We start from the raw sequence: 115,343 nt of genomic DNA on the forward strand, positions 1-115,343 counted from the left end.
CAGCGGGCCGGTCTTCACCTCGGGCTTCTCGTCCGACGATGCCCGGGTCCCGTCGTCGGCGGCCGCGCCGCCGCCGAACAGCGCGTAGGCGCCGAACCCGGCGCCCCCGACGACCACGGCGATCACCCCGCCGATCACGGCGGGTCTCGTCTTCCGTCGCTCGGCGACGCGCCTTCTGTTGCCCACTGCTAGTCCGTTCCTCCGCGAATCCCCAGGGTCCCCGTTGCCCTCAGCTGTCCCAACGACGCCCACCACCCTAGAGTCCCGTCCCGCGTGGGTGAGATCAGCCACCCGTTCGTAGCACGGCTGCGACAATCGGCCCGGCCGCGTCGCCGCCGTGACCGCCCTCCTCGGTCATGGCCGCAGCCGCGACGTCGCCCCGGAATCCGGTGAACCAGCTGTTGGACTTGGCGTTGCCGTCGACCTCGGCGGAACCGGTCTTGGCGCCGATGTCGCCGCCCAGCCCCCGCATGGCCGCCACGGCGGTGCCCTGTGTGGCGGTGAGCCGCATCATCTGCTTCAACTGGGCGGCGGTGCCCGCCCGCAGGCCCTCGGCCCGCGCGAGCTCCCTGTCGTCCAGCTCCGGCGACACGAGGTAGGGCTGGCGGAAGCTGCCGGTGATCGCGGTCGCGGTCACCGAGGCCATGTTCAGCGGGCTCATCTGGACCTGGCCCTGCCCGATCGCCCCGGCCGCCCGGTCCGGTCCGCCGACCGCGGGGACACTGCCGTCGAAGGAGACGATGCCGGTCTTCCAGTTGTCCTGCCCGAGCCCGAAGCGCCGCTCTGCCTCCTGCGTCAGCGAGGCGTCGGTGAGCGGCTTCTCGTCGATGAGCTTGATGAAGGCGGTGTTGCAGGACCGCATGAAGCTGTTGGCGAGCGTGGCGCCCTCGTCTGGCTTCATGCCGGTGAGGTTCTTGAAGGTCTGGCTCTGCCACACGGCGGTGTCCGGGCAGGGCGCCGGGCCGTTCATCGAGGTCACGCCGTTGTCGATGAGCATCGCGGCGGTGACGATCTTCATGGTGGAGCCGGGGGCGGCCTGCGCCTCGAAGGCCGCGTTGAAGCCGTCCGTACGGTTGTTGGCCACCGCCAGGACCTCGCCGCTGCTCGGCTTGACGGCCACCACCGACGACTGGGCGAACCGCTTGACCGCCTTCTCCGCCGCCGCCTGCGCGCCCGGGCTGATGGTGGTGGTGAGCTTGCCCGGCTTGCCCTCGGCGAGGGTGAGCAGCGGAGTGTCGGCGACTCCCTCGCCGGCGTGCCGGATCACCAGCTCGACGCCGGGGGTGCCGCCGGCCTCCTTGCCGTACTTGGCGCGCAGGGCGTCCAGGACCGGGCCGAGGGAGGGGTACTTCTCCTTCGTCAGCTCGGTGCCGTCACGGCCGACGGCCTCGATGGGCGGGTTGGCCGACTTCTCGGTGACGAGCGTGTCGTCCTTCTTCAGCCCGGGGTGCACGACGGCGGGCCGCCAGTCGACCAGGGCCCGCCCGGTGGTGAGCCCGCGCACGACCTTCAGCTCGCTCTTGTAGTCGAGCGGCTCGGACTTCCCGTCGTAGGCCACCTCGGCCTTCACGGTGTACGGCACGGTGGTGCCGCGCGCCGTGCCGGGCGTGATCTTCACGTCCCTGATGTGCGCGTCGTCCCCGAAAGCGGTGAGCAGCAGCTCGGCGGCCGCGTCGTTGTTCGTGTACGACGCCGCCGTCGCTGCCTCGCCCTTCTCCCAGGCCGCGAAGAACTTGGCGGTGGTCTCCTCGACCTCGTCCTTGCCGGGCGGCCCCGACTTCTCCTCCGCGGCCACGCCGCTCGTGCCCCCGTCGCCGGTCAGCGCGCTCACGATGTTGAAGGCGCCGTAGCCGGCCCCGCCCACCATCACCGCGAACACGCCGCCTATGACAGCGACCTTGACCCCCTTGGCCATCAGGCCGTCCCCTCCCCGTTGAGCCTCCACGCGCTCCTTTGAACGCGTTCAGAAAGCTCGATCCCGGGAGCACTCTAGGGGGGAAGCGGTTACCACAGGTACGGGTGTTTCGATTCTTGACCGAAACGTAGGTCAGACCCAGGTATCCAGCCACATCCTGGCCCGCCAGTCGTCTATGGGGATGGCCGTGCCGGTGTACAGGGGCCAGAAGTAAATGAAGTTCCAGGCGATCAGCAGGACCAGGACGCCCGCGCCCGTGGCGCCCGCGACGCGGCGGGTGTCGGAGGAGCGGGGCGGGCCGACGATCGCGCCGAGGAGCATCGCCACCGCCAGGCACAGGAACGGCAGGAAGACGACGGCGTAGAAGAAGAAGATCGTGCGCTCCTGGTACATGAACCAGGGCAGGTAGCCGGCCGCGATGCCGCAGGCGATGGCGCCCGCGCGCCAGTCGCGGCGGAAGAACCAGCGCCACAGGACGTAGAGGACCGCGAGGCAGCCGACCCACCACAGCAGCGGCGTGCCGAGGGCGAGCACCTCACTGGCGCACTTGCCGCCCGCGTCGGACGGGCAGCCGCCCTTGCCGGGTGCCGGGGACTCGTAGAAGTACGACACCGGGCGGCCGAGGACGAGCCAGCTCCACGGGTTGGACTGGTACGTGTGCGGCGAGGACAGGCCGACGTGGAACTCGTACACCTGGTGCTCGTAGTGCCACAGGCTGCGCAGCCAGTCGGGCAGGAACGTCCAGCTGCCGCCCTTGCCGCTGGTCGCGGCCCAGTTGCGGTAGTAGCCGCCGGAGCCGTCGGTGGCGGAGAGGATCCAGCCGGTCCAGGCCAGGACGTAGGTGACGAGGGCGACCGGGACCGTGGCGAGGAACGCGAGGCCCAGGTCGCGCCTGAGGACCGCCGAGTACGGGTGCCGGGCACCGGCCACCCGGCGCGAGGCGACGTCCCACAGGACCGCCATCACGCAGAACGCGGCCAGGATGTAGAGGCCGTTCCACTTCGTGCCGAAGGCCAGACCCAGCATCAGGCCGGCCGCCCAGCGCCACGGGCGCCATCCCAGGCGGGTCGTTTCGGCGGTGTGCCGGTCGGGCCGGACCCGGCCGTCGGCGTCCACCGGGAGCGCGGCGGCGAGTTTCTCGCGGGCCTTGTCGCGGTCGACGAGCAGACAGCCGAACGCGGCCAGCACGAAGAACATCAGCACGCCGTCGAGCAGCGCCGTGCGGCTCATCACGAAGTGCAGGCCGTCCACCGCCATCAGCGCGCCCGCCAGACAGCCCAGGAAGGTGGAGCGGAACAGCCGGCGGCCGATCCGGCAGAGCATCAGCACGGAGAGCGTGCCGAGCACCGCCGTCATGAAGCGCCAGCCGAAGGGGTCGAAGCCGAACAGCAGCTCGCCGATCCCGATGACGTACTTGCCGACCGGCGGGTGCACGACATACGCCGCGTCCGTCGGGATCGTGACGTGCCCGCCCGACAGGATCAGATCGTTGGCGTTCTTGTCCCAGTTGACCTCAAACCCGCGGTGGACCAGACCCCACGCGTCCTTGGCGTAGTACGTCTCGTCGAATATCACCGCCTTGGGGTTGCCCAGGTTCCAGAACCGCAGCACGCCCGCCAGCAGCGTGACCAGCAGCGGGCCGATCCAGGCCGACCAGCGCACCAGCCGTCCCGCCAGGGCGTGCGGCACGCCGAGCGCCGCCCACAGCCGCGGGCTCGGCTCGGTGTACGGCGGCACCAGACGGTCACGGACGTCGCGGGCGTCGCTTCTGGGCTGCCCCTGGTAGCCGAAGCGGCGCAGCCGCTGCTGCCAGGACGGCCGCTGCTCGAGCGGCGCCTGGCCCTGCCGGGTGTCCGTGGAGGACGCGGTACTGGTCACCGCGCCATCGTAGGGAACCGTTCTGTGTGAGTCCCGTGCATGGCCGGTATGCGTCCGCATCCTCCGCCCCTGGGAGGATGGTGAGGTGACTGGAATCCTCGTACTCGCAGGTACCCCCATCGGCGACATCGCGGACGCCCCGCCCCGGCTCGCCGACGAATTGGCCGGAGCCGATGTCGTCGCCGCCGAGGACACACGGCGGCTGCGGCGGCTCACCCAGGCGCTGGGGGTCACGCCCAAGGGGCGGGTCGTGTCGTACTTCGAGGGCAACGAGGCCGCGCGGACGCCCGAGCTGGTCGAGGAGCTGGCGGGCGGGGCGCGGGTGCTGCTGGTCACGGACGCGGGGATGCCGTCGGTGTCGGACCCCGGGTACCGGCTGGTCGCGGCCGCCGTCGAGCAGGACATACGGGTCACCGCCGTGCCCGGCCCGTCCGCCGTGCTCACCGCGCTCGCGCTGTCGGGGCTGCCCGTGGACCGGTTCTGCTTCGAGGGGTTCCTGCCGCGCAAGGCGGGGGAGCGGCTGGGACGGCTGCGGGAGGTGGCCGGGGAGCGGCGCACCCTCGTCTACTTCGAGGCTCCGCACCGGCTCGACGACACGCTGGCGGCGATGGCCGAGGTGTTCGGCGCGGAGCGGCGGGCCGCGGTGTGCCGGGAGCTGACCAAGACGTACGAGGAGGTTCGGCGGGGGCCGCTCGGGGAGCTGGCCGAGTGGGCCGCTGAGGGGGTGCGCGGGGAGATCACCGTGGTGGTGGAGGGGGCGCCGGCGCCAGGGGCGGAGGATGTCGGGCCCGAGGAGCTGGTGCGGAGGGTTCGGGTGCGGGAGGAGGCGGGGGAGCGGCGTAAGGAGGCGATCGCGGCGGTGGCGGTGGAGGCCGGGGTGCCGAAGCGGGTGGTGTTCGATGCCGTTGTCGCCGCGAAGAATTCCGGCTGACGGTTGTCTGGGCTGGTCGCGCAGTTCCCCGCGCGCCTGAAGGGGCGCGTTCCCTAAGAGGGGCGTAAACACCCTCTGAGCAGGGCGCATGTCGTTTGAGCGTGCGCCCCATGTGAGGGCAAAGGCGACGGGGCTCTGGGGCAAGGAACGCCCAAATCGGCGCCAATAGTCGACAGGTCTGCTGCCTTCGGTCCGGCTGAGGAGTCCACTGGGTTGCGGGGACGGAATCGTCCTCACGCCACAGCGGAACAGGAGCTGGCATGAGTGAGATCGCAGGGCAGACCGGGCTCCGCGCCGGTGCGACCGCCGTCGTCAACGAGTCGTACTCCTTCGCCTGCATGCGCTGCGGGCACGGCTGGGAGCAGTCGTACGAGATAGAACACCACACGGACGCCGCCGGGCACGAGTTCGTCCTCTACGTGGCGGACGGCAAGGTCGTGCCCTCCCCCCTGTCCAAGCCCACGTGCCAGAACTGCGACGGCCACGTCGTACGGATCATGCGGCCCGGGCGGGTCGAGTCGGCGCGCAACGCCGCGCGCAGGCCCCACCGCGTGCCGCCGCCCGGCGGGCCCGTGGAGGCGCCCGAGGCAGCGGCGGAGGCCGGACAGGAGGAGCGCGAGCACCACCACTGGCATCTGTCCGACCTGCTGCACCCCTTCCAGCGCAAGGCGAGCTGACCCGTCCGGTTCCCTTGTCGACGCCCTCCCCGGTCCTCCCCCATCGGGGAGGGCGTGCCCCTTTCGTAGGATCGGGGCATGCCTTCGAACGACTCCGGCAAGCACGCCGCGCCCCCGCTCCCGGACCCCCTCCGGGTGCCGGTCGCCGACTCCCACACCCACCTGGACATGCAGTCCGGCACGGTCGAGGAGGCGCTGGCGAAGGCGGCCTCGGTCGGAGTGACGACGGTCGTGCAGGTCGGCTGCGACCTCAAGGGCTCGCGGTGGGCCGCCGAGACCGCGGCCGCGTACGACGCCGTCCACGCGACGGTCGCCCTGCATCCGAACGAGGCCCCGCGCATCGTGCACGGCGACCCTGGGGGCACCTCCCAGCCCCCTGGGGCTGGGGGAGGCTGGTCGAGGCAGGGCGCCCGCGAGCCGGGCGGACAGGCAGCGCTGGACGAGGCGCTCGCCGAGATCGACCGGCTGGCCGGGCTCGAGCAGGTCAAGGGCGTCGGCGAGACCGGACTCGACTACTTCCGCACCGGGCCCGAGGGCAAGGAAGCGCAGGAGAGGTCCTTCCGCGCCCACATCGAGATCGCCAAGCGGCACGGCAAGGCCCTGGTCATCCACGACCGCGAGGCCCACGCCGACGTCCTGCGTGTGCTCAAGGAGGAGGGCGCTCCCGAGCGGACCGTCTTCCACTGCTACTCCGGCGACGCCGAGATGGCGGAGATCTGCGCGAGCGCGGGCTACTTCATGTCCTTCGCCGGCAACGTCACCTTCAAGAACGCCCAGAACCTGAGGGACGCGGTGGCCGTCGCCCCGCCGGAGCTGCTGCTGGTGGAGACGGACGCCCCCTTCCTCACACCGGCGCCGTACCGCGGGCGGCCCAACGCCCCGTACCTCGTGCCGATCACGGTGCGGGCCATGGCCGAGGTGCGAGGCGTCGACGAGGACACGCTGGCCACGGCCCTCGCGGCGAACACGGCACGCGCCTTCGGCTACTGAGCCGCCCACCGACCCGCCCGCCACCTCACCGCACGACTGTGCGTAGTCGCGTCGCTTTGGAGAGTGACGACCGCTCCGCTAGGTTCTGGGGGCCCGATCCGGACCCCTCTGGACCCCCTCCGGCCCCTGGAGCGTGTCGGCGTGAGCAACTCGCAGTACGAGACGTACGAGACGTACGAGCGGTACCAGGCGTATGGCCCGGCCCACGCGGAGCCGGTGCGCGGCGGCTTCGACGGTGCCTACGAGGACACCTACCGGCCCGCCTACGAAGTGCCGCCGCCGCCGCTGCCCGGGATGCCCCGGCAGGGCACCCCGGAGGATGATCAGGACGATCCGGCACCGGCGTCCGTCCCGCGCCCCACGCGCGCGGAGTCGCGCGCCGAATCACGCGCCGAGTCACGCGCCGAAGCCCGCGCCGGTTCGCGCGCCGCGGCGCGCACCGGCTCGCATCGCAGGTCCGCGCGCCGACGCAAGGCGCGGTACGCCGAGCGTCCGGACGGCTCCATGCGGCGGCTGCTCCCGCAGGCCCTGGTCGTCGCCTTCCTGGCGGGCGGCACCACGGCGTTCGTCGCCAAGGACAAGGCGATCGAGCTCAACGTCGACGGCAGGGCCCGCACGCTGCACACCTTCGCCGACGACGTCACCGAGCTGCTCTCGGAGGAGGGCGTCGAGGTCGGCGCCCACGACGTGGTGGCACCCGGGCCCGGCACGGAGATCGCCAGCGGCGACGAGGTCGCCGTGCACTACGCCCGTCCCGTGCGGCTCACTCTCGACGGGCACCGGCGCGAGGTGTGGACGACGGCCCACACGGTCGCGGGGGCGCTCAGAGAGCTCGGAGTACGGCAGGAGGGCGCGTACCTGTCCGCCTCGCGCTCCCGGCAGATCGGCCGTGAGGGGCTCGCGCTGGACGTGCGGACCGAGCGCACGGTCACGATCATGGCGGACGGCCGGGCCCGTACCGTCCGGACCAACGCGGCGACCGTGCGGGAGGCCGTGGACGAGGCCGGGATCACCCTGCGCGGCCAGGACACCACGTCCGTCCCGCAGGGGAGCTTCCCGCGCGACGGACAGACCGTCACGGTGCTGCGGATCACCGGCGGCAAGGAGGTCCGCGAGGAGGCGATCCCCTTCCAGACGCGGCGGAGCGAGGATCCGACCCTGTTCCAGGGCACGGAGGTCGTGGAGCGCGCCGGCGAGGCGGGCCTGCGCCGGGTCACGTACTCCCTGCGCACCGTCAACGGCGTCAAGCAGAAGCCGCGCCGGATCCGGGCCGAGGTGGTGCGCGAGCCTCGCCCGCAGGAGGTGAAGGTCGGCACGAAGCCGCGACCGACGTCCGTGCAGGGCGCCGACCACCTGAACTGGCAGGGCCTCGCGGCCTGCGAGTCCGGCGGCCGCCCCGACGCGGTCGACTCCTCGGGCACGTACGGCGGCCTCTACCAGTTCGACACCCACACCTGGCAGTCCCTCGGCGGCAGCGGCCGCCCCCAGGACGCCCCGGCGGCGGAACAGACCTACCGCGCGAAGAAGCTCTACGTACGGCGGGGCGCGAGCCCGTGGCCGCACTGCGGGGGCCGCTTGCACGGGTGACGGCGTCGCAGAGGACATGCCTGCCGCCCTAGCGGCGGGCACACGCGCCGCCCCCCCACCTGCGGGCACACGCGCCGCCCCCCCCACCTGCGGGCACACGCGCCGCCCCCCCCACCTGCGGGCACACGCGCCGCCCCCCCCACCTGCGGGCACACGCGCCGCCCCCCACCCCCCAGCTGCGGGCATGCGTGCCGCTAGGGGCGGCACGGGTGGGCGCAGCGGCACCCCGCAACGCCGGGCTGCGCACCGACCCCGCCCCCAGCCCCGACGCCGGGCTGCGCCCCACCCGCCCCCAGCCCCGCAACGCCAGGCTGCGCACCCACCCGCCCCCAGCCCCGCAACGCCGGGCCGCGCGCCCACCCGCCCCCGCCCCGACGCCGAGCGACCAGGAAACCGGCCCCCGTAAGACCCCCCGTACCCTTGTCCCCGTGACCACCCCCGCCCCCGACGCCCTCCTCGGCCCCGCCGACGTCCGCGAACTCGCGACCGCCCTCGGCGTACGCCCCACCAAGCAACGCGGCCAGAACTTCGTGATCGACGCGAACACCGTCCGCCGTATCGTCCGCACCGCACAGGTCCACCCCGACGACGTGGTCGTCGAGGTCGGCCCGGGGCTCGGGTCCCTCACCCTCGCGCTGCTGGAGGCCGCCGACCGCGTCACGGCCGTCGAGATCGACGACGTGCTCGCCGCCGCGCTGCCCGCGACCATCACGGCCCGTATGCCGGAGCGCGCCGACCGGTTCGACCTCGTCCACTCCGACGCGATGCACGTCACGGAGCTGCCGGGCCCCGCCCCGACCGCGCTGGTCGCCAACCTGCCCTACAACGTGGCCGTCCCGGTGCTGCTGCACATGCTCGCCACCTTCCCGACCATCGACCGCACGCTCGTCATGGTGCAGTCGGAGGTCGCCGACCGCCTCGCCGCCGAACCCGGTTCGAAGGTGTACGGCGTGCCCTCCGTGAAGGCCAACTGGTACGCCGAGGTCAAGCGCGCGGGCGCCATCGGGCGGAACGTCTTCTGGCCCGCGCCCAATGTCGACAGCGGTCTGGTCTCCCTCGTCCGCCGGACCGAGCCGATCAAGACGACGGCCTCCAAGAAGGAGGTGTTCGCCGTCGTCGACGCGGCGTTCGCCCAGCGCCGCAAGACGCTGCGGGCCGCGCTCGCCGGCTGGGCCGGTTCCGCGGCCGCCGCCGAGAAGGCCCTCGTCGCCGCCGGGGTGTCGCCGCAGGCCCGGGGCGAGTCCCTGACCGTGGAAGAGTTCGCGCGTATCGCCGAGCACAAGGCGAACCAGCACCAGGAGAAGGAGCCCGTGTGAGCGTCACGGTCCGTGTCCCCGCCAAGGTCAACGTCCAGCTGGCGGTGGGCCCCGCCCGGCCCGACGGCTTCCACGACCTGGCCAACGTCTTCCTCGCCGTCAGCCTCTACGACGAGGTCACCGTGACCCCGGCCGACGAACTCCGCGTCACCTGCGAGGGCCCGGACGCGGACCTGGTCCCCCTGGACCGTACGAACCTTGCGGCCCGGGCGGCGATCGCGCTGGCCGAGCGGTACGGCCGCAGCCCCGACGTCCACGTCCACATCGCCAAGGACATCCCCGTCGCCGGCGGCATGGCGGGCGGCAGCGCGGACGGTGCCGCCGCCCTGGTGGCCTGCGACGCGCTGTGGGAGACCGGTGCCTCGCGTGACGAACTGCTCGCCATCTGCGCCGAGTTGGGCAGCGACGTGCCGTTCAGCCTGGTCGGCGGGGCGGCCCTCGGCATCGGGCGGGGCGAGCAACTGACCCCCCTGGAGGTCGGCGGCGCCTTCCACTGGGTGTTCGCCATGGCCGAGCGGGGCCTGTCCACCCCGGCCGTGTTCCGCGAGTTCGACCGGCTCGGCGAGGGCACGGACATCCCCGAGCCCGTCGCCTCCCAGGAACTCCTCGCCGCCCTCGCCAAGGGCGACCCGGACGCGCTCGCCGCCGCCGTCTCCAACGACCTCCAGCCCGCCGCCCTCTCCCTCTACCCGGAACTCGCCGGCACCCTGGCCACCGGCCGTGCCGCGGGCGCCCTCGCCGCCCTGGTCTCCGGCTCCGGCCCGACCACGGCGTTCCTGGTCCGCGGCCCGGAGTCGGCGGCCGCGGTGGCGCAGGCGCTGCTGTCCTCCGGCACCTGCCGGACCGTGCGGACGGCCTCGGGGCCGACGCCCGGGGCGATGGTGGCCGGGCTTTAATCGCGTGCGGCGGCCACTGCCGGGCGCTTAGGCTCCGCCGGTTGTTTCGAGGGCGGGGGCTACAGGCGTGGAGAGACTGGTCGCGGCGGTACGGCGCGGAGACCCGGAGGAGGTCACGGCGCTGCTGGAGTCCGGGGCCGACCCCGACACCCTCGAAGACGGCCTCCCGGTCCTCTGCCTGGCCATGGCGGCCTACGACGAACCCGTCGCCGAGGCGCTGCTCCAGGGCGGCGCCGACCCCCTGCGCCGGCTGCCCGACGGGACCACCCCGCTGTTGCGGGCGGTGGACGGGGGCTCGTACGCGCTGACCGAGGCGCTCGTACGGCATCGCGTACCGCTGCCGCTCCCGGACCGCGAGGAACTGCTGGCCCGCGCCCGGAGTCGGGCCGAGGCGGGCGCGGAGGCGGAACTGCGGCGCAGGACCGGCCGTACCGAACCCGTCGAGCGGGTCCGGGTCGAGGACGGCGAGATCGGCTGGTGGTGCGAGCAGCTCACGCTCGGTGGGGTGACCGTGCGCGACGAGCACCTGGCGATCCTCACCGCCCTGGAGGCGCGCTACGGCACCCGGACCCCCTTCGACGAACTGGTCGCGCGTGCCCTCGCCCGCCCCGACCGGGACCACATCGTGTGGTCCCAGGCCGTGTTCACGCTCGGACGCCGGTTCGACGAGGAGACCTGGGAGTGGAGCAGAGACCTGCTCAACCACCCCGACCGGCTGTTCGCCTCCTCGCCGCCGACCTGCTGCTGATCCTGGTCCTCGGGGACTTCGTCCTGGGACGCGACCCGTTCTGCAACCGGGGCAGGGAGCTCGTGCCCTGGGCCGAGCAGGAGGAGGACCCGGAGGTGCTGGCGGTCCTGCTCCAGGCGATGGGCCACGACACCACCCCGGAGACCGAGGCCGTCGGCCTGTCGTATCTCACCCATCCGGACCCGGGTGTGCGCGCCCTGGTGCCGGACACCCTGTGGCTGCCCGAGGACGGCCGGTCCCCAGACCGCCCCGCGAGCCTGAAGGCGGTGCTCACCCTGGCCCGTGACCCGGACCCCGACGTACGCCAGGCGGCCTGCTACTGGCTCACGCACTACCGGGGGCACGAGCCGGAGACCGGGGACGCGCTGGTCGCGCTCACCCATGACGAACGGCAGCGGACCCGGCTCTACGCCGTGTCCGGCCTGGCCCGGCGGGACGACCCGCGCTGCGTGGCGGCCGAGCACCGGATCGGCCCCGTCGGCGAGGAGCTGGGGCAGGACGAGATGCTGTTCGATGTGTGGCGGTACCAGCAGCGCCTGCGGGAGGCGGCCGAGGGCGGCTGACCGGTCCGGCCGGAGCACCCGCCCGCCCGACTACCCTGGAGGGTCGATCGTCCCCCCTGTCAGGAGAGTAATGGCCGTCAACCTGGTCAATGTCGAGAACGTCAGCAAGGTGTACGGCACCCGTGCCCTGCTCGACGGCGTCTCCCTCGGCGTCTCCGAAGGGGACCGCATCGGCGTCGTCGGCCGCAACGGCGACGGCAAGACCACTCTGATCCGGATGCTCGCCAAGCAGGAGGAGGCCGACACCGGGCGCGTCACGCACTCCGGCGGACTGCGCAGCGGCGTGCTCACCCAGCACGACTCGCTCGACCCCGAGGCGACCGTCCGCCACGAGGTCATCGGCGACATGGCCGACCACGAGTGGGCGGGCGACGCCAAGGTCAGGGACGTGCTGACCGGCCTGTTCGGCGGGCTCGACCTGCCGGGGTTCCCCGCGGGCCTGGACACCGTCATCGGGCCGCTGTCCGGCGGTGAGCGGCGCCGTATCGCGCTCGCCAAGCTGCTCATCGAGGAGCAGGACCTGCTCGTCCTCGACGAGCCCACCAACCACCTCGACGTCGAGGGCATCTCCTGGCTGGCCCGGCACCTCCAGGTCCGCCGGTCCGCCCTCGTCTGCGTCACCCACGACCGCTGGTTCCTCGACCAGGTCTGCACCCGCATGTGGGACGTCCAGCGCGGCGCCGTCTACGAGTACGAGGGCGGCTACTCCGACTACGTCTTCGCCCGGGCCGAGCGCGAGCGCATCGCCGCCACCGAGGAGGTCAAGCGGCAGAACCTCGTCCGCAAGGAGCTGGCCTGGCTGCGGCGCGGGGCGCCCGCCCGTACGTCCAAGCCGCGCTTCCGGGTCGAGGCCGCCAACGAGCTCATCAAGGACGTACCGCCGCCCCGCGACAGCAGCGAGCTGATGAAGTTCGCGTCCACCCGGCTGGGCAAGACCGTGTTCGACCTGGAGGACGTCACCGTCCAGGCGGGCCCCAAGGTCCTCCTCAAGCACGTCACCTGGCAGCTCGGACCCGGCGACCGGATCGGTCTCGTCGGTGTCAACGGCGCCGGGAAGACCTCCCTGCTGCGGGCCATGGCCGAGGCGTCCCGGACCGACGGGGAGACGCAGCCCGTGGGCGGGCAGGTCAAGGTCGGCAAGACCGTCAAGCTGGCCTACCTCTCCCAGGAGGTCGCCGAACTCGAGCCGAGCACGCGCGTGCTGGAGGCCGTGCAGCAGGTGCGTGAGCGCGTCGACCTCGGCAAGGGGCGCGAGATGACCGCCGGGCAGCTGTGCGAGACGTTCGGCTTCACCAAGGAGAAGCAGTGGACGCCCGTCGGCGACCTGTCCGGCGGTGAGCGCCGCAGGCTCCAGCTGCTGCGTCTGCTCATGGACGAGCCCAACGTCCTCTTCCTCGACGAGCCCACCAACGACCTCGACATCGAGACGCTGACGCAGCTCGAGGACGTGCTCGACGGCTGGCCCGGCTCGATGATCGTCATCTCCCACGACCGGTTCTTCATCGAGCGCACCACCGACCGGGTGTTCGCCCTGCTCGGCGACGGCGCCCTGCGGATGCTGCCGCGCGGCATCGACGAGTACCTGGAGCGGCGCAAGCGCATGGAGGAGGCCGCGGCCTCCTCCTCCGGCCCGGCCGCCGCTCCGCAGACGGCGGCTCCGGAGAAGAGCGCCGCCGACCAGCGCGCCGCCAAGAAGGAACTCCAGAAGATCGAGCGGCAGCTCGACAAGGTCTCCGAGAAGGAAACCAAGCTTCACTCCCAAATCGCCGAAAACGCCACGGACTTCGCGAAGGTGGCTGAACTGGACGCAGAGCTGCGCGAGTTGGCAGGTCAGCGCGAGGAACTGGAGCTGCGCTGGCTGGAACTCGCCGAGGACGCGTGAAGGGTGCGTGAAGACGCATAACGACGGCATCACGGGCCGGTCCTCCCTTGGGAACAGGGGATGATCGGCCCGCTCTGCTGTTGGAACGGAGTGATAGAAAGAGCCGTCTTAGAACTTTATGAAACGACTCTGAGCCCATCGCGTACCTCAGGGCGTGGCTAAAAATCAGTGATCGAACGGGGGAGCCGCTGATGACTCAGCCGCCCAGTCAGCCACCGCACGGTGGCTTCGGAGCACCGCAGAACCAGCCGCCGCAGGGCGGTGGCTACGGGGCACCGGGGACCCCGCCGCCACCCCAGGGCCCGCCGCAGACGCCGCCGCCCCCGCAGGGCCCGCCGCAGACGCCGCCGCCTCCGCAGGGCCCGCCGCAGACGCCGCCGCCTCCGCAGCCGGGGTACGGCTATCCGCAGCAGCCTCCGCAGCAGCCCGGGCCTTACGCGCAGCCGGGCCCGTACAACTCCGGCCCCTACGGCCAGCCGCAGCAGCCGGGTCCGTACGGTCAGCCGCAGCAGCCGGGTCCGTACGGTCAGCCCGGCTACGGCTACCCGCCCCAGCCGCAGTACCCCGGCGCGCCCGGCACCCCGCCCGGCGGCGGTTCGGGCAACCCCTTCAAGGGCAAGCCCGCGATGATCATCGGTGCCGCGGTCGCCGCGCTGCTCGTGGTCGGCGGCACGGTGTGGGCGGTCACCGGCGACGGCGGCAAGGGCAAGAAGAAGCCGGTCGCCCAGCAGAGCAACGGCAAGTCCGGCGCCTCCGGCCCGGTCAACCCCGGTGACGGCAAGGGCGACGGCGGCGACGACCCGGAGAACCTCAACGAGGGCCGCCAGGCCGGCGAGGCCAAGGTCCTCTGGTACAAGGAGGCGCCCGACGCGCCCAAGTCCGGCGCCGACGCCGCCGGCATGTGGATCACCGACAAGACCGCGGTGAAGGCGGCGTACAAGCAGCTCTTCGCGTACAACGTCGGCGACGGCAAGCCGACGTGGGACACGATCACCTTCCCGCAGAAGATCTGCGCCACCACTCCGGAGAAGACGGCCGACGACAAGATCGTCGTCGCCTACATGAGCGGCAGCAGCGACCGCGCCAAGTGCAACCAGCTCCAGGAGATCGACCTCGGCACCGGCGAGAAGGGCTGGAAGGAAGAGGTCGCCGACGGCGCCCTGTTCGACTCCACGCTCTCCGTCGAACTGTCCGTCACCGGCACCACGCTGATGGTGGGCCGCTCCCAGTCGGGCACGGCGTACGACGTCACCAACGGCGACAAGCTCTTCGACAAGAAGCGCTACGGCGACTCCTGCTTCCCCGCCGCGTTCGCGGGCGGCGAGAAGCTGATCGCCGTCTCCTCCTGCGGCGCCGGCGGCAACAACGAGCACGACGAGGTGCAGCAGCTCAACCCGAAGACCGGCAAGGTCGAGTGGACCCAGAAGTTCGACAAGGGCTGGCGGGTCGCGCGCGCCTACTCCGTGAGCCCGCTGGTCATCTACAGCACCAACGAGGAAAAGAAGACCTGGAACATCTCGACCTTCACCTCCGGCGGCAAGTTCCGCTCGCAGGTCGGCTTCGACGAGGACTTCGCCCCCGAGTGCGGCTGGGCCATCCTCGAGCGTGACCTCCAGGGCTGCCAGGGCGTCGCCGTCGACGACTCCACGCTCTACCTGCCGACCGAGGCGACCACCGGCGCCAACGAGATCGTCGCGGTCAACCTCGCGAACGGCAAGGAGAAGTGGCGGGTGAAGTCCCCGGCCGAGGAGTCGATGCTGCCGATGAGGACCGAGGGCGGAAAGCTCATCGCCTACATCGAGCCCTCGTACGACGCGGGCGGCCAGATCGTGTCCATCCCGACCGGCGGCAGTGACCACAAGCCGGTCAAGCTGCTCCAGAACCCGCAGGGCGCCGCGGACATCGAGAACGGCTTCTTCTCCAAGGACATCGACTGGGCCGGCGGCCGCTTCTACATCTCGACCACCCGGCTGAGCGGAAACGACGACACGAAGGAGAAGTTGATGCTCGCCTACGGCAAGTGACTCTTCTCCCCGCTCCTCTGCCCTCTTCGTCGTCTTCCCCCCTCCCCGAGGTGCTCACGTCATGACCCAGCCGCCGCCCCCGCCGCCCCAGCAGCCGCCGTCCGGTGGAGGCTTCGGGCCGCCCCAGGGCCAGCCCCCGCAGCCGGGGTACGGCTATCCGCAGGCTCCCCAGACGCCGCCCCAGCCGCCCCAGGCTCCGCAGCCGCCCCAGGCCCCGCAGGGACCGCCTCCCGGCTACGGCTACCCCGGCCAGCCGCCGCAGGCGCCGTACGGACAGCCGGGACAGCCGGTGCAGCCAGGGCAGCCGGTGCAGCCGGGCTACGGTCAGCCCGGCTACGGCTATCCGCAGGGCACCATGCCGCTCCAGCCGCAGCCCGGACACCCCGGACACCCCGGACACCCCGGACAGCCGGGACAGCCGGGACAGCCCGGCGGCGGCAAGAAGTTCAACGCGCAGCTGGCGATCATCGTCGCCGCGGTGGTGGCGATCGCCCTGATCATCGGCGGCGGCGTCTGGTACTCCTCGTCCAAGGACGACGGCAAGAAGGACGACACCGCCAGCTCCGGGGGCACCACCGGCGGCACGGACGACGGCAACGGCGGCACCACCTCCTCCGGCAAGGAGAAGGCACCCTCCGACCCCAGCGCCAAGGTCCTCTTCCAGGTCCCGGCGCCCGAGGTGAAGAACGACAGCACGGTCGTCGTCTCCGGCTCGTGGCTCACCGACAAGACGTACGCCAAGAGCGGCATCGCCCAGATCGTCGGCTACGACCGCGACACGGGCGGCAAGCAGTGGACGATCCCGCTGGACGGCCCCGTCTGCCAGGCCAGCCGCCATGTCACCGAGGACAACAAGACGGCGATCCTCTACCAGCCCGAGATGCCGACCAAGGCCGACCCCTCGCACGGGTGCAGCCAGGTCGCCCTGATCGATCTCGACGCGGGCAAGAGGCTGTGGACGAAGACGGCCAAGACCGGTGACCAGCTGATCAGTTTCGACAACGTCACGATCAGCGGCAAGACCGTCGCCGTCGGCAGCAGCAGCGGCGGCGCCGCCTTCGACATCTCCGGCAAGCCGCTGTGGAGCCCCAAGCCCAGCGACTCCTGCTACGACGCCGGGTACGGCGGCGGCGAGAAGCTGGTCGCGGTGCGCAAGTGCGGCTCGTACGAGCAGCGGCAGCTGCACATCCAGACCATCGACCCGAAGTCGGGGAAGGTGATCTCCGAGTACAAGATGGCCGAGGGCATCGAGTACGCCAGCATCGTGTCGACCAACCCGCTCGTGGTGGCCGCCGACGTCGGCGACTCCGCGGGTGACGGCAGCGGCATCTCGGACTTCTTCTCCATCGACAGCAAGACCGGCAAGCTGCGCACGCGCATCTCGGCGCCGGGCGAGCAGTTCGCGGCGCGCTGCGAGGGCATCACCCGCATCGAGTACTGCAACCAGCTGGCCGTCGGCAACGACCGGCTGTACATCCCGACCGAGGAGCACGACGGCAAGGGGGAGTACAGCCAGACCAACGAGATCGTCTCCTTCGACCTCGCCACCGGCAAGCAGACCGGGCAGCGGGCCGACGCGGGGGACGGCTACACGATCTCGCCGCTGCGCATGGACGGCGGCAACCTGATCGCGTACAAGCGGCCGCCGTACGACAAGGGCGGGCAGATCGTGAGCATCGACGGGGGCAGCTTCAAGGAGACGAAGCTGCTGGAGAACCCCGCGTCGGAGCAGGTGCGCGACGTGGAGAGCAGCATGTCGCCGGACTACTCGGAGTTCCTGTACGCCGACGGCCATCTGTTCATGTCCAAGGTGTACGCGAGCAAGCGGCCTTCGACGGGTGACAAGGAGTACCTGGCGGTCGGGTTCGGTACAGGCTGATCGTCCGATGATCATCTGGTGATCGACTGAGGTTGCCTTCGGTCCCGTCCCTGTTCAGGGGCGGGACCGTTCGCGTTTGGCTCAGTCAACCTCGAATGATGGGAATTTCGGCGATCCGGGGCGATTCTCGCGGGTAGGGGAGCGCAACGTCGAACAAGCGTGTAGCTTCCGGGGGCATGAAGGCGGGGGAGCCGGGGGGCTTCCATTGGGGGGACCGGGGTGACTGGGGGGTTGCTCGATGGGAGTGCGGCTCATGGTGGTCGACGACCACCGATTGCTGGCCGAGGCGCTGGCCTCCGCGCTGAAGCTGCGGGGGCACCGGGTGCTGGCCGCGGCGGCGCCGGCCGCGGGGGCGGCGGAGCTGGTGATCACGAGGGCGCCTGAGGTGTGCCTGCTGGGCACGGCCACACCGGCGGAGCCGGGCATCTTCGACCCGGTGGTACGCATCAAGCGGGAGCGGCCGCAGGTGGCGGTGCTGGTGCTGGGCCCGGTGCCGAGCCCGCGCGGGATCGCGGCGGCGTTCGCGTCGGGCGCTTCCGGCTACGTCCGGCATGACGAGCGCATAGAGGGCGTCGAGCGGGCGATCATGAAGGCCCGGGCGGGCGAGGCGGCGGTGGCGCCGCAACTGCTCCAGGGCGCGTTCAGCGAACTGCTGAACCCGGCGGCCCAACCGGACGACGAGGGCCAGCGCTTGCTCCAGATGCTCACGCCGCGCGAGGTGGAGGTCCTGGTCCGCGTGGCCGACGGCGAGGACACCCGCCTGATCGCGGCAGGCATGGGCATCGCACCGTCGACGGCCCGCACGCACGTCCAGCGAGTCCTGATGAAACTGGGCGTGGGCTCCCGCCTGGAGGCAGCGGCACTGGCGGCCCGGACAGGCCTGCTGGACCGCGCGGGGCCGGTGCCGCGGGAGCCGGGGCCGGAGGGCGAGCAGTTGTAGGCCGTACGTTGAGGTGTGGGTCGGTTTCTGGTCGATCTCCGCCCCGCGTGGCATCCGACACAAGGACACCTTCACGAGACCTACACAGGAAATCCCTAGGTGTGTCACGGGACTTGTGGCTGTCGGGCCGGTAAACCCCATGGCTTCTTTCCTGCCACACCGACCTCGCGCCGAAGAAATCCCCTGGTTGATTCGAACGCCAGTGCCTAATGTGATCGTCGCGCCCGGCGGGGCTGACCACTCCGCCACAGCGCGCGTCAACCGGCGACCAGGGGGACACCGTCGCCACGGGGAGGGGCGCACCGCCATGCCGCGGAACCGGCACTTCGCGCATCTCCTCCGCTTCTTTTGAGGGGCACCCCTGGACGTCTTCCTTTGCGACGAGGGGGATGCTTTCTTGCGCTCACGACCAGGGCCCTTCCTGCCCAGAACCCGTTTCAAGCCCAGACCGGGCAGATCCCGGTTCCTGACCTCTGTCGTCACGTCCGCGGCGGCCGTGGCCGTACTGGCCGGCCTTGCGGTCCAGCCCGGCGCGCTGGACCGGCTCACCGGCACGGAGGCGGCCGCCCCGGCGAGCGACACGGACGACTGGGCCGAGGACACGGCAGCCGAGCAACTGCGACAGGACCAGTGCCTGATGGCGGATGTGCTGCGCATGGGTGGGCCGTCCATGGCCGCGACCGCGCAGGACGGCCTCAACCTGCCGCCGGACAAGCTGCATGCCCTGGCCGACCAGGACCACTGGGAGGACACCCCGCTGGCCGGTGCGTACCAGCGGGACAGGGACGCGGCCGAGAAGCAACTCGATGCCGCCTACGCCCTTCGCAACGAATGGGCGAAGCCCCTGGACGGCCTGGAGACTCCGGGCGGGTTCACCGTCTCCGATTTCCACTGGCCTCCTGGAGGACCAGGTGATGAGGAGCAGGACTTCCACAGCCAGACCGGTCTGACCCAGTGGATCGCCGACAGGTTCTGGAAGTCCGAAGGAGACTTCTACGAGGACCCGACCCCCAAGGCCGACGACAAGACGCTCAAGGTCGTCAACGACCTGGGGACCCCGCTCTACGGCGACAAGCCCTACGACCCGGACCTGCCTCCTGGTGAGCGGCAGCGGCAGTACCAGGAACAGCGCGCGTTCCAAGGACTGTTCAACACCTTCAACGGCAAGGGCGCCGACGACGCCCGTCTGTTCCTGGCCTCCGGCGGCTTTCCCCGCACCGCGCCGGAGCCCGGTACGGCCGAACACCGCATCGCGGTCGAGGACATGAAGACCAGGTACGCGTCATGTGCCTGGCGGGATCCGATCGACCCGAACAAGGCCCTGGGCGGCATAGCCGACACGGCCACCGCGGAGTGGCAGCGGGAGATCGCCTCGCAGGCGGCCCAGCGCAACCAGATCCTGAAGTCCAGCAAGGACGCCACCAACGCCCTCGGTGCCGGTGCGAAGGCGCTGGGGAACATGCTGGGGCACTCCTGGGTCGCCGACCGTCTGGTCCGTTGGCAGGACTACTGGTCTCCCGGCGGTATGGGCTGGATCGGCGACTCCTCGGCGGTCATCCAGGTCGAGGCGGCGAAGGGCAAGTGCCTGGACGTGCAGGGCGGCAAGACGACCTCGGGCACCCCGGTCCAGATCTACACCTGCAACGACTCCTCGGCACAGCAGTGGCAGCTGCGTGGTTCCGGCGACGGCTACGGCCTCGTCAACGTCAGGTCGCAGAAGTGCCTGGACGTCGAGAACAGCGACCCTGCCAACGGCACGAAGATCCAGATCTGGACGTGCAACGGCAGCAGGGCGCAGCAGTGGGACTTCGACGTCCGCGCCGTGGGCGAGCTGCGCAATGTCGCCACGGACAAGTGCCTGGACCTGAACAAGTTCGACAACAGCCACAACGCCTGGCTGTGGGCGTGCAACGGCACGAACCCGCAGAAGTTCCGGATCGTCCCCGAAGGCCACAAGGGCACGGACAGCCAGTTCTACCCGGACAAGGCGCAGTTCGAGAAGGCCAAGAAGGGCGTCACGGCGGAGCAGGCGGGAGCGAAGAAGCAACTCGACGTTCTCAAGGCCCAGTTGGCCACTGCGCAGAAGCACGCCACCGCCACTGACACAGCGCAGAAGGCGGCGTACGCCGTCGCCGACGAGGCCGGTGCCCCGCGCGGCCGGGGTCTGCTGGTAGGCCAGCAGAAGGCGCAGGTGACCAAGGGCGCTGTGGCCGCTCTGGAAGCGCTGGTGAAGGCCGGTACGACCGCCGAGGCCGCCACCCGTGCCTCAGCCGGCGACAGCGCGACCATCGCGCAACGCGCCCTGGCTCAGACGGCGCAGTCGAAGGCGGAGTTCCGCAAGGCCGCCGCGGCGATGGCCGAGTCCCAGGCGAAGGCCGCGGCCGACGCGGCGAAGGCCCACCGCGACAACGCCAAGAAGGACAAGGAGACCGCGGAAGCCAAACTCGCCGAGGCCCTGAAGGCCGAAGGCGACGCCAAGGCGGCCGCCGCCAAGGCCCACGCCGAGCGCCTGGCCGCCGAGGCCGAGGAGAAGACGGCCGAGGCGGAGAAGAAGACCGCCGCGGCCAAGCAGGCCGAGGCCGCCCGGCACAAGGAGAACGCCGAAGCCGAGGCGGCGAACGCCAAGGACGCCAAGGACAAGGCCGAGGCGGCCGAGGGCACGGCGGTCGAGAAGAGGGACGACGCGGTCAAGGCCCGCGACAAGGCCCGTGACCTGCGCGACGACGCGTGGGATGCCGAGCAGAAGGCCGACGCGACGCGCGCCAAGGCGGACGCGAAGGAGGCCTACGCCCAGGCTCACGAGTCCGACAGCAACGCCCAGGAGGCCAGAGCGGCGGCGGACGCCGCGAGCGGCCACGCCGACGACGCCGAGGCAGCCGCCACCAGGGCCCGTTCCGAAGCGGACGCTGCGACGAAGGCTGCAGCAGACGCCGACGCGGCGGCCACGCGCGCGGAGGCGGCGGCCAAGCGCTCCCGCGCGCACGCGGACGGCGCCCAGGCCGCGAAGCTGAAGTCCGACGCCGCGCTGAAGACCGCGACGAGCGCCGCGGCCGAGGCCATCGACGCGTCCGAGCACGCCTCGTCCGAGGCCAAGGCGGCGGTCGAGATGGCCGACGAGGCGGAGAAGCAGGCCAAGACCGCCAAGTCCCACGCGGACGAGGCGAACAAGGAGGCCGCCAAGGCCCTGGCCGCCTCCGCGAAGGCCGCGGGCTTCGCCCACGTCACCGCCCAGGCCGCCGTGGACGCCGGTAACGCCGCCGCCCAGGTCGCCAAGCCGGCCAACGACGCGATCCAGCTCGGCTCCCCGTACATCGACACCGACTCGGCAGCCAGCCTGGTGGTCCTCACCGGCCAGGCGTCCAAGACGATCGCCGAACAGCAGCAGTCCGTCGCCGACGCCCACGCCAAGAACGCGGCGGCAGAAGCATCGGCCGCCAAGAACCTGGCGGACCAGGCGAAGGGGGACGCCAAGGCCGCCTACCAGCACGCGGCCAACGCGGCCGGACACGCGGCGACCGCCCGCACCTACGCCAAGGAAGCCCTCGGCTACGCCGCCGACGCCGCCAAGGCCGCCTCCAAGGCGACGGCGTCCCTGGCCCGCACCATCGAGTACAACCGCCAGGCCACCGAGGACGCAGAAGCCGCCGACCAGGCAGCCGGCCGCGCCGAGAACCACGCCAGGAACGCCCGCGACTCGGCCGACCAGGCAGCCCTCGACGCGGAAGCCGCCCGCACCGCAGCCGCGGTAGCCGAAGAGGCAGCCAAGGATGCCCGAGCAGCGGCCGACCGCGCCGACGCGGCAGCGACGGAGGCCGAGGAAGCGGCCAAGGACGCCCAGAAATACGCCGACGAGGCACAGGAAGCAGCGGAGTCCGCGGAACGGAAGGAAGCCAACAAGAATGTCTCCACAGGATCCGGAACCGGAGTCGAACGCACCTTCTTCGTCCTCGACAAGATCGAGCTTGTAGAACAGCCGAAGCAGCTCAACGGGTGCACCCTCACCATCGACGGTTGCACCGTGACGTTCGAGTTCCACTTCGACGCCCACGTCAGCTACTACTACTGCGCCAACCCGGACGTGCCTGCCACCGAAGCCGGCTGCCCGGCAGCAGACACCTTCTTTCTCACCACGGACACGAAGAAGGGCCTGAAGGAGGAGCGCACCTACCACTTCAGTTTCTGGGAGGTGGAGAAGGCCGGGCTCAAGAACCTCGCAGGACTCGTGGCCGGCCTCGGCTACGAGATGTTCGTCAAGGACTTCGCCGACTGCTACCACAAGGTGACGCCTGGCAACGACGGTGGCTCCGGATCAGGGTGCGCGTGGGCGGCGGCGGCGTTCGGTGGTCCCGCGATGGCGGCGAAGTTCGCCAAGGCCATCAAGCTCGCCGAGCGGGTCGAGGACGCCATCAGGACCGGCAGGGACGCGGAGAAGGTTCTGGCCGAACTGAAGAAGATCTACGGTGAGAGCGTCACCGCGGAGAAGCTCGCGAACGCCGCCAGCGAGGCAGGCATGGGGCTTCGCCTGTCGATCCGTATGGTGGAGCGCGCCAAGGCCGCTGCTCCCGGCTTGGACATGAGGTACGTGAACAAGCTCAAGGAAGCCGGGATCGAGGTCGACCAGAAGAACCTGTTCTGGGTGGTCCCGTACTCGCGGCCCGGCATGCCGCTCGCGTGGCTCGACGCCGGCGACGTGAAGAAGGGCCTCGTCCACGTCGTCTTCCGCCACGGCGGAGACTTCGCCCAGCGCGGCGTGCCGATCGAGGAGATCCCGAAGCTCCTCAGCAAGGCACTGAGCGAGGGGAAGATCGTCGGCCACCAGACGCCGACCAGGCCGATCTTCGAGACGGTGTACAACGGGAAGTCCCACCGAGTGGCTATCACCATCGGAGACCAGGGCCAGAGCAAGGGACGGGTGATTGGAGCGAATCCGGCATGATCCACAAGGTTCCTGAGCATCTCCTCGTACGCGCGCGCGGCGACGCCTCCCCGCTGTATGGCACGGACGCCGGGACGTTCGCCCGCGTCGAGGACTTCACCCGTGGCCTTCCGGTCGACGACCACACGCTCGGGCTGCCCGACGACGTGGCCCGCAGGCTGACCGAGTGGAACCGGACCCGTCCCGCCGACGGGTTCGGGGCCCGCCCGGCCCTGCGCAAGCACGTCAAGGAAGGGCTGGACATCGCCCGGATGGTGGCGAAGCACCTCGGCCCCGGCTGGGTGGTGCGCTTCTGGGACGAACGGCACCAGGACGAGAAGTTCGTGTGCTGGGGGTGCGATCGGCTCCACTGGACCGTCGACGCCCATGACACACCCCCGCACCCGCTCGACCTCACCGTCGAGGGCGAGTACGGGCTGTACCCACTGCACGCGGAGGGTTTCGGAAGCTTCGCTCCGGACGATCCCGCTGCCGCCATCCATCTGTCCGATGATCTCGTGACCGCCTTCTACCAGTGGAAGGCGGCGATCGAGACGACGCTGATGAACGACGGCGACGACGACGAGTGGCAGCGCCTGTTCGAGGAAGGCAGCGACCTGTCGGAGCGTCTCGCTCGGGAGATCGGCCCGGCCCGGACGGTGACGTACCGAGGCATCGCCAACGGCGGTCTCGCCTCGATGACGTCGGTCACCTGGCAGGGAGACCGGCGGATGTAGCCGACTGCCGACCGCAGTTGGTGGAGCGGAGAGGGGTTACCCCTCTCCGCTCTCCGTTCACCAGGGCACCGGAAGGAGCAGAGTCATACACGAAAAGTCGGCGTCCAGTCGCCCACCTCGGCGCCTCGCCGTCACTCCCTAGGTTCATCCCCCGGCGCAGCATCCGGCGGCGGCGGAGCCGCAGGCCTCAGTTTCAGCCATGCCAGGAAGAACAGACCGAGCAGCAGCATGCCGAGCCCGGTCCACAGGTTGATGTTCACCCCCTCCGCCTTGTCGATGTCGGCGTCGGACGCCGTGAACCCCGCGATCATCACGATCACGCCGTACACCACGAACAGTCCACCGATGATGCGCCGGATGTCGAACAACTGTGCAGCCGTCGCCGACTTGCTCTGCAGCTCGGTGACTTCCCGCTGCACGTCCTTGTCGGAGTAGAACTCGGACATACGTCAATCCTCCCTCGGTCGGAACGGGAACGGTCAGAACGAGAACGGGATGTAGCAGGCCGCGGCCAGCACGATCGCGCCCCACCCGAGCAGCGCCGGCTTGCGGTACCAAGCCTCGTCCCCGGGTGCCGGCGGCTCCGCCATGCCGGGTGAGGTCGTGCCGTAGACCAGCCCCTGGAGTTCCTCGGCCGGCTTCGGTGCGGTGAAGAGCGACACCGCCACCATGACGACGGCGCCCGCGACGAACCCCGCGATCGCCGAGACGAAGTTGGCGCCCTGGTCGGTGGGGATGTCGACGATGTCCTGCTTGTAGAGGACGAAGTAGTTGATCATCGCGGCGGTGGTGCCCACGAGCAGCCCCCAGAAGCCCGACTTCATCGAGGCCCGCTTCCAGAACATGCCGATGATGAAGACGACGAACATCGGCACGTTGAAGAAGGAGAACAGCGTCTGGAGGTAGGCCATGATGTTCGAGAAGGACCTCGCCAGGAACGCCGTGCCGATGGAGGCCAGGACGCCGATCGCGGTGATGAGGCGGCCGAAGCGTACGTAGTACTCGTCCTCGCGGCCCCGCACGACGTACTTCGCCCAGATGTCCGTCGTGAACACCGTGTTGAACGACGACACGTTCGCCGCCATGCCCGCCATGAACGCCGCGAGGAGGCCGGTGACGGCGATGCCCAGCACACCGTTCGGCAGCAGCTGTGCCATGAGGTACGGGATCGCGTCGTTGTACTGGAGGTCCGAGCCGGAGGTACCGATCTTGGGGACCAGGACGGCGGCCACCAGACCCGGGATCATCACCAGGAAGACGATGAAGATCTTCGGGAACGCGGCGATGAGCGGTGTGCGCTGGGCCGCCGAGAGGTTCTTGGCGGACAGGGCGCGCTGCACCTCGGCGAAGTTCGTCGTCCAGTAGCCGAAGGACAGGACGAAGCCGAGGCCCAGGACGATCGTCAGCCAGTTCGCCCCCAGCGGGTTGTCGCTGCCGATGCCCGTACCGCCCCAGGACGTCATGAAGTCGGCGCCGCGGGTCTCGGTGAGGGAGTCGGACAGGCCGTCCCAGCCGCCCACCTTCTTCAGGCCGAGGACCGCGATCGGGATGAGCGCGGCGAGGATGACGAAGAACTGCAGGACCTCGTTGTAGATCGCCGAGGACAGGCCGCCGAGGGTGATGTACGCGAGGACGAAGAAGCCCGCGACGACGATCGCCACCCACTCCGGCCAGCCCAGCAGCGCCTCGACGACGATGGCCAGGGCGTAGAGGTTGACGCCGGCGATGAGGATCGCGGCGAAGGCGAACAGGATCGAGCTCAGCAGATGCGCCGGCCTGTCGAAGCGAAGCAGCAGGAACTCGGGGACCGAGCGGACCTTGGAGCCGTAGTAGAAGGGCATCATCACCAGGCCAAGGAAGACCATGGCCGGGATGGCGCCGATCCAGTACCAGTGCGTCGTGTAGACGCCGTACTGCGCGCTGTTGGCGGCCATGCCCAGGATCTCGGTGGCGCCCAGGTTGGCGGCGATGAAGGCCAGACCGGTGACCCAGGCGGGCAGCGAACGGCCGGAGAGGAAGAAGTCGAGACTCGTCTTCACCGAACGGCGGGCGGCGAAGCCGATGCCGAGGACGACGACGAAGTAGATGCCGAGGAGCGTGTAGTCGAGCCAGTTCGTGGGGAGTCGCAGCTCGGCTGACAGATATGTGGGGGTCTGCATGAGCCCTCGCTTCGTTGCGTGAACCGATACGCCGCGGAATCTACGCCTCCGCGTTCAGTCATTGAACACGTCTGTTGATGGCCTTTGTTTGATTGTGATGTTGACGGTTGGGGGGAGCGGTGTTTTAATATGTTCGGTTATGTTTGAAGGATGAGGAGTCCGGCGTGAAGAAGACCTCGACCCGGCTGGCCGACGGTCGTGAGCTCATCTACTACGACCTGCGTGACGACAGCGTGCGCGACGCGGCCGACCGCCGCCCCCTGGACCGCACCGTCACGACGTCCGAGATCCGCCGCGACCCCCTGCTCGGCGACTCCGTCGCCATCGCCTCGCACCGCCAGGGCCGCACCTACCACCCGCCGGCCGACGAATGCCCCCTGTGCCCCTCCGAGGGCGACCGGCTGAGCGAGATCCCGGACTCGTCGTACGACGTCGTCGTGTTCGAGAACCGCTTCCCCTCGCTGGCCGGAGACTCGGGCCGCTGCGAGGTCGTCTGCTTCACCTCCGACCACGACGTCTCCTTCGCCGGCCTCACCGAGGAGCAGGCGGGCCTGGTGCTGGAGGCGTGGACGGACCGTACGTCGGAGCTGTCCCATCTCCCCTCCGTCGAACAGGTCTTCTGCTTCGAGAACCGCGGTGCCGAGATCGGCGTGACCCTCCAGCACCCGCACGGGCAGATCTACGCCTATCCCTTCACCACCCCGCGCACCGCGCTGATGCTCCGCTCCGTCGCGACCCACAAGGAGATGACGGGCGGGGAGAACCTCTTCGACGCCGTCCTGGAGCGTGAACTCGCCGACGAGCGAGTCATCCTGGAGGGTGAACACTGGGTGGCATTCGTGCCATACGCGGCGCACTGGCCGTACGAGGTCCACCTGTACCCCAAGCGCCGTGTGCCTGACCTGCTCGGTCTTGACGAGGCCGCCCGCACAGAGTTCCCCAAGATCTATCTGGAACTCTTGAGGCGCTTCGACCGGATCTTCGATGGGGGGGACGGTGGGGAAAGCACCGAGGGCGAGCCTCCGACGCCGTACATCGCGGCCTGGCACCAGGCCCCCTTCGGCGCGCTGGAGGAGTTCGACGGGGTCGTGCGTGAGGACTTCGCGCTTCACCTCGAGCTTTTCACCATCCGCCGCACTTCCGGCAAGCTGAAGTTCCTCGCGGGTTCCGAGTCCGGCATGAACGTGTTCATCAACGACGTGCCGCCGGAGCGCGCGGCCGAGCGACTGCGAGAGGTAGCGAGTTCATGAGCGGGAAGTACCTGGTGACAGGCGGTGCGGGCTACGTCGGCAGCGTCGTCGCCCAGCATCTGCTGGAGGCGGGCCACGAGGTCGTCGTCCTGGACAACCTCTCCACGGGCTTCCGTGAAGGCGTCCCGGCGGGCGTCACCTTCATCGAGGGCGACATCCGCGACGCCGCCAAATGGCTGGACTCCTCGTACGACGGCGTGCTGCACTTCGCCGCGTTCTCGCAGGTCGGCGAGTCGGTCGTGAAGCCGGAGAAGTACTGGGACAACAACGTCGGCGGCACCATGGCCCTGCTGGCCGCGATGCGCGAGGCGGGCGTGGCCAGGCTGGTCTTCTCCTCCACGGCCGCCACGTACGGCGAGCCGCAGCAGGTCCCGATCGTCGAGTCGGCGCCGACGTCCCCCACCAACCCCTACGGCGCCTCGAAGCTCGCCGTCGACCACATGATCACGGGTGAGGCGGCCGCCCACGGCCTCGCCGCGGTCTCGCTGCGCTACTTCAACGTGGCGGGCGCCTACGGCGAGCACGGCGAGCGCCACGACCCCGAGTCCCACCTGATCCCGCTGGTCCTCCAGGTAGCGCAGGGCAGGCGCGAGGCGATCTCCGTCTTCGGTGACGACTACCCGACGCCGGACGGCACCTGCGTACGCGACTACATCCATGTGGCGGACCTGGCCGAAGCCCACCTGCTGGCCCTGAAGGCGGCCACCCCCGGCGAGCACCTCATCTGCAACCTCGGCAACGGCAACGGCTTCTCGGTCCGCGAGGTCATCGAGACGGTCCGCAGCGTGACCGGCCACCCGATCCCGGAAGTGGTCGCCCCCCGCCGGGGCGGCGACCCGGCGGTCCTGGTGGCCTCGGCCGCCACGGCCCGCGAGAAGCTGGGCTGGAACCCGTCCCGCGCGGATCTCGCGGGAATCGTCGCGGACGCGTGGGACTTCGCGCAGCGACGCGGCAACTAGTACGTACGAAGGGTCAGGGGACAGGCATGAGCGAGGCTGTGGCGGAGAAGGTCGCCGCACGGTTCGGTGAGCTGTACGGCGCCGAACCGCACGGGGTATGGGCGGCACCGGGCCGCGTCAACCTCATCGGCGAGCACACCGACTACAACGACGGCTTCGTCATGCCGTTCGCCCTGCCGCACACGGCGGTGGCGGCGGTGTCACGCCGCGAGGACGGCGTCCTGCGCCTGCACTCGGCGGACGTCGAGGGCGGGGTTGCCGAACTCCGCCTCGACGACCTGTCCCCCGAGTCGGACAAGAACTGGACGGCGTACCCGGCGGGCGTGGTCTGGGCCCTGCGCGAGGCCGGCCACGCGGTGACGGGCGCGGACATCCACCTGTCCTCCACGGTCCCCTCGGGCGCGGGCCTGTCCTCCTCGGCGGCGCTGGAGGTGGTGGTGGCGCTGGCGCTGAACGACCTGTTCTCGCTCGGCCTGCGCGGCTGGCAGCTGGCCCGTCTGTGCCAGCGCGCGGAGAACGTCTACGTCGGGGCCCCGGTCGGCATCATGGACCAGACGGCATCCGCCTGCTGCGAGGCCGGGCACGCGCTCTTCCTCGACACCCGCGACCTCTCCCAGAAGCAGATCCCCTTCGACCTGGCGGCCGAGGGCCTGCGCCTCCTCGTGGTCGACACGCAGGTCAAGCACTCCCACAGCGAGGGCGAGTACGGCAAGCGCCGCGCGGGCTGCGAGAAGGGCGCGGCCCTGCTGGGCGTCAACGCGCTCCGGGACGTCCCCTACGGCGAGCTGGACGCGGCCCTGTCCCGCCTCGGCGACGAGGAGGAGGTCCGCCGCCTGGTCCGCCACATCGTCACGGAGAACGAGCGCGTCGAACGGGTGGTGTCGCTGCTGGAATCGGGCGACGACACCCGCGCGATCGCCCCGATCCTCGTCGAGGGCCACGCCTCCCTCCGCGACGACTTCCGCATCTCCTGCCCCGAACTCGACCTGGTCGTCGACACGGCCCTCACCTCCGGCGCCCTGGGCGCCCGCATGACCGGCGGCGGCTTCGGCGGCTCGGCGATCGTCCTCGCGGAGGAGACGGACGTCGACGCCATCACGAAGGCGGTGACGGAAGCCTTCGCGGCGGCCGACTTCACGACACCGCGGGTGTTCGAGGCGGTGCCTTCGGCGGGCGCGCGGCGCCTGAGCTGATCTCGCCACGAAGATCGGGCGCCCTCACCTCCAGCAGGAAGGGCGCCCGACTCATGTTCCTGGACTTCAGCGGTTGACGGCCTGGTACTCCTGGACCTGCACCTCGGTGGTCGTGGCGAACGTGCCATTGGGCAGGTCGCCGCCCGTGCCGCCCGAGCCTTCCCAGGAGATTTCCCAGGTGAGCGTCGCCTCAAGAGGGTAGGCGCCGTCGCCCGACGACCGCAGATACCGCACACCGCACGGAGGCGTCAGCTCCGCCTTGCCCCTGGCGTACGGCTCTCCGATCGAACCGTCGTCGTTGATCCCGCACTCGCCGGACGCCGGCAGGCTCTCCGCGTCCTCCGTCCCCGGCTCGATGTGCAGACTCACCGGCTTGGCGGTCGTGGTCGCCCACAGCCCGGTACCGGGCAGACTCGCCGTGACCGAGACCGGCTTGAAGGCGCCCTTGTCCAGCCAGATCCAGGTCGGCGCGTTCACCGTCGACTTGCCGTCCGGCGCCAGGGAGATCTTGGTCGGGGGCACGACGGTTCGCTGGTGGGCGAGCCCGGCGAGGGTCTCGGTGTCGATGGCCTGGGGGACGCCGGGGTCCTTGCCGTTGTCCACCCAGAAGGGTGCCCGTGTGCAGGTCTTGGCTGCCGGGTCGTCCTTCATCTCAGGGTTCTTGACGGCCACCCACCACATGCCCTTGTCGTTCTTGGCGACGTTGAAGTCCTTGTACGGGTGACCCTTCTTGTAGCGTGCCTGGACGTCCGCGATGCCCTCCGGCTCGCCGCCGGCGGATTCGTACATCGACCACTTGGCCTCGTTGAAGGTCTTGAAGTCCTTGGCCTTCCAGTACGGCTCGTACCAGCAGGCGGGCGGCTCCCAGTCCACGGCGGTGGAGGTGACCGGACCACTGTCCTTCGCCCTGGTACCCGGGACCTTGAAGCTGACGTGGGATTCCAGGGCCGGGCCGGAGGAGTTACCGGACGTCTTCTTCTGTTGGACGCCGACACTGTCGAACCCTCCGGCCGAAGCCGGAAGAGGTCCAAGGCCGGCCAGCGTGATGGTGAGCGCTGCTACGCCTGTGCACCGCGTCAGGGCTGGCACTTCTGCGACCCCCGGTCCTCGGTGAGATCCCAGGTCTGCCAGACGCCGTCTTCGTTCTTCTTCAGGCCGAGGTTGTAGAAGACGTAGCTGTTGGGCGTGGTCTTGGTGCCCTGCATCTTGTTCGTCTCGCGGTTCTTGAGGTCCGCCTTGCTCTCGTCGACGCAGTACGTCAATGCCGCGGACTTCTTGTCGTCGAACACCGTCACCTGGCGGTCGAAGTAGCGCAGGGTGCCGGCCCAACTGGTCTTCTCGTCGATGGCGCCCTTCACGTACTCGTAGATGCCGACCATCGCGTTGTCCGTGTAATAGAAGGCGATGCCCGACTTCTTCATGTCGCCGGACGCCATGGCCTGCCACACCGTGCTGACAGTCCGCTCGTTGTCCGCCAGAATCGCGTCCTTCGCCGCATCCCCTGTCTGCCGCCCCTCAAAATCCAGCTTCATGTCCGAGGGCAGCTTGATCTCCGGCCGATCGATCCCATCCGCAGACGCGGACACCGACGGCGAAGCTGACGGCTTATCAGCCGAGTCCGCTCCCGCGATCTTGTCGGAGGACGACTCGTCACCTCCCCCCGAGCCACAGGCGGTCAGCAGCAGGGCCGCGGATGCGGTGAGCGCGGCCGTCACAAGCCGAGCGGGGCGGTTCACTGTGTCTCCCGTTGATGATGTGGGGGGATAACTCAAGCGAACCCACGCTATCGGGGGGCCGAACCGCGACGGCGAAGAGGTCTTCAGCCCAGCCTCTTCGTCAGCGTGTACTCAGTGATCCCCGGCGGATAGTCCGGCACCACGCACACCACCTCGTACCCCTGCTTCTCGTAGAAGCGGGGCGCCTGGAAGTCCCAGGTTTCCAGGCGGGACGAGTGGCAGCCGCGTTTCGTTGACGCGATGCGCTCCGCCTCTGCGAGGAGTCCGCCGCCGAGGCCCGTGCCGCGGTGGCGTTCGTCGACCCAGAGGTAGGTGACGTGGAGCCAGGTCGCCCAGGTGTAGCCGACGAGGCCGCCGGCGAGAGCGTCGTCCGCGTCGTTCACAGCCCACACGTGCAACGGGACGTCCCTTTCGTCCGGGGTTCCGCGCAGGGCTCGCAGGATCGGAGAGGCGGTTGTGTTCGCTTCCCGCAGGCGTGTGCGGAGCAGATCACGTCGGGCCTTGTCGACTTCTGTCTCAAGACGGAACATGCGGCACACCATAAACGCGCAGGACAGTCAGTTCTGCAAATAACCTTCCGCTCCCGGCCCCCGGCCGTACCCTGATGAACAGCACCGGTGGGGGCCGGTGCCGATCAGGGGGCGAGACAGCCGGGTACGACGCCCGGAGTGGGGGTACCGGTTTCTGCACGGCGGCGGCCGTGCGGCTGCGGCAACCCGGCCAGACCGCTGCGAGACGGACGGACATACGCAGCGGCCGGGCACTCCGGCGTCGTACCCGTGCGGGTTCGTGTTCCGACGATGGGGAATCCCCTGCTCTCAGGAGCCTGGGGAAGGGGGTTACGTGGTTCGCATCCGAGTCCTGGTCGTCGACGACCATCGCATCTTCGCCGAGTCACTCGCCGCGGCCCTGGCCGCCGAGCCCGACGTCGACGTCTCCGCGGCCGGCAGCGGTCCCGCCGCGCTGCGCAGCCTGGAGCGGGCGGTCGCCGAGGGGCGGCGCTTCGACGTGCTGCTCGTGGACGCCGACCTGGGCGGCATGGTGCCCGGCATACGGCCGGCCGTACCGGTGCAGGACGGCAACGAGGACGGGCTCGTCGACGGGATCTCCCTCGTCACGGGCGTGCGGTCCGCGCAGCCGAACGTACGGACCGTCGTGCTCGCCGAGAAGGACGACCCCCGGCGGGCGGCGCTCGCCCTGCAGGCCGGGGCCTCCGGCTGGGTCGCCAAGGACTGTTCGCTGTCCCGGCTGCTGACCGTCATCCGCGGGGTGCTGCGCGACGAGACCCATCTGCCGCCCGCACTGCTGACCGGCGTACTGCGGGAGCTCACCGCCGCGCGCAAGCACCGCACCGAGAGCGAGCGGCTGGTCGAGTCGCTGACGCCGCGGGAGCGGGAAGTGCTGCGGTGCATGGTCGCCGGGCTGGGCAGGAAGGCCGTCGCCGAGCGGCTGTATCTGTCGCCGCACACCGTGCGGACCCATATGCAGAACGTCCTGGGCAAGCTCGGCGTGCATTCCACCCTCGCCGCCGTCGCCCTGGCCCGGCGGGCCGGGGTCGGGCCCGTCGACCTAGCCGGGGATGTTGTCGAACGGGGCGGTCAGCTGGCGTAGCAGCCCCGCGAGTTCGCCGCGCTGGGCCCGGGAGAGCTCCGCGAGGATCGCGCGCTCCTGGTCCAGCAGTCCCGCCAGGGCCTGGTCCGCGCGGTCCCTGCCCTCGTCCGTCAGCCGGACCAGGACGCCCCGGCGGTCGCTGGGGTCGGGGAGGCGTTCCACCAGGCCCTTCTTCGCCAGGCGGTCGATGCGGTTCGTCATCGTGCCCGACGTGACCAGCGTCTGGGTGAGGAGCTGTCCCGGAGAGAGCTGATACGGCGTGCCCGCGCGGCGCAGGGCCGTCAGGACGTCGAACTCCCACGGCTCCAGACCGTGCTCCGAGAAGGCCAGCCGACGCGCCCGGTCCAGATGCCGGGCCAGTCTGCTCACACGGCTGAGCACCTCGAGCGGTTCCACGTCGAGGTCCGGGCGCTCCCGGCGCCATGCTGCGACCAGCCGGTCGACCTCGTCCTCCATGACGATCAGTGTAGTGGTTGTGTCGACGTAGAGTCTCTTGATGTCCATTTTCTTGACGTCGAGATACCGGCGATGTCACGGTGGGTGTGCGTCCCTGACCGGTCACCACCAGGACACCTGGAGGACTCCATGCCCGCAGCCGCCCCCACCTGGGACCCCGCCCAGTACCTCCGCCACGCCGGCCACCGCGCCCGCCCCTTCGCCGACCTTCTCGCCCGCGTCCCCGAGCCGCCCGGCAGCGCACCCCGTATCGCCGACCTCGGCTGCGGCCCCGGCAACGTCACCACGCTGCTCGCCGATCGCTGGCCCACCGCCCGGATCACCGGCTACGACAACTCGCCCGAGATGCTCGACAAAGCCCACGTCGATCACGAGGGGCCGACGCGGGGAGGCGGGCGTCTCGACTTCGCCCACGCCGACGTACGGACATGGGCGCCGGCCGAGCCGTACGACCTGATCGTCAGCAACGCCACGCTGCAGTGGGTGCCGGGGCACGTCGAGCGGTTCGCCGACTGGGTGGCCGGGCTGAAACCGTCCGGCACCTTCGCCTTCCAGGTGCCCGGGAACTTCGATGCCCCCAGCCACCGGCTCATGCGCGAACTCGCCGGCTCCCCGCGCTGGCGCGACCGGCTCGCCGACACCCTGCGCCACGCCGACGCCGTCCACGCACCCGAGGCCTACCTGGAGCACCTAACCGCCCTCGGCTGCACCGCCGACGTGTGGGAGACGACGTACATCCATCTGCTGGAGGGCGAGGACCCGGTGCTGGACTGGGTGAAGGGGACCGGGCTGCGGCCCGTGCTGACCGCCCTCGCCGACGACCCCGGCGCGCGGGAGAGCTTCGTCACCGAGTACCGGGCCGCCCTGCGCGAGGCGTATCCGGCGGGCACGCACGGCACACCGTTCCCGTTCCGCCGGGTGTTCGCCGTGGCCCGGAAGGAAGGCTGATGATCACTGCCCTCGATCATGTCCAGCTCGCCGCCCCGCGTGGCAGCGAGGAGCGGCTGCGGGCGTACTACGTCGATGTCCTCGGCATGACCGAGATCCCGAAGCCGCCCGTGCTCGCCCGGCGTGGCGGGTGCTGGTTCCGGGCGGGGGCGGTGCTGCTGCACATCGGGATCGAGGAGGACTTCCGGGCGGCGAGGAAGGCCCACCCCGGGCTGCGGGTGACGGACATCGAGTCCTGCGCCGCCCGGCTGGAAGCCGGCGGGGCGCCCGTCATCTGGGACCACGTCCTGCCGGGGCACAAGCGCTTCTACTCGCAGGACCCGGTCGGCAACCGCCTGGAGTTCCTCGAACCGGCCCAGGGGCTGCTGCCCTAGGCCTTGCGGCGCCCTATCAGATGCGGCTTCGGCTCCAGGCCGTCCAGGCCGTGCCAGGCCAGGTTCACCAGGTGCGCCGCCACCTCGGCCTTCTTCGGCTTGCGGACGTCCAGCCACCACTGGCCGGTCAGGGCGACCATGCCGACCAGGGCCTGGGCGTACAGCGGGGCCAGCTTGGGGTCAAAGCCGCGGGACTTGAACTCCTTGCCGAGGATGTCCTCGACCTGGGTGGCGATGTCCGAGATCAAGGAGGCGAAGGAGCCCGTCGACTGGGGGATGGGGGAGTCCCGGACCAGGATGCGGAAGCCGTCCGTGTACTCCTCGATGTAGTCCAGGAGGGCGAAGGCCGCCTGTTCGCAGAGTTCGCGGGGGTGACCGGCCGTGAGCGAACTCGTCACCATGTCCAGCAGGCACCGCATCTCGCGGTCCACCACGACCGCGTAGAGGCCTTCCTTGCCGCCGAAGTGCTCGTAGACGACCGGCTTGGAGACCCCGGCCTTCGCCGCGATCTCCTCCACCGAGGTGCCCTCGAAGCCCTTGGCCGCGAAGAGCGTGCGACCGATCTCCAGCAGCTGTTGGCGGCGCTCGGCACCGGTCATCCGCGTGCGACGCACGCGCCGCGGCTTGTCATTGCTGGGGGTGCTGCTCGAGTCGGTCGCCACAGCGACCATCATGCCGCCTCGACGGGCTCCTTCCCGCGCCGGGAGCCACCTTCCCCGTCGTTACGGCGCGAATCGATACGCGAGCGTGACGGCCAGCGCACGTCGTACGCCCAGCCGGCCATCTCGAACCAGCGGATCAGCCGTGCGGAGGAGTCCAGCTGGCCGCGCATCACGCCGTGCCGTGCGGAGGTGGGGTCGGCGTGGTGCAGGTTGTGCCACGACTCGCCGCAGGACAGCACCGCGAGCCACCACACGTTGCCCGAGCGGTCGCGCGACTTGAAGGGGCGCCTGCCGACCGCGTGGCAGATCGAGTTGATCGACCACGTCACATGGTGCAGCAGGGCCACCCGGACGAGCGACCCCCAGAAGAACGCCGTGAAGGCGCCCCACCAGGACATCGTGACCAGGCCGCCGATCAGCGGCGGAAGCGCCAGGGACAGGGCCGCCCACAGGATGAACTGGCGGGAGATCGTCCGGAGCGTCTTGTCCTTGATCAGGTCTGGGGCGTACTTCTCCTGCGGCGTCTGCTCCTCGTCGAACATCCATCCGATGTGCGCCCACCACAGGCCCTTCATCAGGGCCGGAACGGTCTCGCCGAAACGCCACGGCGAGTGCGGGTCACCCTCCGCGTCGGAGAACTTGTGGTGCTTGCGGTGATCGGCCACCCAGCGCACCAGGGGACCCTCGACCGCCATCGAGCCCGCGATGGCCAGCGCGATCTTCAACGGCCGCCTGGCCTTGAAGGAACCGTGCGTGAAATGGCGGTGGAAGCCGATCGTGATGCCGTGGCACCCCAGGTAGTAGAAGAACACCAGCAGACCGATGTCCAGCCAGCTCACCCCCCAGCCCCAGGCCAGCGGCACCGCCGCCAGCACCGCGACGAACGGGACGATGATGAAGAGGAGGAGAGTGATCTGTTCGATGGACCGCTTCTGCTCGCCGCCCAGCGTGGCGGAGGAGGGGGCTGCGGAGTCGGTGGCCTGACCGGGCGCCTCGGGGGCGTCCTCGATCACGTCGGAACTGGTCATACGCGTCCCCTGGGGGGTATGTGGACGGAGAAGTGGGGGTAGCCGGGTCACGGGGAACCCGCACGGTGCTTCCTACGGTTCCGTAACCTACGGCTTCGTAAGTATGGCAGTGCGCCTCCCGGCGGCAAGAGCCCGAGAGCCTGCGCGTCCCCCTCGACACCTATCCTGGAGTCGGTCGGACAGCGCGGTCCGCTCTGATTTCTTCCCGGATGTCCGGCCCGTATGCGGCGCACGCCGCGCGAGACGCCGTTCGGGTTCCCCTCCCAGACGAGCTTCAACACTGCAAGGAGCCGCACCTGTGAGCAGTGCCGACGACCAGACCACGACGACGAGCAGTGAGCTGCGTGCCGACATCCGCCGGCTGGGTGACCTCCTCGGAGAGACCCTTGTCCGGCAGGAGGGCCCTGAGCTCCTGGAACTCGTCGAGAAGGTCCGCCGCCTCACCCGTGAGGACGGCGAGGCCGCCGCCGAGCTGCTACGCGGCACGGAACTGCAGACCGCGGCCAAGCTGGTCCGCGCGTTCTCCACCTATTTCCACCTGGCCAACGTCACCGAGCAGGTCCACCGCGGCCGCGAGCTGCGCGCCCGCCGCGCCGCCGAGGGCGGACTGCTCGCCCGTACGGCCGACCGGCTCAAGGACGCCGACCCCGAACACCTGCGCGAGACGGTTCGTAACCTCAATATTCGTCCCGTGTTCACGGCCCACCCGACCGAGGCAGCGCGCCGGTCGGTCCTCAACAAGCTCCGGCGCGTCGCCGCACTCCTCGACACCCCCGTCATCGAGTCCGACCGCCGCCGCCTCGACATCCGGCTCGCCGAGAACATCGACCTCGTCTGGCAGACCGACGAACTGCGCGTCGTCCGCCCCGAGCCCGCCGACGAGGCCCGCAACGCCATCTACTACCTGGACGAACTGCACGCCAACGCCGTCGGCGACGTCCTGGAGGACCTCACCGCCGAGCTGGAGCGCGCCGGGGTCAAGCTCCCCGACGACACCCGCCCGCTCACCTTCGGCACCTGGATCGGCGGCGACCGCGACGGCAACCCGAACGTCACCCCCCAGGTGACCTGGGACGTCCTCATCCTCCAGCACGAGCACGGCATCAACGACGCCCTCGAGACGATCGACGAGCTGCGCGGCTTCCTGTCCAACTCCATCCGCTACGCCGGCGCCACCGAGGAACTGCTGACCTCCCTCCAGACCGACCTGGACAACCTCCCCGAGATCAGCCCCCGCTACAAGCGCCTCAACGCCGAGGAGCCCTACCGGCTCAAGGCCACCTGCATCCGGCAGAAGCTGGAGAACACCAAGAAGCGCCTCGCCAAGGGCACCGCACACGTCCCCGGCCGCGACTACCTCGGCACCAGCCAGCTCCTCGACGACCTGCGGATCATCCAGAGCTCCCTGCGTGAGCACCGCGGCGGCCTCTTCGCCGACGGCCGCCTCGCCCGCACCATCCGCACGCTGGCCGCCTTCGGCCTCCAGCTCGCCACCATGGACGTACGCGAACACGCCGACGCCCACCACCACGCCCTCGGCCAGCTCTTCGACCGGCTCGGCGAGGAGTCCTGGCGGTACGCGGACATGCCCCGCGACTACCGCGCCCGGCTGCTCGCCAAGGAACTGCGCTCCCGCCGCCCCCTCGCGCCCACCCCGGCGCCCGTGGACGCGCCCGGCGAGAAGACCCTCGGTGTCTTCCAGACCGTGAAGAAGGCCCTGGAGGTCTTCGGGCCCGAGGTCATCGAGTCGTACATCATCTCCATGTGCCAGGGCGCCGACGACGTCTTCGCCGCCGCCGTCCTCGCCCGCGAGGCCGGCCTCGTCGACCTGCACGCAGGCTGGGCGAAGATCGGCATCGTGCCGCTGCTGGAGACCACCGACGAGCTCAAGGCCGCCGACACCATCCTGGAGGAGATGCTCTCCGACCCGTCGTACCGCAGGCTCGTGGCGCTGCGCGGCGACGTCCAGGAGGTCATGCTCGGCTACTCCGACTCCTCCAAGTTCGGCGGCATCACCACCAGCCAGTGGGAGATCCACCGCGCCCAGCGCCGCCTGCGCGACGTCGCCCACCGCTACGGCGTCCGGCTCCGCCTCTTCCACGGCCGCGGCGGCACCGTCGGCCGTGGCGGCGGCCCCACCCACGACGCCATCCTCGCCCAGCCCTGGGGCACCCTGGAGGGCGAGATCAAGGTGACCGAACAGGGCGAGGTCATCTCCGACAAGTACCTCATCCCCGCCCTGGCCAGGGAGAACCTGGAACTGAGCGTCGCCGCCACCCTCCAGGCGTCCGCCCTGCACACCGCCCCCCGCCAGTCCGACGAAGCCCTGGCCCGCTGGGACGCCGCCATGGATGTCGTCTCCGAGGCCGCCGAGGCCGCCTACCGCAGGCTCGTCGAGGACCCCGACCTCCCGGCGTACTTCTTCGCCTCCACGCCCGTCGACCAGCTCGCCGACCTCCACCTCGGCTCCCGCCCCTCACGCCGCCCGGACACCGGCGCCGGCCTCGACGGGCTGCGGGCCATCCCGTGGGTCTTCGGCTGGACCCAGTCCCGGCAGATCGTGCCCGGCTGGTTCGGCGTCGGCTCCGGCCTGAAGGCCCTGCGCGAAGCGGGCCTGCGGCAAGAAGGTGACACGGTCCTGGACGAGATGCACGGCCAGTGGCACTTCTTCCGCAACTTCATCTCCAACGTCGAGATGACCCTGGCCAAGACCGACCTGCGGATCGCCCAGCACTACGTCGACACCCTCGTCCCCGACGAGCTCAAGCACGTCTTCGACACCATCAAGGCCGAGCACGAACTGACCGTGCGTGAGGTGCTGCGCGTCACCGGCGAAGAGGAACTCCTCGACGCCGCGCCCGTCCTCAAGCAGACCTTCGCCATCCGCGACGCCTACCTCGACCCCATCTCCTACCTCCAGGTCGCCCTGCTCAAGCGGCAGCGCGACGCGGTCGGCGCCGCCGAAGAGCCCGACCCGCTGCTCGCCCGCGCCCTGCTCCTCACCGTCAACGGCGTGGCAGCGGGCCTGCGCAACACCGGCTGAACCACAAAAACGAAAGGTGCCCCCGGGTTCACACGAACCCGGGGGCACCCCTCGTTGTGCTCGACGACCGCCTCACACGGCGAAGAACGCCGCCGTGAGCAGCGCGAACCCCGACAGCGCCAGCACCCACGCCACCCGCGTCCGCAACAGCCCGCCCGCCACCACCACCGACGCCAGCAACAGCGCACCACCCAGCGGAATCCACGCGTACAGAACCCCCGCCGGGCCCGAACGCACCGCGTCATCACCGCCCGGCTTCAGGACCACCGTGTAGGTCCGGCCCTTCTCCACCGCGACGGACTTCTCCAGCTCGACCCTCGGCCGCGGCTGCGCACCCTCCGACAACGGCGTGAACGCACCCGTGCACAGCTCCGGCCCGCACCGCGTCACATCGACCGTGCCCCGCTCCCGGCCCTTCGTCAGCATCACATGCTGCGCCGTACCCCACGACGCCCACACACCCGCGATCAGGATCAGCGCGGCGACGGTACCCATCGCCGCGAACCGACCGAACCGCAGCACGGCATGAGAGCTCTGGCGAGAGGCGGTGGCAGTGGGGGGCATGGCCGGGATCATTGGCCATACCCACACGGCCGGTCAACTCCCGAGGGTGACAAGTCAGGAGTTGTACGTACCTTGCGCCCGCTCAAGACCCTCGATCACCAGACACTCCACCGCGTCCGCCGCCCGGTCCACGAAGTAGTCCAGCTCCTTGCGCTCCGTCGAGGAGAAGTCCTTCAGCACGAAGTCCGCCACCGGCATCCGACCCGGCGGCCGCCCGATCCCGAACCGCACCCGGTGATAGTCCGCACCGAACGCCTTCGTCATCGACTTCAGACCGTTGTGCCCGTTGTCCCCGCCGCCCAACTTCAGCCGCAGCGTCCCGTAATCGATGTCCAACTCGTCATGGATCGCCACCACATGGGCGACCGGCACCTTGTAGAAGTCCCGCAGCGCGTTCACCGGCCCGCCCGACAGATTCATGTACGACATCGGCTTCGCCAGAATCACCCGCCGGTTCTCCGGACCCGGAGGCCCGATCCGCCCCTCGATCACCTGCGCCTGAGCCTTCCCCGCCCGCTTGAACCTCCCCCCGACACGATCCGCCAGCAGATCGGCCACCATGAAACCCACGTTGTGCCGGTTGCCCGCATACTCCGGCCCCGGATTGCCCAACCCCACGATCAGCCAGGGAGCGGCGGCATCGGTCGTCACGTCCATGTCTCCTTCATACGCGTCGGCCGCTGCTCCGCACCGGAACAGCGGCCGACGAAACGACGACGAAGAGGATCAGGCCTCGGCGGCCTCTTCGCCCTCGGCCTCTTCACCCTCAGCGGCCTCCTCGGCCTGCGCGGCCAGGACCTGAAGGACGACGGTGTCCTCCTCGACGGCCAGCGTCGTGCCCTTCGGCAGCGTGATGTCCTTGGCCAGGATCGAGTCACCGGCGGACAGACCCTCGATGGAGACCGTCACGGACTCCGGGATGTGCGTGGCCTCGGCCTCGACCGGCAGCGCGTTCAGCACGTGCTCCAGCAGGAAGCCACCCGGGGCCAGCTCACCCTCGGTGTGGACGTAGATGTCGACGTTGACGCGCTCGCCCTTCTTCACCAGCAGCAGGTCGACGTGCTCCAGGAAGCCCTTCAGCGGGTCACGCTGCACGGCCTTCGGAATCGCCAGCTCCTTGGTCTTGCCGTCGATGTCCAGCGCGATCAGGACGTTCGGCGTACGCAGCGCCATCAGCAGGTCGTGACCCGGCAGCGTCACGTGCAGCGGGTCCGAACCGTGCCCGTACAGGACACCCGGAACCTTGGACTCACGACGGATACGGCGCGCGGCACCCTTGCCGAACTCGGTGCGCGTCGCGGCGGAGATCTTCACCTCGGACATAGTCACTCCTCGAAGTAGGAACGGACGTGGTCACCCGGCCACGAACGGCCTGCTACGAAGAGCGCGTCGATAACGGACCACCGCATCCCACAACAGGAAACGGCCTCCCTCGCCGAGCAACTGCAGCAGTCTACTCGGCAGGGGAGGCCGCACCCAAAACGATCTACCGGAACTCCGGGAGAGCCCTTACTGCTCGTCGAACAGGCTCGTCACCGAACCGTCCTCGAACACCTCACGCACCGCACTCGCGATCGTCGGCGCGATCGACAGCACCGAGATCTTGTCCAGATCCCGGCTCAGCTCACCCGGCGTCGGCAGCGTGTCCGTGAACACGAACTCACTCACCCGGGAGTTCTTCAGCCGGTCAGCCGCCGGACCCGACAGCACACCGTGCGTCGCCGTCACGATCACGTCCTCCGCACCGTGCGCGAACAGCGCGTCGGCAGCGGCACAGATCGTCCCACCGGTGTCGATCATGTCGTCCACCAGGACACACACGCGACCCTTCACCTCACCCACGACCTCGTGGACGGTGACCTGGTTCGCGACGTCCTTGTCCCGCCGCTTGTGCACGATCGCCAGCGGCGCGCCCAGCCGGTCGCACCAGCGGTCCGCGACCCGCACCCGGCCCGCGTCCGGGGACACGACCGTCAGCTTCTCCCGGTCCACCTTCCGGCCCACGTAGTCCGCCAGCAGTGGCAGCGCGAACAGGTGGTCCACCGGACCGTCGAAGAAGCCCTGGATCTGGTCCGTGTGCAGATCGACGGTGAGAATGCGGTCCGCACCCGCCGTCTTCATCATGTCCGCGATCAGACGCGCCGAAATCGGTTCACGTCCGCGGTGCTTCTTGTCCTGCCGCGCGTAACCGTAGAACGGCACGATGACAGTAATGGACCGGGCCGACGCCCGCTTCAGCGCGTCGATCATGATCAACTGCTCCATGATCCACTTGTTGATCGGAGCCGTGTGGCTCTGGATCAGGAAGCAGTCGGCGCCACGCGCCGACTCCTGGTAACGCACATAGATCTCACCGTTGGCGAAGTCGAAGGCCTTCGTCGGGACAACCCCGACACCCAGCTGGTGGGCAACCTCCTCGGCAAGCTCGGGGTGGGCGCGGCCGGAGAAGAACATCAACTTCTTCTCGCCGGTCGTCTTGATCCCGGTCACAGCACTGTCTCCTCAGAGGTGTCGCAGCTGGGGTTTCGATCTGGGGTCCAGAGACCTCTCAGCGGGCTCGCGAGAGGGCGTCTCAACTGGTGGGGGTGCGGGTGTGTACTTATCACCGTACGCCGAGTTTGAGGCACCGGTTTCCGGTCAGCCCTCGTCGGCCGACTCCCGGGAAGCCGCCTCCGCCGCCTTCGCGGCCGCGCTCCCCGGACGCTTTCGAGCCACCCAACCCTCGATATTCCGCTGCTGACCACGGGCCACGGCCAGCGAACCGGGCGGTACGTCCTTCGTGATCACCGACCCGGCCGCGGTGTACGCACCGTCCCCCACCGTGACAGGCGCCACAAACATGTTGTCCGAGCCCGTACGGCAGTGAGAGCCGATGGTCGTGTGGTGCTTCTCCTGACCGTCGTAGTTCACGAACACACTCGCGGCACCGATGTTCGACTGCTCACCGATCGTCGCGTCACCCACATAGGAGAGATGAGGCACCTTCGTGCCCTCCCCGATCGTGGCGTTCTTCGTCTCGACATACGTCCCGATCTTGCCCCTCGCACCCAGCCGCGTCCCCGGACGCAGATACGCGTACGGCCCCACCGACGCGCTCGGGCCCACCTCGGCGCTCACGGCCACCGTGTTGTCCACACGCGCGCCCGCCCCGACCCGGGTGTCCGTCAGCCGGGAGTTCGGCCCGACCTCCGCGCCCTCGCCGAGATGCGTCGCGCCGTGCAGCTGGGTGCCGGGGTGCACGACGGCGTCCTGCTCGAAGGTCACCGTGACGTCGATCCAGGTCGTGGCCGGGTCGACGACCGTCACACCGGCGAGCATGGCCCCGGTCAGCAGCCGGTCGTTGAGGATCCGGCGGGCCTCGGAGAGCTGCACGCGGTTGTTGATGCCGGCGATCTCCCGGTGGTCGCCGGCCACGGAGGCCCCGACCCGGTGCCCCGCCTCGCGCAGGATCCCGAGCACGTCGGTCAGGTACTCCTCGCCCTGGCTGTTGTCGGTCCGCACCTTCTTCAGCGCGTCGGCGAGCAGCTGACCGTCGAACGCGAACACACCCGAGTTGATCTCACGGATCGACCGCTGCGCGTCGGAGGCGTCCTTGTGCTCCACGATCGCCGTCACGGCGCCGGTGTCGTCGCGGACGATCCGGCCGTAGCCGGTCGCGTCCGGCACCTCGGCGGTCAGTACGGTCACCGCGTTGCCGTCGGCGGAGTGGGTGGCGGCGAGGGCGTCGAGGGTCGCGCCGGTGAGCAGCGGGGTGTCCCCGCACACGACCACGACGGTCCCGTCGACGGATCCGCCGAGTGCCTCTAGGCCCATCCGTACGGCGTGGCCGGTGCCGTTCTGCTCCGCCTGTACGGCGGTGCGGACTGCGGGGGCGATCTCGCCGAGGTGGGCGGTGACCTTCTCACGGGCGTGGCCGACCACGACGACCAGGTTCTCGGGGTGCAGCTCGCCCGCGGCGGCGAGCACATGCCCGACGAGACTGCGGCCGCAGAGCTCGTGCAGGACCTTGGGTGTGGCCGACTTCATACGGGTGCCCTCACCCGCTGCGAGAACGACGACGGCTGCCGGGCGGTTGGCGCTCACGGGATGCCCTTCGGCTGTGGATGGGGTGGGGTTTCATCCGCAGGATACCGGGGGGTTTTGTGGGGGGGTGGGGGTGTGGGGCCCGGCCGCCGTTTCGCCAGCCAGGACCCGAACCGAGTAGGTGCTCCCCTGCCAGGACTCGAACCTGGAACAAATCATCCAAAGTGACCCGTGTTGCCCATTACACCACAGGGGACTGCAAACCAGGCTAATCGGACATCTCGCCGATTGGCTGGGCGGCTCCCAACACTATGCCGTACCAAGCGCCTTCGATGCGACGGTACAGGTCGGCACTCTGCCGGACCTTGATCACGAGGCAGCCCCGATACGAGTCTCCAGTGTTCTTGCGGACCGTCTTGGGGTTGTGCCTCTTGAGTGTCGTCTTGTTGAACGCCGAGCGGTCGGCGCCGACGAGGTCGGCCCAGTACCGCTCGGCCCCTGCCACATCGGCGGACTCGTGGATCATCACGGTGAACCTGAGCCGCTCGCGTTCCACTCCCATCAGGTGGAGCCAGGCGATGAACATCCCGATCATGCCGGGGTCGCTGTTGACGAAGCAGACGTTCTCGCGACGGTCGTAGGGCTTGTCCTTGCTGCCCTCCGCCCAGTACAGGCCGACGCCCAGAAGAAACAGTTCGCGCGGTGACAGTGTGCCGACCGCCTGCTTGGCTGCCTCCTTGGTGCGCTGGCGTTCCTCGTCGCGCTGGCGCATGGTCGCCTCCCAGCCACGCCTCGCGATCGCTGATGCCTCCTCGGGAGTTCGCTTGCGCTCAGGCTTCGGCAGATCCCGCACCCACAGCGAGATCGAACTCTTCGAGCAGCCCAGCTCCACCTGGATCTGGTCGTACGTCCAGCCCTGGAGGCGGAGTTCCCTGGCGTTCTCCCTCAGGTCGTCCTTGGCGTTCGGGCGCTTCGTCCAGGCCGGGGCCGGTTCGCCTTCCAGGAGGCGGTTGAGGATGTCGTTGTTGTCGACGTGGAGGCGGTCGCGGATCTGGCGTCGGCTGAGGCCCGCGCGCCGCAGCGCCACTGCCTGCTCTCGCAGTCCCTCGAAGTCGGTGTATTTGCCGTTGGCATGTGTCATAGGCATACCGTCCGGGCGGAATGGAGGCCTCCAGGGTCGAACGGTGAGCGATTCAGCAGTTCGAGGGATATCGGGCCGTATCGCGGCTGAACGGTCACGGAGTGTGGTGTAGGCCAGTCCGGGAAACTCACCGGAAAAGCGGCGGCGGGCGCCTTTAGGCTGGAGGGCATGACCGCGACGGGGGAAGACCATGTGACGGCCCGGGGAGGGCCGTGGTGGTGGGCGAGGCGGCGCAGTGCCGTGTTCGATGTGAGTCTGGCGGTGGCGTCCGCGCTGGAGTGCGGGTTCGAGGGGATTCCGTTCGCCAGGGACGCGGGGATCCCGCTGGCGGCGGGGGTGGTGTTCGGGCTGCTGGCCGGTTCCGTGCTGCTGGTGCGGCGGCGGTGGCCGATCGCGGTGGTGCTGGTGTCGATCGCCATCACGCCCGCCGAGATGGGCTTCCTGATGGGCGTCGTCGGCCTGTACACGCTGGCCGCGTGCGAGGTGCCGCGGCGGATCCTGGCCTCGCTGGCGGGGATGTCGCTGCTGGGGACGCTCATCGTGACGTTCGTGAAGACGCGGCAGGACATGTCGCGGGGGGACCTGGACATCGGGGACTGGTTCGTGCCCTTCGCCGCCATCACGATGTCGGTGGGGTTCACGGCGCCTCCCGTGCTGCTCGGGCTGTATGTGGGAGCCCGGCGGCGGCTGATGGAGAGCCTGCGGGAGCGCGCGGACGATCTGGAGCGGGAGCTGCAGCTGCTCGCCGAGCGGGCGGAGGAGCGGGCCGAGTGGGCCCGGAACGAGGAGCGGACCCGGATCGCCCGGGAGATGCACGACGTGGTCGCGCACCGGGTGAGTCTGATGGTCGTGCACGCCGCCGCGTTGCAGGCGGTGGCGCGGAAGGATCCCGAGAAGGCCGTCAGGAACGCCGCGCTGGTGGGGGACATGGGGCGGCAGGCGCTGACCGAGTTGCGGGAGATGCTCGGGGTGCTGCGCAGTGGTGGGGACGAGCGGCGGGAGAGGGCCGCGTCGGTGCCATTGGCGGCGGTGGGGGCGGCCGCGGCGGCTGCGGCTTCGCGGGCGGCTGACGACGAGGGGCCGTGTCTGGCGGAGATCGAGGAGCTGGTGGGGCAGTCGGCTGCCGCGGGGATGGTGGTGGCTCTGTCCGTGGAGGGGGACGAGCGGTCGTATGCGCCGGAGGTCGAGCAGACGGCGTATCGGGTGGTGCAGGAGGCGTTGACGAACGTCCACAAGCACGCGGCCGGGGCTAAGACGTATGTGCGGCTGGCGCATCGGGTGTCGGAGATCGCGATGCAGGTGGAGAACGAGCCGCCCGAGGAAGCGGCGTCGTCGGCGCGGTTGCCGTCCGGGGGGAACGGGCTGGTGGGGATGAAGGAGCGGGTTTCCGCGCTGGGTGGGGTGTTCGTGTCGGGGCCGACGGATGCGGGGGGTTTCCGGGTGTCGGCGGTGATTCCGGCGTCGTAGGGTCCGTCGCCGCGGGGGCGGGTGTCAGCTTGCTGTGAGGCGGGTCGGTTCCGTGCCGGCGATGAGGGTGGAGAGGGCCTGGTCGATGTCGGGGCCGAGGTACCAGTCGCCGGTGTGGTCGAGGGTGTAGACGCGGCCGTCGGTGTCGATGGCGATGAGGGACTGGCTGTCGGTCTCGGTGCCCAGGGGGCAGACCTCGGTGCCGAGGGCGCGGCCGAGGTCGCCGAGGGTGCGGGCCATGTGGAGGCCGTGCAGCGGGTCGAGGTGCAGGGTGGCGGGGGCGACCTGGCGGCCGGGGCCCGTGGGGGCGATGTGGAGTCCGCCGAATTCGGCCCAGGCTTCGACGGCGGCGGGGAAGACGGTGTGCCGGTGGCCCGCGGGGGAGACGTGGTCGCGCAGGGCGTCGGCCCAGTACTCGGCCTGCTTGATGTCCCAGCGTCCGGATTGCCAGCCGGCGGCGCGCAGGGCGGCGTCGACGGGTACGGCGAAGCGGGTGGAGGAGGTGCGGTCGGTGTGCATCTGCCGTTCGTCTCGTCGAGGTCGTGGGACGGCGGGCGTGAGGTGCGCGCCGTGCTGCCGCTTGCTTCCGGGGCCGAGGTGGGCGTCAGTCGTTCTGGGACGCCGGGTCGACTATGCGGACCCCGAAGTGGGCGCTGAGCGCGGTGCAGGCGCGGCAGGGGGTGGCGAAGGTGCCGTGGAGGGGGTCGCCGTCCTCGCGGATGTGCCGGGCGGTGAGTTTGGCCTGCTTGAGGGCTTTGCGGGCCTCGCCGTTGGTCATGGGTTTTCGTGCGGCGCGTTTGCTGCGCTCGGTGTCGGCCGCGGCGATGTGCCGGGAGATGAGGATGGTTTCGGCGCAGCGGCCGGTGAAGCGGTCGCGCTGGGCGCTGGTGAGGGTGTCGAGGAAGTCCTGGACGAGGGGGTGCAGTCCCGGGGGTGTGTCGCCGCGGGCGGCGGTGCCGGTGAGGGTGGCGCCGCGGACGGAGAGGGCGGCGGCGACGGTGGGGAGGATGCCGTCGCGGCGGTGGTGGAGGGCGGGGGTGTGGGCCGCTTCGGTGGCGCTCCAGCCGATGCGGGGGTCGCCGTTGCGGGGGTCGCCGGCTCGCGGGTCGCCGTTGCGGGGATCGCCGCCTCTTGGGTCGCCGTGGCGCGGGTCGCCGTGCCGGGGGTCGCCGTTTCGTGGGTCGGCGGACCTGCCGGTGTGTGGTCCCGTCTGTGTCGCGTTCATGATCGTCTTCCCCTCCGTGCATCCCCCCGGGGGTCACAGACTGCCAAATGCCGTGGCTGGTGCGGAAGCTGGGGCGCGGCGACACGCCCGTTCCGGGGTGCGTCGTCACGGTGGGGTGACGGCTGGTCACGGAAGCGGAGGGGCCGCTGACCGGCGCCGGTGACCGGTGTCGTCGTACCGCATAGGCTGTCGGCACCGCGGACGATGCGGTGATCCGTTCGGAGATCGATGCAGTGAACCGGAGGGTGATCCGCGGGGTCGGCGCGTGCAGGGAAGCGCAGGGAACTGCAGAGAAGTCGAGACGGACAGTCGAGACAGACAGACGTGACAGTCGATACGGGTCGTAGTGCGCCAAGGGCGGTCAATACGGGTCGTACAGAGTGCCGCAGGGGGCAACCGCCATGACGACAGGTCGGCTCGGGCAGCAAGCCGCGCCGCCGAACGCGGCCTACGCCGGGCAGGTCGTGCATTTCCCGGACCCGGTCCGGGCGGCCCGTCACCCGAGAGGGGTGCGGGTCGACGAGCGTGGCTACCCCGACTTCTCGCCCTACGCGCGCGCGGTCGCGGAGATCGCGGAGCCGCCGGAGGGTTTCGGTGTCGACGAGCTGCGGCTGACGGACTACGTGTCGGCGAACAGCGCGCTGTCGGCGTCCGGGCACGAGTTGTGGGACACGGTTCCGGCGGTGGCGACGCCGCACGGCTGGACCTGGCACCACGCGGTCGCCTCGCGGCGGCTGGAGCTGGTCCCGGTCGAGGTGAAGGCGCTGCTGCGGCATCACGGTGGTGTGGCCACGTCGGGTGTCGATCACGGCAAGCGGGGCACGCGGCCGCTTCAGGAGACGCGTCCGGCGCACTTCGGGCTGCCGAAGTCGGGTGTGGCCGTGACGGAGTCGCAGGTGCAGGGCGTCGAGGAGGAGCTCGGCTACCGGCTGCCGGGCGCGTACCGGTCGTTCCTGAAGGCGGCGGGCGGTTGCGCGCCGGTGGGTGCCGCGCTGGACGCGGAGCTGGGGCTGCTGGTCGACCAGCCGTTCTTCATGGTGCGGGACGAGGCCGCGGTCAATGACCTGGTGTACGTCAACAAGTGTCTGCGTGACCATCTGACCAAGGACTACCTGGGCGTCTCCTTCGTCCAGGGCGGGCTGCTCGCCGTGAAGGTGAAGGGCGAGCGGATCGGCTCCGTGTGGTTCTGCTCGTACGACGACGCGCGGGACGTGGATCCCTCGACGCCGCCGGCGGAGCGGGTGGAGCGGTTGCTGCTGCCGTGCGGGGACGACTTCGATGTCTTCCTGTCGCGGCTGGCCGGCAATCCGCCGGAGTTGGAGACGGTGGCGAACCTGATGGTGGACGGCGGGTTCGCGCGTGTGGTGCCGGTGGGTGCGGTGTCGTCCTCGGCTGTGGGGGAGTGACTTCGGCGATGGTGACCTTCGCTCAGGCGCAGGAGCGCGCGGAAGAGTGGATCAACGGCGACCTGCCGTCGTACCAGCATCGTGAGGTGCGGGTGCGGGAGTTCGACCTCGGGTTCGTGGTGTGGGCCGAGGACCGTGCGGACGGGCCCCGCTCGGACGGTGGCGCGCAGCGGCTGGTGATCGCGCGGGACAGCGGCGAGGCGACGCTGTGGCCCGGGCTGCCGGTGGGTGAGGTGATCCGCCGGTACGAGGAGGAGTACGGCCGTCCGGACGCGGTGGATGAGCCGGCGCCGGCGCCGCCCGCTCGGGTGGATCTGAATCAGACGTCCTTCCTGCTGACGCCGCCGGAGTGGTTGCAGGATGCGGCGGACAAGCTGGGGATTCCGGATCGGCGGGGGGCCGGGGCGGGTTCTGTCGCCGGGGCGTCTGCGTCTGCGTCTTCGTCCTCTGCTGCTTCCGGTTTCGATTCCGATTCCGGTTCCGGTTCCGTGGGTGATTCCGTCTCCGGGAGCGGGGCGTCGTGGCCGGCCGCCGGGGGGAGTGACTCGGACGCTTCTGGTGCTCCGGGTGCTCCGGGTGCTCCGGGCGGTCCGGTGGCTCCGGCCGCGCCTGCCGGGGCGACGCCCTGGGCCGGCACGGACACCAACGGCGATGGCGGTGACGACCGTTCCGTACCGCTGCCCGCGACGGTCTTCGCGCCGCCGCTGAGCGAGTCCGACGAGAACACCTCGCCGCCCGCGACGACGTCCGACGCCAAGACGGCGCTGATCGCGGGCGGGAGCCAGCTTCCGCGGACGGCGGTCACGCCGGCGGTCGACGGGCCCGGGGCGGACGCGCAGAACGGGCAGGGTGCCGGCACTCCGGCCGGTCCTGGGTACGGCTATCCGGCGGGGCCGGGTGCCGCTCCCGGGGTGCCGGGGACGCCGCCGCAAGGTGTGCCGGGCACGTCGCCGCAAGGTGTGCCGGGCACGCCGCCCGCTGGTGTGCCGCAGGGCAGTACGCCGCCGCCCGCCCCGGGCGGGCAGCCGTACGGCTATCCGCAGCCGCCGGCCGGGCCGGGTGCGCCCGAGCGTCCGCTCGCGCCGAACGCCGGGGACATCGCCGACGCCGCGACCAGCAAGGCGACTCCGCCGCCGGGTCGTGGCCGGGGCACGGGTCCGACCACGCCGCCTCCGCCGGGCGCACCGGGTACGCCGGGTGCGCGGCCGGGCGATACGCCTCCGCCGTCGGGGCCCGGTGCGCCGGGGACTCCGGCGGGTGGGTATGTGCCTACGCAGATGGTGTCTGCGCTTGGTCCTGAAGGGCCTGGGGCTCCTGGGGCTCCTGGGGCGCCCGGGGTTCCTGGGGCGCCCGGGGTTCCTGGCGGTCCCGGTGGTGCCGGGGGTTCTTCGGGGGCGGGGGTTCCGACGGGCCCGGGGGTTCCAACGGGGCCGGGTGCGCCGCTGCCTCCGCAGCAGCCGCCGGGTGCTCCCGGTGCTCCTGGTGCGCCGCAGCCTCCCGGTGCCCCCGGTGGTACGCCCCCGGGTGGTGTCCACCATGCCGCCACGATGCTGGCCGATCCCGGCCGGACCGGCCCGGGCGCGCCGCAGCCGCCGCAGCCTCCGGGACCTCCTGGTGTGCCCGGTGGGGCTGGTGCGCCTGGTGCGCCTGGTGCGGCCCAGCCTCCGGGTGTTCCGCATCCGCCCGGTGCTCCCGGTGCCCCCGGCGCTCCTGGCGCCCCGGGTGTGCCCGGCGCCGGTGCGGGGCCCGTGCATCACGCCGAGACCATGCTGGCCTCGCCGCCCCCGGCGGGCGGTCCCGGCGTGCCTCCGCCGCCGCAGGCTCCCGGTGCGCCGCCCGCCGCGCCGCCGATGCCGCCCGGCGCGATGCCGGGTGCGGTGCCGCCGGGTGCTGTGCCGCCGCCCGGTCAGCCCGTCCCCGGGCCGCCGCCGGCGTACGGCTATCCGCAGCCGCCCGCCGGGCAGCCGACGGTCGGCCCCGGCTACCAGGCCGTGTTGCGCTACCGCGCTCAGGACGGTTCCGAGCAGCAGCTGATCCGGCGTTCGGCGCCGGGTACGCCGCACCCGGAGTGGCAGATCTTCCATGAGCTGCGGGCCATGAACGTGCCCCCGGACCAGGTGCTGGAGCTGCACACCGAGCTGGAGTCGTGCGAGCTGCCGGGTGCGTACTGCGCACGGATGATCCGGGAGCAGTGGCCGCAGGCGCGGATCACGAGCATCGCCCCGTACGGCACGGACCACGCGAGCCGTCAGCAGGGCATGCAGCAGCTGCTGGCGCACCAGGGCGAGTTGCACCAGGTGGCGGACGGCCCGGCGCGTCCGGCTCCGGTGCGTGCTCCGCTGCCGCCGGTGCAGGCGGTGCCGCCGGTCCCGCCGGAGGCCGTCGCGCAGGAGCTGGGGGCCGCGTTCGGGCCGGGTGTGTTCCGGTTCGAGCAGGCCGCGGTGTCCCGTCAGGGGGTGCCGCCGGTCGTGGCACACACGCTGGTGGCGGCCGGTCTGCCGATGGACATGGGCCCGTTCTTCTGGGCGCAGGCGCAGCCGGGCCGGCCCGTTCCGACGCTGGCGGAGCTGGCGGCCGAGCGGGGTGTGCAGCCGGCCTCGGACGCGGGTTCCTATCTGGTGATGGGCAGCGACTTCGGCAAGGCGATCTGCGTGCAGTACGGCACGGCCAACATCGTCGCCGTGCCGGTGGAGGCGGGGCCGGGCGGGGCGCCCGTGCCGCCGCAGTTCGTGAACACCGGGCTGCCGGAGTTCGCGCGTTGTCTGGCGCTGCTCGGGCGGATGTGGCGGCTGCGGTTCGGGCTGAACCAGGAGCAGGCGGGCCGCTGGACCGTCGACTTCCAGGCCCAGCTGGCCGCGCTCGACCCGGCGGCACTGGGGTCGCCGGAGAGCTGGTGGTCGGTGCTGCTTGAGCAGATGTGGGACGGACTGCTGTGACGCGTCGCCGCTGACGTGTCGGAGGAAGCCAGGTTCGGTCGTTCGTACGACCGGGCCCGGCTTCTTCGTGCCGGGCCGGCTGTCACATCTCCTCGTGCCGCTTCGTCAGTGCAGTGACAGCGACGCACCGCCGACACAGGAGGCAGAGATCATGCAGGCACGGATGACGAACCCGGCGTACGTCCTTCCCGGCGCGATGAAGGGCATCGGCACCCTCTTCCAGGCGATCGGGGAGGGCGGGCTGCGGCAGGAGCTGGCGGAGATCGTCGGGCTGCGCGCCAGCCAGATCAACGGCTGCGGCGCCTGTGTGCACGGGCACACCGTCAACCTCCGCAAGGCCGGGGTGAGCGAGGAGCGGATCAGCGCCGTCGCGGCTTGGCGGCACGCTCCCTTCTTCTCGGACGCCGAGCGTGCGGCGCTGAAGCTGACGGAGGCGGTCACGCGGCTCGCGGACCTTTCGGAGGAGTCGGTGCCGGACGCCCTGTGGGACGAGGTGGCCGATCACTTCGACGAGAAGGAGCTCTCCGGGCTGATTCTCACCGTCTCGCTCACGAACATGTTCAACCGCATCAACACGACCATCCAGGAGCCCGCGGGCACCACTTGGGGCTGACGGCCGTACGGGCCGGTCGTGGGCCCGTGACCTCTGTGCGGAGTGTCGCGTTATGAACACTTCTGCCTGATCCACCAAGATGTGCGCGAAATCATCCCGTTTGTTGTGCGGTTTCGCGTCGGTGAGGTGGAGAGGGGTTCCAGGATGAGCAGCGCGTCGGTGTCGCCGCACGGCTTCGTGGCCGGGCGGGGGCGTGGCTACCGTCCCGAGCAGGTGGACAGGTACGCCGAGGCCGTCTCCCAGAATCGGGACGCGGCCTGGGAGCGGGCCGCCAGGCTGACGGTGCTCGCCCGGCAGATGGACGCGGAACTGGCCCTGCTGCGGGAGACCGTGGCGGGGCTCGCGCCGCAGGACTACGCGTCGCTCGGGGAGGGGGCGCGGCGGCTCTTCGAACTCGGCCGGGAGGAGGCCGAGGCCGTTCGGGACAGGGCGCGGGAGGAGGCACGGCGCATCGTCGAGGAGGCGCAAGCCGCCGCGGCCGGGGTGTGCGAGTCCGCACAGGCGCACGCCGACGCCGTGCGCGCCGACGCCGACGAACGTGCCCGGCAGCGGCTGCTCGTGGCGGGCGCGGAGGCCGACGAGATCCGTGTCTCGGTCAGGTGCGGCGCGAAGGAACAGCGAGGTGAGGCGCTGGCCGCGCTGCGGGAGATGCGGCAGCGCTCCTCCGGGATGCTCGCCGAGCGGGACAAGGAACGAGCCGAGCGCTGGGCGGAGGTGGAGCGCGAGGAGGCGGCGCGGGCGGAGGAGCTGGATGCGCACCACGCGGAGGCGGTGGCGCGCGCCGAGCGGGACCTGTCCGAGGCGGAGCAGGCACTCGCCGACGCCGCGGAATCGGCCCGGAGCCGGCAGGAAGAGGCGCAGGAGCGTGCCGCGGAGCTGGTCGCCCAGGCCCGGGAACACGCGGACCGCGTCGAGGAGGAGACGGAGCGGCTGCTGCGCGCGCACGAGGAACAGGGAGAGGACGTGCGGGCCCACATCGACCGCGTACACGCCAGCCTGGCGGCGTGGGCGGGGCCGGCGGGGCCGACGGGGGAGTGACCTCGGCCGTCCCGCGTGGCCGACGTCGGCTGTGGGCGACGGTGCGTCGGCCGTCGGCTGTGGGGTGACGCCCCGACCGCCGCTCGTACGCGAGGCCGGCGGGGCGTCGTGCCGTGCCGCTTCCGGTCAGCGGTTCCTGCGTACCGCGCCCGCGAGGATCCAGCCCTCCACCGCCTCGTACTGGTGGCGTTGCTCCTCCGACTTCCGGCGGCCGGAGGCCATCGTGCCCAGCCAGCCGCAGGCGAAGCCCAGGGGTATGGAGAGCAGGCCCGTGGTGGTGAACGGGAACCAGTTGAAGTCGGCGTCGGGGAAGGCCGAGACGGGGGAGCCGGAGACCAGGTTGGTGCCCGGCATCAGCAGCAGGACGGCCAGCGAGCCGCCGATGAGGGTGCTGAGCAGGCCCGTCCGGGTGTAGCGGCGCCAGAAGAGGCTGTAGACCAGCGCGGGCGCGATGGCCGAGGCGCCCAGGCAGAAGGACAGCGTCACCAGGGGCTGCAGGCTGCGGTGCTGGACGAGCGTGGCCAGCAGGATCGCCGGGATGCCCACCGCCAGGGCCGAGAGCCGGGCCAGTGTCATCTCGCGGCGCGGTGACATCTCCTGCACCCGGGCCGCGAACACGTCGTGCGCGAGGGAGTTGGCGCAGGCGAGGATCATGCCGGCGACGGAGGCGAGCAGTGTGAGGAAGACGGCCGTGGTGACGGTCGTGAACAGGAACGTCTCCGCCGTCGACACCTCCGCGCCGAACGCCGCCTGCGAGCCCAGCAGATAGGCCGTGTTGCCCTGCGGGTCGACCTGCGCGATCGCCGCCCGGCCGACCAGCGCGGTCGCGCCGAAGCCGATGACCGTGATGACGAGCACGAACAGGGCCACGCCCGACACGGCCCAGGACATCGATCGCCGTACCTGCCGGGCGCTGGAGGCGGTGTACATGCGCATGGTGACGTGCGGCAGGACGCCACCGCCGAGGACCACGGTCAGTTGCGAGGTGATCATGTCCAGGCCGGGGCTGGCACCGCCCGCGAACTGCAGGCCGGACGAGAGGAACGCCGAGCCCACGCCGCTGTTGTCGGCGGCCGCGCCGAACAGGGCTCCCGGGTCCCAGTCGAACCGGTTCAGGATCAGCACCGCGACCACCAGGCCCGAACCGAGCAGCATCACGATCTTCAGGATCTGGATGAGGGCGGTGCCCTTCATGCCGCCGATCGCCGCGTAACTGATCATCAGCGCGCCCACGCCGATGATGCAGCCCGTCTGCATCGACTCGCCGGAGAAGCCGAGGATGAACGCCATCAGCTGCCCGGTCCCCGCCAGCTGCACCAGCATCAGCGGCACCAGCGCCGCCAGCGTCACCGCGCAGGCCGCGATCCGCACGCCGCGTCCCGGCATACGGCGGGTCAGCGCGTCGCCCATGGTGAACCGGCCCGCGTTGCGCAGCGGTTCGGCCAGCAGGAACATCAGCAGCATCAGCGACAGGGCCGTGCTCAGGGCCAGTACGGTGCCGTCGTAGCCGAAGAGGGCGATCACGCCGCCGGTGCCGAGGACGGTCGCGGCGGAGATGTAGTCGCCAGCGATCGCCAGGCCGTTGCGCATGGGGGACAGCGAGCTGTAGCCGGTGTAGAACTCGTCGAGGTCGTCCCGGTCCGGGCCCGTCATCACGCACAGCAGCAGCGTGATCGTGGCCACCGATGTGAAGCCCACCAGGGACATCGCCTGTGCGTTGCCGCTGAACTCGCTGATCACCGTGCACTCTCCCGCTTGGCGTCCAGCTGGGCCTGCTTGCGTATCCGGTCCGCGATCGGGTCGACGCGACGGCGGGCCGTCTGCTCGTACAGGGCGATGGCCAGCCATGTCACGGGGACCTGGATGAGCGCGAGCAGCAGGCCGGTGGGCAGGCCGTCGGTGACGGTGCTCGTCATGAACGACGGTGCGAACGCCGACAGGATCAGGAACAGGGTGAAGTAGCCGAGCGCGGTGAGTGTGGCCACGCGTCGCTGCCACCGGTAGGCGCTGCGCAGGACGCGCAGGTCACTGTGGTGCCCGAGCGCGGTGTGGCGTTGGGGGCGCCGCTCGGGAGGTTCGGGCGGCTGCTGAGGCTGCCAGGGGTAGGTGTCGTAGGAGGGCGAGGAATCGGGTGGGGGATAGGGGTAGGACGGCGGCGGGTCGAAAGACATCCCGGTGCTCCTTGCGAGGGTTGGATCCGGTGCGGCGGGCCGCAGGGAGGTGGGGGGCGGGCGGCCACGCACGTTACTTCGGAGTACCGGGGCTGCGCGAGGGTTTGGCCAAACTGATTGGTCGGTATGCGCTTACCTTTTTGACCTTGGGTGTTACCTCCGTTAACCCAGGTTTTCGAGTGTCCTCGGCGGACTACCTGAGATGGATCAGGGCCACGGACGCCGGCACCTCGGAGTGATCGTCGAGCGTCGCGCCGAACGCCAGCCGCCGGTCGATCCGGCGTGGGACCGAACTCTCCGCACGGATCGTGAAGTTGACCCCGGCCCGCCCTCCGGCCGGGACGCGTATCCGCCCTTTCGTCTCTTTCCGCCCTTTCCGTCCTTGTTCCGTCCGTACGGTCCATCCGTCGTCCGTCGGCTGTGCCGTGACCGTCACGTGGTGTGCGGTGTCGTCGAAGTTGTAGACGTCGACGGTCATCCGTGTGCGGCGGCCGAGGCGATAGCCGTGCGGCGGCGGCGCGTCCCCGTCGTCCTTGCCGGGGGCGGCGTCGCGGGCGGAGAAGCGCTGGGCGAGGACGATGTGTTCGGCGGGGGAGAGGCGGGCCCTCGGGCGGGTGGCGGCCGGTTGCTTGGGCGGGTCCGCGGGGGTGACGACGTACAGCGGGTCGCGTGAGGCGGTCACCGGTTGGCCGGTGGGGAGGCGGCGGCCCATCATGTCGTGGGCCGTCCCCTTCATGTGTCGGTCCAGGCGTACGGGCCGCTCCGCCCACACCACCGTGACCCGCTCGCCGCGCCCGCTGTCGAAGTCGAAGCCCCGCACTCCGTCCGGCAGCCGGGGTGTGGGGCCGGTGAAGTCTGCCGCGCCGAGCAGTGAGGTGAGGGCGGCGAACGCGCTGTAGGCCGGAAGGGGCCGGAAGTCGCGGTCGAGCAGGCCGAAGTAGACGCCGTCGTCGTGCAGCGGCGGACCCGCGAACCAGAACTGCCGGTCGTTCCCCGCCGCCAGGCCCTCCACCATCGAGCGCACCACGTACCGGGCCTGCGCGATCTCCTGCCCGGGCGTGAGGTCCTCCCTGGGCCGGGCCTTCTGGAACGCGCCGCACTCTGTCATCCACAGCGGTGTGTCCGCCTGGTGCCGGCGGGCCAGCTCGTGCTGTTCGTCCGCGGCGCCCGGGAAGCGGGGTTCGCCCGGTTCGGTGGGGTCCGGGTAGCCGTGGAAGGCCCATGCGTCGGCGTACCGCACCACGTCGTTGGCGAGCATCAGGTCCTGGAAGGGGCCGGTCTGCGCGATGCCCGGCAGGACGACCAGACAGGGTTCGGGCGACGCGTCCTTGATGCCGAGCGCGGCGGCCTTCACGAACGCGGCGTGGGCGTCGCCGGTGCTGCGAGTGGTGTCGACGTCCGGTTCGTTCGACAACTGGAGGGCCTCGGGGGAGGCCGAGGCCAGACGGCGGGCGTAGCGGTAGGCGTGCCTGAGGTCCGCCGGGAGTGGCAGCGAGGCGTCGGTCATGGCCCACTCGGGGGCGGGGGAGAGCACGTCGAGGACGGCCAGGCCGTGGGCGCGCAGGGTGCGGGTGCGGCCATCGTGCTGTGCCGTGTCGTACACGCCGGGCGCCGGTTCGGCCGCGGGCCAGGACTGGCCGTCCCGCACCCAGCCGGCGCCCATGTCCCGCAGGGCGGCGGCGAAGTCCGTGAGCCGGGACGGCGGGACGAGGGAGGACGCCCAGACGTTCACGCCGAAGCGGCTGGCGGGGCCGGTGACGGCGGGCCGGGCCGGCAGACGCGCGAACCGGCCCGTCACGCCGTCCGCCCTCACGAGGTAATGGCCCGGGGGCAGATCGGGGAGCGTGACCGTCGCGCTCGTGTCGCCGGTGGCGATGGTGGCCCGGCCGGTGGTGACCTGGCGACCGTGGTGGTCGCTGACGGTGTACCGCACGCGGTGCGGGTGTGTGGCGTGCCCGTCGAGGGCCAGGCGCAGCCGGGCCGGTTCGCCCTCGCGGTGCCGGGGGACCGACAGTTCGCGCAGGGCCGGGTGCCCCTCCAGGCGGCGCAGGGTGAAGCGGTCCAGGGTCAGGACGTACGCGATCGTGTCGTCGAGGACGGCCGGTTCGGTGACGCGGAAGGTGAGCGTGTCGGTGCCGCCTCGCAGTTCGACCACGCCCAGGTCCAGGACGGACAGGTCGCCCCAGGCCGGCGGCGACTCGTACCAGTGCGGTTGCGAGCGGGCGATCTCCGTGAACGGGCCGTCGTTCACGGACAGGTGCGGGTAGGAGGCGACGGCTTCCGTGTGCGGCGTCTCGACCGGTGCCGTGGCCACGGCCGTCAGCGCGTACACCCCGGCCCGCGGGACGCGCACGGTGTACGTCGCGTACCAGCCGGTCCGGGCCGGGGGAGTCTCGGTCGTCCATAACCCCAGATAGCGCCCTGCGGAAGCCCGGCGGTCCCGGCGGACGGGGATGTTCGTCCGCACCGCGGCCTCGCCCTGCACCGTCACCGTCGTGGGCGTGGCCGCCGAGGTGATGCTGTCGTCTGCCGAGGCGGTGGCGCCGCCTGCCGAGGTGGTGGCGCCGCTCGCCGCCGCCACCGCTCCGAGTCCCGCTGCCATCGCCGTGCGCCTGTTGAAGTCCATGCCACCAGCAGACACGCACCGCCCGTCGCCGCGCGTCACTCGCAAGAGTGCCCGGCCCCGGAAACGGGTCGGGGTCGCGCCCTAGGGGTTCCCGGGGGCGCCGCCGAGGTGCCGGAGTATGTAGTGGACTCCCGGGCGGCCGTCCACGGTTGCCTCCTCCAGCCGCGTGAAGCCGTTGCGGGCCAGGACCCTCATGGAGGCCGGGTTGTCCAGCGTCGTCCTCGCGGTGAGGGACGTCAGCCCGTAGTCGGTGGCGGCCAGACGGCACACCTGAGCGACGGCCGCCGTCGCCACGCCCCGGCCCGCCGCCCGTTCGCCGATGCGGTAGCCGAGTTCGGCGCTGCCGTCCGCCAGGTCCATCAGGTTCACCCGGCCGATCAGGTTCCCCTCCTCATCGAGGACGACATGGAAGCGGCACACGCGCGCGTGCTGCTCCGCCAGGAGCGACCGGTGGCGTTCGGCGAACCCCGCCGGCGTGAAGTAGGCGTCCCCGCGGTCCGACACCGTGCGGCAGAAGTACGCCCGGTTCTCCCGCTCGAAGGCCAGCAGCGCGTCCGCGTGATCGGCTCGGAGTGGTTCCAGGGTCACCATGGGCGGGAGGATACGGACGGTCAGTCCTTGAGCACCGGGAATTTCCGGGGCGCGAGGAACAGCAGCACCAGGAACGCCAGTGCCGCCGCGCACGAGGCGCCCAGGTAGACGGCGTGCACCGCGTCGGCGATCGCCCGCCGGGTCGCCTCGGGCGCGCTGCCGGAGTCGAGTGCCCGGGTCACCGAGTCGAGGTCGCTCGCCCCGCCGAGCCTCGCGGCCAGCACCCCGTTGGCGACCGCGCCGAAGAGCGCCGCGCCGATCGTCTGGCCCGTCTGGCGGCAGAAGAGCACGGACGCGGTCGTCGTCCCGCGCTCCGCCCAGCCCACCGTCGACTGCACCCCGACGATGAGCGGCAGCTGGAACAGGCCCAGCGCGGCGCCGAGCAGCAGCATCAACAGGGTCGGCTGCCAGGCCTGCCCGGGGTACGGCAGGAACGGGAACGCGAACAGGATCAGCGCCGCCGCGCCGATACCCAGCATCGCGGTGTTGCGGAAGCCGATCCTGCGGTACACGTGCTGGCTCAGGGCCGCCGATAGGGGCCAGCTCAACGTCCATACGGAGAGCACGAATCCGGCGGCCACGGGCGCCAGGCCCAGCACCCCCTGGGCGTAGGAGGGCAGGAACACCGTCGGCGCCACCATCAGCAGGCCCAGCGCGCCCAGGGCCAGATTGACCGCGGCGATCGTACGGCGCCGCCACACCCAGCCCGGGATGATCGGTTCCGCGGCCCGCCGCTCCACCAGCACCACCACCGCGACCAGGGCGAGTCCCGTACCGAACAGGGCGAGCGAGGGCGCCGACAGCCACGGCCACGCCACGCCGCCCTGCACCAGAGCGGCGAGCAGAACGCCGCCGCAGGCGAACACGGCGAGCGCGCCCGCCCAGTCCACGCGCGCGTGCGCACGGGTTTCCCGCTCCGGCTCGTGCAGATGACGCACGATCAGCCACAAGGCGACCGCGCCGATCGGCAGGTTGACCAGGAAGATCCACCGCCAGTCCGCGTACGCGGCGAGCACCCCGCCCAGACCCGGACCGGCGACCGCGGACACCGCCCACACCGTGGAGAGCTTCGACTGGATCTTGGGACGGTCCTTCAGCGGGTACAGGTCGGCCGCGAGCGTCTGCACCGTGCCCTGGAGCGCTCCGCCGCCCAGGCCCTGCACGACGCGGAAGGCGATGAGCGCCTCCATGTTCCAGGCCAGCGCGCACAGCAGGGAGCCGAGGAGGAAGACCACCGAGCCGACGACGAGGACCGGTTTGCGGCCGAAGGTGTCGGAGAGCTTGCCGTAGACGGGCAGGGTGACGGTCACGGCCAGCAGATAGCCGGAGAACAGCCAGGAGAAGACGGAGAATCCGCCGAGGTCCCCGACGATCTGCGGCACGGCCGTCGAGACGATGGTGGAGTCGAGCGCCGCCAGCGCCATCGAGAGCATCAGCGCGGCGACGACGGCTCCGCGCCGGCCGGTCGCCGCGGGACGCGCTGCCTCACGTGCCGCGGAACTCGTGCTTCCCACCCTGGGTGCCTCCCCCTCGCGCCTGCCTGCCCCTTGCACCTATCTACCGCCGGACAGCTTCCCACTTGACCCTGACGTCGCGGGAGGGTGGAGCCTGGATGGGCCGTGGGGTGGAGCCGACCCTGAGAAGGACTCCACCCTTCGGTGGACTGCCCCTAGGGGTACCTCCGTACTACGACCTGGGGCGGGTTCGTACCGGCGGAGGACGAGACGCGCGGGGGCCGCTCCTTAACCTGGCTTTACGCCGTCGGGGGGCGGCGTCACACACCGGCGGGGGTGGGGTTTTCCACAGGAAAAGACTGCGCTGAGCACCAGGGCGCGCGACCCCTCCCCGCCGGAAGACTTGAAGCACTTCACCATCTGCTGACCGAGATACTTCCGACCTATATAGGAGACATACCGTGACATCGGCTGTGACCATTCCCAGGCACGGGGGTACTGGAGGGCGTACGGCCGTTGCCGCGCGGGCGCGGCAGGTCGTGAAGGCGTACGGATCCGGTGAGACCCGTGTCGTCGCCCTCGACCACGTCGACGTGGACATCGCACGCGGCCAGTTCACCGCGATCATGGGCCCCTCGGGGTCCGGCAAGTCCACGCTCATGCACTGCCTGGCCGGGCTCGACACCGTCACCGGCGGGCAGATCTACCTCGACGAGACCGAGATCACCGGCCTGAAGGACAAGAAGCTCACACGACTGCGCCGGGACCGGATCGGGTTCATCTTCCAGGCGTTCAACCTGCTGCCGACGCTCAACGCGATAGAGAACATCACGCTGCCCATGGACATCGCCGGCCGCAAGCCGGACAAGGAGTGGCTCGGGCGGGTCGTGGAGACCGTCGGGCTCTCCGACCGTCTCAAGCACCGGCCCACCCAGCTCTCCGGAGGCCAGCAGCAGCGCGTCGCCGTGGCACGGGCGCTGGCCGCCCGGCCCGAGATCATCTTCGGGGACGAGCCGACCGGAAACCTCGACTCGCGCGCGGGCGCCGAGGTGCTCGGCTTCCTGCGCCGCTCCGTCGACGAGCTGGGCCAGACCATCGTGATGGTCACCCACGACCCGGTCGCCGCCAGTTACGCGGACCGTGTCCTGTACCTCGCCGACGGCCGGATCGTCGACGAGATGTACAAGCCGACCGCGGACGCCGTCCTCGACCGCATGAAGGACTTCGACGCCCGGGGGCGTACGTCATGACCGTCATGAAGACCTCGATGCGCAACTTCCTCGCGCACAAGGGCCGCATGGCGCTGTCGGCGATCGCCGTCCTGCTGTCGGTGGCCTTCGTCTGCGGGACGCTCGTCTTCACGGACACCATGTCCACCACGTTCGACAAGCTCTTCGCGGCCACCTCCTCGGACGTGACGGTGAGCCCCAAGGGCGCCTCCGACACCGGTGAGACGACCGCCGACAACGGCAAGCCGCCGGTCATGCCGGCCTCCGTGCTCGCCGACGTACGCAAGGCCGACGGCGTGAAGTCCGCCGAGGGCGCGGTGTTCTCCACCTCGGTGACCGTCGTCGACGCCGACAAGGAGAATCTGTCGCCCTCCAGCGGCGCCCCGACCATCGTCGGCGGCTGGAACAGCAACGAAGCCCGCACCATGAAGATCACCTCCGGTGCGGCACCCAGGAGCGCCGGCCAGATCATGGTCGACGCCGACACCGCCGACAAGCACGGTCTGAAGCTCGGCGACCCGATCGGCGTGATCAGCGCGACGGGCACCCACACCGCGAAGGTCTCCGGCATCGCCGACTTCACCGTCACCAACCCCGGTGCCGCGATCTTCTACCTCGACACGAAGACCGCCCAGCAGACCCTGGTCGGCGAGAGCGGCGTCTACACCAACGTCAACGTCACCGCGGCCGCCGGAGTCAGCGACGACCGGCTGAAGCAGAACGTGAAGGCCGCGCTCGGCGGCGACTTCCAGGTGCAGACCGCCAAGGAGACCGCCGACGCCAACCAGAAGGGCGTCGCCGGCTTCATGAACGTCATGAAGTACGCGATGCTCGGCTTCGCCGGGATCGCCTTCCTCGTCGGCATCTTCCTGATCATCAACACCTTCTCCATGCTGGTCGCCCAGCGCACCCGGGAGATCGGCCTGATGCGGGCGATCGGCTCCTCCCGCAAGCAGGTCAACCGCTCCGTGCTGGCCGAGGCGCTGCTGCTGGGCCTCGTCGGTTCGGTGCTCGGCGTGGGCGCCGGCGTCGGCCTCGCGATCGGCCTGATGAAGCTCATGGGCCAGATGGGCATGGAGCTGTCCACCGACGACCTGACGGTGGCCTGGACGACGCCGGTGGTCGGCCTGGTCCTCGGCGTGATCGTCACCGTCCTGGCCGCCTACCTGCCCGCCCGGCGCGCCGGCAAGATCTCCCCGATGGCCGCGCTGCGGGACGCGGGCGCCCCCGCGGACGCCAAGGCCGGCTGGATCCGCGCCGCGATCGGCACCGTCCTCACCGGCGGCGGCGCCTTCGGCCTGTATCTGGCGACGGCGGCCGACCAGGCCAAGGAGGGCTCGCTCTGGCTCGGCCTCGGCGTGGTGCTGTCGCTGATCGGCTTCGTCGTCATCGGCCCGCTGCTCGCCGGCGGTGTGGTCCGGGTCCTCGGCGCCGTCCTGCTGCGCATGTTCGGCCCCGTGGGCCGCATGGCCGAGCGCAACGCCCTGCGCAACCCGCGCCGCACCGGCGCGACGGGCGCCGCGCTGATGATCGGCCTCGCCCTGGTGGCGTGCCTGTCCGTGGTCGGCTCCTCCATGGTGGCCTCCGCCACCGACCAGCTCGACAAGACCGTCGGCACGGACTTCATCATCCAGTCCGACAGCGGCCAGCTGATCACCCCGCAGGCGGTCAAGGCCGCGAAGTCCGCGTCGGACGTGGAGCGCGCCACCGAGTACAAGTGGACGAAGGCCGACTTCACCACCCCCGACGGCAAGACGCTCAAGGACACGGCGATCACGGCCGCCGACCCCTCGTACGCGACCGACCTGCGCACCGAGACGGTCGCCGGCAAGCTCCCCGACGCCTACAAGCCCGACTCGATGTCCGTCCACGAGAAGTTCGCCAAGGACCATGGCATCAGCCTCGGCTCCAAGATCGAGGTGGCGTTCAAGGACGGCCGTACGGCCGACCTGACGGTCCGGGCGATCACCAGCAGTGACGTCGTGATCGACGCGGGCGCGATGTACACGTCCATCTCGACGATGGCCAAGTACGTCCCGGCCGACAAGATGCCGCTGGACACGCTGCTCTTCGTCACCGCCAAGGACGGTCAGCAGGACGCCGCCTACAAGTCCCTGAAGTCGGCCATGCACGACTACCCGCAGTACACCGTGCGCGACCAGACCGACTACAAGGAAGCCCTGAAGGACCAGATCGGCCAGCTCCTCAACATGATCTACGGCCTGCTGGCCCTGGCGATCATCGTCGCCATCCTGGGTGTCGTGAACACCCTGGCCCTGTCGGTGGTGGAGCGCACCAGGGAGATCGGCCTGATGCGGGCGATCGGCCTGTCCCGCCGCCAGCTGCGCCGCATGATCCGCATGGAGTCCGTCGTCATCGCCCTCTTCGGCGCCCTGCTGGGCCTCGGACTGGGCATGGGCTGGGGCGCCACCGCGCAGCAGCTGCTCGCGCTGGAGGGCCTGATGGTCCTGGAGATCCCCTGGCCGACGATCATCGGCGTCTTCGCCGGCTCGGCGTTCGTGGGCCTGTTCGCCGCACTGATCCCGGCGTTCCGGGCGGGCCGGATGAACGTCCTGAACGCGATCGCGACGGAGTAGACGGAGTAGATGGAGTAGGGGAGCAGTCATCACCGAGAACCACCGCACACGGGGGTTGCGGGGGACCGGCGCCGGGGAGTCCATGACTTCCCGGCGCCGGGTGCTGTGCGGACCCGCGAGCCCGGCTTCCTGCTCGACCGATTCGGGTGGCGGGTGGGCACAGGTACGGGGGTTCAGGAGGCGGAGCCCCCTGGTGGGCCAGGGCACCCACGCTCAGCACCTGAGACGGGGCGTTGTCCACAGCCCCCGCCGCCCGGCCGCGCAGCGTCGTACGCTGGAGACCCCCCGGCCCGCGGCGCGCGTCGGGCCCGTCGTGTTGCCCACCCCTGGACGGAAAAGACCCGTATGAGCCTGCACGGTCTGCTCGACGCCGTAGTCAGAGACGCCGCCCTCGCGGAAGCGATCAGCGCGGCCGCAGACGGCAACCGCATGCACGTCGACCTGGTCGGCCCTCCCGCCGCCCGCCCCTTCGCGGTCGCCGCCCTCGCCCGGGACACGGGCCGCCCGGTGCTGGCGGTGACGGCCACGGGCCGCGAGGCCGAGGACCTGGCCGCGGCACTGCGCTCCCTCCTCCCGCCGGAGGGGGTCGTGGAGTACCCCTCCTGGGAGACCCTGCCGCACGAGCGGCTCAGCCCCCGCAGCGACACCGTCGGCCGCCGTCTGGCCGTGCTGCGCCGCCTGGCCCACCCCCGCCCCGACGACCCCGAGACCGGCCCGGTCTCCGTGGTCGTGGCGCCCGTCAGGTCCGTGCTCCAGCCGCAGGTCAAGGGCCTCGGCGACCTGGAGCCGGTCGCCCTGAAGCCGGGGCAGACCGTCGACCTCGAGGAGATCGTCGACGCCCTCGGGGCCGCCGCCTACGCGCGCGTGGAGCTGGTCGAGAAGCGCGGCGAGTTCGCCGTGCGCGGCGGCATCCTCGATGTGTTCCCGCCCACCGAGGAACACCCCCTGCGCATCGAGTTCTGGGGCGACGACGTCGAGGAGATCCGCTACTTCAAGGTCGCCGACCAGCGCTCCCTCGAAGTCGCCGAGCACGGCCTGTGGGCGCCGCCGTGCCGCGAACTGCTGCTCACCGAGGACGTCCGCGCGCGGGCCCGTGCCCTGGCCGAACAGCACCCCGAGCTCGGTGAACTGCTCGGCAAGATCGCCGAGGGGATCGCGGTCGAGGGCATGGAGTCCCTCGCTCCGGTCCTGGTCGACGACATGGAGCTGCTGCTCGACGTGCTGCCCAAGGGCGCCATGGCCCTCGTGTGCGACCCGGAGCGGGTCCGTACGCGCGCCTCGGACCTGGTGGCCACCTCGCAGGAGTTCCTCCAGGCCTCCTGGGCCGCCACCGCCGGTGGCGGAGAGGCGCCCATCGACGTCGGCGCGGCCTCCCTGTGGTCCATCGCGGACGTCCGGGACCGGGCCCGCGAGCTGGACATGATGTGGTGGTCGGTGTCGCCGTTCGCCGCCGACGAGGAGCTCGACGCTGACACCCTGAAGCTGGGGATGCACGCCCCGGAGACCTACCGCGGTGACACCGCCAAGGCCCTCGCCGACACCAAGGGCTGGCTCGCCGACGGCTGGCGCACGGTGTTCGTCACCGAAGGGCACGGCCCGGCCACCCGTACGGTCGAGGTGCTGGGCGGCGAGGGCATCGCGGCCCGCCTCGACGCGGACCTCGCCGAGATCTCCCCCTCCCTCGTGCACGTGGCGTGCGGCTCGATCGAGCACGGCTTCGTCGACACGGCCCTCGGACTGGCCGTACTGACCGAGACCGACCTGACCGGCCAGCGGGCCGCGGGCCGCGAAGGCGCCCGGATGCCGGCCCGCCGCCGCAAGACCATCGACCCGCTCACCCTGGAGCCGGGCGACTACATCGTCCACGAGCAGCACGGCGTGGGCCGCTACATCGAGATGGTGCAGCGCACCGTGCAGGGCGCGACCCGCGAGTACCTGGTCGTCGAGTACGCGCCCGCCAAGCGCGGCCAGCCCGGCGACCGCCTCTACATCCCCACCGACCAGCTGGAGCAGATCACCAAGTACGTCGGCGGCGAGGCGCCCACCCTGCACCGCCTGGGCGGCGCCGACTGGACGAAGACGAAGGCCCGCGCCAAGAAGGCCGTCAAGGAGATCGCCGCCGACCTCATCAAGCTGTACAGCGCGCGCATGGCGGCCCCCGGGCACGCCTTCGGGGCCGACACCCCCTGGCAGCGCGAGCTGGAGGACGCCTTCCCCTACGCGGAGACGCCCGACCAGCTCACCACCATCGCCGAGGTCAAGGACGACATGGAGAAGACGGTCCCGATGGACCGGCTGATCTGCGGCGACGTCGGCTACGGCAAGACCGAGATCGCGGTCCGGGCCGCCTTCAAGGCCGTCCAGGACGGCAAGCAGGTGGCCGTCCTGGTGCCCACGACCCTGCTGGTGCAGCAGCACTTCGGGACGTTCAGCGAGCGGTACGCGCAGTTCCCGGTCAGCGTGAAGGCGCTCTCCCGCTTCCAGACCGACACCGAGGCCAAGGCGGTCCTGGAGGGCCTGCGCGAGGGCTCGGTGGACATCGTCATCGGCACGCACCGGCTGTTCTCGTCGGAGACCAAGTTCAAGGACCTGGGCCTGGTCATCGTCGACGAGGAGCAGCGCTTCGGCGTCGAGCACAAGGAGCAGCTGAAGAAGCTCCGGGCCAACGTCGACGTCCTGACGATGTCCGCGACCCCCATCCCCAGGACCCTGGAGATGGCGGTGACCGGCATCCGCGAGATGTCGACGATCACCACCCCGCCCGAGGAGCGGCACCCGGTGCTGACCTTCGTGGGGCCGTACGAGGAGAAGCAGATCGGCGCCGCCATCCGCCGTGAACTGCTGCGCGAGGGCCAGGTCTTCTACATCCACAACCGGGTCGAGTCGATCGACCGGGCCGCGGCCCGGCTGCGCGAGATCGTCCCCGAGGCGCGCATCGCCACCGCCCACGGCCAGATGTCGGAGCAGGCGCTCGAGCAGGTCGTCGTCGACTTCTGGGAGAAGAAGTTCGACGTGCTCGTCTCCACGACGATCGTCGAGTCCGGCATCGACATCTCCAACGCCAACACGCTCATCGTGGAGCGCGGCGACAACTTCGGGCTCTCGCAGCTGCACCAGCTGCGCGGAAGGGTGGGCCGAGGCCGCGAGCGCGGTTACGCGTACTTCCTGTACCCGCCGGAGAAGCCGCTGACCGAGACCGCGCACGAGCGGCTCGCGACCATCGCGCAGCACACCGAGATGGGCGCCGGCATGTACGTGGCGATGAAGGACCTGGAGATCCGCGGCGCGGGCAACCTCCTCGGCGGCGAGCAGTCCGGCCACATCGCGGGCGTCGGCTTCGACCTGTACGTACGGATGGTGGGCGAGGCCGTCGCCGACTACCGGCGCCAGCTGGAGACCGGCGGGATCGAGGAGGAGCCGCCGCTCGAGGTCAAGATCGAGCTGCCCGTCGACGCGCACGTCCCGCACGACTACGCGCCGGGCGAGCGGCTCCGTCTCCAGGCGTACCGCGCCATCGCCTCCGCCAACACGGAGGAGGACGTCAAGGCCGTCCGCGAGGAACTCGTCGACCGCTACGGCAAGCTGCCCGAACCGGTGGAGAACCTGCTGCTCGTCTCCGGTCTGCGGATGCTCGCGCGCGCGTGCGGGGTCGGCGAGATCGTGCTGCAGGGCAACAACATCCGCTTCGCCCCGGTGGAGTTGCGCGAATCGCAGGAACTGCGGCTCAAGCGGCTCTATCCCGGGACGGTCATCAAGCCGGCGGTGCACCAGGTGCTGGTGCCGCGCCCGAAGACCGCGAAGGTCGGCGGAAAGCCGCTGGTCGGGCGGGAGTTGCTGGGGTGGGTCGGGGAGTTCCTGACGTCGGTGCTGGGGTCCTGACCCCCCGCGCGTGAAGGACCGCCGCCAGCCGGTCGCGCACCGCCACCTGCGCGGCGATGCGCGCGTCCAGCACGGCGAGGCGCTCGGCGGCGGTCCTGACGGCCCGGCCGGAGGCGGGTCCGGCCATGACATCGCCGTCCAGGCAGGGCAGGAACACCCGTACGTCGTCGAGCGTCAGCCCCACGTCGAGCAGCTGCCGGATGTTGCGGACGCGGACCGCCACGGCGGCGTCGTACAGGCGGTAGCCGTTGGCGGCGCGTTCGGAGGTGATGAGCCCTGCCTGCTCGTAGTGGCGCAGGGCGCGCGGACTCGTGCCGCTCACCTCGGCGAGCTCGCCGATCCGCATACGGTGTCCGGCCATGCGCGTCAGTCTCATGTGACGAGTGCGCCGCCGTCCACCGGAAGCACCACGCCGGTGACGAACGAGGCCTGCGGCGAGGCCAGTCGGGCGATCGCCCACGCCACCTCCGCGGGGCGGCCGATCCGGCCGAGCGGCGTGTGGCCGAGCTGCCAGGCACGGATCGCGGCGCGCTGTTCGGGGGTATGACCGGCGTGGTCACCGATCGGTGTGTCGATCGCGCCCGGGGCCACGGCGGCGACCCGGATCCCCAGCGGGGCGAGCTCCACCGCCCAACTGCGCGTGAGCACCTCCAGGGCCGCCTTTCCGGCCGCGTACAGGGAGTTGCCGGGCCAGCCGCGCTGTCCCACCGCCGTCGTCACGTTCACGATCACCCCGCGGGAGTCCTCCAGCGCCGGGAGCGCCGCCTGGGTGAGCAGGACGGGGGCGAGGAGATTCGTCGCCAGCTGGGGCTCGACGGCGGCACGCGTGTACGTGCGCAGGGACTGGGCGTTGACGACGCCCGCGTTGTTCACCAGCACATCGATACGGCCGTGCCGGTCGAGCACCGTACGGACGATGCTCTCCGGGCCGTCGTCGGCCGTGATGTCGGCGGCGAGCGGGCTGATGCGGGACGGGTCATGGGCGGCGGTCTCGGCGAGGAGCGCCGCGCGGCGGCCCACCGCCACGACCTGCGCGCCCTCGTCGGCGAACGCGTGGGCGGTGGCCCGGCCTATGCCGGTCCCGGCGCCGGTGACGAGCACGGTTCGCGCGGTCTTCGGATCGGAGGATGCCGCGGTCTGCGGATCGGGGGATCCCGAGGTTCTCGGATCGGGGGATGTCATGCCGTGATCGTCCGACCTTGACGCCGGTGTCAAGGTCAAGCGCCGCGCGGGAAGCCGCCCACAGACCGGCGGAAGCCGCCCCCGGAACGTCGGACGCCGCCCCCGGAACGGAACGTCGGACGCCGCCCCGGAAACGTCGGAAGCCGTCCGCGGGAGGTGCGTGCGCGTCTCCCCGGACGGCCTCTGGCGAAGGAGAGGCCTTACTGCTGGTCGGGCCGGTCGCGGTCCCGGTCGTCCATGCCGAGCGAGCCTTCCATCCGCTGCTGCCCGGAGTCGACCTGGTCCTCGTACTTGCCGCCGGTCCTCTCGTTGACCTTCTGTTCCGCGGTGTCCGAGCCTTGCTTGCCCTTGTGCCGCGCCTGGCTCTTGAACTTGTCGAAGATGCCCATGCAGAACTCCTTCAGAAGGTGATTCAGGATCGACGATACGCGCGGCATGCGATGAATGCCCGTTTAAGACCGATGTGGTCTGGACCTCTTGCTCGCTACCGTGGGGTCAGGCACGGACAAGCAGGGGAGGGGCGCACGGTGACGCGTCTGAGGGGCGGGGCGGCACTGGCTGTCGCGATGGTGTTCGCCGGTTCCGCGCTGGTCGGCTGTGAGGGCCTGGCCCCGCCCGCCGACGGCGGCGGACCCTCCGGTTCCGGTGTCCCGGCCGACGGCGACGGACGGGCGGTGAACCCGCTGGACAACCCGGACGGCACCAAGCCGGGGCTCGCGGCGATCACGTCCACCGCGGACCGGGCGAAGGCCCGCGCCGTGATCGAGAAGGTGGCCACGAAGGGCCGCGGCCCCAGGACGGGATACGAACGCGACAAGTTCGGCTACGCCTGGATGGACTCGGCGCCACGCGACGTTCCCTTCTCGCACAACGGCTGTGACTCGCGGAACGACCTCTTGAAGCGCGACGGCCAGGACCTCCGTTTCCGGTCGGGCTCGGACTGCGTCGTCATGGCGCTGACACTGCACGACCCGTACACCGGGAACGTCATCGAGTGGACCAAGTCCCGTGCGACGAAGGTCCAGATCGACCACGTCATGCCGTTGTCGTACGACTGGCAGATGGGCGCTTCGCGCTGGACGAAGGACAAGCGGGAGTCCATCGCCAACGACCCGCTCAACCTCCTCCCGGTGGACGGCCCGACCAACAGCTCCAAGGGCGACTCCGGCCCGGCGTCCTGGCTGCCGCCGAACAAGACGATCCGCTGCTCCTACGCGGTGCGCTTCGCCCAGGTGTCGCAGAAGTACGACCTGCCCGTGACGGTGCCCGACAAGGAGATGATGCTGCGGCAGTGCGGGGCGTGAACGGGCTAACGTCCTTCGTCATGACGGTCGATTCGCTCGACACCTTGCGGACCGAGCTCCGGGGCAGGGCGGAGCCCGGGGTCAGAGTGCAGCAACTGCGGGTGCTCCGTCCCCCGGAGGACGACGAACTGCTCGGCGTGCGCGTGCCCGTGCTGCGCGGGCTGGCCCGGGCCCACCGCGACCTGGCACTGGAGGACGTGGAGGTGCTGCTGCGCAGCCGCGTCCACGAGGAACGGCTCGCCGGGCTCCTCGTCCTGGCCGAGCGGATGCGGAAGGCACGCGGGGCGGAGCGTGCGGCGCTGGTCGACTTCTACGTGGCGCACACCGACTGTGTGGACAACTGGGACCTGGTGGACGCTTCCGCGCATGTCGTGCTCGGGCCCTGGCTGGTGGACGGTCCGGCGGACGCCCCGGAGATCCTGGACCGGCTCGCCGCGTCGGCGTGGCTCTGGGACCGCAGGATCGCCGTGGTCGCCACGCTGGCGCTGATCCGCGAGGGACGCTTCGAGCCGACGCTCCGCCTGGTGCGCGTCTTGCGCCGGGACCCGGAACCGCTGATCCACAAGGCGCTCGGCTGGATGCTGCGCGAGATCGGCCGCCGGGACGCGCCCCTGCTGGTGGCGTTCCTCGAACGCCATCAGACCGAACTGCCGCGCGTCACCGTGCGCTGTGCGACCGAGCTGCTCCCGGCGGGCGAGCGGGCACGGTTCGTGCGCACGCGATAGTGCGTACGACAGAGCGGCCGGCGGACCGGGTCCCCGCCGGGTAATTTCGATTCCGGGTGTTCGTCCGGACGCCTAACGTGACCGCATGCAGCCGAAGATGCAGCCGAAGGTAGCGAGCCTCGCCGACCGCCCGGACATGTCGGAGCGGGTCGCCGGAATGGCGGACAGCTGGCCGGAGTTCGTGATCCAGGACCTCGTGGGCGCCGCGCACTTCCCGCGTATCGCCGCCGAACTCCCCGAATACGTCCTGTTCGCCGAGGACGAGCGGGGCGAGGTCGTCGCGAACGCCTACAGCGTGCCCTTCGCTCTCGGCACCAGGGGCGGCGAACTACCGGCCAACGGCTGGGACACGGTCCTCATCTGGGCCTTCTCAGACCTGCGCCGCGGGGTCCGCCCCGACACCGTCAGCGCGATCTCGATATCCGTCGCCCCGCACGCACAGGGCCGCGGCCTGTCCACGGTGATGCTCTCGGCCCTGCGCGACAACGCCCGGGCCCGCGGCTACCGCGAGGTCGTCGCCCCGGTCCGCCCCAACGCCAAGCACCTGGAACCGCACACCCCCATCGAGGAGTACGCCCACCGCGTACGCCCCGACGGCCTGCCCCAGGACCCCTGGCTGCGCGTCCACGCCCGGGCCGGAGCCACCATCGACTCCGTGGCACCCGCGTCCATGACGGTGGCCGCCCCGCTGGCGCACTGGCGCCGCTGGACGGGACTGCCCTTCGACACCGAGGGCGACGTCGAGGTGCCCGGCGGCCTGGTGCCGGTGCGCTGCGTACCCGCGCGCGGGTACGCGGTGTACGTCGAGCCCAACGTGTGGATGCGGCACGCCCTGTGAGCGCCGGCCGGGAGGTGTGACCGGCGCGAAGTGATCAGCACGACAACGGTTCGGTACAACCCGTGACGGGTTGTCCGTGTCGGGCTATACGCTCGGACTCCCCACCGGGCTCTGTCACTCGCACACCCGTCCCCATCGGCTACACCGGTCCAGGAGCAGTCATGTACGGCCACGGCGCGGCGCCGCCTCCTCGCAGCGCGGCAACGGTCATCTCCCTGCGCGTGCTGTTCGCCGCCGCCGGTTTCCTCACGTGCGGCGTGCTGGCCTGCGTCCCGCTGTTCCGGGTGGCCGTCCTCCGCGGACGGGGCCTCCACTGGGCGCTGGCCTGGGTGAGTCTGCCGCTGTCCATCGCGTGCTTCGCGGTGATCGGCGTACTGCCGGAGGGCGACTACCGGACCGACATCGCGCTGGCCGTGATGCTGCTGCTCGGCCTGGGCGCCTCCATCTGGTTCCTGATCGTGGACATCGGCCACCACAGCCAGCCGCGGCAGTTCGCCGGCTACCCGTCGCCCCACGCGCAGACGGCGGCGCACACCCCGTACGGCTATCCGCACCCCGCGCCGCCCTACGCCCCCACGTCCACGCCCGTCCCGCGGCAGCCGCCGCACACGCCCGTCGCCGGCGACACCCCGCACCCCGGCCCGGTACCGCCCTCGCCGCAGCGCCCCGCCCCCGCCCGCATCGACCAGGTACGCGCCGAACTCGACGAACTCAGCGACTACCTGCGCCGGCACGAGGGCGAAGGCCACCGGGACGGCACCTCCGAGGGCGGCAGGTGAGCGCCGCGGCGGGACGTGTCGTCGCCGGCCGGTACGAGCTGTCCACGCTCCTCGGCCAGGGCGGCATGGGCCAGGTCTGGACGGGCTACGACCAGCGGCTCGACCGGCGCGTGGCGGTGAAGCTGCTGCGCCCCGACAAGGTGGCCGGGCAGGACGCGGAGGAACTGCGCCGCCGCTTCGTGCGTGAGTGCCGGGTGACGGCGCAGGTCGACCACCCGGGCCTGGTCACGGTGCACGACGCGGGCAGTGAGGGCGAGGAGCTGTTCCTCGTCATGCAGTACATCGACGGGGCCGACCTCGCCGGCCATCTCGCCGAGCACGACCCGTACCCCTGGCAGTGGGCGGTGGCGGTCGCCGCGCAACTGTGCGCCGTGCTCAGCGCCGTGCACGCCGTGCCGATCGTCCACCGCGACCTCAAGCCGCGCAATGTGATGGTGAAGCAGGACGGCACGGTCAGCGTCCTCGACCTGGGCATCGCCTCCGTCATGGACACGGACACCACCCGCCTCACCCACACCGGCACCCCCATAGGCTCGCCCGCCTATATGGCCCCCGAGCAGGCGATGGGCGGCGCGGTCGGCCCGTACACCGACCTGTACGCGCTCGGCGTCGTCCTGCACGAACTGCTCAGCGGCGACGTCCCCTTCTCCGGCTCCACCGCGCTCGGCGTACTGCACCGGCATCTGTACGAGCCCCCGCTGCCCGTGCGCCGGACCCGCCCCGAGGTCCCCGAGGCCCTGGAGACGCTCGTCCTGCGCCTCCTCGCCAAGGACCCGCAGCACCGGCCGGCCTCCGCGCAGGAGGTGTACGAGCATCTGGAGCCGCTCCTGCCCGCGCGCGGGACGCCCACCGGAGCACCCCTCGACCCCACCCGCCCGTTCCTGCGCCCGCACGCCCCCTGGCCGGACCGGGCGCGCACCCCGGCGCCCCAGCCCGCGCCCGCCACGCCCGTCACCGAGACGCCCGGGAAGACGGACATCGCCCGCGCCGTCGACGAGGTCAAACGGCTCCTCGGCGAGGGCCGCATCACCCAGGCCGTCGACATCCTCGGCGCGACCCTGCCCGCCGCCGCCGAACAGCACGGCGAGCACTCCCCGGTCGTACGCACCCTGCGCAAGCAGTACGCGGCCACGCTCCTCGACGACGGGCAGTACCGGCGCGCCCTGCCCGAGCTGCGCCGCCTCGCCGACGAACGCGCCGCCGAGGCCGGCCAGGCCGACCCGCAGTCCCTGCGCTTCCGCTACGAGGCCGCCCAGTGCCTTGAACAGCTGGGCGAACCGGCCGCCGCGCTCGCCGAGTACCGGGCGGTGCTGCCCTACTACGAGAACCAGTACGTCGCCGCCGGCGGCCCCGAACTCGCGCACGACGTCCGCCGCCGCATCGGCCATCTCCTGCTCGCCCTCGGCGACCGCGGCGCCGCCCACGACACCCTCGCCCGGCTGCTGCACGACGTGGAGCGCACCCACGGCCCCGGCCACCCGCTGGGCGCGGAGATCCGCCGGACACTGCAGTGGCTGGGACAGGTCCGAGGCTGACCACCGGCCCGGGGGCGGCGCGGCGGTGCCGGAAGTCCTGGTGAATCGTTGGTCGAATGGGTTGGCCAGAGCTCGCCCACTGCCTAACATCGATCAACGCAAGACCTTGTGCACCGTCGCACAATCTCCTCGGGAGGTTTCCTTGCACCGCCGCCGCCGTCGCACCGCGCTCGTCCTCACCGCCGCGATCGCCGCCGCGGCGCCCCTCCTCACCGCCTGCGGAAACGACGCGCATCCCGGCGCCGCGGCCGTGGTCGGCGGGCAGCGGATCACCGTCTCCCAGCTGGAGGACCGGGTCGGCGAGGTACGCGCGGCCCAGCGGGCGACCGTGCCGAACGACGCCCAGTACCAGCAGGCCATCGCCCGGACCGGCACCCTCACCCGCGACACCCTGCACACCATGATCCTCGACCGGGTGCTGCACCGCGCCGCCGAGAACGCCGGGGTGACCGTCACCCGCAAGGAGATCCAGGAGATGCGGTCCGGCCTGGAGGAGCAGGCCGGCGGCGCCAAGGCGCTGGAGACGACCTGGCTCCAGCAGTACGGCATCCCGCCGGAGCGCCTGGACGACAACCTCCGCCTCCAGCTAGAGGCCCAGAAGCTCGCCGAGAAGCTCAACACCGACACCAGCCGTCCCGAGTTCTGGAAGGCCCTGTCCGACGCCTCCAAGGACCTGGACGTCGACCTCAACCCGCGTTACGGCACCTGGGACGTCCAGAAGAGCAGCCGCGCCGACGCGAAGACGCCGTGGGTGCGGGACGTGACGACGGCCCAGACACAGCAGGGCATGTAAGAGGTACCCGAGGCCCCCTCCACCGGGCCTGTGGATAACTTCGGGGGCTGTCGGCGACGTGGGATAGCTTCGAACCGTGAACGCCAACAGCCCCGAAGCCACCCCGCGACCCGAGCAGACCGCCCCCGGCACGGCCACCGCCCCCGGCCGCATCGTCCTGCTCACCACCAGCCACCGCGTCGCCCCCGGCCTGCTCTCCTGGCCCGCCTGGCAGGCACTGCACGCGGCCGACCGGGTGCTGTGCGCGGACGGCACCCACCCGCAGCTGCCGTATCTGCGCGAGGCGGGGATAGCCGTCGACGAGGCGTCCCCGGCCGCCCAGGAGCTGATCGACGTCTGCGCCGGGGGCCGCACGGTGGTCGTCGTGGCGACCGGCGAGGGCGAGCCGGCCCTCACGGACGGCCTGGCGCGCCTGGCCGGCACCGGCCGTGTCGACATGCCCGAGCTGGAGCTCCTCCCCGCCTCCTACGACCTGCCGGGCGCCCGCCTGCTCGACCTCGTCCAGGTCATGGACCGCATCCGCGCCGAGTGCCCCTGGTCCTCCCGCCAGACCCACAAGGGCCTGGCGAAGTACGGCATCGAGGAGGCGTACGAACTCGTCGAGGCGATCGAGGAGGGCGACCGCGACGAACTGCGCGAGGAGCTCGGTGACGTCCTCCTCCAGGTGGTCTTCCACGCCCGGATAGCCGAGGAGGACCTGGAGGCGCCCTTCTCCATCGACGACGTCGCCGGCGGCATCGTCGCCAAGCTGATCCACCGCCACCCGCATGTCTTCGGCGAGGAGACGGCCACCACCCCCGAGGAGGTCAAGGAGCACTGGCTGCGCACCAAGGCGGTCGAGAAGCAGCGCACCTCCGTCACCGAGGGCATCCCCCTCGGCCAGCCCGGCCTGGCCCTCGCCGCCAAGCTGGCCTCCCGGGCCCGCACAGCGAACCTGGACATACCCCTCCCACCCGTCGAAGGCATCGGCTACGACCTCCTGGCCCTGGCGGTCCGCGCCGAGTCGGAGGGCGTGGACCCGGAGGCGGCCCTGAGAGCGGCGGCCCGCGCCTACCGGGACGCGATCAGGGAGACCGAGGGCTGAGCGGACCGAGGCAGGGCAGCCCCGGAAGGCCGGATACGGTCGAGGAGTGACCGACCAGCACCGGCCCAGCCCGCCCGCCGCTCCCGACCTCTTCACCTGGGAGTTCGCGAGCAACCCCTACCCCGCCTACGCCTGGCTCCGTGAGCACGCCCCCGTGCACCGGACCAAGCTCCCCAGCGGCGTCGAGGCCTGGCTGGTCACGCGGTACGCCGACGCCAAGCAGACCCTCGCCGACAACCGGCTCTCCAAGAACCCGGCACATCATCACGAACCCGCGCACGCCAAGGGCAAGACCGGTATCCCCGGTGAGCGCAAGGCCGAGTTGATGACGCATCTGCTCAACATCGATCCGCCGGACCACACCCGGCTGCGGCGGCTCGTATCCAAGGCGTTCACGCCCCGCCGGGTCTCCGAGTTCGAGCAGCGGGTGCAGGAGCTCACCGACGGTCTCATCGACGGGTTCGCGGAGCAGGGGTCCGCCGACCTGATCCACGAGTTCGCCTTCCCGCTCCCCATCTACGCCATCTGCGACCTGCTCGGCGTCCCCCGCGAGGACCAGGACGACTTCCGGGACTGGGCGGGCATGATGATCCGTCACCAGGGCGGGCCCCGGGGCGGCGTGGCGCGGTCCGTGAAGAAGATGCGCGGCTATCTCGCCGACCTCATCCACCGCAAGCGGGAGGCGCTCCCCGCCGAACCGGCCCCCGGCGAGGACCTCATCTCCGGTCTCATCCGCGCCTCCGACCACGGCGAGCACCTCACCGAGAACGAGGCCGCCGCCATGGCCTTCATCCTGCTGTTCGCCGGTTTCGAGACGACCGTGAACCTGATCGGCAACGGCACCTACGCCCTGCTCACCCACCCCGAGCAGCGCACCCGGCTCCAGGCGTCCCTCGGCGCCGGGGAGAGAGGCCTCCTGGAGACCGGCGTCGAGGAACTCCTGCGCTTCGACGGACCCGTCGAACTCGCCACCTGGCGCTTCGCCACACAGCCCCTCACGATCGGCGGTCGGCACATCGAGGCCGGTGACCCCGTCCTCGTCGTCCTGGCCGCCGCCGACCGGGACCCGGAGCGGTTCGCCGATCCGGACGTGCTCGACCTCGCCCGCCGCGACAACCAGCACCTCGGTTACGGGCATGGCATCCACTACTGCCTCGGCGCCCCGCTCGCCCGCCTGGAGGGCCAGACCGCCCTCGCCACGCTCCTCACCCGTCTCCCGGACCTGAGGCTCGCGGCCGACCCCGCCGAGCTGAGGTGGCGCGGCGGCCTGATCATGCGCGGGCTGCGCACCCTGCCGGTGGAGTTCACGCCCGCGCCCAAAGGTGACACGCCGTCAGGGTTGTGATCTTCACGTGATCTACGCGGCATTAACTTGTGACAAGTGATCGTCTGCCTATACGTTCACCCATCATCAGCGCGACCCAGGAGAACCTGCGCCGCGCAGGTCACTGCTGTCTTCGCGAAAGGTCTCCGTATGCTCTCCGGGAACGGTCGGCACCGTCGCCCCCGCCAGGCTCCGGCACTCCTCCTCGCGGCCGGAGTGACCGGCTCCGCCATCGCGATCCCGCTCCTCGGGGCCTCCGGCGCCAGCGCCGCCGACGGCACGACCTGGGACCGGGTCGCGGACTGCGAGACCGGCGGTGCCTGGAGCCAGAACAGTGGCAACGGGTACTTCGGCGGCCTGCAGTTGTCGCAGGAGGACTGGGAGAACCACGGCGGCCTCGACTACGCCCCGAGCGCCGACCTGGCCAGCCGTTCCCAGCAGATAGCCGTGGCCGAGAGAATCCTCGCCGACCAGGGAGCCGGCGCCTGGCGCACCTGCGGACTGCTCTCCGGCCTCGAGCAGGACAAGAAGTCATCCGATTCAAGCGACTCATCCGATTCTTCGGATTCGTCCGGATTGCTCGACTCTCTCGGCTCATCCCCTTCCCCGTCCGACTCGCCGTCCTCCGGCGCGCCGTCGACTTCGCAGGACGAAGGCTCCAAGTCCGACAAGTCGCCCGAATCCGGGGACTCCACCGCGCAGGACCAGGAGCCCGGCAGCTCCCCGTCGGCCACGCCCGAGGGTGGCAAGTCCGACAACTCACGGCAGGGCGACGAATCTTCGGCCCCCGCCGAGACCGGAACGGACACCGGCTCCGGCCGTCACCGCGGCCCCAGCGCCGACGAAACCCGCACGCCCGAGAGCGGCCGTACGGACGAGTCCACCGGCCGTCACGCCTCGCGCGGCGACGAGGGCTCCGACGACGCGTCCGACGGTGCCTACATCGTGGGTATCGGCGACAGCCTCTGGTCCATCGCCGACTCCCTTGACATCAGCGGCGGATGGCACGAGCTCTACGACGGCAACAAGAAGGCCGTCGGTGCCGACCCGAACCTCATCCGCCCCGGTGAGAAGCTCACCGTAGAGGGCGAAGCGGACGGGAAGTAGCTGTTCGGGCAGTGCGGAAACGGGGGCGGAAGTCGCCCCGAAACCGTGCGAGTTCGCGTCATGTTTCGCGGCGAATGTCCCGTTTGATGCCCGTGAGAGATAGATCTCAGAAGCCCTGATCGTCTTTGAAATTCGGCGGATCGCGTGGCTACGGTCGGGACCGCTCGTCACCACGAGCCCCGGCTGCCGCAACGCCGAATCCTGCCAGCGGCCGCACGGGAACAGTCGTCGCGTCAAGCGCCGTAGGCAGGAGCGGGGGACCCAAGGTAGGTGCCCGACCGGCCAGTTGCGCCGGAAGGGCTTGGGGTGAAGCCGTGTCCCGGGAGGGACGCGGCCGGGCAACTCAACCGGCCCGAACCCGACAGCTCACCTCGCAGGCGTCGGTGAGGGGATCCTTCCATGCTGTTTTCCAGCAAGGGCAAGCACCGCCGTCCGTCCAAGGCCAGCCGTGCCATCGCCGTCGCCGGTGTCACCGGCGCCGCTGTCGCCGCCCCGCTGATGGCCGCCGGCGGCGCTTCCGCCGCCACCGCCTCGGAGTGGGACGCCGTCGCCCAGTGCGAGGCCGGGGGCAACTGGTCCATCAACACCGGCAACGGCTACTACGGCGGTCTGCAGTTCTCCGCCTCCACCTGGTCCGGCTACGGCGGCACCAAGTACGCCGCCACCGCCGACCAGGCCACCAAGGAGCAGCAGATCGAGATCGGCGAGAAGGTCCTCGCGGGCCAGGGCAAGGGTGCCTGGCCGGTCTGCGGCAAGGGCCTGTCGAACGCCAGCGGCGGTGGCTCCTCCTCGGACGACTCCGGCGACTCCGGCAGCTCCTCGCAGCAGAGCGAGCAGAGCACCGAGTCCCGCGAGACCCAGCAGCAGCCGGCCTCCCGCTCCGACGAGCGCCCGGCCGCGAAGAAGACCGTCACCACCCCGACCGGCGAGAAGGTCAAGAAGGGCGACGGCGAGTACAAGGTCGTCAAGGGCGACACCCTCAGCTCGATCGCGTCGGACAAGAAGGTCGAGGGCGGCTGGGAGAAGCTGTTCCAGCTGAACAAGGACATCGTCGAGGACGCCAACCTCATCTACCCGGGCCAGCAGCTGCACCTGAAGTAAGCAGCGGCCCTCCGCCCCTCAGGGGGCGGCCCCCGTCCCCACGGGCTCCCCGCTCCGGTGCGTCTTCCCCCCGTACGCACCGGGGCGGGGTTTTTTCTGCCCGGTTTTTCCACAACCGTCTTTGTTCCGTTCGGAAACAATTTACGCTCGGTTCTGTCCATGGGGTGGGCGACCCGGTGGCCGATCGGCCGGAGCCGGTTAGGCTCATGTCGCGAGCCACCACGGCCCGCACCTCGCCGGGTCCCCGCGACCCGCGTACCCGCGTCACATAAGAAGGAGATGCTCGTGCCGTCCATCGACGTCGTCGTAGCCCGGGAAATCCTGGACTCCCGAGGCAACCCCACGGTCGAGGTCGAGGTCGGCCTCGACGACGGCAGCACCGGTCGTGCCGCCGTTCCGTCCGGCGCCTCCACGGGCGCCTTCGAGGCCATCGAGCTGCGCGACGGCGACTCGAACCGCTACCTCGGCAAGGGTGTGGAGAAGGCCGTCCTCGCGGTCATCGAGCAGATCGGCCCGGAGCTCGTCGGCTACGACGCCACCGAGCAGCGCCTGATCGACCAGGCCATGTTCGACCTGGACGCCACCGACAACAAGGGCTCCCTCGGCGCCAACGCCATCCTCGGCGTCTCCCTCGCCGTCGCCCACGCCGCCTCCGAGGCCAGCGACCTGCCGCTGTTCCGCTACCTGGGCGGCCCGAACGCGCACCTGCTGCCGGTGCCGATGATGAACATCCTGAATGGCGGCTCGCACGCCGACTCCAACGTGGACATCCAGGAGTTCATGATCGCCCCGATCGGCGCGGAGTCCTTCTCCGAGGCCCTGCGCTGGGGCGCCGAGGTCTACCACACGCTGAAGAAGGTCCTGAAGAGCAAGGGCCTGGCCACCGGCCTCGGCGACGAGGGCGGCTTCGCCCCGAACCTCGGCTCCAACCGCGAGGCCCTCGACCTCATCCTCGAGGCGATCAAGGAGGCCGGCTACACGCCCGGCGAGCAGATCGCCCTCGCCCTCGACGTGGCCGCGTCCGAGTTCTACAAGGACGGCGCCTACACCTTCGAGGGCAAGACGCGCTCCGCCGCCGAGATGACCGAGTACTACGCCGAGCTCGTCGACGCGTACCCGCTCGTCTCCATCGAGGACCCGCTGTTCGAGGACGACTGGGACGGCTGGAAGGTCCTCACCGAGAAGCTCGGCGACAAGGTCCAGATCGTCGGCGACGACCTGTTCGTCACCAACCCCGAGCGCCTCGCCCGCGGCATCGACGAGAACGCCGCCAACGCCCTGCTGGTCAAGGTCAACCAGATCGGTTCGCTGACCGAGACCCTGGACGCCGTCGAGCTGGCCCAGCGCAACGGCTTCAAGTGCATGATGTCCCACCGCTCCGGCGAGACCGAGGACGTCACCATCGCCGACCTGGCCGTCGCCACCAACTGCGGCCAGATCAAGACCGGTGCCCCGGCCCGCTCCGAGCGTGTCGCCAAGTACAACCAGCTGCTGCGCATCGAGGAGATCCTCGACGACGCGGCGGTCTACGCCGGCCGCAGCGCCTTCCCGCGCTTCAAGGGCTGACCCGGGTGACCCGTTAAGGGTCAAGCCTGAGCCAGTCGTACGTACGTCCCCGTACTCGGTCCCGTACCGTGTCCGGGGACGTACGCGCGTTGGACGGTGGAGCGGGAGAGCGGGGAGACCATGGCCGTGAAGGACCGGGACCGTTTCTCCACCGCGACCAGGATCCGGCTGCTCGGCGAGCAGACCGCGGCCCGGGTCTACCGCTCCCAGACCCGGCGCCAGGCCCGCCGCTCCCGGCTGACCGGCCGGGCCGCGCTGCTCGCCCTGGTGATGTGCACGCTGATCGTGGCGCTGGCCTACCCGATGCGGGAGTACGTCTCCCAGCGCGCCGAGATCGACGACCTCCAGCGCGAACAGCAGCAGGCCCGACAGCGTGTCGAACGGCTGCGCGACCAGAAGGCGCGCTGGCAGGACGACGCGTACGCGGAGCAGCAGATCCGGCAGCGGTTGCACTACGTCATGCCGGGGGAGACGGGATTCATCGTGGTCGACCCGCACGCGGCGCGGCAGTCGCACGCCGTGCTCGGGACGGCCGACCGCCCCTGGTACGCGAACGTGTGGGACGGCGTCGACAAGTCCGACGCCTCCGCCCGGTGAACCCGAGGACCAGCCGGCCACCGACTCGAAGATCTGACACTCGAATACCTGACTCAAAGAAAGACAGCCTGAAGACAGTCATGGAAACGCCCCCGCCGACCACCCCGCGCACCGAGCCCACCGACGCCGACGTCGAGGCCTTCAAGCAGCAGCTCGGTCGGCCCCCGCGCGGTCTGCGCGCGATCGCGCACCGGTGCCCGTGCGGGCAGCCCGACGTCGTCGAGACGGCACCCCGGCTGCCGGACGGGACGCCGTTCCCGACGCTGTACTACCTGACGTGCCCGCGCGCCGCCTCGGCCATCGGCACGCTGGAGGCGAACGGCGTGATGAAGGAGATGACCGAGCGGCTGGCCTCGGACCCGGAGCTGGCGGCGGCCTACCGGGCGGCGCACGAGGACTACATCAGGCGCCGGGACGAGATCGAGGAGCTGAAGAACTTCCCCAGCGCCGGCGGCATGCCGGACCGGGTGAAGTGCCTGCACGTGCTCGTGGGCCACTCGCTGGCCGCGGGGCCCGGGGTGAACCCGCTCGGCGACGAGGCGATCGAGATGCTCCCGGAGTGGTGGCGCAAGGGCCCGTGTGTGACGGGCGTGACGACCGATGAGGAGGCCGCCCAGTGACCCGTGTCGCCGCCGTGGACTGCGGTACGAACTCCATCCGGCTCCTGGTCGCGGACGCCACTGTGTCCGACAGCGCCTCCGGCGCGGGCGCCACCGGCGAGTTGACCGACCTGGACCGCCGGATGACCATCGTGCGGCTCGGGCAGGGCGTCGACCGCACCGGCCGGCTCGCCCCCGAGGCGCTGCGGCGGACCTTCGCGGCGTGCCGCGAGTACGCCGGGATCATCAAGGAGCACGGGGCGGAGCGGCTGCGGTTCGTGGCGACCTCCGCCTCCCGGGACGCCGAGAACCGCGACGAGTTCGTACGCGGCGTGCTGGACATCCTGGGCGTCGAGCCCGAGGTGATCTCCGGGGACCAGGAGGCCGAGTTCTCCTTCACCGGCGCCACCAGGGAGCTCGCCGGGGGAGACCACCTCCCGAAGCCCTACCTCGTCGTGGACATCGGCGGCGGCTCGACCGAGTTCGTCGTCGGCGACGACCATGTCCGGGCGGCCCGCTCGGTGGACATCGGCTGCGTCCGGATGACCGAGCGTCACCTGGTCCGGGACGGCGTGGTGAGCGACCCGCCGTCGAAGGAGCAGATCGCGGCGATGCGGGCGGACATCGAGGCCGCCCTCGACCTCGCCGAGGAGACGGTCCCGCTGCGCGAGGCCCGCACCCTGGTGGGCCTGGCCGGCTCCGTGACGACCGTGTCGGCGATCGCCCAGGAGCTGCCCGAGTACGACTCGGCCGCCATCCACCACTCCCGGGTCTCCCACGACCGGGTCCGCGAGATCACCGAGTGGCTGCTGCGCTCCACCCACGCCGAGCGCGCGGCCGTGCCCTCCATGCACCCGGGCCGGGTCGACGTGATCGGCGCGGGGGCTCTCGTACTGCTGTCGATCATGGAGCGGATCGGCGCCGAGGAGGTCGTGGTGAGCGAGCACGACATCCTCGACGGCATCGCTTGGTCGGTCGCGTAGCCCGCTTCTGAGCAGGCATGGATCACGTTTGAGCGCGTCCGGGGGGCTCCTGTGGACCCCCCGGCGACAGCTCGTCGGAAAAGTTCGTGAAGTTCTTCACAAGGAATTCGGCCCGCGAGAGCGACAAGAAGCGTCCCGTTGACCCATCCGGGGCCCTTGGGTGCCTTTGAACATGTTCAGAAGCATGGTATGGAGGTGTCGGGGAAGGGGCTCGGGGCAGGGTTCCGGGGTGGCCTCACGGAGGCCCTTTCCGCCCAGAGAGGCAGCTCACGCGGCATTGACAACGGTCCGGGGTGCACAAAGGATCCCGGTTGTCACCATGACATGGATCACGCGAGCCGCGGAGGATAACACACACCCTGACCGAGCTTGTGAAGGGGCGCACGAGCCACCCCCCTGAGGCGGGTGGATACTCGATGGCATGAGCACCACGGAGCGTCCCAGGATCCTCGTAGTAGGCGGTGGGTACGTAGGCCTGTACGCAGCTCGGCGCATCCAGAAGAAGATGCGCTACGGAGAGGCGACCGTCACGGTCGTCGACCCCCGGTCGTACATGACCTACCAGCCCTTCCTCCCCGAAGCCGCCGCCGGCAACATCTCCCCGCGCCACGTCGTCGTCCCGCTGCGACGCGTGCTGCCCAAGGCGGAGGTCCTCACCGGCCGGGTCACCACCATCGACCAGGACCGCAAGGTCGCCACGGTCTCCCCGCTGGTCGGCGAGGCCTACGAGCTGCCCTTCGACTACCTGGTGATCGCGCTCGGCGCGGTCTCCCGCACCTTCCCGATCCCCGGCCTCGCCGAACAGGGCATCGGCATGAAGGGCGTCGAGGAGGCCATCGGCCTGCGCAACCACGTCCTCGAGCAGCTCGACAAGGCCGACTCCACCACCGACGAGGAGATCCGCCGCAAGGCGCTCACCTTCGTCTTCGTGGGCGGCGGTTTCGCCGGTGCGGAGACCATCGGCGAGGTCGAGGACATGGCCCGCGACGCGGCGAAGTACTACAAGAACGTGTCCCGTGAGGACATGCGCTTCATCCTCGTCGACGCCGCCGACAAGATCCTCCCCGAGGTCGGTCCCAAGCTCGGCAAGTACGGCAAGGAGCACCTCGAGGGCCGCGGTGTCGAGGTCTACCTGTCCACCTCCATGGACTCCTGCGTCGACGGCCACGTGGTGCTGAAGAACGGCCTCGAGGTCGACTCCAGCACCATCGTCTGGACCGCCGGCGTCAAGCCCAACCCGGCCCTGTCCCGCTACGGCCTGCCGCTCGGCCCCCGCGGTCACGTCGACTGCGAGCCGACCCTCCAGGTCAAGGGCACCGACTACATCTGGGCCGCCGGCGACAACGCCCAGGTCCCGGACCTCGTCGGCCGCAAGGCCGGCAACGAGAACGCCTGGTGCCCGCCGAACGCCCAGCACGCGCTGCGCCAGGCCCGCGTCCTCGGCGACAACGTGGTCTCCGGCATGCGGGGCTTCCCGCAGAAGGACTACGCCCACGCCAACAAGGGCGCGGTGGCCGGTCTCGGCCTCCACAAGGGCGTCGCGATGATCGTCATGGGCAAGATGAAGATCAAGCTCAAGGGCCGTCTCGCCTGGTACATGCACCGTGGCTACCACGGTCTGGCGATGCCGACCTGGAACCGCAAGATCCGCGTCTTCGCCGACTGGACCCTGGCGATGTTCCTCAAGCGCGAGGTCGTCTCCCTCGGCGCGATGGAGACGCCGCGCGAGGAGTTCTACGAGGCCGCCAAGCCGGCCCCGGTCGCCGCCGCGCCGAAGGAGAAGACCGAGGAGAAGGCCAAGGCCTCCTGACCCTCCGGTCACCTGCCTGACCCGAAGGACCTCCCGCCATCCGTGGTGCGGGAGGTCCTTCGGCGTTGTACGGAACCCACCGCCGGGTGGGCGAAGTGGCGGTTTTGCTCAGAGATGACGCGTGCCGGGGACTGCGGTGAGGGCCCGCAGGTGTTTACGTGGTGTCGGACATTCCGGGATTCCCCGTCACGGAGGTGTACACCATGGCAGACGCCGCGCAGCGGCTGCAGGGCCTCTTCGCACAGTTGCTGGGAGCACCGCCCCCGGTGCGCATCCGCGCCTGGGACGGTTCGCAGGCGGGCCCGCCGGGCGCGCCCACCCTGGTCGTACGCAACCGCCGCGCCCTGCGCCGCCTGCTGTGGAAGCCGGGCGAACTGGGTCTGGCCCGCGCCTGGGTGGCGGGCGACCTGGACATCGAGGGCGACCTCTACACCACCCTCGACCTGCTCGCCGGAGACATCTGGGAGCGCGGCGAGGACGCCCGCACCCTCGCCCAGGCCCTGCGCGACCCCGAGGTCCGCTCCGCCGTACGCGGGCTCATCAAGCTCGCCGGGACCCCGCTGCCGCCCGCCCCGCCCCCCGAGGAGGCCCGGAGCCCCCGCCGCCACCTGCACACCAAGCGCAGCGACAGACGCGCCATCAGCCACCACTACGACGTCGGCAACGACTTCTACGAGATCGTCCTCGGCCCGTCCATGGTGTACTCCTGCGCCTACTGGCCCGGCCCCGACGCCACCCTCGAACAGGCCCAGCGCGACAAGCTCGAACTCGTCTGCCGCAAGCTCGGCCTGAGCCCCGGTCAGCGGCTGCTCGACGTCGGCTGCGGCTGGGGTTCCATGGCCATCCACGCCGCCCGCGAGCACGGCGTGGGCGTCGTAGGCGTCACGCTCTCGCAGGAGCAGGCCGCGTACGCCCGCAAGCGCGTCGCGGAAGAGGGCCTCACCGACCGGATCGAGATCCGGGTACAGGACTACCGGGACGTCCGCGACGGCCCGTACGACGCGATCTCCTCCATCGGCATGGCCGAACACGTCGGCGCCGAACGGTACCTGGAGTACGCCGACGGCCTGTACGACCTGCTCAAGCCCGGCGGCCGGCTCCTGAACCACCAGATCGCCCGCCGCCCGCAGCGGGACGAGACGACGTACGAGGTCGACGCGTTCATCGACGCCTACGTCTTCCCCGGCGGCGAACTCCAGCCCATCGGCGTCACCGTCACCCAGCTGGAGCGCGCCGGGTTCGAGGTACGCGACGTCGAGTCGATCCGCGAGCACTACGCCCTCACGCTGCGGCAGTGGGTCGCCCGACTGGAGGCCGACTGGAAGCGTGCCGTCCAGCTCACCGGCCCGGGCCGCGCCCGCGTCTGGCGCCTGTACATGGCCGCCTGCGTCGTCGCCTTCGAACGCAACCGCATCGGCGTCAACCAGGTCCTTGCCGTGCGGGCCCCCGAATCAGGGGAGTCGGGCATGCCCCTGCGCGCCCGTACCTGGAACTGACACGGCGAAGGCCCCCTCTCCCACCGGTGGGAAAGGGGGCCTTCACCGTTCTCGCTACTCCGCCTTGATCGCTTCCAGCATGTTCAGCCGGGCCGCCCGCCGGGCCGGCCACAGCGCCGCGAGGACACCCACCGTCGCGGCCAGCAGCAGGAAGACACCCATCCGGGCCCAGGGCAGGACCAGCGCGTAGGTCGGCATCTTCGAGGCCAGCAGCTCACCGGCCGCCCAGCCGAAGAACACGCCCAGGCCGATGCCCAGCACCCCGCCGAACAGCGAGATCACCAGGGACTCCATCCGGACCATCCGCTTGATGCCCTTGCGGTCCAGGCCGATCGCCCGGAGCATGCCGATCTCCTGGGAGCGTTCGAAGACCGACATGGCCAGGGTGTTGATGACCCCGAGGACCGCCACGATCACGGCCATGGCGAGCAGTCCGTAGAGCATGTTCAGCATCAGCGTGAACATCTGCGCGATCTCGTTGGAGATGTCCTGCTTGTCCTGGACCTTGATCGCCGGGTTGTTGTCGAGGGCCTTCTCCAGCTTGTCCTGGGCCGCGCCGGACGGGCCGCCGGAGGTCTTCGCCATGACCTTCATGACGTACGGGTCGGACGTGTGCGGCGCGAGCGTCGACTGGTCGAGCAGGATGCCGCTGAGGTACTCGTTGCTCTCGTACGTCCCGGCGACGGTGAGCCGCTGCTTCTTGCCGTCCTCGAAGGCGACGCTGAAGCTCGAACCGGCCTTCCAGTGGTTGGCCTTGGCGGTCGTGCTGTCCACGACGACCTGGGAGCCGCCGACCTTGAAGGAGCCGTCCTCGACCTTCGGGGCGGCCAGCTCGCCGATCGCGGCGCCGTTGACGCCGGTCAGGTACTCGTCGGTCTTGCCGTCGACACGGGCCATGGCGTTGGTCATCGCGCTGGTGGCGGTGACGCCGTCGGTCTGCTTCAGCTTCTTCTCGACGTCCGGGGAGAGCGGGTTGCCGTTCGCCATGGACACCACGTAGTCCGCCTTGATCGCGGACGCCGCCATCTTGTCGATGGCCTGCTGGAGGCTGCCCGCCGTCACCGTCATACCGGTGATCAGGGTCAGGCCGATCATCAGCGCGGAGGCGGTGGCTGCCGTACGGCGCGGGTTGCGCACCGAGTTCTGCCGGGCCAGCTTGCCGGAGACGCCGAAGGCGCGCAGCACCGGCGCCGCGGCGGCGATCAGCGGGCGGGACAGCAGCGGGGTCAGGATGAACACACCGATGATCAGCAGCACCGCGCCGAAGCCCATGGGCATCTGGCCGTCCGAGCCGTCCATGGTCGTGGCCATCAGGACCACCGCGATGCCCGCGGCCGAGAACAGGGTGCCCAGCGTGTTGCGCAGCACCAGCGACTTGGTCGTGGCCGTGGCGTGGACGCTGCTCATGGCCGCGACCGGCGGGATCTTCGCGGCCCGGCGGCCCGGCAGCCACGCCGCCAGCATGGTCACCAGGATGCCGACGGCGAACGCGGCGGCGATCGTGGCCGGCTTGATGACCAGCGGGCCGTCGGGCACGGTCGCGCCGAACGAACCCATCAGGGAGCGCATTCCGGCCCCGATGCCGATGCCCGCGACCAGACCGGTCACGGCGGCGACCGCGCCGACCACGAACGCCTCGATCAGCACCGACCGCGTCACCTGCCGGCGCGAGGCGCCGACCGCCCGCATCAGCGCCAGCTCCTTGGTGCGCTGGGCGACCAGCATGGTGAAGGTGTTGGCGATGATGAACGTGCCGACGAACAGGGCGATGCCGGCGAAGACCAGCAGAGCCGTCTGCATGCCGCTCATCGACCGGGAGATGGTCTCCGCCTGGTCGTCGGCGAGCTGCTTGCCGGTGGTGGTCTGGACGGTGCCCTCGGGCAGCGCCTTGTCCAGCTCCGCCTTGAGCGCGGCCTGCGAGACGCCCGGCTTCGCCTTGACGTTGATCTGGTCGTAGACGCCCGCCTTGCCGAACTGCTGCTGCGCGGTCGCCGTGTCGAACAGAGTCAGGCTGCCGCCGGCCGCGACATTGCCGTCGTCGGTGGTGAAGATGCCGGCGATCTTCGGGGTCAGGACCGGCCCGTCGACCGACATGCGCACGGTGTCGCCGACCTCGTACCCGGCGCGCTTCGCCGTCGCGGAGTCGATGAGGATCTCGCCCGGGCCCTTGGGCGCGTGACCACTCGTCAGGGGGTAGCGGGGGTCCTTGTCCCCCCAGTAGTTGCCGCCCTGCGACTGGAAGCCCTCGCCGATCAGCTTGCCGTCCTTGCCGGCGATGGCGGTGAAGCCCTGCACGACCCCGATGGCGGACGCGGCACCGGGAACCCGCTCACTCTTGTCGAGCACGGCCCGGTCCAGGTCGTGGACCTTGCCGACCTTGTCGCCCTCGGATTCCTGGTAGTCCGAGGTCATGGCGACGTCGACCCGGTCGAAGCCCTTGGCGGAGCTCTTCTGGAAGGCGTCGGAGATGGTGTTGGTGAAGACCAGGGTCCCCGACACGAAGGCCACGCCGAGCATCACGGCGAGGACGGTCATCAGGAGCCGGGCCTTGTGCGCGAGCACGTTGCGCAAGGCGGTACGGAACATGGGTTCTTCTTCTCAGTCCTGTCGGTCCTGACGGGGGATCAGCTGGTGCGGCCCTTGGCGTCGAACGCCTTCATGCGGTCGAGCACCGAGTCGGCGGTGGGCCCGTGCATCTCGTCCACGATCCGGCCGTCCGCGAGGAAGACGACCCGGTCCGCGTAGGCCGCGGCCACCGGGTCGTGAGTCACCATCACCACCGTCTGGCCCAGCTCCCGCACGGAGTTGCGCAGGAAGCCCAGCACCTCGGCGCCGGAGCGCGAGTCGAGGTTTCCGGTGGGCTCGTCACCGAAGATGATCTCGGGCTTGGAGGCCAGCGCCCGCGCCACGGCGACGCGCTGCTGCTGACCGCCCGACAGCTGCGAGGGCCGGTGGCCCAGCCGGTCCGCCAGGCCGACCATCCGGATGACGGAATCCAGCCACTGCTTGTCCGGCTTACGGCCCGCGATGTCCATCGGGAGGGTGATGTTCTCCAGGGCCGTCAGGGTCGGCAGCAGATTGAACGCCTGGAAGATGAAGCCGATCTTGTCCCGGCGCAACTTGGTCAGTTGCTTGTCCTTCAGGGAGCCGAGCTCGGTGTCGCCGATGCGCACCGACCCGGAGGAGAAGGAGTCGAGACCGGCCACACAGTGCATCAGGGTCGACTTGCCGGAGCCCGAGGGGCCCATGATCGCGGTGAACTCGGCCTGCCGGAAGTCGGCGGAGACCCGGTCCAGGGCGACCACCTGGGTCTCACCCTGCCCGTAGATCTTCGAAAGATCCGTGGCGCGCGCGGCCACGGCGGTGGCCCGGTCGGCGAGGGAAGCGGTGGTCACGGGATGGCACTCCTGTCGGACGGTGATGCGGTCAGGGGGATGTGATCCATCGTCCGGGTCCCCCGCCGCCGTGTAGTCACCCGCAGTTCCCGTTCCGGGGCCCGACTTCGGTCTGACCGTGAGGGGGAGTGTCATACCTGGGGATGACGAACGTCCCTGAGTGGCCCCGGTGTCGGCGACCTGAGCGGTCCGGATGTCGAGAACAGGTGGAGTGCCCTCGTTCGGGCGGTGAAATTCCGTCATTCCGCATGCGGCGCCCACCGCCGCACGGAAGGCTATTGGCAAGTGCGGATGGCGCGTTCCGTGTGCTGATGCACCCTCAGACGTCAATAAAATAAGACAACATCGGTCCGTGCTTCCGCTGTTCGGGGGATCCGTCCCGATAGTCTCGGAACCTCGACGCGGAGCCCATGGCCTGCCCGGATGGTGGAATGCAGACACGGCGAGCTTAAACCTCGCTGCCCCTTCGCGGGCGTGCCGGTTCGAGTCCGGCTCCGGGCACCTTCCGACTCCTGCATGGTTCATTGAAGACTTCACGGCATGCCCGTTGACAGCGGGCGCATGCCGTCGGAAACTCACATCGAACAGTGGTGAAAAAATTTTCACCACACGAACAAGAGTGAGAGAAGGTGCCCGATGCGCACCACCGTCGGCATCATCGGAGCCGGTCCCGCCGGCCTCCTCCTGGCCCGGCTGCTCCACAACGCCGGCATCGACTCGGTCGTCCTGGAGAGCCGCGACCGCGCCTATGTCGAACGGCGGCAGCGGGCCGGGATCCTGGAGCAGGGCACGGCGGACGTGCTGCGCGCGGCCGGCGCCGGGGAGCGCATGGACCGCGAGGGCCTGCGTCACGACGGCATCGAACTGCGCTTCGACCGCCGACGCCACCGCGTCGACTTCCCCGCCCTCACCGGCGGCCGGTCCGTGATGGTCTACGCCCAGACCGAGGTCTGCAAGGACCTCATCGCCCTCCAGCTCCGGGACGGCGGCCCGCTGCTGTTCGAGGCGGAGGCGCTGGCCGTGGAGGACGCCGGCACCGACGCCCCGCGCGTCCGCTTCCGGCACGAGGGCCGCGAGGACGTCCTGGAGTGTGACTACGTCGTCGGCTGCGACGGCTTCTGGGGCGTGGCCCGCAACGCGATCCCGGCCGAACTGACCCAGGTCTTCGAACGGACGTACCCCTTCGGCTGGCTCGGCATCCTCGCCGACGTACCGCCCTCGCACGACGAGCTGGTCTACGCCCGCCACGACCGCGGCTTCGCCCTGCTCTCCATGCGCTCGCCGTCCGTTTCCCGCCTCTACCTCCAGGTGCCCGACGGCACCGACGCCGAGACGTGGCGCGACGAGGAGATCTGGGATGAGCTGGAGCGCCGCTTCGAGACCGCGGACGACTGGCGCCTCGAACGCGGCCCCATCACCCAGAAGTCCGTCACCCCGATGCGCTCCTACGTCCACGAGCCCATGCGCCACGGCCGCCTCTTCCTCGCCGGTGACGCCGCGCACATCGTGCCGCCGACCGGCGCCAAGGGGCTGAATCTCGCCGTCGGCGACGTCGTGACGTTCGCGCGGGCCCTGACGCACCGCAAGGTGACCGGTTCGGCGCAACTGCTGGACGCCTACTCGGAGACCTGCCTGCGCCGGATCTGGCAGGCCGAGCGGTTCTCCTACGACATGACGACCCTGCTCCACAGCGCCCCCGGCGCGACCGGCTTCGAGGACCGGCTCCAGCTCGCCCGGCTGGAGCGGATCGCCTCCTCCCGCGCCGCCGAGACCGACCTGGCGGAGGGGTACACGGGCTTCCCCTTCGGGTGAGACATGAGTGACCCCCTCCGGTGGGGGGAATCACGAAGCCGCGTAGCGTGTTGCGCAGCACGACGAGGGAAAGATCCTCCCCAAGCAGTAGGGTCATTCCTTTGCCTACCTATTACTCTTGAGCCAAGGCCATGACGTGTGGCCGTGGAGGAGTGAAATGAGGAGCAGAAACCCGGTCTTCTCGCGACGGGGGTTCAGCCGCGACAACGGCTACGCGGGCTTCAACACCGCGCCGCAGGCCGGGGGTCCCGCTGTCGCCACGCAGGGCAACCCGTACGCGCAGCCGACGGGCGACCAGTACGCGCAGAACCCGTACGCGCAGAACCCTTACGCCCAGCAGGACCTGCAGCACGGTGCTCCGCCGCAGGCGCCGGCCACCACCGGCCGGATGACCATCGACGACGTCGTCCTGCGCACGGGGAGCACGCTCGGTGTGCTCATCCTCACCGCGGCGCTCTCCTGGGCCCTGCTGCCGATCGACGACGCCAACATCGGCCGTAGCTACGGCATCGGTATCGGCGCCGCGCTGATCGGCATGGTCCTGGCGTTCGTGCAGTCCTTCAAGCGCAAGGCCTCGCCCGCGCTGATCCTGACGTACGCCGCGTTCGAGGGTGTCTTCCTCGGCGTCGTCTCCAACATCGTCGACAACCGCATCGCCGACGGCGCGGCCATGCAGGCCGTGATCGGCACCATGGCGGTCTTCGCCGGTGTGCTGATCGCGTACAAGGCCGGCTGGATCCGCGTCAACCGCCGCTTCTACGGCTTCGTGATGGCGGCCGCGCTCGGCTTCATCCTGCTGATGACCGTGAACCTGCTGTTCGCGGTGTTCGGCGGCGGTGACGGCCTCGGCTTCCGCAGTGGTGCCCTCGGTGTCATCTTCGGCGTCATCGGCATCATCCTCGGCGCCTGCTTCCTCGCCCTGGACTTCAAGCAGGTCGAGGACGGCATCGCCTACGGCGCTCCGCGCGAGGAGGCGTGGTTCGCGGCCTTCGGCCTCACGCTGACGCTGGTGTGGATCTACCTGGAGTTCCTGAGGCTCATCTCGATCCTCAACAGCAACGACTAGTACGGCTCGTACTGACCGTCGTACGCGATAGGGCCCCGGCTTCGGCCGGGGCCCTTCTCGTTGTCCGCGCCTAGAGCAGTTTGCGCGCGGCCCTCCTCAGGTCGTACTCGTGGACGATCGCCTTGGCGTGGCCGTAGGCCAGGTTGTGTTCGTGCCGGAGCCAGCTGACCTTTTCCTCGAAGCGGAAGAGCGCCGGGCCATCTTCGACGGTGCGAAGCCAGTCGGTGATCTCACGACCGGTGCAGTGGGGGATGCGGGCTAGCAGGTTGCGATGGGTCTCTTCGGAGAAGACTTGGGACATCGGCGCCTCCGGACGCTGGGATGTAAGCCGGTCCTTCAGGTCACCGTGCCTGAGTGTTCGCCCGTTGGCAACAGTCCCGGTGCGACGCGTACGCTCGCGGCGTGGTTGATACGACGCCTCTGACCCGTGCGGTGGATCACTTCGCCGATCGTTTGAGGGCCGCGCCCCAGAGCCGGTTGCAGCGTAGTGCTGCCGCTGAGGCTCTGGAGCTGGCCCGGGAGTTGGCCCGGAGGGCGCAGCGGTTGGAGGCTCCTGACGTGGAGCCCCGGGAGATGCCCGACGCGGGGATGTTTGCTGCCGCAGATCAGATCACCGTGGCCGGGCACGATCTGGCCGTCGTGATTCCCAGTGACGCCGATGTCGATGACGCGGTGAGGGCCGTGGAGGAGGCGCAGAAGCGGGCGGGGGTTTAGCGCCGTGCGCGGGTGCGGGTTTGATGTGGCCGCTCGCGCCCGCGCGGCGGAGCCGCATATCGATACAGCCCCGCGCCCCTCAAAGGGACGAGATGACCCGGTCCGCCAGGATGTAGACGTTCTCCTCGCCGCACTCGAACGTGAGGGTGTACGCGCCCGCGATGCCGGAGCCGCCGAGGAGGACCGGGGTCTCGCCCGCGCGCAGGGCCGTGGCGAGGTGCTCCGCGGTTTCCCGGTGGCCCGGGGTCATGCACAGGGTCGTGCCGTCGGCGAAGACGTAGACGTCGAGGGTGCCCAGCGGGCCCGGGCGGACGTCCGTCAGCTCCACGCGGGAGGAGGCCAGCTCCTCCAGGGTGGCGACCGTGCGCTCGTGGTCGTTCACCACGGGCGACTGGGCCGGCACGAAGTCCGGGTGGGAGGGGTGACGGCGGCGGGCCGCGGCCAGCTCCGGGGACTCGGCCGGTTCCTCGGTGTCGGCGCCGGGCTCGGACACCGACTCCAGACCCGCGAAATCGGCCTGCCGGGGCAGGAACAGATCGGGGTCGGGCAGGCCCAGCAGGGACGGCGCGTCGGAGGCGTCACGGGTCTCCTGGGCGGCCCAGAACGCCCGCGCCTCGGCGAGCTCCCGCTCCCGCTCCTCGGCCAGCGCCGCCGCCACGGCGGCGCGTATCTCCTCGGTGTCGGCAGTGCGGGCGGCCGGCAGCAGCGCACGGGTGGTGGCGGCGCGGTTCTCGGCCAGCGCGGTGTGCAGGGCCGCGACCTGTCGCCGCAGCTGCAGGACGGTGCGCAGGACGGCAACGCCCACGGCGCCCGTGGCGGCCGTGGTGACCAGCAACGCGATCGGCATGGCGCTCACTGACGTAACTCCCGGTTCAAAGTCGACCCCCGACTTCCTACATCAGCTTGAAGGGCGGACTAACCAGCTGTCAGTGCGTAACGTCACCAAACGGACAGGGCTTCGCCCTCGGGGGAGGGGGTGTGGCTGCTGTGACCTGCGCTTCTCCCCGGGCGGAGGGAGATAGGTCACATCCTGGGGGAGATTGGATCACAAAACGGCCCAGAACCCTGGAGTTTCCGGGGTTCCGGGCCAACGCCTCACAGCCGGTGCTACGGCGGCTACGGTGCGGTGCTCAGCTGAGGCGCTCGATGACCATGGCCATGCCCTGGCCGCCGCCGACGCACATCGTCTCCAGACCGAACTGCTTGTCGTGGAACTGGAGGGAGTTGATGAGCGTGGTCGTGATGCGGGCGCCGGTCATGCCGAAGGGGTGGCCGACGGCGATGGCACCGCCGTTGACGTTCAGCTTCTCCAGCGGGATGCCCAGGTCGCGGTAGGAGGGGATCACCTGGGCGGCGAACGCCTCGTTGATCTCGGTCAGGTCGATGTCGTCGATGGTCAGCCCGGCCCGCTTGAGGGCCTGCTTGCTCGCCTCGACCGGGCCGAGGCCCATGATCTCGGGGGAGAGGCCGGAGACGCCGGTCGACACGATGCGGGCGAGCGGGGTGAGGCCGAGCTCGCGGGCCTTGGTGTCGGACATGATCACGAGCGCGGCGGCGCCGTCGTTCAGCGGGCAGCAGTTGGCGGCGGTGACCAGGCCGTCCGGGCGGAAGACCGGCTTGAGGCCCTGGACGCCCTCCAGCGTGACGCCGGCGCGGGGGCCGTCGTCCTTGGCGACGACCGTGCCGTCGGGGAGGGTCACCGGGGTGATCTCGCGCTCCCAGAAGCCGTTCTTGATGGCTTCCTCGGCGAGGTTCTGCGAGCGGACGCCGAACTCGTCCATGTCCTGACGGGTGACGCCCTTGGAGCGGGCCAGGTTCTCGGCGGTCTGGCCCATCGCGATGTACGGGTCGGGCAGCAGGCCGTCCTCGCGCGGGTCGTGCCAGGTCGAGCCCTCGGACTGGGCGGTCTCGACCGTGCGGGCCTCGGCGTCGGCGAAGAGCGGGTTGTGCGTGTCGGGCAGGCCGTCGGAGCTGCCCTTCGCGTACCGGGAGACGGTCTCCACGCCGGCCGAGATGAAGACGTCGCCCTCGCCCGCCTTGATGGCGTGCAGGGCCATGCGGGAGGTCTGCAGGGAGGAGGAGCAGTACCGGGTGATGGTGCAGCCCGGCAGGTGGTCCATTCCCATCTGTACGGCCACGACGCGGCCGAGGTTGTGGCCCTGCTCGCCGCCGGGCAGGCCGCAGCCCAGCATCAGGTCGTCGATGTCCCTCGGGTCCAGCTCGGGGACCTTGGCCAGGGCGGCCTGGACGATCGTGGCGGTCAGGTCGTCCGGGCGGAGGTCCTTGAGGGAGCCCTTGACGGCGCGGCCGATGGGGGAGCGGGCGGCTGAGACGATCACGGCTTCGGGCATCACGGCTCCATTGACGTACCGGGTGGTCTGGCTGGGCTGTCTGGGAAGTTACCCGTACGTATGGGCTGGGTCACGGGTCTCGCGGTGTGACTCTGGCCGCAGTTTACTAAGCGCTTGCTTTCCCTGTCCTCAGTTCGAGGGAGTGGCAGGCGCCGGCTCCTGCTCGGGTACCCGCCGGCGCCGCCTCCGCTTCAGCAGGGCCCAGGGTCCCCGCGACCCGGTCGGCATCGCCGCCGCGACCTCCGTGCCCGCCTCCGACGCGGCCTCCGCCGCCGCCCGGGCCACCGGCAGGAAGCCCTCGCGACGGGAGGCGTCCGGGCGCTCCTCCTCGGCCGGCCACAGACCGAGGGAGGCGCAGACACTCGGCAGCACCGCCATCGCCGCCGTCGCATAGCCCTCGGCGGAGGGGTGGTAGCTGTCGGGGCCGAACAGCTCGCGCGGGTTCTCGGCGAACTCGGGGCCCAGCAGATCGCCCAGGGACACCGTGCGGCCGCCCTGCTCGACGACTCCGATCGTCTGGGCGGCCGCCAGCTGACGCGAGGCCCGTCGCGCCAGCCAGCGCAACGGCTGCCGGACCGGCTCGATGGTGCCCAGGTCGGGACAGGTGCCGACCACGACCTCCGCACCGGCCGTGCGCAGCCGCCGTACCGCCGACGCCAGGCAGCGGACCGAGCGGGTCGGGGGCATGCGGTGGGTGACGTCGTTCGCGCCGACCATGATCACGCAGATGTCGGGCACCGGATCGGAGTCGGCCAGCACCAGGGCCACCTGGCGGTCCAGGTCGTCCGAACGGGCCCCGGGTGTCGCCACCGTGCGCAACCGCACCGGGCACTCCGCCAGCGCCGCCAGCCCCGACGCCAGCAGCGCCCCCGGTGTCTGCCCGGACCGGTGCACGCCCTGGCCCGCGGCCGTGGAGTCGCCCAGCATCGTCAGCCGCAGCGGCGATTCACCGGGGCCGGCGTACGCACGGCCGTACAGCCCGTCCGCGTTCGGCACGTGCCCGGACGTGCCGTTGCCCACCCGGCGCCGCGCCAGCTGCACCTCCGCCAGCACCAGACCCACGGCGGCCGCCCCCGCCAGACCGATCCCGCCGCCGCCGTACGCCGCGCCGGCCGCGATCCGCCGGGCCACCCTCGCCCTCGACATGCTCGTCATGCGTCGCCGCCACCTCCTCGAACCCGTACACCCAGTGCTTGCCCCGTACAGGCCGTCGCCCAATCTCAACGCGGAGTGAACGACCGTCACGGACCACGGGCAGCACATAGGCTGGCGGCACCACACAGACCACTTCTTCTGCGGCATCCGGAGACAACGGTGCAGTTCCACGACTCGATGATCAGTCTCGTCGGCAACACCCCGCTGGTGAGGCTCAACAGCGTGACCAAGGGCATCAGGGCGACCGTCCTGGCCAAGGTGGAGTACTTCAATCCCGGCGGTTCCGTGAAGGACCGCATCGCCCTGCGCATGATCGAGGCGGCGGAGGAGAGCGGCGCGCTCAAGCCCGGCGGCACGATCGTGGAGCCGACCAGCGGAAACACCGGGGTCGGGCTCGCCATCGTGGCGCAGCAGAAGGGGTACAAGTGCATCTTCGTGTGCCCCGACAAGGTGAGCACCGACAAGATCAACGTGCTGCGCGCGTACGGCGCCGAGGTCGTCGTGTGCCCGACCGCCGTGGACCCCGAGCACCCGGACTCCTACTACAACGTGTCCGACCGGCTGGTCCGTGAGACGCCGGGCGCCTGGAAGCCCGACCAGTACTCCAACCCCCACAACCCGCTCTCCCACTACCACTCCACCGGCCCCGAGCTGTGGGAGCAGACGGAGGGGAGGATCACCCACTTCGTGACGGGTGTGGGCACCGGCGGCACCATCTCCGGGACCGGGCGCTACCTCAAGGAGATCAGCGACGGCAAGGTGAAGGTCGTCGGAGCCGACCCCGAGGGCTCCGTCTACTCCGGCGGCTCCGGGCGTCCGTACCTCGTCGAGGGCGTCGGCGAGGACTTCTGGCCGACCGCCTACGACCGGACCGTCGCGGACGAGATCGTCGCCGTGTCCGACAAGGACTCCTTCCAGATGACCCGCCGCCTCGCCAAGGAGGAGGGCCTGCTGGTCGGCGGCTCCTGCGGCATGGCGGTCGTCGCCGCGCTGGAGGTCGCCGGGCGCCTCGGCGAGGACGACGTCGTGGTGGTGCTGCTGCCGGACAGCGGGCGCGGCTACCTCAGCAAGATCTTCAACGACGAGTGGATGGCCGACTACGGCTTCCTCGAGGACACGGGCCCGAGCGCCCGCGTCGGCGACGTCCTGGCCGACAAGGAGGGCGACCGCATGCCCTCCCTCGTCCACATGCACCCGGACGAGACGGTCGGCCAGGCCATCGACGTACTGCGGGAGTACGGCGTCTCGCAGATGCCGGTCGTCAAGCCGGGCGCGGGCCACCCCGACGTGATGGCCGCCGAGGTCGTCGGCTCGGTCGTCGAACGCGAGCTGCTGGACGCGCTGTTCAGCAAGAGCGCCTCGCTGGAGGACCCGCTGGAGAAGCACATGTGCGGCCCGCTGCCCCAGGTCGGTTCCGGCGAACCGGTCGAGGACCTGATGGCCGTGCTGGGCAAGGCGGACGCGGCGATCGTCCTGGTCGAGGGCAAGCCGACCGGTGTGGTCAGCCGGCAGGACCTGCTGTCCTTCCTCGCCAGGACCGGGAAAGCGGCGGCGAACACCCGGTGAACCACCCGTGAACCGGGTGAACTTGGGGCGTCCGTGATCTTCGTGGACTTCGCGGAAGTGGTACGAGCGTGTCACGTTCGCGCAGCACCCGCTTAACACGAGTCCTGCACATTGGTGGGTGTCGGCAGGGCGGGAGCGGCTCCCCGCCCAGGTCGACACCGTAGGCGTCAAGGACCTCCGGAGCGGCTCCCGGACCTCCATGGACCCTACTGACGCGCCAGCCCGGCCCTGACCAGGCCCGCGTCCCTCGCGGGGACCGCCGTCGTCCCGCCCCCCCGAACAGGGGGTGCGGCGGTCCCCGCGCCCTTTTTTGCGCCTGAACCGGCGCCGCTCTCGCGGACGTGGTTGCTCCCCGTCGTGGTTCCTCAATGACGGATTGCGGTCGTCTTCGCTTTCCAACTGCCCAGCAACAGCAGCCCTTCCGCCGTCTCCGAGCCCGGTTCCGGTGTGTAGGCGACGATCAGCTGGTCCGGCGCCCCGGGGATCGCGAGGGTCTCGTACGGGAGGGTCAGCAGGCCCGCGACCGGGTGCCGCAGCTGTTTCACTCCGTGGTCGCAGGGCTTGACCCCGTGGTCGGCCCACAGGCGTCGGAAGTCCTCGTCGGCGCGGGAGAGTTCGGCGACGAGTTCCCCGGTGGCGGCGTCCCCGGGGTGATGGCCCGCCTGCAGGCGCAGATGGGCGACCGTCTGGCCCGCGATCGCTGCCCAGTCCGGATAGAGCTCGCGGGCGGCGGGGTCGAGGAAGACGCGGCGCGGGATGTTGCGCTCCTCGGAGCCGGGTCCGCTGAAGTCGAGCAGGGCGTCGGCGAGCGCGTTCCAGCCGAGCACGTCCATACGGTGGTCCAGGACATACGCCGGATTGCGGTCCATACCGTCCAGGAGCGACTGGACACCCGGGCGTACCCGGGACGCGGCCTCCCCCGGCTCGGACCGCGGGGACGCGGCCGGAGCGCTCTCGACCCGGCGGGGCCGGGCGACCGCCCGCAGATACGCGTGCTCCGCCTCGTCAAGACGCAGCACCCGCGCGACCGCGTCCAGCACGGCGTCCGACACGCCACCGGACTTCGTCCGGGTCGGGTCCCCGGGCCCCCTGCCCTGCTCCAGCCGGACGTAGTAGTCGACGCTCACCCCGGCCAGCTGCGCCACCTCCTCACGGCGCAGCCCCGGGACACGGCGGCGGCCGTAGGAGGGCAGTCCCACCTCCTCCGGCTGGATACGGGCACGGCGCGAGCGCAGGAAATCTCCCAGTTCTCCGTCCATGCCTTCGAGCCTAGGCGCCTCGCGCGCGGCGAACCTGGTACTGGCAGACCCAGGAAAAGCGCCCCCCTGGGTACGGCGCCGGACGGCGCCGAGGGTGGTGGACGAGGCCGGGGAGACGCCCCGGCAGCCACCGAGGGGATCTCCCATGTCGTACGAGAACCTGGCCGGCCGCACCGCCGTCGTCACCGGAGCAGCGAGCGGGATCGGTGAGGCCATCGCCGTCCTGCTGGCCGGCCAAGGCGCCCGGGTGGCCCTGCTGGCCCGGCGTGAGGAACGGCTGACAGCGCTCGCCGGGAAGATCCGGGCCGACGGCGGGCAGGCCCTGGCCGTCGTCGCAGACGTCACCGACGAGGCGTCCGTGGCGGCCGCCGCCGACCGGATCCACACGGAGTACGGGCCCGTCGACCTGGTCGTCAACTCCGCCGGCGTGATGCTGCCGCACCCCGTCGACGCCCGGCGCGCCGACGAGTGGCAGCGGATGCTCGACACCAACGTCGCCGGCGTGCTGCGGATCATCGGCGCCTTCACCGGCGACCTGGTGGGCGCCGCCGCGGACGGCCGTACGGCCGACATCGTGAACATCTCGTCCATCGCCGCGCACGTCAGCTTCCCGAACTACGCGGTGTACGGCGCGACCAAGGCGGCCGTCACCTACCTGTCCGAGTCCCTGCGCGGCGAGTTCGGGCCGCGGGACGTCCGGGTCACCAACATCGAGCCCGGGTTCGTCGAGAGCGAGCTGCTCGCCCACATCGGCGACGCGGAACTGGCCCGGCAGGTGGCGCAGCTGCGGGACCAGGTGGGCGTGCTGTCCGCCGAGGAGCTGGCCGACCTGGTGGCCTACACGACCAGCCGGCCGCGCCGGGTCAATCTGCGCCAGATCATCGCGCTGCCCACCCGGCAGGCCTGAACGGCAGGCCTGAACGGCAGGCCTGAACGGCAGGTCTGAACGGCAGGTCTGAACGGCGGGCCCACCCGGCAGGCCTGAGGGGCAGGCCCTAGTCCTCCCAGCCGCTGTCCTGGGAGGACTTGCGGCGGCCGAACAGTTCCGGGTTGGTGCGGACGGCCTGGACCAGGTTGACGCCCACGATGCCGGCCCAGGCGACGAGCATCCCGGGCAGCTGGGCCACGCCCCCGCCGATCGCGGACAGCGGCACCGCGAGGACCAGGGAGACGATGCCGAAGCCGAAGCGCTCGCCCCAGGAGTCCGTGGGCCGCGGCGAGCGGGACTCCCGGGCCGTCTGCATCTGCTGCTCGGCGAGCTGCCGGCGCACCCGGCGGTCCACCGCGCCGTCGATCCGCTGGTCGACCTTCTCCAGGAACGAGTCGACCAGCGCGGACTCGTACTCCTCGCCCAGCTCCCTGCGTGCGTGCAGGGTGGCGTCGAGTTCCTTCTTCAGCTCGGTGTCCCGCGCGTCCATTCCGGTCATGGAACTCACGGTAGAAAGAAGCGACGCCCGCCGCACTGGGGTTAGCCCCCCTTTCGGCGCGGGGGCTGCCGGGCGGGCGGGGAGTACGGGCGCGGCGCCGCCGCGTGACGTCGCCCCGCGATCCCCGCGATCCCCGCGATCCCCGCGATCCCCGCGATCCCCGCGCACGGCGCGCACATGCCGGTGTCATGCCTCGCCCATGCCTCCGTGCGCCGCCGCGGCCCCCGGTACGCCGGTCGCCGCCGTCTCGTTCCTCCCACGACGGCGGAGCGGAATCGGGACCCGACGGGGGGCGGCCGGATGTGGACGGCACTGCGGGACGCACGAGTGCAGCGGCGCGCCGGACTGGGGGTCGTCGCCGCGGGGCTGGTGGCGCTGACCGTCGTTCTGGCGAGGGGGGAGGGGCCCGACCGGACGTCCATGTGGATCTCGGCGATCTCGGCGCTCGTGTCCGCGTGCGCCTTCGCGGCCGACCTGCTGCGTGAGCCGGCCGAGGCGGGGCCGCCCGGCCCCGAGCGGCGGCAGCGGGCGGCGGACGAACTGGCCGAGGCGATGCGGGACCAGTGGGCCGTGGAGGCCCGGCGGCGACGGTTGCAGGACCCCGCTCCCCTGGACGTCCAGTGGAGGCGTGTCGGACCTCCGCTCGCCGACCATGCGCGCAACATCCGGCGTGGGCTGCCGCTGCCCGCGCCCCGCGACGGGGACCAGCGGCTGGGCCGGATCGTCGAGACGTTCCAGGGCGTGCCGTCCCACCGCCTGGTCGTGGTGGGCGGGCCGGGGGCGGGCAAGACCGTCCTGGCTGTCGAGTTCCTCCTCGGCGCGATCGACGCCCGGCAGCCCGGCGACCCTGTCCCGGTGCTGTTCGCCCTGGCCGGCTGGGACCCCCGGTCCGCGGGCCTGCGCGCCTGGCTGGCCGAGCGGCTGGCCGCCGAGTACCGGCCGCTGGCCGCGGTCCGGGGCGAGCGCACGCTGGCGGGCGAGCTGCTGGACGCCGGCCTCGTCCTGCCGGTGCTCGACGGCTTCGACGAACTGCCGGCCGAGGCGCACCCGGACGCGCTGCGCCTGCTGAACGCCGAGCTCGACGACCGGCTGCCCGTCCTGCTGACCTGTCGCACGGCGGTCTGGGAGAGCGCGGTGCACGGCGCGGACGTGCTGACGGCAGCGGAGGTCGTGGAACTGCGGCCGCTGGAGCGGGCCGCCGCGCGGGACTACCTGGAGCGCACGACCCGATCGAGCGGCGACACCGGCCCGGGCGACCGGCCCGCCACCGCCTGGACCGCCGTCCTCGACACGCCTTCCGCGGCCCTGGCCGCCGTCCTCCGGTCGCCGCTGATGGTGACCCTGGCCCGCACGGTGTACGGCGACACCTCCCGCGACCCGTCCGAACTCAACGACGGGGTGCGCTTCCCCACGGCCGGGGAGATCGAGAGACATCTGCTGGAGGCCTTCGTCCCGGCAGCCTTCGCCGACCCGGCAAGCCCCTGGCGCCCGGAGGCAGCCGACCGCTGGCTGCGCCGCCTGGCCCGCGAACTTCCCGGCCACCGCCCCTCCGACGACGACGGTGGCGGCACCGCGGCGCAGGGCAGGACGGGGGCGCCGGGCGCGCCGGGCACGACGGGCACGACGGGCGCGCCGGGCAGGGCAGCGGTGACCGGCGGAACGGCGGGCGGTGCGGCGGGTGGCGCTGGCGCGGGGGGTGGTGCCGGCCCGGCGGGTGGTGCCGGCACGGTGGGCGGCGTCGGCGCGACAGGTGGTGTCGGCCAGGCGGACGGTGCCGGCACGGTGGGCGGTGCCGCCACGGCGGGCAACGCCGGTGCGGCAGGTGGTGTGCGTGCGGCCGATGTCTGGCGGCTGGCCTGGTGGGAGTTGCCCGCCGCGATGCCGCCCGCGCTGCGTGTGCTCGGCCCGGCGCTCCTGGCGCTCCTCGCCACCGCGACGCTGCTGGTCCCGCTCGCGGTGTACGGCGGTGGCGTGATCGCCAACTGGGACAGCCCGCTGTCGGCGGTGGTCAACCTCACCGGCATCTACACGGGCCTGTGCTGCGGAATGGCCCTGCTGATGCCCGCCACGGCCCGGGCTCCCCAAGGCCTTGCCCACCTGGGGCGCATGGCGGTGAGGATGACCGCCGCTGCCGTGGTGATCGCGGTCCCGCTGGGCCTGTTCGTACCGCCGCTCGTCAGCTCGCGGCTCGGCGCGGTGCTCACCCCGAGGCCCGCCTGGTTCCTCAACGGCTGCTGTCTCGGCCTCGCCCTGGCGATGATGTTCGCCGTCGCCGGCCTGCCCCGGCGGCCTCTGCCGCTGGGTCTGCCGTGGGCGTCAAGTCCGGACGGCCCCCGGGCGGTACGCGTGCTGGGCGGGGTGGTCGTCCTGGCCGGACTCGTCCTCTACGGCTGCGTCGGGGAGGTGCTCCCGGCCGCGACCTGCGGGGTGACCGGACTGCTGGTCCTCCTCGCCGGGGTGCGGCGCGGCGAACGGGCGGCGGGGCAGTACACCAGCCCGGCCGTCGTCCTGCGCGCCTTCCGGAAGGGACTGCTGCGGGGTTTCGTCGCCTGCATGCTCATCAGCGTCGCCGCCGGAGTCGTCGTCGGCTGCGTCACCAGCGTCTTCGCCACGTACGAGATCCGCTCCGCCGAGCGCCGGCCGCAGGGCGCCGTGCTCGACGGGTGGCGGCTCCAGGAGACCGACGACGGCCGCCGCTCCGTCCGCGCGACGCGTCCGGAGCGGATCCTGCTGGTCCGGCGTACGGGGCTCCGCGACCCGTTCGTCGTGAACCACGGTGCCCGGATCTCGTACGACGACGAGCTCGGGGCGTTCACAGGGCGTCCGTTGATCCAGCGGACGGACGACCGGTGGGTGGTCGTCTGGAAGGGCGAGCCCGGCGGGTGGCGGGGCCGGCCCGTCGACGCCCACAACCTGGTCGTCGCCCTGCCCCACGACGCCAAGGTGTGGCTCGTGCACCGCTCCGCCCGGGCCGTCCTGCGTGACGCCGTGGGGCCCTATCTGGGGTTCGGCATCCTCGTCGGCGCCATCGGCGGCTGCGCCTCCGGGATCTACCACGCCCTGAACACCCCCTCCGACACGATCCGCGCCGCCAGTCCGCGCAACGTCCTGCGCACCGATCGCGCCGCCACCTTCGGACGCAGCGCGTTCGCCGCCCTCCTCTCGGGCGGGGCCTGTGTGCTGCTGATCTCGGCGGCGGGGCGCGGCAGCACGCTGGGCACCATGCACACCGAGGTGTGGGTGCAGGTCGGCACCCACGCGCTCGCGCTGAGCGCCTGGGGGCGGATGGGCGCGGCCCGTATCTGGCTGGCCCTGACCGGCCGGGCGCCGTGGCGGCTCATGCGGTTCCTCGCCGAGGCCCACCGGCGCGGGGTGCTGCGGCAGTCGGGGGCGCACTACGAGTTCAGCCATCTGCTGCTCCAGGAACATCTGACGGCGCCCGCGACGCCCGGCCCGGCTCCGGGCTGTCCGGACGAACCGGAACACCCCAGCCCCGCGGGCCGTGCCGTGCCCTGAGAGCCGGTCCGGCTTGCCGGTCTGCATATGCTCATGCAGAATCCTCAGCTACTGAATAGGCGAGGGGGAAGCACGTCATGAGCGTGACCGACAGCCCTGCCGCGCGGCTCCAGGCGCTCTTCGAGGGGCACCGGCTGACGCCGACCCAGCGGCGTATCGCGCACAGCATGGTGCGGCGGGCCGCCGACGTGCCGTTCCTGTCGAGCGTGGAGCTCGCCGAACTGGCCGGGGTCAGCCAGCCGTCCGTGACCCGTTTCGCCGTGGCCCTGGGCTTCGACGGCTACCCGGCCCTGCGCCGTCATCTGCGCGAGGTCGCCCCGGCCGAACCTGCGGCGGACGCCGGGTCCGCCAACGAGTACCAGCAGGCCGTCGAGGCCGAGATCGAGAACCTGCGGCACCTGGCGGAGGCCCTGGCCGACACCGGGCCCGTGCAGCGGGCCGGGCGCCTCCTCGCGGCCTCCCGCCCGCTCCCCGTCCTCGGCCTGCGGGCGGCGGCCGCACAGGCGCACGGCTTCGCCTACTTCGCCGCCAAGGTCCATCCCGACGTCCGGCTGCTCAACGAGGGCGGCACGATGGTCCAGGACCGCATCGACGCCGCCGTCCGGGCCGGGGCGAGCGCACTGCTGTGTTTCGCGCTGCCCCGGCACCCCCGCGAGGTCGTCGACACCCTCGCCCACGCCAAGGAGGCCGGGCTGACCGTCGTCACGGTCGCCGACTCCGCCTTCGCACCGGTCGCCAAGGTGTCCGACCTGCTGATCCCCGCCGCGGTCGGCACCGGCCTGGCCTTCGACACGGCCTGTGCGCCGATGCTCCTCGGCCGGGTCCTGCTGGAGGCGATGTGCGACGACCTGCCCGAGGCCCAGTCCCGCCTGGAGGAGTTCGACACGAAGGCGGCGGCACGGGGTCTGTTCGTGGACTGACGGCGCCAGCGTCCCCTTCTCAGACTGGTCTCACGTTGCCTCGCTAACGTGCCTCTCCTGTACGCCCCTTCAGACGCTTCGGAGACCGACGGAGGCCGAACGTGACACGCGGAGGACAGGGACTGGCTCGGGTCGCCGTCGTCGTACGGGCGGGGGCGGCCCCGCTGTGGTGGCTGGGCGTGTGCGCCGCGGGCGTCGGCGTCCTCGCCCCGGGACTGACCGGCCGCCGTATCGGCGTCCTGGCCGGGGCGGCGCTGTTCCTCCTGACGACGGCCGCGGTGGCCTGCGCGGGCCGCAAGCGCTACGCCGCCCTGGCCGCCTCCGCGTCCCGCGCCGGCAAGCACGACGTACTGCAGGACCGCGCGGTGACGGTACGCAACTGGCGCCGCCACCACCGCTGGTGGCTCCTCCTCGCCTTCCTCGCCGCCCTGGGCACCGCCTTCGCCGTCCCGGCCGCCGGCGGCATGCTGCTGGCCGGCTGCGGAGCGGGCCTGCGGCTGAAGGCGGCGTGGCTGGGCCGCCTGGAGCGGGCCGACGAGGCTTTGCTGTGGGTCCGGGTGGACTGGCTGCGCGGCGGTGCGGGCAGCCCGGCGGGCAAGCCGGTCAAGGCGTACCGCAGCACGGGCATCGCGGCGGGCGACGCGGCCCCGGGCGGGGCGAGAAGGAAATCACCGGCGCTCGTGTAGCAGGGCCGGGGCACATGCCCTGCTTTTTCAGGGGCACATGCCCTGCTTTTTCAGGGGCGCGGGGAACTGCGCGACCAGCCACAACGCAGCCGCACGCCGGAAACCAGGTAAGCCCCTACGGCGCCTCGCCACTCAACAGCGCCTCCACATGCGTCCCGCCGGACTCCGCCACGACCTCTTCCACCGTCTGCGCCTCCCTCACGACCGCGAAGGTCACGCCTCCCTCTCCACCGGGCGTGAACCCATAGACACCGGGCCGCACCAGCGAGTTGTACCCATAGTGATGCGCGAAGTAATACGCCCCCGTATCCAGCGCAGCCGCATACTCCCCCTGCTCCAGCACCGGCATGGACCGCCCCTCCGCCAGCAGATCCCCCGCGAAACAGGCCGGCCCCGCGACGTCCTGCACCACGACGGGCCCCTCCTTCACCCGCCCCTTCGCGTCATACGCGGCGATCCTCAACGGCCAGCTCTCCGGCGCGTACACCGTCCGCGTGGCGACCTGCACACCGGCATGCGTCACCGCGACCGCCCGCCCGCCGGAGGTCTTCGCGTACTCGACCCGCGCCACCACCGTGCCGTGCTTGGCCAGCAGCGACCGTCCGAACTCGGTGACCAGCCCGTACCGCCCGTCGAACAGCCCCGGCACCTCCTCGGCCAGCGTCCGCGCGTACTGCGCGTACGTCGGCGTCGTCGCGTCCGACGCGAAGTTCACCGGCAGCCCGCCGCCGATGTCGAGCGTGTCGATCTGGCGTCGCCCGATCCGCCGGTTGATCTCCTCGGCGAGCGCGTACACCTCCGCCACCCCCCGGGCCAGCAGCGACAGCGGGATGCCCTGGGACCCGGTGTGCGCGTGCAGCCGGGTCAGCCACGGGCGGTCCTGGTACGCCCGCACGACCCACTCCCGGGCCCCCTCGTCGCGCAGCGCCACCCCGAACTTCGACGTCGCCGTGGCCGTCGAGGTCGCCTCGATGGAACCCCCGCCGACCTGCGGATTCACCCGGATCCCGAGAGGGGAGCGACTGCTGCCCGCGCTGATCAGGCCGTCGATGCGGTCCAGTTCCTGCGGGTTGTCCGCGTTGACGGCGATGCCCAGCGCCAGCGCCTCGCGCAGTTCGGCCGGTGTCTTGGCGGGCGAGTCCAGGACCGTCATCTCCGGACTCAGCCCCGCCGCCCGCGCCAGCGCCAGCTCGCCCGGGCTCGCCACCTCCGCTCCGATGCCCTCCTCGCTCAGCAGCCGCAGCACCGGCACCAGCGGGGTCGCCTTCACCGCGAAGGCGTGCAGCACGGGCGTGCCCGGTGCCATGACCGCGTCGAACGCCGCCCGCAGTTCCGCCGCCGACTCCCGGATGCCGGTGACGTCCAGCAGCCCGACGACGGGGCTGCCGGCCCCGACCAGTCCCTGCTCCACGGCCGCCCGCACCGCCTCGTCCCGCCGGGCCGCCCGCCCGGCGCCGGAATCGCCTGCCCGCATGTCGTCATCCATGGATCCAGCCAAACATCCGCGGCACCGCAGCGCCGACCTCCCCACGTATTGACTAGCTCTATTCAGGAAGTCAGGATGTGAATAGACGCAACAACAGACCGCCGGGAGGCAGACCATGTCAGGACCCCGCCCTGTCCGAGCGCCGCGCGGCACGGAACCGAGCGCCCTGGGATGGCAGCAGGAAGCCGCCCTGCGGATGTTGCAGAACAACCTCGACCCGGAGGTCGCCGAGCACCCCGACAAGCTCGTCGTCTACGGCGGCACGGGCAAGGCGGCACGCGACTGGCGCTCCTTCGACGCGATGGTCCGCACCCTGAGGACGCTCAAGCAGGACGAGACGATGCTCGTCCAGTCGGGCCGCCCCGTCGGCGTCATGCAGACCCACGAGTGGGCCCCGCGCGTCCTCATCGCCAACTCCAACCTCGTCGGCGACTGGGCCAACTGGGAGGAGTTCCGCCGTCTGGAGGCCCTCGGCCTGACCATGTACGGGCAGATGACCGCCGGCTCCTGGATCTACATCGGCACCCAGGGCATCCTCCAGGGCACCTACGAGACCTTCGCCGCCGTCGCCGCGAAGAAGTTCGGCGGCACCCTCGCGGGGACCATCACCCTCACCGCCGGCCTCGGCGGCATGGGCGGCGCCCAGCCGCTCGCCGTGACCATGAACGACGGCGTCGCCATCTGCGTCGACGTCGACCCGCGCGCCATCGAGCGCCGCATCGAACACCGCTACCTGGACGTGAGGGCCGACAGCCTCGCCCACGCGCTCCAGCTGGCCACCGAGGCCCGCGACCAGCGCAAGCCACTGTCCATCGGCCTCCTGGGCAACGCCGCCGAGCTGCTCCCGCAGATGCTCGCCGAGGGCGCCCCGATCGACATCGTCACCGACCAGACCTCCGCCCACGACCCCCTGGCCTACCTGCCGGTCGGCCTCGCCTTCGAGGACATGGCCGCCGCCGCCGCGAAGGACCCGGCCGGGTTCACCACCCGGGCCCGCGAGTCCATGGCCACGCACGTCGAGGCCATGGTCGGTTTCATGGACGCAGGCGCCGAGGTCTTCGACTACGGCAACTCCATCCGGGGCGAGGCCCGGCTCGCCGGCTACGACCGGGCCTTCGCCTTCCCCGGCTTCGTCCCCGCCTACATCCGCCCGCTGTTCTGCGAGGGCAAGGGCCCCTTCCGCTGGGCCGCCCTCTCCGGCGACCCGGCCGACATCGCCAAGACCGACAAGGCGATCCTCGACCTCTTCCCTGAGAACGAGTCCCTGGCCCGCTGGATCCGCATGGCAGGGGAGCGGGTCCACTTCCAGGGCCTGCCCGCCCGTATCTGCTGGCTGGGCTACGGCGAGCGGGACAAGGCCGGCGAGCGGTTCAACGACATGGTCGCGAGCGGGGAGCTGGCCGCGCCGGTCGTCATCGGCCGCGACCACCTCGACTGCGGGTCCGTCGCGTCCCCCTACCGGGAGACCGAGGCCATGCTCGACGGGTCCGACGCGATCGCCGACTGGCCCCTGCTGAACGCGATGGTGAACGTGGCGTCCGGGGCGTCCTGGGTGTCCCTGCACCACGGGGGCGGGGTCGGCATGGGCCGGTCCATCCACGCCGGGCAGGTGACGGTCGCCGACGGCACGAAACTGGCCGGTGAGAAGATCCGCCGGGTCCTCACCAACGACCCTGGCATGGGCGTCATCCGGCATGTCGACGCCGGGTACGACATCGCCGACTCGGTGGCCCGGGACAAGGGCGTCCGTGTCCCGATGCGCGAGGGTGACGACGCGTGACGCGGGAATCCGCCGGCCCGCGGCCGGACCCCACCGGGGCCTCCTTCCACCGGATGTGGCGCGAGCTGCTCCCGATCGGCCGCCACTCCGCCTCCGGCGGCTACCGGCGCTTCGCCTGGAGCGGTGTCGACCGTGACTGCCGGGCCTGGTTCGAGGAACAGGCCCTCGGCCGTGGCCTGCGCTACGAGACCGACCGGAACGGCAACCAGTGGGCCTGGCTCGGCGACCCCGCCGCCGGGGACGCCGTCGTCACCGGGTCGCATCTCGACTCCGTGCCGGACGGCGGGGCCTTCGACGGGCCCCTCGGCGTCGTCTCCGCCTTTGCCGCGCTGGACGAACTGCGCGGCCGGGGCGCGCGGTTCACCCGCCCCCTCGGCATCGTGAACTTCGGTGACGAGGAGGGCGCCCGGTTCGGGCTCGCCTGCGTCGGATCCCGGCTCACCGCCGGACAGCTCACCCGCGAGCAGGCGCACCGGCTCACCGACGGCGAGGGCGTGACGCTGCCGCGCGCCATGGAGGCCGCCGGCTACGACCCCGACGCCATCGGGCCCGACCCCGAACGGCTCGCCCGCATCGGCGCCTTCGTCGAACTCCACGTGGAGCAGGGCCGGGCGCTGGACCTGTCCGGCGACCGGGTCGGCATCGCCAGCGCGATCTGGCCGCACGGCCGATGGCGGTTCGACTTCCGGGGCGAGGCCAACCACGCCGGCACCACCCGGCTCGCCGACCGGCGCGACCCCATGCTGTCCTACGCCGAAACCGTCCTCGCCGCCCGCCGCGAGGCCGAACTCGCCGGTGCCGTCGCCACCTTCGGCAAGATCGCCGTCGAGCCGAACGGCGTCAACGCCATCCCCTCCCTGGTGCGCGGGTGGCTCGACTCGCGCGCCGAGGACCAGCTGAGCCTCGACGCCGTGGTGGGCGGTATCGAGAAGGCGGCCCGGCAGTACGCGGACGCGCACGGGATCGACCTCGACGTCGTCCGCGAGTCGTTCACCCCCGTCGTCGAGTTCGACCACGCCCTGCGTGACGAACTCGCCCGCATCCTCGGCAAGGACCCCGGCCTCACGGTCCCGGTCCTCGGCACGGGCGCCGGACACGATGCCGGGATCCTGTCCGGGAGCATCCCGACCGCCATGCTGTTCGTGCGCAACCCGACCGGCGTCTCCCACTCCCCGGCCGAGTCCGCGACCGAGGACGACTGCGTGGCCGGGGTACTCGCCCTCGCCGACGTACTGGAAGGACTGGTCCGCACGTGACGCCCACCCAGCAGACCCGTACGTACTGGCTGGAACACGCCTGGCTCGGCACGCACGTCGAGCCGGGCGTCGCCCTCGACGTCAACGACGGCCGCGTCACCGCCGTCCGGACCGAGGTCACGACCCCGCCCCCCGGCGCCGAGGTCCTGCGCGGGCTCACCCTCCCCGGGCTGGCCAACGCCCACAGCCACGCCTTCCACCGGGCCCTGCGCGGCACCGCCCAGGTCGGCTCCGGAACCTTCTGGACCTGGCGCGAGGTCATGTACGCCACGGCCACCCGGCTCACCCCGGACACCTACCACGCCCTGGCCCGTGCCGTGTACGCCGAGATGGCCCTGGCCGGCATCACGGCGGTCGGCGAGTTCCACTACGTTCACCACGCCCCAGGCGGCACCCCCTACGCCGACCCCAACGCGATGGGCGAGGCCCTGATCGCGGCCGCCGCCGAAGCCGGGATCCGCGTCACCCTCCTCGACACCGCCTACCTCTCCTCCGGCTTCGGGCAGCCGCCCTCCGCCCAGCAGCTCCGCTTCTCCGACGGCACGGCGGACGCGTGGGCCGAACGCTGTTCAGTTCTCAAGGAACGGGATCACGCGCGGATCGGAGCGGCGATCCACTCCGTACGGGCCGTGCCCGCCGACCAGTTGGCGACCGTCGCGAGGTGGGCCGAGGAACGGCGGGCCCCGCTGCATGTGCACCTGTCCGAGCAGACCGCCGAGAACGAGGCCTGCCTGGAGATCCACGGGTGCACCCCGACGCAACTGCTCGCCCTGCACGGCGTCCTCGGACCGCGCACGACCGGCGTCCACAACACCCACCTCACCGCCGAGGACGTCTCCCTCATCGGCGGCAGCGGCACCGGCACCTGTATGTGCCCCACCACCGAGCGGGACCTGGCCGACGGGATCGGGCCCGCCGCCGCCCTGCAGAACGAGGGCTCCCCGCTCTCCCTCGGCTCCGACAGCCACGCGGTGATCGACCTGCTGGAGGAGGCGCGCGCCCTGGAGCTGAACGAGCGCCTGCGCACCCGCACCCGAGGTCACTGGACGGCCGCGGCCCTGCTGCGGGCGGCCTCGGCCGACGGCCACGCGGCCCTCGGCTGGGAGGACGCGGGCGTCCTGGAAGCCGGGGCGCTCGCCGACTTCACCACCATCGCGCTCGACTCGGTCAGGACGGCAGGGCCGCTTCCGCGGCTCGGGGCCGAGACGGCCGTATTCGCCGCGTCGGCAGCGGACGTGTCGCATACGGTCGTGGGAGGTCGGCACGTCGTACGGGACGGGGTCCACTCCCTCGTACCGGATGTGCCGAGAGCCCTCGCGGACGCCGTCGAAGCACTGCGCGGATGACGGCAGCGGGCCGTCCACCCGCACGGCCCGCGCCTGCCTCCGTCCCCGAACCCGACCCCACCGCCGACCAGGCCACCAAGGACGCCATGAGCAACGCGACGACCGTCAGCCCCGCCCACTCCGCGAGCACCGCAAGCACGCTCATCACGAACATCGCCAGCCTGGTCACCAACGACCCCTCCCTCGGTGACAATTCCCCCCTCGGACTGGTCCGGGACGCGGCCGTCGCCATCGAGGGCGACCGCGTCGTGTGGACCGGTGATCAAAGCAAAGCACCCGCCACTGACAATCGGGTCGACGCAGGTGGCAGGGCGGTCCTCCCGGGCTTCGTGGACTCCCACTCGCACCTCGTCTTCGCGGGCGACCGCACACAGGAGTTCAACGCCCGCATGTCGGGGCGGCCCTACAGCGCGGGCGGCATCCGCACGACCGTCGCGGCCACGCGGGCGGCGAGCGACGAGGAACTCGAGGCCAACGTCACCCGTTACCTCGAAGAGGCCCTCCGCCAGGGCACCACCACCTTCGAGACCAAGTCCGGCTACGGCCTCACCGCCCACCACGAGTCCCGGGCCCTGCGCATCGCGGCCGCCCACACCGACGAGGTCACCTATCTCGGCGCCCATATCGTCGCCCCCGAGTTCACCGAGGACCCGGCCGGCTATGTCGCCCTCGTCACCGGCGAGATGCTCGACGCCTGCGCCCCGTACGCCCGCTGGATCGACGTCTTCTGCGAGAAGGGCGCCTTCGACGGCGACCAGGCCCGCGCGATCCTCACCGCGGGCAAGGCCAAGGGCCTGCACCCCCGGGTCCACGCCAACCAGCTCTCGTACGGCCCGGGCGTCCAGCTCGCCGTCGAACTGGACGCGGCCAGCGCCGACCACTGCACCCACCTGACCGACGCGGACGTGGACGCCCTGGCGAACAGCCGTACGGTCGCCACGCTCCTGCCCGGCGCCGAGTTCTCCACGCGGGCCGAGTGGCCGGACGCCCGCCGTCTCATCGACGCGGGCGCCACCGTGGCCCTGTCCACCGACTGCAACCCGGGCTCGTCCTTCACCTCGTCCGTCCCGTTCTGCGTCGCGCTCGCCGTACGGGACATGGGCATGACCCCGGACGAGGCCGTCTGGTCGGCCACGGCGGGCGGTGCGGCGGCCCTCCGGCGCACCGACATCGGGCGCGTCACCCCGGGCGCGTACGCCGACCTGACGCTCCTCGACGCCCCGAGCCACGTCCACCTGGCCTACCGCCCCGGCGTCCCCCTGGTCACCGGAGTCTGGCGGCGCGGCGTAAAGGTGCCGTGACCGCCGAAACGGCCCGAGGTTGTGCACGACTTCCATACCGGATACATCACAAGTCCACGACAAAGAGAACTTGACGATCCGCCACATCCTCATCCATCACCCATAACGGACTTGACCTCCTGTGTAGCGCGACGGAAGATCACGCCCAGTCGCAGCGTGCACCGTGACCCATGTGCCGGCCGCCGCGACGAGGGGGGTCTTCCTGCGGCGCGTCCATTTCAAGGACGTGCCGTTTCATGTGTGGACACGTGGGCGTACACAGTGAACGCACCGCGATGCCACCGCTCTCCTCCCTGCCTCACCACCCGGACGACAGGAGGAAGCCCATGGCAGACGAGATGGTTCAGCGCGCCCAGAGATTCATCAACACCACGTACAACAACGGTGCGACACTGGGCATATCCAAGCTGGCGGAGAACGGCCAGACCGGCTGGCCGGTGATGTACGCCCTGACCCGGGCGCTCCAGTACGAGATGGGCATCACCGCCCTGTCCGACTCCTTCGGCCCGACCACCCTGGGGAAGATCGGCGAAAAGTACGGCAAGCTGGACGAGACGACCATCCCCTCGGCCAACTTCTGCCGCATCATCCAGTCCGCCCTGTACTGCAAGGGCTACGACGGCGGCGAGATCGACGGCAAGTACAACGACCGGGTCAAGGACGCGGTCGTGAAGCTCAACCAGAACATGGGCGTCTCGGGCACCTACCCCGGCAGCTCCCTGTGGCCGAAGGTGGTCAAGGGCCTGTTCAACATGGACGCCTACGTCACCGTCGGCGGCGGCTCGGACACCATCCGGACCATCCAGCAGTGGCTGAACGGCCGTTACATCCTGCGCAAGGACTTCTACGTCATCCCCTGCGACGGCCACCACTCCCGTGACGTCGCCAAGTCGATGCTGTTCGCGATCCAGTACGAGCTGGGCATGGCGGACGGCGTGGCCAACGGCGTGTTCGGACCCGGCACGCAGTCCGGTCTGAAGAGCCACACGGTGACCAACGGCAGCACCGGCGTGTGGGCGCAGCTGTTCACCGCGGCCATGATCCTGAACAAGCGGAACGTCCCCTTCGGTAACTTCACCTCCGCGGTGCAGTCCGGCGTGGAGACCTTCCAGTCCTTCAGCAAGCTCCCGGTCACCGGCAAGGGCGACTTCCAGACCTGGGCGTCGCTGCTCGTCTCCTACGGCGACCAGTCTCGCAAGGGCACGGCCTGCGACGGCGTCACGATGA

93 protein-coding genes, 2 tRNA genes, 1 pseudogene and 1 riboswitch (2 of these 97 running past the window's edge) are annotated in these 115,343 nt (G+C 71.0%); of the genes and pseudogenes, 59 read left to right on the top strand and 37 right to left on the bottom strand.

The annotated features are described in order from the left end of the window. The 3 genes from ACIBK5_RS10110 to ACIBK5_RS10120 form a co-directional block, all read right to left on the bottom strand. Window positions 1-186: the 5' end (the start) of a penicillin-binding transpeptidase domain-containing protein gene (locus tag ACIBK5_RS10110; RefSeq protein WP_399018052.1), read on the bottom strand. Its footprint begins 1,485 nt before the window's first position; only the first 186 of its 1,671 coding nucleotides appear in the window; it begins with the start codon at window positions 184-186; the stop codon falls past the left edge of the window. A 97-nt stretch (window positions 187-283) separates the two neighbouring features. After that, entirely contained in the window at window positions 284-1,915 is a 1,632-nt protein-coding gene (locus ACIBK5_RS10115) for a penicillin-binding transpeptidase domain-containing protein (protein ID WP_399018331.1), read from the bottom strand. A 132-nt stretch (window positions 1,916-2,047) separates the two neighbouring features. Then, the gene (locus ACIBK5_RS10120) at window positions 2,048-3,793 is read right to left on the bottom strand and encodes a dolichyl-phosphate-mannose--protein mannosyltransferase (RefSeq protein ID WP_399018054.1); all 1,746 of its coding nucleotides are present in this window, start codon (window positions 3,791-3,793) and stop codon (window positions 2,048-2,050) included. A gap of 85 nt (window positions 3,794-3,878) precedes the next feature. Between ACIBK5_RS10120 and rsmI the strand changes: the two genes are divergently transcribed. The 14 genes from rsmI to ACIBK5_RS10190 all read left to right on the top strand — a co-directional run bounded on the left by rsmI (window position 3,879) and on the right by ACIBK5_RS10190 (window position 23,878). Further along, on the top strand, window positions 3,879-4,724 hold the full coding sequence (gene rsmI / locus ACIBK5_RS10125) for a 16S rRNA (cytidine(1402)-2'-O)-methyltransferase (RefSeq protein WP_399018056.1): 846 nt from the start codon (window positions 3,879-3,881) through the stop codon (window positions 4,722-4,724). A 260-nt stretch (window positions 4,725-4,984) separates the two neighbouring features. Then, window positions 4,985-5,401 (top strand): hypothetical protein, encoded by a 417-nt coding sequence (locus tag ACIBK5_RS10130; protein WP_399018058.1) that lies wholly within the window; start codon window positions 4,985-4,987, stop codon window positions 5,399-5,401. Window positions 5,402-5,479: 78 nt separating this feature from the next. After that, window positions 5,480-6,391 (top strand): TatD family hydrolase, encoded by a 912-nt coding sequence (locus tag ACIBK5_RS10135; RefSeq protein ID WP_399018060.1) that lies wholly within the window; start codon window positions 5,480-5,482, stop codon window positions 6,389-6,391. A 141-nt stretch (window positions 6,392-6,532) separates the two neighbouring features. Continuing rightward, window positions 6,533-7,978 (top strand): ubiquitin-like domain-containing protein, encoded by a 1,446-nt coding sequence (locus ACIBK5_RS10140; protein WP_399018062.1) that lies wholly within the window; start codon window positions 6,533-6,535, stop codon window positions 7,976-7,978. Between the two features lie 428 nt (window positions 7,979-8,406). Then, window positions 8,407-9,294, top strand: coding sequence for a 16S rRNA (adenine(1518)-N(6)/adenine(1519)-N(6))-dimethyltransferase RsmA (gene rsmA, locus ACIBK5_RS10145; protein ID WP_399018065.1), 888 nt, complete (start codon window positions 8,407-8,409; stop codon window positions 9,292-9,294). After that, the gene (locus ACIBK5_RS10150; RefSeq protein ID WP_399018067.1) at window positions 9,291-10,190 is read left to right on the top strand and encodes a 4-(cytidine 5'-diphospho)-2-C-methyl-D-erythritol kinase; all 900 of its coding nucleotides are present in this window, start codon (window positions 9,291-9,293) and stop codon (window positions 10,188-10,190) included. The genes rsmA and ACIBK5_RS10150 overlap by 4 nt, the downstream gene beginning before the upstream one ends. A 67-nt stretch (window positions 10,191-10,257) precedes the next feature. After that, window positions 10,258-10,938, top strand: coding sequence for an ankyrin repeat domain-containing protein (locus ACIBK5_RS10155; RefSeq protein WP_399018069.1), 681 nt, complete (start codon window positions 10,258-10,260; stop codon window positions 10,936-10,938). After that, the gene (locus ACIBK5_RS10160) at window positions 10,872-11,501 is read left to right on the top strand and encodes a HEAT repeat domain-containing protein (protein ID WP_399018071.1); all 630 of its coding nucleotides are present in this window, start codon (window positions 10,872-10,874) and stop codon (window positions 11,499-11,501) included. Before ACIBK5_RS10155 ends, ACIBK5_RS10160 begins: the two co-directional genes overlap by 67 nt. Before the next feature lie 70 nt (window positions 11,502-11,571). After that, window positions 11,572-13,383, top strand: coding sequence for an ABC-F family ATP-binding cassette domain-containing protein (locus tag ACIBK5_RS10165; protein ID WP_399018072.1), 1,812 nt, complete (start codon window positions 11,572-11,574; stop codon window positions 13,381-13,383). Between the two features lie 191 nt (window positions 13,384-13,574). Next, window positions 13,575-15,407 carry a PQQ-binding-like beta-propeller repeat protein gene (locus ACIBK5_RS10170; protein ID WP_399018074.1) on the top strand — a complete coding sequence of 611 codons (1,833 nt, stop codon included), beginning with the start codon at window positions 13,575-13,577 and terminating at the stop codon, window positions 15,405-15,407. Window positions 15,408-15,468: 61 nt separating this feature from the next. Continuing rightward, complete coding sequence (locus ACIBK5_RS10175; RefSeq protein WP_399018076.1) at window positions 15,469-17,286, top strand: PQQ-binding-like beta-propeller repeat protein; 1,818 nt, start codon at window positions 15,469-15,471, stop codon at window positions 17,284-17,286. Between the two features lie 238 nt (window positions 17,287-17,524). Further along, complete coding sequence (locus ACIBK5_RS10180) at window positions 17,525-18,226, top strand: LuxR C-terminal-related transcriptional regulator (RefSeq protein ID WP_399018078.1); 702 nt, start codon at window positions 17,525-17,527, stop codon at window positions 18,224-18,226. Window positions 18,227-18,623: 397 nt separating this feature from the next. Next, window positions 18,624-23,162, top strand: a complete 4,539-nt coding sequence (locus ACIBK5_RS10185; protein ID WP_399018080.1) for an RICIN domain-containing protein — start codon at window positions 18,624-18,626, stop codon at window positions 23,160-23,162. After that, complete coding sequence (locus ACIBK5_RS10190; protein WP_399018081.1) at window positions 23,159-23,878, top strand: hypothetical protein; 720 nt, start codon at window positions 23,159-23,161, stop codon at window positions 23,876-23,878. Before ACIBK5_RS10185 ends, ACIBK5_RS10190 begins: the two co-directional genes overlap by 4 nt. Window positions 23,879-24,009: 131 nt before the next feature. On the opposite strand, the gene ACIBK5_RS10195 is transcribed toward ACIBK5_RS10190, so the two are convergent. Then, window positions 24,010-24,324, bottom strand: coding sequence for a hypothetical protein (locus tag ACIBK5_RS10195; RefSeq protein ID WP_399018083.1), 315 nt, complete (start codon window positions 24,322-24,324; stop codon window positions 24,010-24,012). 33 nt (window positions 24,325-24,357) lie between these two features. Next, the gene (locus tag ACIBK5_RS10200) at window positions 24,358-26,037 is read right to left on the bottom strand and encodes a sodium:solute symporter family protein (RefSeq protein WP_399018085.1); all 1,680 of its coding nucleotides are present in this window, start codon (window positions 26,035-26,037) and stop codon (window positions 24,358-24,360) included. A 164-nt stretch (window positions 26,038-26,201) separates the two neighbouring features. Between ACIBK5_RS10200 and galT the strand changes: the two genes are divergently transcribed. From galT to galK, 3 genes are read left to right on the top strand one after another with little or no spacing between them, the layout of a single operon-like run. Next, window positions 26,202-27,287, top strand: coding sequence for a galactose-1-phosphate uridylyltransferase (galT, locus tag ACIBK5_RS10205; RefSeq protein ID WP_399018087.1), 1,086 nt, complete (start codon window positions 26,202-26,204; stop codon window positions 27,285-27,287). Beyond that, a complete protein-coding gene (gene galE, locus ACIBK5_RS10210) occupies window positions 27,284-28,246 on the top strand; it encodes a UDP-glucose 4-epimerase GalE (protein ID WP_399018088.1) in 963 nt (320 codons plus the stop codon). The genes galT and galE overlap by 4 nt, the downstream gene beginning before the upstream one ends. A 26-nt stretch (window positions 28,247-28,272) precedes the next feature. Beyond that, window positions 28,273-29,439, top strand: coding sequence for a galactokinase (gene galK, locus ACIBK5_RS10215; protein WP_399018090.1), 1,167 nt, complete (start codon window positions 28,273-28,275; stop codon window positions 29,437-29,439). A 66-nt stretch (window positions 29,440-29,505) separates the two neighbouring features. Here galK and ACIBK5_RS10220 read toward each other — a convergent pair whose 3' ends face one another. The 3 genes from ACIBK5_RS10220 to ACIBK5_RS10230 all read right to left on the bottom strand — a co-directional run bounded on the left by ACIBK5_RS10220 (window position 29,506) and on the right by ACIBK5_RS10230 (window position 31,717). Further along, a complete protein-coding gene (locus tag ACIBK5_RS10220; RefSeq protein WP_399018092.1) occupies window positions 29,506-30,312 on the bottom strand; it encodes a hypothetical protein in 807 nt (268 codons plus the stop codon). A 203-nt stretch (window positions 30,313-30,515) separates the two neighbouring features. After that, entirely contained in the window at window positions 30,516-31,154 is a 639-nt protein-coding gene (locus tag ACIBK5_RS10225; protein ID WP_399018094.1) for a hypothetical protein, read from the bottom strand. Window positions 31,155-31,258: 104 nt separating this feature from the next. Further along, entirely contained in the window at window positions 31,259-31,717 is a 459-nt protein-coding gene (locus ACIBK5_RS10230) for a GNAT family N-acetyltransferase (protein WP_399018096.1), read from the bottom strand. A gap of 301 nt (window positions 31,718-32,018) precedes the next feature. Here ACIBK5_RS10230 and ACIBK5_RS10235 point away from each other — a divergent pair, with 301 nt between their 5' ends. Continuing rightward, window positions 32,019-32,786, top strand: a complete 768-nt coding sequence (locus ACIBK5_RS10235) for a LuxR C-terminal-related transcriptional regulator (protein ID WP_399018098.1) — start codon at window positions 32,019-32,021, stop codon at window positions 32,784-32,786. Here ACIBK5_RS10235 and tamR read toward each other — a convergent pair. After that, entirely contained in the window at window positions 32,745-33,242 is a 498-nt protein-coding gene (gene tamR / locus ACIBK5_RS10240) for a MarR family transcriptional regulator TamR (protein ID WP_030242768.1), read from the bottom strand. The genes ACIBK5_RS10235 and tamR overlap by 42 nt on opposite strands. Window positions 33,243-33,371: 129 nt before the next feature. On the opposite strand from tamR, the gene ACIBK5_RS10245 reads away from it, so the two are divergent. Next, window positions 33,372-34,190 (top strand): trans-aconitate 2-methyltransferase, encoded by an 819-nt coding sequence (locus ACIBK5_RS10245; protein ID WP_399018100.1) that lies wholly within the window; start codon window positions 33,372-33,374, stop codon window positions 34,188-34,190. After that, complete coding sequence (locus ACIBK5_RS10250; protein WP_399018102.1) at window positions 34,190-34,564, top strand: glyoxalase; 375 nt, start codon at window positions 34,190-34,192, stop codon at window positions 34,562-34,564. Before ACIBK5_RS10245 ends, ACIBK5_RS10250 begins: the two co-directional genes overlap by 1 nt. Here the strand turns inward: ACIBK5_RS10250 and ACIBK5_RS10255 are convergent. Further along, on the bottom strand, window positions 34,561-35,238 hold the full coding sequence (locus ACIBK5_RS10255; RefSeq protein WP_382495699.1) for a TetR/AcrR family transcriptional regulator: 678 nt from the start codon (window positions 35,236-35,238) through the stop codon (window positions 34,561-34,563). The two genes, ACIBK5_RS10250 and ACIBK5_RS10255, sit on opposite strands and share 4 nt — an antisense overlap. Beyond that, window positions 35,235-36,254: an acyl-CoA desaturase gene (locus tag ACIBK5_RS10260; RefSeq protein WP_399018105.1), complete on the bottom strand. Its 1,020-nt coding sequence runs from the start codon at window positions 36,252-36,254 to the stop codon at window positions 35,235-35,237. The genes ACIBK5_RS10255 and ACIBK5_RS10260 overlap by 4 nt, the downstream gene beginning before the upstream one ends. Window positions 36,255-36,552: 298 nt before the next feature. Between ACIBK5_RS10260 and ppc the strand changes: the two genes are divergently transcribed. Continuing rightward, window positions 36,553-39,297 (top strand): phosphoenolpyruvate carboxylase, encoded by a 2,745-nt coding sequence (ppc, locus tag ACIBK5_RS10265; protein WP_399018108.1) that lies wholly within the window; start codon window positions 36,553-36,555, stop codon window positions 39,295-39,297. 72 nt (window positions 39,298-39,369) lie between these two features. Here ppc and ACIBK5_RS10270 read toward each other — a convergent pair whose 3' ends face one another. From ACIBK5_RS10270 to ACIBK5_RS10300, 7 genes are all read right to left on the bottom strand, one after another. Beyond that, window positions 39,370-39,873 carry a hypothetical protein gene (locus ACIBK5_RS10270; RefSeq protein ID WP_399018333.1) on the bottom strand — a complete coding sequence of 168 codons (504 nt, stop codon included), beginning with the start codon at window positions 39,871-39,873 and terminating at the stop codon, window positions 39,370-39,372. A 42-nt stretch (window positions 39,874-39,915) separates the two neighbouring features. Continuing rightward, on the bottom strand, window positions 39,916-40,518 hold the full coding sequence (gene pth, locus ACIBK5_RS10275) for an aminoacyl-tRNA hydrolase (protein WP_399018111.1): 603 nt from the start codon (window positions 40,516-40,518) through the stop codon (window positions 39,916-39,918). A gap of 69 nt (window positions 40,519-40,587) precedes the next feature. Beyond that, complete coding sequence (locus ACIBK5_RS10280) at window positions 40,588-41,184, bottom strand: 50S ribosomal protein L25/general stress protein Ctc (RefSeq protein WP_399018113.1); 597 nt, start codon at window positions 41,182-41,184, stop codon at window positions 40,588-40,590. A 186-nt stretch (window positions 41,185-41,370) separates the two neighbouring features. Then, entirely contained in the window at window positions 41,371-42,351 is a 981-nt protein-coding gene (locus tag ACIBK5_RS10285) for a ribose-phosphate diphosphokinase (protein ID WP_399018115.1), read from the bottom strand. Between the two features lie 147 nt (window positions 42,352-42,498). Then, window positions 42,499-43,944: a bifunctional UDP-N-acetylglucosamine diphosphorylase/glucosamine-1-phosphate N-acetyltransferase GlmU gene (gene glmU, locus ACIBK5_RS10290; RefSeq protein ID WP_399018116.1), complete on the bottom strand. Its 1,446-nt coding sequence runs from the start codon at window positions 43,942-43,944 to the stop codon at window positions 42,499-42,501. Between the two features lie 124 nt (window positions 43,945-44,068). Continuing rightward, window positions 44,069-44,140: transfer RNA gene (locus tag ACIBK5_RS10295), tRNA-Gln, on the bottom strand. A gap of 12 nt (window positions 44,141-44,152) precedes the next feature. Continuing rightward, window positions 44,153-45,025 (bottom strand): hypothetical protein, encoded by an 873-nt coding sequence (locus ACIBK5_RS10300; protein WP_399018118.1) that lies wholly within the window; start codon window positions 45,023-45,025, stop codon window positions 44,153-44,155. A 168-nt stretch (window positions 45,026-45,193) separates the two neighbouring features. On the opposite strand from ACIBK5_RS10300, the gene ACIBK5_RS10305 reads away from it, so the two are divergent. Further along, on the top strand, window positions 45,194-46,492 hold the full coding sequence (locus tag ACIBK5_RS10305; protein WP_399018120.1) for a sensor histidine kinase: 1,299 nt from the start codon (window positions 45,194-45,196) through the stop codon (window positions 46,490-46,492). Window positions 46,493-46,516: 24 nt separating this feature from the next. Here the strand turns inward: ACIBK5_RS10305 and ACIBK5_RS10310 are convergent, their stop codons facing one another. Together ACIBK5_RS10310 and ACIBK5_RS10315 are read right to left on the bottom strand one after the other, a co-directional pair. Continuing rightward, entirely contained in the window at window positions 46,517-47,011 is a 495-nt protein-coding gene (locus tag ACIBK5_RS10310) for an SUKH-3 domain-containing protein (protein WP_399018122.1), read from the bottom strand. Window positions 47,012-47,096: 85 nt separating this feature from the next. Further along, window positions 47,097-47,717, bottom strand: coding sequence for a YwqJ-related putative deaminase (locus ACIBK5_RS10315; protein WP_399018124.1), 621 nt, complete (start codon window positions 47,715-47,717; stop codon window positions 47,097-47,099). Between the two features lie 401 nt (window positions 47,718-48,118). Between ACIBK5_RS10315 and ACIBK5_RS10320 the strand changes: the two genes are divergently transcribed. From ACIBK5_RS10320 to ACIBK5_RS10335, 4 genes are all read left to right on the top strand, one after another. Next, window positions 48,119-49,123, top strand: a complete 1,005-nt coding sequence (locus ACIBK5_RS10320) for an SMI1/KNR4 family protein (RefSeq protein WP_399018125.1) — start codon at window positions 48,119-48,121, stop codon at window positions 49,121-49,123. Between the two features lie 8 nt (window positions 49,124-49,131). Continuing rightward, window positions 49,132-52,059 carry an SUKH-4 family immunity protein gene (locus tag ACIBK5_RS10325; RefSeq protein ID WP_399018127.1) on the top strand — a complete coding sequence of 976 codons (2,928 nt, stop codon included), beginning with the start codon at window positions 49,132-49,134 and terminating at the stop codon, window positions 52,057-52,059. A 151-nt stretch (window positions 52,060-52,210) separates the two neighbouring features. Next, a complete protein-coding gene (locus tag ACIBK5_RS10330) occupies window positions 52,211-52,672 on the top strand; it encodes a carboxymuconolactone decarboxylase family protein (RefSeq protein WP_399018130.1) in 462 nt (153 codons plus the stop codon). Window positions 52,673-52,816: 144 nt separating this feature from the next. After that, window positions 52,817-53,710, top strand: coding sequence for a cellulose-binding protein (locus tag ACIBK5_RS10335; protein WP_399018132.1), 894 nt, complete (start codon window positions 52,817-52,819; stop codon window positions 53,708-53,710). Between the two features lie 126 nt (window positions 53,711-53,836). Here the strand turns inward: ACIBK5_RS10335 and ACIBK5_RS10340 are convergent, their stop codons facing one another. The 5 genes from ACIBK5_RS10340 to ACIBK5_RS10360 form a co-directional block, all read right to left on the bottom strand. Further along, a complete protein-coding gene (locus ACIBK5_RS10340) occupies window positions 53,837-55,450 on the bottom strand; it encodes a cation acetate symporter (protein WP_399018133.1) in 1,614 nt (537 codons plus the stop codon). Continuing rightward, window positions 55,447-55,881 carry a DUF485 domain-containing protein gene (locus tag ACIBK5_RS10345; RefSeq protein ID WP_399018135.1) on the bottom strand — a complete coding sequence of 145 codons (435 nt, stop codon included), beginning with the start codon at window positions 55,879-55,881 and terminating at the stop codon, window positions 55,447-55,449. The genes ACIBK5_RS10340 and ACIBK5_RS10345 overlap by 4 nt, the downstream gene beginning before the upstream one ends. Before the next feature lie 193 nt (window positions 55,882-56,074). Beyond that, window positions 56,075-58,507, bottom strand: coding sequence for a hypothetical protein (locus ACIBK5_RS10350; RefSeq protein WP_399018137.1), 2,433 nt, complete (start codon window positions 58,505-58,507; stop codon window positions 56,075-56,077). Window positions 58,508-58,588: 81 nt separating this feature from the next. After that, window positions 58,589-59,098 (bottom strand): GNAT family N-acetyltransferase, encoded by a 510-nt coding sequence (locus ACIBK5_RS10355; protein ID WP_399018138.1) that lies wholly within the window; start codon window positions 59,096-59,098, stop codon window positions 58,589-58,591. Between the two features lie 20 nt (window positions 59,099-59,118). Further along, window positions 59,119-60,612 (bottom strand): MFS transporter, encoded by a 1,494-nt coding sequence (locus ACIBK5_RS10360; protein WP_399018139.1) that lies wholly within the window; start codon window positions 60,610-60,612, stop codon window positions 59,119-59,121. A 401-nt stretch (window positions 60,613-61,013) separates the two neighbouring features. Between ACIBK5_RS10360 and ACIBK5_RS10365 the strand changes: the two genes are divergently transcribed. From ACIBK5_RS10365 to mfd, 3 genes are all read left to right on the top strand, one after another. Beyond that, on the top strand, window positions 61,014-61,802 hold the full coding sequence (locus ACIBK5_RS10365; protein ID WP_193480003.1) for an ABC transporter ATP-binding protein: 789 nt from the start codon (window positions 61,014-61,016) through the stop codon (window positions 61,800-61,802). Then, window positions 61,799-64,378: an ABC transporter permease gene (locus ACIBK5_RS10370; RefSeq protein WP_399018141.1), complete on the top strand. Its 2,580-nt coding sequence runs from the start codon at window positions 61,799-61,801 to the stop codon at window positions 64,376-64,378. Before ACIBK5_RS10365 ends, ACIBK5_RS10370 begins: the two co-directional genes overlap by 4 nt. A gap of 345 nt (window positions 64,379-64,723) precedes the next feature. Then, the gene (mfd, locus tag ACIBK5_RS10375; RefSeq protein WP_399018143.1) at window positions 64,724-68,257 is read left to right on the top strand and encodes a transcription-repair coupling factor; all 3,534 of its coding nucleotides are present in this window, start codon (window positions 64,724-64,726) and stop codon (window positions 68,255-68,257) included. A 13-nt stretch (window positions 68,258-68,270) separates the two neighbouring features. Here the strand turns inward: mfd and ACIBK5_RS10380 are convergent. The 3 genes and pseudogenes from ACIBK5_RS10380 to ACIBK5_RS10390 form a co-directional block, all read right to left on the bottom strand. Continuing rightward, window positions 68,271-68,603, bottom strand: a pseudogene (locus ACIBK5_RS10380) (MerR family transcriptional regulator); the annotation flags it as partial. 26 nt (window positions 68,604-68,629) lie between these two features. After that, window positions 68,630-69,439, bottom strand: a complete 810-nt coding sequence (locus ACIBK5_RS10385) for an SDR family NAD(P)-dependent oxidoreductase (protein WP_399018145.1) — start codon at window positions 69,437-69,439, stop codon at window positions 68,630-68,632. 200 nt (window positions 69,440-69,639) lie between these two features. Then, window positions 69,640-69,828: an antitoxin gene (locus ACIBK5_RS10390; protein WP_399018147.1), complete on the bottom strand. Its 189-nt coding sequence runs from the start codon at window positions 69,826-69,828 to the stop codon at window positions 69,640-69,642. 138 nt (window positions 69,829-69,966) lie between these two features. Here ACIBK5_RS10390 and ACIBK5_RS10395 point away from each other — a divergent pair, with 138 nt between their 5' ends. The 16 genes from ACIBK5_RS10395 (at window position 69,967) to ACIBK5_RS10470 (ending at window position 87,080) form a co-directional block, all read left to right on the top strand. Further along, window positions 69,967-70,743 carry an HNH endonuclease family protein gene (locus tag ACIBK5_RS10395; protein ID WP_399018149.1) on the top strand — a complete coding sequence of 259 codons (777 nt, stop codon included), beginning with the start codon at window positions 69,967-69,969 and terminating at the stop codon, window positions 70,741-70,743. Window positions 70,744-70,763: 20 nt separating this feature from the next. Further along, window positions 70,764-71,468: a DNA alkylation repair protein gene (locus ACIBK5_RS10400; protein WP_399018151.1), complete on the top strand. Its 705-nt coding sequence runs from the start codon at window positions 70,764-70,766 to the stop codon at window positions 71,466-71,468. Window positions 71,469-71,565: 97 nt separating this feature from the next. Beyond that, the gene (locus ACIBK5_RS10405) at window positions 71,566-72,306 is read left to right on the top strand and encodes a GNAT family N-acetyltransferase (protein ID WP_399018335.1); all 741 of its coding nucleotides are present in this window, start codon (window positions 71,566-71,568) and stop codon (window positions 72,304-72,306) included. Between the two features lie 161 nt (window positions 72,307-72,467). After that, window positions 72,468-73,085, top strand: coding sequence for a hypothetical protein (locus ACIBK5_RS10410; protein WP_399018153.1), 618 nt, complete (start codon window positions 72,468-72,470; stop codon window positions 73,083-73,085). A gap of 38 nt (window positions 73,086-73,123) precedes the next feature. Then, complete coding sequence (locus ACIBK5_RS10415) at window positions 73,124-74,620, top strand: protein kinase (RefSeq protein ID WP_399018336.1); 1,497 nt, start codon at window positions 73,124-73,126, stop codon at window positions 74,618-74,620. 142 nt (window positions 74,621-74,762) lie between these two features. After that, window positions 74,763-75,413 carry a SurA N-terminal domain-containing protein gene (locus ACIBK5_RS10420; RefSeq protein ID WP_399018155.1) on the top strand — a complete coding sequence of 217 codons (651 nt, stop codon included), beginning with the start codon at window positions 74,763-74,765 and terminating at the stop codon, window positions 75,411-75,413. A gap of 76 nt (window positions 75,414-75,489) precedes the next feature. Next, complete coding sequence (locus tag ACIBK5_RS10425) at window positions 75,490-76,497, top strand: nucleoside triphosphate pyrophosphohydrolase (protein WP_399018157.1); 1,008 nt, start codon at window positions 75,490-75,492, stop codon at window positions 76,495-76,497. A gap of 46 nt (window positions 76,498-76,543) precedes the next feature. Next, window positions 76,544-77,842: a cytochrome P450 gene (locus tag ACIBK5_RS10430; protein WP_399018159.1), complete on the top strand. Its 1,299-nt coding sequence runs from the start codon at window positions 76,544-76,546 to the stop codon at window positions 77,840-77,842. A 129-nt stretch (window positions 77,843-77,971) separates the two neighbouring features. Then, the gene (locus tag ACIBK5_RS10435; RefSeq protein WP_399018160.1) at window positions 77,972-78,928 is read left to right on the top strand and encodes a transglycosylase family protein; all 957 of its coding nucleotides are present in this window, start codon (window positions 77,972-77,974) and stop codon (window positions 78,926-78,928) included. 228 nt (window positions 78,929-79,156) lie between these two features. Next, window positions 79,157-79,323: riboswitch (cyclic di-AMP (ydaO/yuaA leader) on the top strand. Between the two features lie 4 nt (window positions 79,324-79,327). Beyond that, window positions 79,328-80,029, top strand: a complete 702-nt coding sequence (locus ACIBK5_RS10440) for a transglycosylase family protein (protein ID WP_399018162.1) — start codon at window positions 79,328-79,330, stop codon at window positions 80,027-80,029. 285 nt (window positions 80,030-80,314) lie between these two features. Then, window positions 80,315-81,595, top strand: a complete 1,281-nt coding sequence (gene eno, locus ACIBK5_RS10445) for a phosphopyruvate hydratase (protein WP_399018164.1) — start codon at window positions 80,315-80,317, stop codon at window positions 81,593-81,595. Between the two features lie 120 nt (window positions 81,596-81,715). Continuing rightward, on the top strand, window positions 81,716-82,192 hold the full coding sequence (locus ACIBK5_RS10450; protein ID WP_399018165.1) for a septum formation initiator family protein: 477 nt from the start codon (window positions 81,716-81,718) through the stop codon (window positions 82,190-82,192). 80 nt (window positions 82,193-82,272) lie between these two features. After that, window positions 82,273-82,812 carry a DUF501 domain-containing protein gene (locus ACIBK5_RS10455; RefSeq protein ID WP_399018166.1) on the top strand — a complete coding sequence of 180 codons (540 nt, stop codon included), beginning with the start codon at window positions 82,273-82,275 and terminating at the stop codon, window positions 82,810-82,812. Beyond that, entirely contained in the window at window positions 82,809-83,774 is a 966-nt protein-coding gene (locus tag ACIBK5_RS10460; protein WP_399018168.1) for an exopolyphosphatase, read from the top strand. The genes ACIBK5_RS10455 and ACIBK5_RS10460 overlap by 4 nt, the downstream gene beginning before the upstream one ends. Window positions 83,775-84,195: 421 nt before the next feature. Then, a complete protein-coding gene (locus tag ACIBK5_RS10465; protein ID WP_184598197.1) occupies window positions 84,196-85,584 on the top strand; it encodes an NAD(P)/FAD-dependent oxidoreductase in 1,389 nt (462 codons plus the stop codon). 203 nt (window positions 85,585-85,787) lie between these two features. After that, window positions 85,788-87,080, top strand: a complete 1,293-nt coding sequence (locus tag ACIBK5_RS10470) for a class I SAM-dependent methyltransferase (protein WP_399018170.1) — start codon at window positions 85,788-85,790, stop codon at window positions 87,078-87,080. Window positions 87,081-87,134: 54 nt separating this feature from the next. Here the strand turns inward: ACIBK5_RS10470 and ACIBK5_RS10475 are convergent, their stop codons facing one another. Both ACIBK5_RS10475 and ACIBK5_RS10480 read right to left on the bottom strand, forming a co-directional pair. Further along, on the bottom strand, window positions 87,135-89,666 hold the full coding sequence (locus ACIBK5_RS10475; protein WP_399018172.1) for an ABC transporter permease: 2,532 nt from the start codon (window positions 89,664-89,666) through the stop codon (window positions 87,135-87,137). A 38-nt stretch (window positions 89,667-89,704) separates the two neighbouring features. After that, window positions 89,705-90,475, bottom strand: coding sequence for an ABC transporter ATP-binding protein (locus ACIBK5_RS10480; protein WP_399018174.1), 771 nt, complete (start codon window positions 90,473-90,475; stop codon window positions 89,705-89,707). A 417-nt stretch (window positions 90,476-90,892) separates the two neighbouring features. Here ACIBK5_RS10480 and ACIBK5_RS10485 point away from each other — a divergent pair. From ACIBK5_RS10485 to ACIBK5_RS10495, 3 genes are all read left to right on the top strand, one after another. Then, window positions 90,893-90,976, top strand: a tRNA-Leu gene (locus ACIBK5_RS10485). A 135-nt stretch (window positions 90,977-91,111) separates the two neighbouring features. After that, the gene (locus tag ACIBK5_RS10490; RefSeq protein ID WP_399018177.1) at window positions 91,112-92,287 is read left to right on the top strand and encodes a 4-hydroxybenzoate 3-monooxygenase; all 1,176 of its coding nucleotides are present in this window, start codon (window positions 91,112-91,114) and stop codon (window positions 92,285-92,287) included. A gap of 157 nt (window positions 92,288-92,444) precedes the next feature. Then, entirely contained in the window at window positions 92,445-93,353 is a 909-nt protein-coding gene (locus ACIBK5_RS10495) for a Bax inhibitor-1/YccA family protein (protein ID WP_399018178.1), read from the top strand. Between the two features lie 70 nt (window positions 93,354-93,423). Here the strand turns inward: ACIBK5_RS10495 and ACIBK5_RS10500 are convergent, their stop codons facing one another. Beyond that, window positions 93,424-93,654 carry a DUF4287 domain-containing protein gene (locus ACIBK5_RS10500; protein WP_215120964.1) on the bottom strand — a complete coding sequence of 77 codons (231 nt, stop codon included), beginning with the start codon at window positions 93,652-93,654 and terminating at the stop codon, window positions 93,424-93,426. A 101-nt stretch (window positions 93,655-93,755) separates the two neighbouring features. On the opposite strand from ACIBK5_RS10500, the gene ACIBK5_RS10505 reads away from it, so the two are divergent. Beyond that, the gene (locus ACIBK5_RS10505) at window positions 93,756-94,067 is read left to right on the top strand and encodes a hypothetical protein (protein WP_399018180.1); all 312 of its coding nucleotides are present in this window, start codon (window positions 93,756-93,758) and stop codon (window positions 94,065-94,067) included. 79 nt (window positions 94,068-94,146) lie between these two features. Here the strand turns inward: ACIBK5_RS10505 and ACIBK5_RS10510 are convergent, their stop codons facing one another. From ACIBK5_RS10510 to ACIBK5_RS10520, 3 genes are all read right to left on the bottom strand, one after another. Next, a complete protein-coding gene (locus tag ACIBK5_RS10510; protein ID WP_399018182.1) occupies window positions 94,147-94,923 on the bottom strand; it encodes a hypothetical protein in 777 nt (258 codons plus the stop codon). Window positions 94,924-95,197: 274 nt separating this feature from the next. Next, window positions 95,198-96,418 carry an acetyl-CoA C-acetyltransferase gene (locus ACIBK5_RS10515; RefSeq protein ID WP_399018183.1) on the bottom strand — a complete coding sequence of 407 codons (1,221 nt, stop codon included), beginning with the start codon at window positions 96,416-96,418 and terminating at the stop codon, window positions 95,198-95,200. 129 nt (window positions 96,419-96,547) lie between these two features. Continuing rightward, entirely contained in the window at window positions 96,548-97,573 is a 1,026-nt protein-coding gene (locus tag ACIBK5_RS10520) for an SGNH/GDSL hydrolase family protein (RefSeq protein WP_399018185.1), read from the bottom strand. Window positions 97,574-97,732: 159 nt separating this feature from the next. On the opposite strand from ACIBK5_RS10520, the gene ACIBK5_RS10525 reads away from it, so the two are divergent. After that, the gene (locus ACIBK5_RS10525) at window positions 97,733-99,139 is read left to right on the top strand and encodes a cystathionine beta-synthase (RefSeq protein ID WP_399018187.1); all 1,407 of its coding nucleotides are present in this window, start codon (window positions 97,733-97,735) and stop codon (window positions 99,137-99,139) included. A 365-nt stretch (window positions 99,140-99,504) separates the two neighbouring features. Here ACIBK5_RS10525 and ACIBK5_RS10530 read toward each other — a convergent pair whose 3' ends face one another. Continuing rightward, window positions 99,505-100,398: a helix-turn-helix transcriptional regulator gene (locus ACIBK5_RS10530; RefSeq protein WP_399018188.1), complete on the bottom strand. Its 894-nt coding sequence runs from the start codon at window positions 100,396-100,398 to the stop codon at window positions 99,505-99,507. Window positions 100,399-100,543: 145 nt separating this feature from the next. On the opposite strand from ACIBK5_RS10530, the gene ACIBK5_RS10535 reads away from it, so the two are divergent. Next, on the top strand, window positions 100,544-101,305 hold the full coding sequence (locus tag ACIBK5_RS10535; RefSeq protein ID WP_399018190.1) for an SDR family oxidoreductase: 762 nt from the start codon (window positions 100,544-100,546) through the stop codon (window positions 101,303-101,305). A gap of 88 nt (window positions 101,306-101,393) precedes the next feature. Here the strand turns inward: ACIBK5_RS10535 and ACIBK5_RS10540 are convergent, their stop codons facing one another. Further along, a complete protein-coding gene (locus ACIBK5_RS10540; RefSeq protein WP_399018338.1) occupies window positions 101,394-101,816 on the bottom strand; it encodes a hypothetical protein in 423 nt (140 codons plus the stop codon). 309 nt (window positions 101,817-102,125) lie between these two features. Between ACIBK5_RS10540 and ACIBK5_RS10545 the strand changes: the two genes are divergently transcribed. The 3 genes from ACIBK5_RS10545 to ACIBK5_RS10555 all read left to right on the top strand — a co-directional run bounded on the left by ACIBK5_RS10545 (window position 102,126) and on the right by ACIBK5_RS10555 (window position 106,947). After that, window positions 102,126-105,341, top strand: coding sequence for an NACHT domain-containing protein (locus ACIBK5_RS10545; protein WP_399018192.1), 3,216 nt, complete (start codon window positions 102,126-102,128; stop codon window positions 105,339-105,341). Between the two features lie 77 nt (window positions 105,342-105,418). Continuing rightward, window positions 105,419-106,261 (top strand): MurR/RpiR family transcriptional regulator, encoded by an 843-nt coding sequence (locus ACIBK5_RS10550; protein ID WP_399018194.1) that lies wholly within the window; start codon window positions 105,419-105,421, stop codon window positions 106,259-106,261. Between the two features lie 101 nt (window positions 106,262-106,362). Then, a complete protein-coding gene (locus ACIBK5_RS10555; protein WP_399018197.1) occupies window positions 106,363-106,947 on the top strand; it encodes a hypothetical protein in 585 nt (194 codons plus the stop codon). Window positions 106,948-107,062: 115 nt separating this feature from the next. Here ACIBK5_RS10555 and ACIBK5_RS10560 read toward each other — a convergent pair whose 3' ends face one another. After that, window positions 107,063-108,433: a diaminopimelate decarboxylase gene (locus ACIBK5_RS10560; protein WP_399018199.1), complete on the bottom strand. Its 1,371-nt coding sequence runs from the start codon at window positions 108,431-108,433 to the stop codon at window positions 107,063-107,065. 115 nt (window positions 108,434-108,548) lie between these two features. Between ACIBK5_RS10560 and hutU the strand changes: the two genes are divergently transcribed. The 5 genes from hutU to ACIBK5_RS10585 form a co-directional block, all read left to right on the top strand. Next, the gene (gene hutU, locus ACIBK5_RS10565; protein WP_399018200.1) at window positions 108,549-110,213 is read left to right on the top strand and encodes a urocanate hydratase; all 1,665 of its coding nucleotides are present in this window, start codon (window positions 108,549-108,551) and stop codon (window positions 110,211-110,213) included. 53 nt (window positions 110,214-110,266) lie between these two features. Then, complete coding sequence (locus tag ACIBK5_RS10570) at window positions 110,267-111,469, top strand: allantoate amidohydrolase (RefSeq protein WP_399018340.1); 1,203 nt, start codon at window positions 110,267-110,269, stop codon at window positions 111,467-111,469. Beyond that, window positions 111,466-112,815, top strand: a complete 1,350-nt coding sequence (locus ACIBK5_RS10575) for a formimidoylglutamate deiminase (RefSeq protein ID WP_399018202.1) — start codon at window positions 111,466-111,468, stop codon at window positions 112,813-112,815. The genes ACIBK5_RS10570 and ACIBK5_RS10575 overlap by 4 nt, the downstream gene beginning before the upstream one ends. Next, on the top strand, window positions 112,812-114,116 hold the full coding sequence (gene hutI, locus ACIBK5_RS10580; protein WP_399018204.1) for an imidazolonepropionase: 1,305 nt from the start codon (window positions 112,812-112,814) through the stop codon (window positions 114,114-114,116). The genes ACIBK5_RS10575 and hutI overlap by 4 nt, the downstream gene beginning before the upstream one ends. Window positions 114,117-114,442: 326 nt before the next feature. Next, window positions 114,443-115,343, top strand: the 5' end (the start) of a protein-coding gene (locus ACIBK5_RS10585) for a glycoside hydrolase domain-containing protein (RefSeq protein ID WP_399018206.1). The gene runs 1,298 nt beyond the window's last position; only the first 901 of its 2,199 coding nucleotides appear in the window; its start codon is at window positions 114,443-114,445; the stop codon falls past the right edge of the window.

The sequence above is a fragment of the Streptomyces sp. NPDC050546 genome (assembly GCF_044457425.1).
Classification (GTDB): domain Bacteria; phylum Actinomycetota; class Actinomycetes; order Streptomycetales; family Streptomycetaceae; genus Streptomyces.

Coding starts and splice junctions, on each gene's coding strand:
- ACIBK5_RS10470 (WP_399018170.1), top strand. CDS start 85,788: ATGGCAGACGCCGCGCAGCGGCTGCAGGGCCTCTTCGCACAGTTGCTG.
- ACIBK5_RS10270 (WP_399018333.1), bottom strand. CDS start 39,873: ATGATCCCGGCCATGCCCCCCACTGCCACCGCCTCTCGCCAGAGCTCT.
- ACIBK5_RS10450 (WP_399018165.1), top strand. CDS start 81,716: ATGGCCGTGAAGGACCGGGACCGTTTCTCCACCGCGACCAGGATCCGG.
- ACIBK5_RS10250 (WP_399018102.1), top strand. CDS start 34,190: ATGATCACTGCCCTCGATCATGTCCAGCTCGCCGCCCCGCGTGGCAGC.
- ACIBK5_RS10180 (WP_399018078.1), top strand. CDS start 17,525: ATGGGAGTGCGGCTCATGGTGGTCGACGACCACCGATTGCTGGCCGAG.
- ACIBK5_RS10200 (WP_399018085.1), bottom strand. CDS start 26,037: ATGCAGACCCCCACATATCTGTCAGCCGAGCTGCGACTCCCCACGAAC.
- ACIBK5_RS10335 (WP_399018132.1), top strand. CDS start 52,817: ATGAGCAGCGCGTCGGTGTCGCCGCACGGCTTCGTGGCCGGGCGGGGG.
- ACIBK5_RS10560 (WP_399018199.1), bottom strand. CDS start 108,433: ATGGATGACGACATGCGGGCAGGCGATTCCGGCGCCGGGCGGGCGGCC.
- ACIBK5_RS10520 (WP_399018185.1), bottom strand. CDS start 97,573: ATGACGAGCATGTCGAGGGCGAGGGTGGCCCGGCGGATCGCGGCCGGC.
- ACIBK5_RS10495 (WP_399018178.1), top strand. CDS start 92,445: ATGAGGAGCAGAAACCCGGTCTTCTCGCGACGGGGGTTCAGCCGCGAC.
- ACIBK5_RS10255 (WP_382495699.1), bottom strand. CDS start 35,238: ATGATGGTCGCTGTGGCGACCGACTCGAGCAGCACCCCCAGCAATGAC.
- ACIBK5_RS10320 (WP_399018125.1), top strand. CDS start 48,119: ATGACGACAGGTCGGCTCGGGCAGCAAGCCGCGCCGCCGAACGCGGCC.
- ACIBK5_RS10170 (WP_399018074.1), top strand. CDS start 13,575: ATGACTCAGCCGCCCAGTCAGCCACCGCACGGTGGCTTCGGAGCACCG.
- ACIBK5_RS10535 (WP_399018190.1), top strand. CDS start 100,544: ATGTCGTACGAGAACCTGGCCGGCCGCACCGCCGTCGTCACCGGAGCA.
- ACIBK5_RS10490 (WP_399018177.1), top strand. CDS start 91,112: ATGCGCACCACCGTCGGCATCATCGGAGCCGGTCCCGCCGGCCTCCTC.
- ACIBK5_RS10410 (WP_399018153.1), top strand. CDS start 72,468: ATGTACGGCCACGGCGCGGCGCCGCCTCCTCGCAGCGCGGCAACGGTC.
- ACIBK5_RS10230 (WP_399018096.1), bottom strand. CDS start 31,717: ATGGTGTGCCGCATGTTCCGTCTTGAGACAGAAGTCGACAAGGCCCGA.
- ACIBK5_RS10300 (WP_399018118.1), bottom strand. CDS start 45,025: ATGACACATGCCAACGGCAAATACACCGACTTCGAGGGACTGCGAGAG.
- ACIBK5_RS10440 (WP_399018162.1), top strand. CDS start 79,328: ATGCTGTTTTCCAGCAAGGGCAAGCACCGCCGTCCGTCCAAGGCCAGC.
- ACIBK5_RS10330 (WP_399018130.1), top strand. CDS start 52,211: ATGCAGGCACGGATGACGAACCCGGCGTACGTCCTTCCCGGCGCGATG.
- ACIBK5_RS10350 (WP_399018137.1), bottom strand. CDS start 58,507: ATGGACTTCAACAGGCGCACGGCGATGGCAGCGGGACTCGGAGCGGTG.
- ACIBK5_RS10305 (WP_399018120.1), top strand. CDS start 45,194: ATGACCGCGACGGGGGAAGACCATGTGACGGCCCGGGGAGGGCCGTGG.
- ACIBK5_RS10475 (WP_399018172.1), bottom strand. CDS start 89,666: ATGTTCCGTACCGCCTTGCGCAACGTGCTCGCGCACAAGGCCCGGCTC.
- ACIBK5_RS10455 (WP_399018166.1), top strand. CDS start 82,273: ATGGAAACGCCCCCGCCGACCACCCCGCGCACCGAGCCCACCGACGCC.
- ACIBK5_RS10540 (WP_399018338.1), bottom strand. CDS start 101,816: ATGGACGCGCGGGACACCGAGCTGAAGAAGGAACTCGACGCCACCCTG.
- mfd (WP_399018143.1), top strand. CDS start 64,724: ATGAGCCTGCACGGTCTGCTCGACGCCGTAGTCAGAGACGCCGCCCTC.
- ACIBK5_RS10175 (WP_399018076.1), top strand. CDS start 15,469: ATGACCCAGCCGCCGCCCCCGCCGCCCCAGCAGCCGCCGTCCGGTGGA.
- ACIBK5_RS10245 (WP_399018100.1), top strand. CDS start 33,372: ATGCCCGCAGCCGCCCCCACCTGGGACCCCGCCCAGTACCTCCGCCAC.
- ACIBK5_RS10310 (WP_399018122.1), bottom strand. CDS start 47,011: ATGCACACCGACCGCACCTCCTCCACCCGCTTCGCCGTACCCGTCGAC.
- ACIBK5_RS10400 (WP_399018151.1), top strand. CDS start 70,764: ATGACGGTCGATTCGCTCGACACCTTGCGGACCGAGCTCCGGGGCAGG.
- galE (WP_399018088.1), top strand. CDS start 27,284: ATGAGCGGGAAGTACCTGGTGACAGGCGGTGCGGGCTACGTCGGCAGC.
- ACIBK5_RS10550 (WP_399018194.1), top strand. CDS start 105,419: ATGAGCGTGACCGACAGCCCTGCCGCGCGGCTCCAGGCGCTCTTCGAG.
- pth (WP_399018111.1), bottom strand. CDS start 40,518: ATGGACGTGACGACCGATGCCGCCGCTCCCTGGCTGATCGTGGGGTTG.
- ACIBK5_RS10345 (WP_399018135.1), bottom strand. CDS start 55,881: ATGTCTTTCGACCCGCCGCCGTCCTACCCCTATCCCCCACCCGATTCC.
- ACIBK5_RS10355 (WP_399018138.1), bottom strand. CDS start 59,098: ATGGTGACCCTGGAACCACTCCGAGCCGATCACGCGGACGCGCTGCTG.
- ACIBK5_RS10190 (WP_399018081.1), top strand. CDS start 23,159: ATGATCCACAAGGTTCCTGAGCATCTCCTCGTACGCGCGCGCGGCGAC.
- ACIBK5_RS10315 (WP_399018124.1), bottom strand. CDS start 47,717: ATGAACGCGACACAGACGGGACCACACACCGGCAGGTCCGCCGACCCA.
- ACIBK5_RS10325 (WP_399018127.1), top strand. CDS start 49,132: ATGGTGACCTTCGCTCAGGCGCAGGAGCGCGCGGAAGAGTGGATCAAC.
- ACIBK5_RS10280 (WP_399018113.1), bottom strand. CDS start 41,184: ATGTCCGAGGTGAAGATCTCCGCCGCGACGCGCACCGAGTTCGGCAAG.
- ACIBK5_RS10515 (WP_399018183.1), bottom strand. CDS start 96,418: ATGCCCGAAGCCGTGATCGTCTCAGCCGCCCGCTCCCCCATCGGCCGC.
- ACIBK5_RS10390 (WP_399018147.1), bottom strand. CDS start 69,828: ATGGGCATCTTCGACAAGTTCAAGAGCCAGGCGCGGCACAAGGGCAAG.
- ACIBK5_RS10115 (WP_399018331.1), bottom strand. CDS start 1,915: ATGGCCAAGGGGGTCAAGGTCGCTGTCATAGGCGGCGTGTTCGCGGTG.
- ACIBK5_RS10135 (WP_399018060.1), top strand. CDS start 5,480: ATGCCTTCGAACGACTCCGGCAAGCACGCCGCGCCCCCGCTCCCGGAC.
- ACIBK5_RS10465 (WP_184598197.1), top strand. CDS start 84,196: ATGAGCACCACGGAGCGTCCCAGGATCCTCGTAGTAGGCGGTGGGTAC.
- ACIBK5_RS10130 (WP_399018058.1), top strand. CDS start 4,985: ATGAGTGAGATCGCAGGGCAGACCGGGCTCCGCGCCGGTGCGACCGCC.
- ACIBK5_RS10165 (WP_399018072.1), top strand. CDS start 11,572: ATGGCCGTCAACCTGGTCAATGTCGAGAACGTCAGCAAGGTGTACGGC.
- ACIBK5_RS10545 (WP_399018192.1), top strand. CDS start 102,126: ATGTGGACGGCACTGCGGGACGCACGAGTGCAGCGGCGCGCCGGACTG.
- ACIBK5_RS10260 (WP_399018105.1), bottom strand. CDS start 36,254: ATGACCAGTTCCGACGTGATCGAGGACGCCCCCGAGGCGCCCGGTCAG.
- tamR (WP_030242768.1), bottom strand. CDS start 33,242: ATGGAGGACGAGGTCGACCGGCTGGTCGCAGCATGGCGCCGGGAGCGC.
- ACIBK5_RS10570 (WP_399018340.1), top strand. CDS start 110,267: ATGTGGCGCGAGCTGCTCCCGATCGGCCGCCACTCCGCCTCCGGCGGC.
- galK (WP_399018090.1), top strand. CDS start 28,273: ATGAGCGAGGCTGTGGCGGAGAAGGTCGCCGCACGGTTCGGTGAGCTG.
- ACIBK5_RS10530 (WP_399018188.1), bottom strand. CDS start 100,398: ATGGACGGAGAACTGGGAGATTTCCTGCGCTCGCGCCGTGCCCGTATC.
- ACIBK5_RS10500 (WP_215120964.1), bottom strand. CDS start 93,654: ATGTCCCAAGTCTTCTCCGAAGAGACCCATCGCAACCTGCTAGCCCGC.
- hutU (WP_399018200.1), top strand. CDS start 108,549: ATGTCAGGACCCCGCCCTGTCCGAGCGCCGCGCGGCACGGAACCGAGC.
- ACIBK5_RS10370 (WP_399018141.1), top strand. CDS start 61,799: ATGACCGTCATGAAGACCTCGATGCGCAACTTCCTCGCGCACAAGGGC.
- ACIBK5_RS10435 (WP_399018160.1), top strand. CDS start 77,972: ATGCTCTCCGGGAACGGTCGGCACCGTCGCCCCCGCCAGGCTCCGGCA.
- ACIBK5_RS10195 (WP_399018083.1), bottom strand. CDS start 24,324: ATGTCCGAGTTCTACTCCGACAAGGACGTGCAGCGGGAAGTCACCGAG.
- ACIBK5_RS10405 (WP_399018335.1), top strand. CDS start 71,566: ATGCAGCCGAAGGTAGCGAGCCTCGCCGACCGCCCGGACATGTCGGAG.
- hutI (WP_399018204.1), top strand. CDS start 112,812: ATGACGGCAGCGGGCCGTCCACCCGCACGGCCCGCGCCTGCCTCCGTC.
- ACIBK5_RS10385 (WP_399018145.1), bottom strand. CDS start 69,439: ATGACATCCCCCGATCCGAGAACCTCGGGATCCCCCGATCCGCAGACC.